The 115343-nt window shown below is 65.1% G+C and carries 88 protein-coding genes and 1 tRNA gene (2 of these 89 cut by a window edge); 48 read left to right on the plus strand and 41 right to left on the minus strand.

Translation table 11 applies throughout. The features are described from left to right. Window positions 1-871, minus strand: the 5' portion of a protein-coding gene (locus tag IPJ87_13610; GenBank protein MBK7942887.1) for a hypothetical protein. 1310 nt of this gene lie to the left of the window's left edge; 871 of the gene's 2181 nt are visible here — the first part of the coding sequence; its start codon is at window positions 869-871; its stop codon lies beyond the left edge, outside the window. Between the two features lie 188 nt (window positions 872-1059). Continuing rightward, on the minus strand, window positions 1060-2904 hold the full coding sequence (locus IPJ87_13615) for a hypothetical protein (protein MBK7942888.1): 1845 nt from the start codon (window positions 2902-2904) through the stop codon (window positions 1060-1062). 304 nt (window positions 2905-3208) lie between these two features. On the opposite strand from IPJ87_13615, the gene IPJ87_13620 reads away from it, so the two are divergent. Beyond that, entirely contained in the window at window positions 3209-3673 is a 465-nt protein-coding gene (locus IPJ87_13620; GenBank protein ID MBK7942889.1) for a DUF1569 domain-containing protein, read from the plus strand. Between the two features lie 69 nt (window positions 3674-3742). Here IPJ87_13620 and IPJ87_13625 read toward each other — a convergent pair whose 3' ends face one another. The 5 genes from IPJ87_13625 to IPJ87_13645 all read right to left on the minus strand — a co-directional run bounded on the left by IPJ87_13625 (window position 3743) and on the right by IPJ87_13645 (window position 10245). Continuing rightward, window positions 3743-4504, minus strand: a complete 762-nt coding sequence (locus IPJ87_13625) for a LytTR family transcriptional regulator DNA-binding domain-containing protein (protein ID MBK7942890.1) — start codon at window positions 4502-4504, stop codon at window positions 3743-3745. Next, window positions 4504-6309 carry a tetratricopeptide repeat protein gene (locus tag IPJ87_13630; protein MBK7942891.1) on the minus strand — a complete coding sequence of 602 codons (1806 nt, stop codon included), beginning with the start codon at window positions 6307-6309 and terminating at the stop codon, window positions 4504-4506. Before IPJ87_13630 ends, IPJ87_13625 begins: the two co-directional genes overlap by 1 nt. 45 nt (window positions 6310-6354) lie before the next feature. After that, the gene (locus IPJ87_13635) at window positions 6355-8526 is read right to left on the minus strand and encodes an SBBP repeat-containing protein (GenBank protein ID MBK7942892.1); all 2172 of its coding nucleotides are present in this window, start codon (window positions 8524-8526) and stop codon (window positions 6355-6357) included. A 169-nt stretch (window positions 8527-8695) separates the two neighbouring features. Continuing rightward, window positions 8696-9271, minus strand: coding sequence for a hypothetical protein (locus IPJ87_13640; protein MBK7942893.1), 576 nt, complete (start codon window positions 9269-9271; stop codon window positions 8696-8698). After that, window positions 9265-10245, minus strand: coding sequence for an aldo/keto reductase (locus tag IPJ87_13645; GenBank protein ID MBK7942894.1), 981 nt, complete (start codon window positions 10243-10245; stop codon window positions 9265-9267). The genes IPJ87_13640 and IPJ87_13645 overlap by 7 nt, the downstream gene beginning before the upstream one ends. A 318-nt stretch (window positions 10246-10563) precedes the next feature. On the opposite strand from IPJ87_13645, the gene IPJ87_13650 reads away from it, so the two are divergent. From IPJ87_13650 to IPJ87_13665, 4 genes are all read left to right on the plus strand, one after another. Beyond that, window positions 10564-10974 carry a RidA family protein gene (locus tag IPJ87_13650; GenBank protein MBK7942895.1) on the plus strand — a complete coding sequence of 137 codons (411 nt, stop codon included), beginning with the start codon at window positions 10564-10566 and terminating at the stop codon, window positions 10972-10974. Between the two features lie 17 nt (window positions 10975-10991). Beyond that, window positions 10992-11321: a nucleotidyltransferase domain-containing protein gene (locus IPJ87_13655; protein MBK7942896.1), complete on the plus strand. Its 330-nt coding sequence runs from the start codon at window positions 10992-10994 to the stop codon at window positions 11319-11321. After that, complete coding sequence (locus IPJ87_13660; protein ID MBK7942897.1) at window positions 11293-11637, plus strand: DUF86 domain-containing protein; 345 nt, start codon at window positions 11293-11295, stop codon at window positions 11635-11637. The genes IPJ87_13655 and IPJ87_13660 overlap by 29 nt, the downstream gene beginning before the upstream one ends. Window positions 11638-11713: 76 nt before the next feature. Continuing rightward, window positions 11714-12235: a DinB family protein gene (locus tag IPJ87_13665; GenBank protein MBK7942898.1), complete on the plus strand. Its 522-nt coding sequence runs from the start codon at window positions 11714-11716 to the stop codon at window positions 12233-12235. A gap of 47 nt (window positions 12236-12282) precedes the next feature. Here IPJ87_13665 and IPJ87_13670 read toward each other — a convergent pair whose 3' ends face one another. The 10 genes from IPJ87_13670 to IPJ87_13715 all read right to left on the minus strand — a co-directional run bounded on the left by IPJ87_13670 (window position 12283) and on the right by IPJ87_13715 (window position 25240). Then, on the minus strand, window positions 12283-13758 hold the full coding sequence (locus IPJ87_13670; GenBank protein ID MBK7942899.1) for an SLC13/DASS family transporter: 1476 nt from the start codon (window positions 13756-13758) through the stop codon (window positions 12283-12285). A gap of 172 nt (window positions 13759-13930) precedes the next feature. After that, window positions 13931-17440 (minus strand): efflux RND transporter permease subunit, encoded by a 3510-nt coding sequence (locus IPJ87_13675; GenBank protein MBK7942900.1) that lies wholly within the window; start codon window positions 17438-17440, stop codon window positions 13931-13933. 12 nt (window positions 17441-17452) lie between these two features. Further along, a complete protein-coding gene (locus tag IPJ87_13680; protein ID MBK7942901.1) occupies window positions 17453-18607 on the minus strand; it encodes an efflux RND transporter periplasmic adaptor subunit in 1155 nt (384 codons plus the stop codon). 38 nt (window positions 18608-18645) lie between these two features. After that, complete coding sequence (locus IPJ87_13685) at window positions 18646-19977, minus strand: TolC family protein (protein MBK7942902.1); 1332 nt, start codon at window positions 19975-19977, stop codon at window positions 18646-18648. Next, window positions 19977-20591: a TetR/AcrR family transcriptional regulator gene (locus IPJ87_13690; GenBank protein MBK7942903.1), complete on the minus strand. Its 615-nt coding sequence runs from the start codon at window positions 20589-20591 to the stop codon at window positions 19977-19979. The genes IPJ87_13685 and IPJ87_13690 overlap by 1 nt, the downstream gene beginning before the upstream one ends. 282 nt (window positions 20592-20873) lie before the next feature. Further along, window positions 20874-21044, minus strand: a complete 171-nt coding sequence (locus IPJ87_13695) for a hypothetical protein (GenBank protein ID MBK7942904.1) — start codon at window positions 21042-21044, stop codon at window positions 20874-20876. A gap of 114 nt (window positions 21045-21158) precedes the next feature. Beyond that, window positions 21159-21416, minus strand: a complete 258-nt coding sequence (locus tag IPJ87_13700; GenBank protein ID MBK7942905.1) for a hypothetical protein — start codon at window positions 21414-21416, stop codon at window positions 21159-21161. 72 nt (window positions 21417-21488) lie between these two features. After that, window positions 21489-21734: a hypothetical protein gene (locus tag IPJ87_13705; protein ID MBK7942906.1), complete on the minus strand. Its 246-nt coding sequence runs from the start codon at window positions 21732-21734 to the stop codon at window positions 21489-21491. A gap of 684 nt (window positions 21735-22418) precedes the next feature. Next, entirely contained in the window at window positions 22419-24740 is a 2322-nt protein-coding gene (locus IPJ87_13710) for a hypothetical protein (GenBank protein ID MBK7942907.1), read from the minus strand. Then, window positions 24713-25240, minus strand: coding sequence for a delta-60 repeat domain-containing protein (locus IPJ87_13715; protein ID MBK7942908.1), 528 nt, complete (start codon window positions 25238-25240; stop codon window positions 24713-24715). Before IPJ87_13715 ends, IPJ87_13710 begins: the two co-directional genes overlap by 28 nt. Window positions 25241-25369: 129 nt before the next feature. Here IPJ87_13715 and IPJ87_13720 point away from each other — a divergent pair, with 129 nt between their 5' ends. The 11 genes from IPJ87_13720 to IPJ87_13770 all read left to right on the plus strand — a co-directional run bounded on the left by IPJ87_13720 (window position 25370) and on the right by IPJ87_13770 (window position 42507). Continuing rightward, the gene (locus IPJ87_13720; protein ID MBK7942909.1) at window positions 25370-27382 is read left to right on the plus strand and encodes an ATP-binding protein; all 2013 of its coding nucleotides are present in this window, start codon (window positions 25370-25372) and stop codon (window positions 27380-27382) included. Window positions 27383-27428: 46 nt separating this feature from the next. After that, entirely contained in the window at window positions 27429-29447 is a 2019-nt protein-coding gene (locus IPJ87_13725; GenBank protein MBK7942910.1) for a sensor histidine kinase, read from the plus strand. A gap of 345 nt (window positions 29448-29792) precedes the next feature. Further along, entirely contained in the window at window positions 29793-31682 is a 1890-nt protein-coding gene (locus tag IPJ87_13730) for a hypothetical protein (GenBank protein ID MBK7942911.1), read from the plus strand. Window positions 31683-31709: 27 nt separating this feature from the next. Then, window positions 31710-32345: a response regulator transcription factor gene (locus IPJ87_13735; protein MBK7942912.1), complete on the plus strand. Its 636-nt coding sequence runs from the start codon at window positions 31710-31712 to the stop codon at window positions 32343-32345. 90 nt (window positions 32346-32435) lie between these two features. Beyond that, entirely contained in the window at window positions 32436-33986 is a 1551-nt protein-coding gene (locus IPJ87_13740; GenBank protein MBK7942913.1) for a T9SS type A sorting domain-containing protein, read from the plus strand. Window positions 33987-34018: 32 nt separating this feature from the next. Next, the gene (locus IPJ87_13745; GenBank protein MBK7942914.1) at window positions 34019-34453 is read left to right on the plus strand and encodes a T9SS type A sorting domain-containing protein; all 435 of its coding nucleotides are present in this window, start codon (window positions 34019-34021) and stop codon (window positions 34451-34453) included. Further along, the gene (locus IPJ87_13750) at window positions 34450-36381 is read left to right on the plus strand and encodes a tail fiber domain-containing protein (protein ID MBK7942915.1); all 1932 of its coding nucleotides are present in this window, start codon (window positions 34450-34452) and stop codon (window positions 36379-36381) included. Before IPJ87_13745 ends, IPJ87_13750 begins: the two co-directional genes overlap by 4 nt. A gap of 124 nt (window positions 36382-36505) precedes the next feature. Further along, window positions 36506-38194 (plus strand): tail fiber domain-containing protein, encoded by a 1689-nt coding sequence (locus IPJ87_13755; protein ID MBK7942916.1) that lies wholly within the window; start codon window positions 36506-36508, stop codon window positions 38192-38194. Between the two features lie 50 nt (window positions 38195-38244). Further along, window positions 38245-40266, plus strand: coding sequence for a tetratricopeptide repeat protein (locus IPJ87_13760; protein MBK7942917.1), 2022 nt, complete (start codon window positions 38245-38247; stop codon window positions 40264-40266). A gap of 88 nt (window positions 40267-40354) precedes the next feature. Beyond that, window positions 40355-41806 carry an asparagine--tRNA ligase gene (gene asnS, locus IPJ87_13765; protein MBK7942918.1) on the plus strand — a complete coding sequence of 484 codons (1452 nt, stop codon included), beginning with the start codon at window positions 40355-40357 and terminating at the stop codon, window positions 41804-41806. Window positions 41807-42207: 401 nt separating this feature from the next. After that, on the plus strand, window positions 42208-42507 hold the full coding sequence (locus IPJ87_13770; GenBank protein MBK7942919.1) for a GIY-YIG nuclease family protein: 300 nt from the start codon (window positions 42208-42210) through the stop codon (window positions 42505-42507). A 512-nt stretch (window positions 42508-43019) separates the two neighbouring features. Here IPJ87_13770 and IPJ87_13775 read toward each other — a convergent pair. Further along, on the minus strand, window positions 43020-43637 hold the full coding sequence (locus tag IPJ87_13775; protein ID MBK7942920.1) for a fibronectin type III domain-containing protein: 618 nt from the start codon (window positions 43635-43637) through the stop codon (window positions 43020-43022). A gap of 324 nt (window positions 43638-43961) precedes the next feature. Here IPJ87_13775 and IPJ87_13780 point away from each other — a divergent pair, with 324 nt between their 5' ends. After that, the gene (locus IPJ87_13780) at window positions 43962-44237 is read left to right on the plus strand and encodes a hypothetical protein (GenBank protein ID MBK7942921.1); all 276 of its coding nucleotides are present in this window, start codon (window positions 43962-43964) and stop codon (window positions 44235-44237) included. Here IPJ87_13780 and IPJ87_13785 read toward each other — a convergent pair. After that, a complete protein-coding gene (locus tag IPJ87_13785; GenBank protein ID MBK7942922.1) occupies window positions 44222-44629 on the minus strand; it encodes a hypothetical protein in 408 nt (135 codons plus the stop codon). The two genes, IPJ87_13780 and IPJ87_13785, sit on opposite strands and share 16 nt — an antisense overlap. Between IPJ87_13785 and IPJ87_13790 the strand changes: the two genes are divergently transcribed. Continuing rightward, complete coding sequence (locus IPJ87_13790) at window positions 44613-44981, plus strand: hypothetical protein (GenBank protein ID MBK7942923.1); 369 nt, start codon at window positions 44613-44615, stop codon at window positions 44979-44981. The two genes, IPJ87_13785 and IPJ87_13790, sit on opposite strands and share 17 nt — an antisense overlap. A 225-nt stretch (window positions 44982-45206) precedes the next feature. On the opposite strand, the gene IPJ87_13795 is transcribed toward IPJ87_13790, so the two are convergent. Continuing rightward, window positions 45207-45431 carry a hypothetical protein gene (locus tag IPJ87_13795; protein ID MBK7942924.1) on the minus strand — a complete coding sequence of 75 codons (225 nt, stop codon included), beginning with the start codon at window positions 45429-45431 and terminating at the stop codon, window positions 45207-45209. Between the two features lie 348 nt (window positions 45432-45779). Here IPJ87_13795 and IPJ87_13800 point away from each other — a divergent pair, with 348 nt between their 5' ends. The 5 genes from IPJ87_13800 to IPJ87_13820 all read left to right on the plus strand — a co-directional run bounded on the left by IPJ87_13800 (window position 45780) and on the right by IPJ87_13820 (window position 53998). Beyond that, window positions 45780-47741, plus strand: a complete 1962-nt coding sequence (locus IPJ87_13800) for a tetratricopeptide repeat protein (protein ID MBK7942925.1) — start codon at window positions 45780-45782, stop codon at window positions 47739-47741. 10 nt (window positions 47742-47751) lie between these two features. Then, on the plus strand, window positions 47752-48570 hold the full coding sequence (locus IPJ87_13805; protein ID MBK7942926.1) for a response regulator transcription factor: 819 nt from the start codon (window positions 47752-47754) through the stop codon (window positions 48568-48570). A 325-nt stretch (window positions 48571-48895) separates the two neighbouring features. Continuing rightward, on the plus strand, window positions 48896-51088 hold the full coding sequence (locus IPJ87_13810) for a gliding motility-associated C-terminal domain-containing protein (protein MBK7942927.1): 2193 nt from the start codon (window positions 48896-48898) through the stop codon (window positions 51086-51088). Window positions 51089-51851: 763 nt separating this feature from the next. Beyond that, complete coding sequence (locus IPJ87_13815) at window positions 51852-53774, plus strand: T9SS type A sorting domain-containing protein (GenBank protein ID MBK7942928.1); 1923 nt, start codon at window positions 51852-51854, stop codon at window positions 53772-53774. Window positions 53775-53815: 41 nt separating this feature from the next. Further along, on the plus strand, window positions 53816-53998 hold the full coding sequence (locus tag IPJ87_13820) for a hypothetical protein (GenBank protein ID MBK7942929.1): 183 nt from the start codon (window positions 53816-53818) through the stop codon (window positions 53996-53998). A 222-nt stretch (window positions 53999-54220) separates the two neighbouring features. Here the strand turns inward: IPJ87_13820 and IPJ87_13825 are convergent, their stop codons facing one another. After that, complete coding sequence (locus IPJ87_13825; protein MBK7942930.1) at window positions 54221-56731, minus strand: delta-60 repeat domain-containing protein; 2511 nt, start codon at window positions 56729-56731, stop codon at window positions 54221-54223. A gap of 331 nt (window positions 56732-57062) precedes the next feature. Between IPJ87_13825 and IPJ87_13830 the strand changes: the two genes are divergently transcribed. From IPJ87_13830 to IPJ87_13840, 3 genes are all read left to right on the plus strand, one after another. Further along, window positions 57063-57419 carry a hypothetical protein gene (locus IPJ87_13830; protein MBK7942931.1) on the plus strand — a complete coding sequence of 119 codons (357 nt, stop codon included), beginning with the start codon at window positions 57063-57065 and terminating at the stop codon, window positions 57417-57419. A 76-nt stretch (window positions 57420-57495) separates the two neighbouring features. Further along, window positions 57496-58971 (plus strand): RNA polymerase factor sigma-54, encoded by a 1476-nt coding sequence (gene rpoN, locus IPJ87_13835; protein ID MBK7942932.1) that lies wholly within the window; start codon window positions 57496-57498, stop codon window positions 58969-58971. Window positions 58972-59076: 105 nt separating this feature from the next. Further along, window positions 59077-59694 (plus strand): hypothetical protein, encoded by a 618-nt coding sequence (locus IPJ87_13840; protein MBK7942933.1) that lies wholly within the window; start codon window positions 59077-59079, stop codon window positions 59692-59694. A 9-nt stretch (window positions 59695-59703) separates the two neighbouring features. Here IPJ87_13840 and IPJ87_13845 read toward each other — a convergent pair whose 3' ends face one another. Further along, window positions 59704-60972, minus strand: a complete 1269-nt coding sequence (locus IPJ87_13845) for a sugar MFS transporter (GenBank protein MBK7942934.1) — start codon at window positions 60970-60972, stop codon at window positions 59704-59706. A gap of 92 nt (window positions 60973-61064) precedes the next feature. Beyond that, window positions 61065-62093, minus strand: a complete 1029-nt coding sequence (gene galE, locus IPJ87_13850) for a UDP-glucose 4-epimerase GalE (GenBank protein ID MBK7942935.1) — start codon at window positions 62091-62093, stop codon at window positions 61065-61067. 44 nt (window positions 62094-62137) lie between these two features. On the opposite strand from galE, the gene IPJ87_13855 reads away from it, so the two are divergent. Beyond that, entirely contained in the window at window positions 62138-63937 is a 1800-nt protein-coding gene (locus IPJ87_13855; GenBank protein MBK7942936.1) for a hypothetical protein, read from the plus strand. 55 nt (window positions 63938-63992) lie between these two features. Here IPJ87_13855 and IPJ87_13860 read toward each other — a convergent pair. Beyond that, window positions 63993-64065: transfer RNA gene (locus tag IPJ87_13860), tRNA-Ile, on the minus strand. Between the two features lie 94 nt (window positions 64066-64159). Here IPJ87_13860 and IPJ87_13865 point away from each other — a divergent pair. Together IPJ87_13865 and IPJ87_13870 are read left to right on the plus strand one after the other, a co-directional pair. Continuing rightward, window positions 64160-65914 (plus strand): hypothetical protein, encoded by a 1755-nt coding sequence (locus IPJ87_13865; protein ID MBK7942937.1) that lies wholly within the window; start codon window positions 64160-64162, stop codon window positions 65912-65914. Between the two features lie 73 nt (window positions 65915-65987). Further along, on the plus strand, window positions 65988-66626 hold the full coding sequence (locus IPJ87_13870; protein ID MBK7942938.1) for an HAD family phosphatase: 639 nt from the start codon (window positions 65988-65990) through the stop codon (window positions 66624-66626). Window positions 66627-66633: 7 nt separating this feature from the next. On the opposite strand, the gene IPJ87_13875 is transcribed toward IPJ87_13870, so the two are convergent. The 11 genes from IPJ87_13875 to IPJ87_13925 form a co-directional block, all read right to left on the minus strand. Further along, window positions 66634-66969, minus strand: coding sequence for a TfoX/Sxy family protein (locus IPJ87_13875; GenBank protein MBK7942939.1), 336 nt, complete (start codon window positions 66967-66969; stop codon window positions 66634-66636). Between the two features lie 2 nt (window positions 66970-66971). Next, window positions 66972-67373 carry a methylmalonyl-CoA epimerase gene (mce, locus tag IPJ87_13880; GenBank protein MBK7942940.1) on the minus strand — a complete coding sequence of 134 codons (402 nt, stop codon included), beginning with the start codon at window positions 67371-67373 and terminating at the stop codon, window positions 66972-66974. A 95-nt stretch (window positions 67374-67468) separates the two neighbouring features. Continuing rightward, window positions 67469-68257 (minus strand): hypothetical protein, encoded by a 789-nt coding sequence (locus IPJ87_13885; protein ID MBK7942941.1) that lies wholly within the window; start codon window positions 68255-68257, stop codon window positions 67469-67471. 98 nt (window positions 68258-68355) lie between these two features. Then, a complete protein-coding gene (locus IPJ87_13890; GenBank protein ID MBK7942942.1) occupies window positions 68356-68886 on the minus strand; it encodes a hypothetical protein in 531 nt (176 codons plus the stop codon). Window positions 68887-68964: 78 nt separating this feature from the next. Then, window positions 68965-72051 carry a proprotein convertase P-domain-containing protein gene (locus tag IPJ87_13895; protein MBK7942943.1) on the minus strand — a complete coding sequence of 1029 codons (3087 nt, stop codon included), beginning with the start codon at window positions 72049-72051 and terminating at the stop codon, window positions 68965-68967. A 151-nt stretch (window positions 72052-72202) separates the two neighbouring features. Continuing rightward, complete coding sequence (locus IPJ87_13900) at window positions 72203-78355, minus strand: hypothetical protein (GenBank protein ID MBK7942944.1); 6153 nt, start codon at window positions 78353-78355, stop codon at window positions 72203-72205. Between the two features lie 85 nt (window positions 78356-78440). Next, window positions 78441-79337: a hypothetical protein gene (locus IPJ87_13905; protein MBK7942945.1), complete on the minus strand. Its 897-nt coding sequence runs from the start codon at window positions 79335-79337 to the stop codon at window positions 78441-78443. 567 nt (window positions 79338-79904) lie between these two features. After that, window positions 79905-80966 carry an FAD-binding oxidoreductase gene (locus tag IPJ87_13910; protein MBK7942946.1) on the minus strand — a complete coding sequence of 354 codons (1062 nt, stop codon included), beginning with the start codon at window positions 80964-80966 and terminating at the stop codon, window positions 79905-79907. A gap of 18 nt (window positions 80967-80984) precedes the next feature. Further along, a complete protein-coding gene (locus tag IPJ87_13915) occupies window positions 80985-81344 on the minus strand; it encodes a response regulator (protein ID MBK7942947.1) in 360 nt (119 codons plus the stop codon). A gap of 47 nt (window positions 81345-81391) precedes the next feature. After that, window positions 81392-82717, minus strand: coding sequence for an RIP metalloprotease RseP (rseP, locus tag IPJ87_13920; protein ID MBK7942948.1), 1326 nt, complete (start codon window positions 82715-82717; stop codon window positions 81392-81394). After that, a complete protein-coding gene (locus tag IPJ87_13925) occupies window positions 82705-83895 on the minus strand; it encodes a 1-deoxy-D-xylulose-5-phosphate reductoisomerase (GenBank protein MBK7942949.1) in 1191 nt (396 codons plus the stop codon). The genes rseP and IPJ87_13925 overlap by 13 nt, the downstream gene beginning before the upstream one ends. Window positions 83896-83992: 97 nt before the next feature. Here IPJ87_13925 and IPJ87_13930 point away from each other — a divergent pair, with 97 nt between their 5' ends. Next, window positions 83993-84415 (plus strand): DUF2059 domain-containing protein, encoded by a 423-nt coding sequence (locus IPJ87_13930; GenBank protein ID MBK7942950.1) that lies wholly within the window; start codon window positions 83993-83995, stop codon window positions 84413-84415. Between the two features lie 3 nt (window positions 84416-84418). On the opposite strand, the gene IPJ87_13935 is transcribed toward IPJ87_13930, so the two are convergent. Further along, window positions 84419-85369 carry a threonylcarbamoyl-AMP synthase gene (locus IPJ87_13935; GenBank protein MBK7942951.1) on the minus strand — a complete coding sequence of 317 codons (951 nt, stop codon included), beginning with the start codon at window positions 85367-85369 and terminating at the stop codon, window positions 84419-84421. A 77-nt stretch (window positions 85370-85446) separates the two neighbouring features. Between IPJ87_13935 and IPJ87_13940 the strand changes: the two genes are divergently transcribed. Continuing rightward, window positions 85447-86058: a hypothetical protein gene (locus IPJ87_13940; protein MBK7942952.1), complete on the plus strand. Its 612-nt coding sequence runs from the start codon at window positions 85447-85449 to the stop codon at window positions 86056-86058. 84 nt (window positions 86059-86142) lie between these two features. Further along, a complete protein-coding gene (locus tag IPJ87_13945) occupies window positions 86143-89403 on the plus strand; it encodes a glycosyl hydrolase (protein MBK7942953.1) in 3261 nt (1086 codons plus the stop codon). Window positions 89404-89445: 42 nt separating this feature from the next. Here IPJ87_13945 and IPJ87_13950 read toward each other — a convergent pair whose 3' ends face one another. From IPJ87_13950 to IPJ87_13960, 3 genes are all read right to left on the minus strand, one after another. Beyond that, window positions 89446-90909 carry a glycosyltransferase family 39 protein gene (locus IPJ87_13950; protein ID MBK7942954.1) on the minus strand — a complete coding sequence of 488 codons (1464 nt, stop codon included), beginning with the start codon at window positions 90907-90909 and terminating at the stop codon, window positions 89446-89448. 80 nt (window positions 90910-90989) lie between these two features. Continuing rightward, window positions 90990-92465 carry a GH3 auxin-responsive promoter family protein gene (locus IPJ87_13955; GenBank protein MBK7942955.1) on the minus strand — a complete coding sequence of 492 codons (1476 nt, stop codon included), beginning with the start codon at window positions 92463-92465 and terminating at the stop codon, window positions 90990-90992. A 58-nt stretch (window positions 92466-92523) separates the two neighbouring features. Then, entirely contained in the window at window positions 92524-93408 is an 885-nt protein-coding gene (locus tag IPJ87_13960) for a peptidoglycan DD-metalloendopeptidase family protein (GenBank protein ID MBK7942956.1), read from the minus strand. A 51-nt stretch (window positions 93409-93459) separates the two neighbouring features. On the opposite strand from IPJ87_13960, the gene IPJ87_13965 reads away from it, so the two are divergent. The 16 genes from IPJ87_13965 to IPJ87_14040 all read left to right on the plus strand — a co-directional run bounded on the left by IPJ87_13965 (window position 93460) and on the right by IPJ87_14040 (window position 114842). Beyond that, entirely contained in the window at window positions 93460-94887 is a 1428-nt protein-coding gene (locus IPJ87_13965) for a glycosyltransferase family 39 protein (GenBank protein MBK7942957.1), read from the plus strand. Window positions 94888-94914: 27 nt separating this feature from the next. Continuing rightward, the gene (locus IPJ87_13970) at window positions 94915-97563 is read left to right on the plus strand and encodes a tetratricopeptide repeat protein (GenBank protein MBK7942958.1); all 2649 of its coding nucleotides are present in this window, start codon (window positions 94915-94917) and stop codon (window positions 97561-97563) included. Window positions 97564-97635: 72 nt separating this feature from the next. After that, window positions 97636-98097 carry a polymer-forming cytoskeletal protein gene (locus IPJ87_13975; protein MBK7942959.1) on the plus strand — a complete coding sequence of 154 codons (462 nt, stop codon included), beginning with the start codon at window positions 97636-97638 and terminating at the stop codon, window positions 98095-98097. A 13-nt stretch (window positions 98098-98110) separates the two neighbouring features. Continuing rightward, window positions 98111-98506: a hypothetical protein gene (locus IPJ87_13980; protein MBK7942960.1), complete on the plus strand. Its 396-nt coding sequence runs from the start codon at window positions 98111-98113 to the stop codon at window positions 98504-98506. Next, window positions 98506-98739: an AtpZ/AtpI family protein gene (locus IPJ87_13985; GenBank protein MBK7942961.1), complete on the plus strand. Its 234-nt coding sequence runs from the start codon at window positions 98506-98508 to the stop codon at window positions 98737-98739. Before IPJ87_13980 ends, IPJ87_13985 begins: the two co-directional genes overlap by 1 nt. Window positions 98740-98811: 72 nt before the next feature. Continuing rightward, complete coding sequence (atpB, locus tag IPJ87_13990; protein ID MBK7942962.1) at window positions 98812-99954, plus strand: F0F1 ATP synthase subunit A; 1143 nt, start codon at window positions 98812-98814, stop codon at window positions 99952-99954. A gap of 30 nt (window positions 99955-99984) precedes the next feature. Continuing rightward, window positions 99985-100245, plus strand: a complete 261-nt coding sequence (gene atpE, locus IPJ87_13995; protein MBK7942963.1) for an ATP synthase F0 subunit C — start codon at window positions 99985-99987, stop codon at window positions 100243-100245. A gap of 46 nt (window positions 100246-100291) precedes the next feature. Further along, a complete protein-coding gene (gene atpF / locus IPJ87_14000) occupies window positions 100292-100804 on the plus strand; it encodes a F0F1 ATP synthase subunit B (protein ID MBK7942964.1) in 513 nt (170 codons plus the stop codon). After that, entirely contained in the window at window positions 100801-101361 is a 561-nt protein-coding gene (atpH, locus tag IPJ87_14005) for an ATP synthase F1 subunit delta (GenBank protein MBK7942965.1), read from the plus strand. The genes atpF and atpH overlap by 4 nt, the downstream gene beginning before the upstream one ends. 42 nt (window positions 101362-101403) lie before the next feature. Further along, window positions 101404-102984, plus strand: coding sequence for a F0F1 ATP synthase subunit alpha (locus IPJ87_14010; protein ID MBK7942966.1), 1581 nt, complete (start codon window positions 101404-101406; stop codon window positions 102982-102984). 93 nt (window positions 102985-103077) lie between these two features. Continuing rightward, window positions 103078-103950 (plus strand): ATP synthase F1 subunit gamma, encoded by an 873-nt coding sequence (atpG, locus tag IPJ87_14015; protein ID MBK7942967.1) that lies wholly within the window; start codon window positions 103078-103080, stop codon window positions 103948-103950. A gap of 485 nt (window positions 103951-104435) precedes the next feature. Continuing rightward, entirely contained in the window at window positions 104436-106784 is a 2349-nt protein-coding gene (locus tag IPJ87_14020; protein MBK7942968.1) for a hypothetical protein, read from the plus strand. A gap of 224 nt (window positions 106785-107008) precedes the next feature. Further along, on the plus strand, window positions 107009-108844 hold the full coding sequence (locus IPJ87_14025) for a T9SS type A sorting domain-containing protein (GenBank protein MBK7942969.1): 1836 nt from the start codon (window positions 107009-107011) through the stop codon (window positions 108842-108844). 43 nt (window positions 108845-108887) lie between these two features. Then, window positions 108888-112493 (plus strand): GHKL domain-containing protein, encoded by a 3606-nt coding sequence (locus tag IPJ87_14030; GenBank protein MBK7942970.1) that lies wholly within the window; start codon window positions 108888-108890, stop codon window positions 112491-112493. Window positions 112494-112548: 55 nt separating this feature from the next. Continuing rightward, window positions 112549-113331, plus strand: a complete 783-nt coding sequence (locus IPJ87_14035) for an enoyl-CoA hydratase/isomerase family protein (protein ID MBK7942971.1) — start codon at window positions 112549-112551, stop codon at window positions 113329-113331. Between the two features lie 86 nt (window positions 113332-113417). Further along, complete coding sequence (locus IPJ87_14040) at window positions 113418-114842, plus strand: oligosaccharide flippase family protein (protein ID MBK7942972.1); 1425 nt, start codon at window positions 113418-113420, stop codon at window positions 114840-114842. On the opposite strand, the gene IPJ87_14045 is transcribed toward IPJ87_14040, so the two are convergent. After that, entirely contained in the window at window positions 114839-115219 is a 381-nt protein-coding gene (locus tag IPJ87_14045) for a carboxypeptidase regulatory-like domain-containing protein (GenBank protein ID MBK7942973.1), read from the minus strand. The genes IPJ87_14040 and IPJ87_14045 overlap by 4 nt on opposite strands. Window positions 115220-115221: 2 nt before the next feature. Then, a protein-coding gene (locus IPJ87_14050) for a type II toxin-antitoxin system HicA family toxin (protein ID MBK7942974.1) crosses the window boundary here: on the minus strand, window positions 115222-115343 show its 3' portion. 76 nt of this gene lie beyond the right edge of the window; 122 of the gene's 198 nt are visible here — the last part of the coding sequence; its start codon lies off the right edge, out of view; the stop codon is at window positions 115222-115224.

Raw genomic sequence — 115343 nt, forward strand, 5'->3', positions numbered from 1 at the left:
TGTAGCTGCCGGCCCAGAGCACGGTGCCGCCGGAGGAGACCTTCATCACGAAGGCATCCTCGATGCCGGCGCTGGTGCGCGACAGGGTGCCCGGGCCGGGATCGAAGTCGACCGTGTTGCGGAACTCGCCGCACACGAACACATCATCCACGGCATCGGCGGCCACCCCGAAGGCCTGGTCGTTGCCGGTGCCGCCCACGGCGAAGCCCCAGACGAACTGGCCGGCCGGATCGAGCTTCAGCACGAAGGCGTCCTGCTGGCCGCTGCCACCGGCAGTGGCCACACCGGGCCCGGGGTCCAGGTCCCCGGTCGAGCCCAGCACGCCGCAGACCAGCACCCGGTCGCTGGCATCCACGCTGATGTCGTGGCCCACATCGTTGCCATTGCCCCCGATGAGGTGGCCCCAGAGGTAGGCGCCCTGCGGGTCCAGCTTCACGACGAACACGTCGAACGAGGTGTTGGCGCTGGTGCGCAGGTCCACGCCGGGTCCGGGGTCCAGGTCCACCGTTCCGCTGGCGCGGCCGGTGACGTACACCTCGCCCTGTGCGGTGGTCGCCACCCCGAAGGCCCAGTCGGCGCCGCCCGCCCCGATGGAGCCTCCCCAGAGGAAACCACCGGCACTGTCGAGGGCCTGCACGAACACGTCGTTGCTTCCGTTGCTGGCGACGTTGAAGGTGCCTGGACCGGGGTCGAGGTCCACCGTCAGGGTGAAGTAGCCCACGGTGATCACCATGCCGTTGAGGCCGGTGGCCACATCGTAGGCGAAGTCGGCCTGGGTGGAACCGAGGGCGTGGGCCCACATGGGGGCCTGACCATGGGCCTGGGCGGCGAACACGAGGCCCGTCGCCAGAAGGAGGTTGCGCAGGTGCATGGAAGCTGGTGGCTGAACGGCTCCGAACGTAGGCACAGCCCAGGCCGGCTCCAAGCCGATCGGGGCGAACGACCGATCCGTGAGGGCCACTGGCGAGCGAAGCATGCGGAGGAGCGGGCCGTGCGCGGGCCTGGACGTACTGTGTGCCATGGCCGATGGGACGCTCGACCCGTTGCAGCGGCCGATCCTCACTGGAGCAGGATACGCAGGGTGCTCCGTTCACCGTCCGCGTGCTCCACGAAGAGGGTGTAGCAACCCCGGTCCAGGCCGCCCAGCTGGTCGATCCCCGGCGACGATGAGCGATCCCGCACCATGCGGCCGGCGGCATCGAAAAGGGCGATGCGCGAACCCGTGGTGAGTCCGCTCACCTGCAGCTGGTCAGTGGCCGGATTCGGGTAAACGGAAAGTCCCTCAGCGGCCGGACCGCTCACCCCGGTGGTGAGGTCGACCACCACGGTCACGGTCAGGGTGAGCAGGCAACCGTTCGCGTCGGTGACGCCCACGGTGTAGGTGCCGCCGCTGGTGATGAGGATGGTCGGTGTGGTTTCGCCGGTGCTCCAATCGTAGGTGGCGAAGGACGCGTCCAGGCCAAGGGTGTAGGGCAGATCGGTGTCCAGGATGGTGATGGTCGGAAGCACCGCGTCGCCGGTATACGTGAACTCATCGGCGCCCATGTCGCAGACCGGATTACCCCGGGCGTCGCCATCGATGTCGCTGGCCACGACGAAGAAGTACGCGCCGGCAAGGTCGTTGGTGCAGCCATTGAGGTGGAGATCGGGTTGAAGCGGGAAGACAGGGTCGATGTCGGTATCTCCCGCTCCCAGGCCCGTCCCGTTCTGATGCGCGACGATGTCCGGATACTGGCTGCCGCCCACGCTGCTCAGGGTGGGGCCTGTGGTGAACAGGCAGTTGTGGTCCTCGGCGGCCATGTTGCCGGCCAGCGGAACGAAATAGGCGTAGCCCCCGGCGTTGTTCGCGAAGATGTTGTTGCGCACCTGGGCGTCCTGACCATCGGCAAAGGGGCTCACATGGTAGAAGGCATGGCTCTGGAAGGGGCTGCCGGCAGCCACCAGCACGCTGTTGTGCACGATCTTCATATCCCAGAGATTGTAGACCGCCATGCCCCACACATCGCCCGGCGCGCTGCAGTACACCATGTTGTTGCTGATCATGTTGCCGGTGGTGTTCTGCGTATTGCCCGCCTCGATGCCCGTGCAACCGCCGGTGGTGGCGATGGCCCGCACATCGTTTCGGCGGATCTGGCTGCCACCGTCGAAGAAGGTGGTGCGGATGCCCGTGAAGAAGTTGCCGTGCGAGGTGGTGATCCGGTTGTCCCCGATCTGACCGACCGCATTGTGGACGGTGATCCCCGTGGCATACTGGTCCTCGAACAGGTTATCGGTGATGATGAGGCCTTGCGAGCGGGCGCCGCCGGAACCTTCGAAGTCGAGCTCGATGGCCGCATAACCATTGCGGAAGATGTTGCCGCTGATCACAACGTCCTGCGGGTTGTCGATCGCGCCGAGCACGTTCTGGCCACAGTAGATGATGTTGCGCTCGAAGCCGCTGTTCTGGTCGGGCTCCGTGCTTCCCTCGAAGACGCACTGGGTGATGTTGATGATCTGGCATGCGCCGGAGAACAGGATCACGCGGGCGAACCAGGTGTTCAACGGCCTGAAGGTGAGCGCTTGGAGCACCACCCCGTCCGTATCCTCCAGCCTGAAGATGAAGTTGTCCGTGGATCCGAGCGCGTCGTGCTCCAGGATCACATCATCGGCGTCGTTGGTCTCGCTCCTGAAGGTGATGAAGCCCGGCGTGCCGCTGATGGCACCCAGGTCATACTGGCCGGTGTAGGTGCCGGGGCGGATGCTGAACGTGACATTGCCGGTGGCGCCCAGCGCGTTCAGGTCGTTCACGGCATCGGTCAGTGTCGCGTAGTCGGGATTGAGGCCGCCCACGGTGAGCGTGCCGGTGAGCTGGGCGCTCAGGTTCAGGGCCCATGCGGAGAGGAGCAGGGTGGAAAGGTGTTTCATGGCATCGAGGGTGTTCTGACGAGGCGATCATCCGCACCAGCAAGGTACCGAAGCCCACCGGATCGACCGATATGGCCGTGTTCCCATGCGGAGCCCGGCCGCACATGCTCCCCCACCACGCGGATGACCCGGTCCGAGAGGGTGTGAACGGGGTTCACGCAACGGACGTTCTCTGCGCGAACATCATCATTCTCCGTTGTTGGTGGGCCGCTGATGGGGTGAACGACCAAGGAGATCGTGTGAACGCCAGTGCCGTACGCCGGCCGGCACGTGCGCCTGGGGCGGATGGCCGATCTTCACCGCCATGGACAACATCTTCGACCGCGCCGTGTGCGAGGCGTACATCGCCCGGATCAACACCCTCGAAAAGGATACACGTCCGCAATGGGGCAGGATGAACGCCGCGCAGATGCTGGCGCACGTGAGCAGACCGTATGAGATGGTGTGCGACCCGAACCACTCCGCCACGCATAAGCGGCCCAATGGGTTCGTGCGCTTTCTGCTGAAGCGCTTTCTGAAACCGATCGTGGTGGGCCCGAAGCCCTATGCGAAGAACTCACGCACGGCCCCTTCGTTCGTGGTGGCGGACGAGCGCGTGTTGGAGACCGAGCGCAAGCGCCTCATCGGCTACATCGGCCAGGTGCAGGCGTGGGGAACAACGCACTTCGACGGCAAGGACAACCACAGCTTCGGGGTGATGACCGCGCAGGAGTGGAACAACCTCTTCGCGAAGCACCTGGAGCACCACCTGCGGCAGTTCGGGGTGTGATGACCAGGTTCGACCCGGAGGCCCACGCACAGGTCGGTGCGCAGCTTGCGGATCCGCTCGGCCAGGCGGTCACCACCGGGACGCATCGGGCCGATGCCGATGCCAGCGCACACGGAGCTCCTCCTTGTGGGTCTTTCCGACAGGCAGGACGAGCTCGCCCAGATGGGCCTCCCGTTCGCTCAATCCGGTGATCCGCCGCACATCCACCAGGTAGCGGCGGTGGATGCGGACGAAGGACGACGAGGGCAGGCGCTCCGCCATGCTGGTGAGGGAGCAGGCCATCACGTAGCGGCGCTCGGCGGTGTGAACGACCACGTAGTTGTTGTCGGCCTCCACATAGCGGATCTCCTGCACGGGCACCTTCACCCGGCGGCCCCTGTCGCGCACGAAGAGCACATCGGAGGCCTGGGATCCCTGTTGTTGGACTTCGCCGGGCGGAGTTCCCGCATCGCCCTGTGCGGCGTGGCGTGCGAGGGCGATCTCGATCTGGGTGCGCAGGTCGTCCTCGTCGAACGGCTTGATGATGAAGCCGGCAGGCCGGGTGGCCTTCACACGGTCGAGGGTGCGCTGGTCGGTGTGGCCGGTGATGAAGACGAAGGGCACCCGCTCCACCGTGTTGATGCGTTCGGCGATGTGGACGCCATCGCGCCCCTTGCCCAGGTTGATGTCCAGCAGCACCAGCTGGGGCCGATGGACGGCGACGGCGCGAAGCGCACCCACGGCATCGGGGCAGGTGGCCACCACGATGTGGCCCAGATCGGTCAACAACGCACCGAGGTCCGCGGCGATCACCGCATCATCCTCCACGATCACCAGGCGAACGGCGTCCATCAGGCACGAGCGAAGTTGCGTACGGCGAAGCGCACGGTGGTTCCCCCATCGCTGCGCACGGACCAATCAGCGCCCAGCGTCCCGGCGAAGGTGGCCAGGATGCCGGTGCCCGATAGGCACTGCGTATCGCCCGCACCGGTGCGGCCGCCGGCCTCGTACCCCACCCCGTTGTCGCGCACCTCCAGAACGAGCATGTCGCCCTGGTCGTGCAGCACGATGGCAAGCGTGCCGCCATGCGCGTGCCGCCCGGCGGTGGACGGGAAGGCGTGCTTGAGGGCGTTGGTGATGAGCTCGTTGAGGATGAGGCCCAGCGGCACGGCGCTGTCCACCTGCAAGCGCACGGGTCGCACATCCAGCGCCAGCGTGATGCGCTGGTCCATGGCATGGCTGCGGAGCAGTCCCCGGGCCAGCTTCCCGATGTAGGCGTCCATGTTCACACCGGTCAGGGCCGTATCACGATACAGATCCTGATGGACAAGGGCCAGGCTCTTGACGCGCATCATGGCCTCATGCAAGGCGGCGCGGGTGCCCTGATCGGACTCTTCGCGGGCCTGCAGCCGCAACAGGCTGCCCACGGTCTGCATGTTGTTCTTCACGCGGTGGTGCAGTTCGTGGAGCAGCAGCTCCTTCTCCTTGAGGGCGGCACCGATCACCGCGTTCCTGTCGGCCAGCTGATCGCTCGTGCGCTTCTTCAAGCGGTAGGCGCGCCAGGATAGAAGAGCGGCCAGGAGCAACAGCACCGCTGCGGCGGCGATGACGCGGATGAGCGTGGTGCGCCGGGCGAGCAGGGCCTGCTGATGGGCGAGGGCCACATCCTTGCGTTCGCTGTCGAAGCGCTCCTGCACCTCCACGATGGCCCGTGCACGTTCGGCGGAGAACAGGCTGTCCTTCCACTGGATATGCAGCCGCAGATAGGACAAGGCGCTGTCCGGTCCGCCGGCGCGTTCGTAGAGCCTGGAGAGGGCCAGCGACAGATCGGCGAGCTCCTGGCGGAACGCACTGCGGTCGGCGATCCGGAGCGCCTCCAGGAAGAGGGGACGCGCCTCCTCATCGCGCCCCATGCGGACCAGGGCACGGGCGCGACCGGACAGGATGCTGCACCGGGCGAAGTCATTCTCCGATGCGCCCAGCAGGGCGAGGGCATCGCGGTAGAACGCCTCCGCGAGCGAGTCGTGATGAAGGCCCTGGACGAGGCGGGCCTGTTCGAGGCGGGCCATGGCGGCATGCTCGCGGGCATCGATACCGGCGAGCACATCCGCAGCACGACCATAGAGGGCCTGCGCGCTGTCGGTCACCCCCATCCGTTCATACACCTCGGCCAACCCGAAGGCGGCACCCATCTCCCAGGTCACATCGCCCACCTCGCGATAGGCCGCCATCGAAGCGCGATAGGCCTCGATCGCCTTCTCCAGGCGGCCCTCGTCGGTGTACAGGCTGCCGATGTTCGATCGCGTGGCCGCCACCGAACGCCGGTTGCCCGACCGCTCGAACCGCTTCAGGGCTTCCTGGAAACAGGCCAGCGCCGGGGCATACGCGCCTTTCAGGTGATGGGCACGACCCATGAGGTTCAGCGCCCTGGCGCTTCGCCAGCCCGCACCGAGCTCCTCCGCGAGGTCGAACAACCGCTGTCCGTAGTGCAGCGCCGAGTCCGGCTCCTTGAAGAGGTAGGCGCTCGTCAGCCGGTCGAGGAGGACGAGCCGGATCGTGTCCACCGTCTGCCCGTTCAGCGCCGCACGCAGGCTGTCCACCTGGGCCCGGACCGGCCCACCGATCAGGAGAAGAAGGAGGATGAGCGATGCGCGCACGTGGCCAAGTTCGACAGGAGCGCCTTTCCGGAGCGGTCGGGCCGGTCACGGAAGCTGCTGTGCCCGGGTGGCCGTGGGTACAGCGCCGCCGATGGTGAGCAGGACGCGATCGCGGTCGTTGCCGGCCCCGGCGTACTTCACGGTGCCGTCCATGTTCACATCCTCAGGCCAGTAGCCGTTGAGGATCGCGGTGGGCACAAGCCCGCCGATGCGCACGAGGATGGGGTCGCGGTCGTTGTTGGTACCGGTGTACTTCACCACCCCGTCGTAGCGCACATTGCCCTGCCAGAGCAGCTCCGCACCGCCCACCGCATGCCGGGCGTCGGTCCCGAAGACCGCCGTGGTCCCCAGGCCGAGGTCGATGCTCAGGGGGGTGCCCGAGAGGACATGGTCCGCCGCGGTCATCACGCCCAGGTGGTTGCGGTGGCGCACGGCCACCTTGTAGGGCACATCATCCTGATCGCAGAACAACACCGGGGAGGTGCCGTCCACGTCGACCACATCACCGTCGCGTTGCAGCAGGGCCGACCGAGCGTCGACCACCGTGGCGGGCTGCACCGGATCGCGCAGCTCCACCAGCACCCAGTCCACGATCGCATCGGGGCCGGTGACGGCGAGCATGCCCGGAGCCGTGGTGAGCGCGCCGGAGGGAGCGTGGCCCATCGCCGTGTAGGGTTCCTGGAGCGGCAGGTGACCCAGGGCCCGCAGTGGGTCGGCCATCAGTCCGGTGCCGATGTCGTACGGGCCTTCGAGCAGCACCTTCAGGGCGAGCAGCCCCTGCCGGCATCCGGGCTGGGCGTACTTCGCAACGAACCCATGCTGGCCCGGTCCTGTGATGGTGGTGGTGCCGGTGCCGGGGTCCATGTCGACACTGGTGTTGAACTCACCCCCCACCACCACCTCGGCCGATGGCCCGACCGCGATGGCGCGTCCGTGATCGATGGAGCTTCCGCCGACGGCGAAGCCCCAGCGCAAGCTGCCCGTGGCGGTATAGCTGGCGGCGAAGACGTCGGTGCTGGCCACGGAGGTCAGCACCGTGCTGCCCGGACCGGGATCGATGTCCATCGGCGAACCCACGCGCCCGGTGACGTGCACATGGCCCGCTGGATCGACCGCCACATCGTCGCAGGTCTCCAGCGTGCTGCCGGTACCGGCCAGGTGCACGGCCCATTGGAACACGCCGCTGCCATCCAGCTTCACCAGCACACCGTCCATGGAACCCACCGGGGTGATCGTGACGGTGGCGGGCCCGGGGTCCACATCGATGTCCCCTTCGAGATCGCCGGTGATGTAGCAGGCGCCGCTGAGGTCCGTGGCGATCCGGTTGGCGCGGTCGACGAGGGCACCACCGATCCGGCCCGCCCAGTCCAGTGCCCCGCCGGAGGTGAGCTTCAGCACGAACATGTCCAGATCACCGGCGGAGGAGAGCGCAGCCGTGCCCGGGCCGGGGTCGAAGTCCACCGTCCCTTGGAACTGTCCGGTGACGAACACCGCTCCGGACGGATCGGTGGCGATGCCGTTCCCGGTGTCGGTGCCCGCTCCACCAAGGCCATGGGCCCACAGCAGGTTCCCCGAGGGATCGAGCTTCAGCACGAACACATCCTGGAAGCCGGTGGTCGCGGTGGTCTGCACGCCGGGACCCGGGTCCAGGTCCACCGTTCCGGAGAAGAAGCCGGTGACCAGCACGTTGCCGGCATCATCCACGGCCACGGCCCGGCCTTCGTCGGCGATGGTGCCCCCCAGCTGCCGGGCCCAGAGGAGGGTGCCGGTCGGTGCGTACTTCACCACGAACGCATCGGTGGACACACCGGCGGTGAGGGAGCTGACACCAGCACCCAGATCCACGTCCACGCTGCCGCGGAACAGACCGGTGACGATCACGTTATTGCTCGCATCGGTGGTCACGGACCGGGCCTCATCCACCGAGACGCTTCCGAAGGAACCACCCCAGAGGAAATCGCCCGCGGCGTCGACCTTGCGGATGAAGACATCCAGGTCGCTCACCGAGGAGACCGTGAAGACACCGGGACCGGGATCGAGGTCCATCGACAGGCTGAAGGTGCCCACGGTGAGCACGTGGCCGGCGTCATCCACGGCCACGCTGAAGGTGCGGTCCGCGGAATTGCCCCCGATGGCATGGGCCCACTCAAGGGTCTGGGCAGTGATCCTGACAGGACCGACGACTGCGACGGTGACGAGGAGGAGGCATGCTCTCATGGGCACAGGGTTGATCGGACCGGCAACCTAGCTCAACGGGGCCTACGGCCGATCGTCCTCCGGGCGAACGTCGGTGGGATCCGTGTGAACGGTCCGGCTCAGGACCAGGTGCCCAGCTGCTCCCCCGCCCGTGCCCGCTCCATGCGCTTCGGCGCTTTGCGGTGAGGGCTCAATCGCCAGTCCACACCGGTATGAAGCGGCCACCCATCCACACGTAGGTCACCGCCGACTTCTCGAAGTGGATCACGGACAACACGGGCTGCGCGGAATGGAACGGTGAAGGGATCTCCTCCGCATCGCTGCCCAGGTGGTCGATCTCCCCCGCCGGCCCGATCAGGAGACCGAAGTCGATGGTGTCCAACGCCGCTTCGCTGCCTTCGATCACCAGCACCGTATCCGCACCGCTGACCCGATCGACCCAGATGGCCTGCCTTCTTCCCGGACCGCTGCCCGGCTCCTCGACCACCACCGCCCTATCCACCGCACCATCACCGTCCAGGTCGGCCTCGCGCATGGCGAGCGTTCCCATGCTATCACGGTAGTTCGTCCACCAGTAAGCGGACCAGCGCGTGGTATCCGGCACCACCCACGGCGTGGGCGGCACGATGGTGGGAACCGTGATGGTCACGGTATCACGCGTTGCGCCAGCCAGCGTATCAGCGTCGGTCACAGTGTTCGTTGAACGGTCCGGTGCACCGCAGGCGGCCAGCACCACCGAGGTGGCGCACATCAGCTGCTTCACCATGTGCTGAGCTTTTCGCCGGCGAGCAAGTGCTCCACGCGCTTCATCACCTCCGGCGTGAGCAGGTCCTGCGCCTCCACCGCTTTCAGGTTCTCCTCCAGCTGCGCCACCTTGCTCGCCCCGAGCATCACCGTGCTGACGCGCGGGTTCTTCAGGCACCAGGCGATGGCGAACACCGGCAGCGAGAGCCCGAGCTCCTGCGCGATGCCCTTGAGCTCCTCCACCTTCTTCAGGCGGGCCTGGTTCAGTTCACGTTCCTTCAACCACTCGAGCCCGGCCATCCGCAACCGTGAGGAGGCGTCGCCTTCCAGCGTGTGCTTGCCACTGAGGATGCCGCTGGCCAGCGGACTCCAGATGGTAGTGCCCAGACCCACGGTGTCGTACAGGTCGGCGAACTCCTCCTCCACCTTGGCGCGGTGGAACAGGTTGTACTGCGGCTGCTCCATGGTGGGGCCGATCAGGTGGTGCGCCTGCGCGAAGGCGTGGGCCTCCTGGATCTCCGCGGCGCTCCACTCGCTGGTGCCCCAGTACATCACCTTGCCCTGCAGGATCAGCTGGTGCATCGTCCACACCGTTTCGCCGATGGGCGTGGCCGGATCGGGCCGGTGGCAGAAATAGAGGTCCAGATGATCGACCTGCAACCGCTTCAAGGCCGCATGGCAGGCCTCCACCACGTGCTTGCGGTGCAGGCCCACCTGCGTGGGCAGCTTGCCGCCGGCCCCGAAGAAGACCTTGCTGCTCACCGTCCACGTGTCGCGCGGCCATTCCATCTTCCGCAGGATGCGGCCCATCACGCGCTCGCTCTCGCCACGCGCATAGATCTCGGCGTTGTCGAAGAAGTTGATGCCCTTGTCGTAGGCGAGCTTCATCAGCGCCTCGGCGGTGTCGTCGGTGATCTGTTTACCGAAGGTGAGCCAGGAGCCCAGCGAGAGCTCGGAGAGTTGCAGGCCGGCGTGGCCGAGGCGGCGGTGGCGCATGGTGATCCCGTGGGGTTGGTGCAAAGATCGTCCACCGTGCCGTGGACCGGCAGTGGAAAACCCATGCCCCCGGAGCAAAGACCTAAGGCGGACCGAACACAGGCTTCACACACGCACTGCATCTTCGTCCGAACCAATGCGCGCTCCGACCTGTTCGTTCATCGGATCGCTCGAGCAGAGAGGTCGGTGTGTGCCGGGCCCGGGAGGGCAAAAGCGGTGACGGCACCGCAGGCGCATGCAGCGGAAGTGAACGACGAGGCCCCGGGGACGGGGCCTCGCCGCTTTGGCGGCTGCGGGGCGGCGTCCCATCTTCGCACCATGTCCAGCATCTCCAGCAACAAAGCCCCCGAGCCCGTCGGCCATTACCCCCATGCCCGCCGCGTGGGCGACCTGCTCTTCCTGAGCGGCGTGGGCCCGCGCGAACGCGGCACCAGGAAGATCCCCGGGGTTGAACTGAACGCCGATGGCACGATCACTTCGTACGACATCGAGACGCAGGTGCGCAGCGTGTTCCAGAACGTGCGCTGGATCCTCGAGGACAGCGGCAGCAGCTGGGAGAAGATCGTGGACGTGACGGTCTACCTCACCAACATGAAGGACGACTTCCCCACGTACAACCGGCTGTGGAAGGAGTACTTCGAGAAGGACCCTCCGTGCAGGACGACGTTGGAGATCAATTGCCTGCCCACGCCGATCGCCATTGAGCTGAAGGTGATCGCGACGGTGTGAAGACCTGGCTTTGAAGCATGATCACCGACCTGATCAACAAGGACCGACAGGGCTTCCTGGATCTGTGCAAACGCTGCCAGGTGGGCTCGCTCTATGCCTTCGGGTCGAGCACTCGGGACGATTTTCGGGACGACAGCGACGTGGACGTGCTGGTGGATGTGAAACCCTTGGATGACCTGGAGGCCGGCGGCGCTCTGCTCGACTTGTGGGACGGCCTTGAGGCCTTCTTTCAACGTCCGGTGGATCTGCTGACGCGGGGATCCCTCCGCAACCCCTACCTCATCGCGGAGATCGAACGGACCAAGATCCTCATCTACGATGGACGTAGCGAAGAAGTATTGGTCTGACGTGCTGTCCGCGATCGAGGAGATCGATGCGTTCACCGGAGACATCGATGGTATGAACGGCTATCACGCCGATCGGCGAACCAAATGGGCTGAGGAACGCGGCCTGGCCATCACCGGGGAGGCCATTCACCACTTGCGCAGACTTGGAGCGGAAGGTCTTCCCCCCGATGCGGACCGGATCGTGGCCATGCGGAACCGGCTGATCCACTCGTATGACAATGTGGATGACAAGATCGTGTGGCACGTGATCAAGGTGCATCTGCCGGCACTGAAAGCCGCAGCGGTAGGCAAATTGCAAGATCCGACCGTCGAATGAAGCGCAGGACGATCAACTGCCCGCCCACGCCGATCGCCATTGATCTGAAGGTGATCGCGACCATCTAGTACAAAGCATGGACCGCTCCGAGATCAACAACGAACTACAGCAACACCATCAGGCGTTCATTGCGCGCGTGTCCGGCCTACCCATGCACACGCGCGCGGCGTCGCGCAATGGCAAGTGGACCCCCGCTCAGCACCTTGAGCATATCCTCCGCGGGGTGCGTCCGGTCGCCCTCGCAGTACGCTTGCCGAGGTGGTTGCTGCGCTGGTGGTTCGGGAAGCCGAACCGGCCGCCCCGGGACTACGATGCGATCGTGGCGCGCTACACGGAGAAACTGGCTGCCGGGGGAAGAGCGTTCGGCGTCTTTGTTCCGCCTGCCGTCCCCGCGACCAAGGTGGAACGCATCGCCGGATCGCTACGGAAGACCGTGCATTCGCTGACCCGGTGCGTGGATGGCTGGTCCGAGCATGATCTGGATACCGTGCTGCTGCCCCATCCGCTGCTCGGCAAAGTGACGGTGCGTGAGATGCTCTACTTCACCATCTACCATGTGCGGCACCACCAGGCCTTGGTGGAGCGGGATACGGCCTGAGGCCATACGCGCCACTGAACGCGCGAGCGCACCGACGACCGGGCCCCTCAACGCCATCCGAAGAAGAGCATCAGCAGCAATACCCCGATCAGGTCCATCCACACGCCGGTCTTCACCATCTGGCGCATGGGGATGCGACCGGTCCCGAAGACGATGGTCTGCATGGGCGAGGCCACGGGCAGCATGAAGCCCAGGCTCGCGCCCAATGCGGCGGGCCACAGGATGCTCTGCGCATCCATACCCCAGCGCTCGGCCATGGCAGCGAGGATCGGCAATGTGAGGCTCGCCGTGGCCGTGTTGCTGCCCAGCTCGCTGAGCAGGCACACGATCAATGTGGTGGCACCGATCAACAGCATCATGGGCAGGGAGCCGAGGCCCGCCATGGCTTCGCCGATGATGTTGCTGAGGCCCGTGCTTTCAACGCCAGCTGCGAGCGCGAAGCCGCCGCCGATGAGCAGCAGCACGCCCCAGGGCACGCGCTGCTCGGCGAAGGTCCACGACATGAGCGATCGGCCTTCTTCATGTGTGGCATAGGCATCGTGCGGTCGCCGCATGCGCTTGCTCGCGGGCAGGAGGAAGAGCAGCACCGCTCCCATCACCGCAACAGCGGCATCGCTCACCTCCTTCAGCGCGGCAGCGCGATCGCGCCAACCGGTGAAGAGCACGTTGTCTCCTTGCCTCAGCGAATCGCCTGTCATCCAGAGCAAGGCCACCAAGGCGAACACGCTTCCAGCGAGCCACTCATCGCGCGAAGCCCGGCCCAGTGCCTTCAAGCGTTCGCGCACCGCATCGGCGCCGCCGAGCGAATCGCCCTTCAGCTTGAAGACGATGCGCGTGAGCAAAAGCCACGCGACCGCGAGGAAGATGATCGCAAGCGGAAGGCCCGTGGCCATCCATTGGCCAAAACCGACGCTGGCCTGGTCGGGATACAGCTGCTTCCACAGCGCGATGAAGACGAGGTTCGGCGGCGTTCCCACCGGTGTGGCCATACCACCCACCGTTGCGCCATAGGCCACACCGAGCAACAACGGCACCGTGAGGCGCTTGCGCGCATCGGAGGGTGCGTCCTCATCGTCGACCAGGCTCAATGCGATGGGCAGCATCACCAGTGTGGCCGCGGTGCTGTTGATCCACATGCTCAGCAGCGCGCAGGTCACCATCACGCCCAGCACGAGGCGCTCCGAGCTGCTGCCCACGCGGGCCATGATGCCCAGGGCGATACGCCGGTGCAGACCGCAGCGTTCGATGCCCAAGGCGATGATGAAGCCACCGAGGAAGAGGAAGATGATCTCCTTGCCGTAGTGCGCTGCGGTGCCGGGAACGGGATCGATGCCAAGCAGCGGGAAGAGGATGAGCGGCAGAATGGACGTGACCGGGATGGGCACCGCCTCGCTGATCCACCACAGGGCCATCCAGGCCACGAGGCCCGCCATGGCCGCGGGCTGACCGCCGAAAGACCGCATCAGGACAAAGACCAGCAGGGCCAGAGCGGGACCGGCAAGCAGGAGCAGGAAGCGGCGCATATGGGAGCGGCCGTCCCGGCGGGACGGCCGCTCCAAGGTATCATCCGCCCGCGATCGGGCGGTGTCTCCGCCGATGAGGATCGGCGGATCGTGCCGGGTGCGGTGTGGGTCGCTCCCGAAAGGCGAAGGCCCCGCTCCCGGGACCTTCGTGTTGTGGATCGCGTTCAGTTCCTCATGCCAGCGCCGCGCCAGCACTGCCGATCTCAGCCTTTTCCTCCAGTGCGCGCAGGCGCTCGCGCTTCTCCGCGCGCTTGTACTTCCACCGCGTGAGCAGCAGGTACATGCTGGGCACGATGGCCAGGGTGAGGAAGGTGGCGAAGGTGAGCCCGAAGATCACCGCCCAGCTCATGGGGCCCCAGAACACGGTGTTGTCGCCGCCAAGGCTGAACTGCGGATCGAGAGCGGTGAAGAGCGTGAAGAAGTTGATGTTGAAGCCGATGGCCAATGGGATGAGGCCCAGCACGGTGGTCACGGCAGTGAGGATCACCGGACGCAGACGGCGCGCACCGGCCTCCACCACCGCGCGGCGCAGCTCCTCGCGCGGCAGGCGGCCCTCTTCGGCGACGCCCAGCTCGGCCTTGCGGCGGCTGATGAGCAGGTTCATGAAGTCGATGAGCACGATGGCGTTGTTCACCACCACGCCCGCCAGGCTGATCAGGCCGATCATGGTCATCATGATGATGAAGTCCATGCGGAAGATGATGAGGCCCAGGAGCACGCCGATCAGCGAGAAGAGCACGCTGGTCATGATGATCGCCGGGTTGCTGGCGCTGTTGAACTGCAGCACGATGATGAGGAAGACCAGGAAGACGGCCATGAGCAGCGCGGTGCTGAGGAAGTTCATCTCCTTGGCCTGCTCCTCCATCTGACCGGCGAAGACGTAGGTGTAGCGCGGGTCCTTATCGTAGCCCGCCAGCCCGGCCTTGATCTGGTCCACCACCTCGGTGGGGTTGAAGCCCACGAGCAAGTTGCTCTGCACGCTCACCACGCGGTCCAGTTCCTGGCGCTTCACCGAGCTGAAGGTGCTGGTGCGGCCGGCGGTGGCCACGGCGCTGATAGGCACCTGGCGGATCTGGCCGTTGGTCTGGTCGCGGAAGGTGACGCGCATGTTCATGAGCGCATCGGCATCGTAGCGGTACTCGTCCTTCAGACGCAGCACCACGTCGTAATCGTCCTCGCCTTCCTTGTAGGTGCTCACCTCCTTGCCGTAGAGCGCGGTGCGGATGGCATCGCCGATGGCGTAGGTGCTCACGTTGAAGCGGCGCGCTTTGCTACGGTCCACTTCCAAGGGCATCTCGGGCTTGCCCTGCTCGATGTCGATCTTCAGCTCCTCCACGCCACGCACGCCAAGCTCATCGATGTGCTTCTTCAGGCGCGTGGCCTCAGCGATCATCTCCTCGATGCCGCCGCCGCGGATCTCGATGTTCACGGGCTTGCCCTGCGGCGGGCCGTCGGCGTTCTTCTCCACGGTCAGCACCGCGCCGGGCACCGGGTCGATGCCCTTGCGCAGCTCGTCCATCACGGCGGTGCTGCTGATGCCTTTGCGGTCGGCGAACTTCACGAAGCTCACCTGGATGCGCGCCTTGTGCGGCGTGGGCAACAGGCTGGGCCCTTGCGCGGGATCGCTGGTGCCCTCGCCCACCTGCGCGATCACGCTGCTGATGAGGAAGTTCTCCGCGCCGTCCTTGTACGCGGGCTTGTCGAGGATGGACAGCACCTGCTGCTCCACGATGCGCGCCACGCTGTCGGTCTTGGCGATATCGGTGCCGATGGGCTCCTCGATGTAGATGTTCACGTACTGCGGATCGCCGATGGGGAAGAACTCCACCTTGGGTGGGAACACGCCCATGAGCAGGAACGAGAAGATGAGCAGGCCGAAGGTGCCCAGCAGGTACCACAGCGGCTTGCGGCCGGTGAGGATGCGGTCGAGGCGGCGCTTGTACCACTCCTCGAACTTCGGCCAGGTGCGCTCCTGGAAGCGCTTGGTCTGCGGGAAGAGCCAGTAGAGGTTGAGCAGCACCATCAGGCCCGCCGCGAAGAGCAGATTGCCGATGGTGAACACGGCGGTGCTACCGCCGAAGTGGCCGGCCAGCGAGAGCACCAGGCCGGGCACCAGGAAGCGCAGGGCCAGGCGCCACGACCTGCGCGCAGTGGGCTCATGCTCCTTCACCTTCATGTACAATGCGGCCAGCACCGGATTGATGATGATGCCTACGAAGAGCGAGCTGCTCAGCACGATCATGAGCGTGATGGGCAGGAACTTCATGAACTCGCCCATGATGCCCGGCCAGAAGAGCAGCGGCAGGAACACGGCCACGGTGGTGGCGGTGCTGCCGATGATGGGCCAGGCCACCTCGCCGATGCCGGCCTTCGCGGCACGCGATGCCGAGTATCCCTCGCTCATGAGCCGGTAGGTGTTCTCGATCACCACGATGCCGTTGTCCACCAGCATGCCCAGCGCGAGCACCAGGCTGAAGAGCACCATCATGTTGAGGGTGACGCCATAGATGTTGAGCAGGAAGATGCTCAGCAGCATGCTCATCGGGATGGCGATGCCCACGAAGAGGGCGTTGCGCAGGCCGAGGAAGAAGAGCAGTACGCCCACCACCAGCACCACGCCGAAGATGATGGAGTTCTCCAGCTCGTCCACCTGCGTGCGGGTCTGGTCGCTCTGGTCGCCGGTGATGGTGATGGTGAGGTCGCTGGGGAAGCGCGTGGCCTTCATGTGCGCGAGCAAATGGTTCACGCTGTCGCTCACCACCAGCAGGTTCTCGCCGGCGCGCTTCAGCACGTCGAGCATCACCACGGGTTTGCCGAACTCGCGGGCGTAGCTCTTGGGCTCCTCGTAGGTGAAGTCCACATCGGCGATCTCGCCGATGCGCACGATGTCGAGCTTCTCCTGCTTCACGATGATGGAGCGCACCTGGTCCATGTCGGTGAACTGGCCATCGACGGTGACGGTGCGGCGCATGCCGTCGATCAGCACCTCGCCGCCGCTCACGCTCACGTTCTCGCTGCGGATGGCGTTGGCCACATCATCGAAGCTCACCTCGCGGCTCTCCATGGCGTGCAGGTCCAGGGCCACGCGCACCTCCTTCTTCGGCACGCCGCGGATATCCACCTTGCTCACACCGGGCTGGTCCTCGATGGCGTCCTCCAATTCCTCCGCCCATTCATTGAGCTGCTCCAGGCTGTAGTCGCCGCTGAGGTTGATGTACATCACCGGCACCAGCTCGCTGAAGTTCATCTCGAAGATGTTCGGCTCGGCGGGCAGGTCATTGGGGAAGTCGGGGTCGCCCATGGCCTTGTCCACGGCGTCCTTCACCTTGCGCAGCGCCTCGGTGGGCGTCACGTTGAAGTTGAACTTCACCTGGATGTTGCTGAAGCCCTGCACGCTGGTGCTGTTGATCTCATCGACGCCGCTGATGGACTTGATCTCCTTCTCCAGCGGGCGCGTGATGAGCTTCTCCATGTCATTGGGCGCGTTGCCGGGGTAGGCGGTGCCCACGTAGATCTCCGGCGTGATCACCTCCGGGAAGGCCTCGCGCGGCATGGCCAGGTAGGCCATGAGGCCGGTGAGGGCGATGAGCACGGTGACCACCAGCACGGTGACCTTGTTGTCCACCGCCCAGCTGCTCCAGCTGAACTCCTTGTCCTTGTGTGCCATGTTCTGCGTTTCCATGCGGAGGTGGGATCAGGCGCCTTTGCGCACGCTCACGCGCTGCTGGTCCACGATCAGGCGCGCGCCCTCGTCGATGAGGCGCTCGTTGCCCTGCAGGCCGCCGGTGCTGTCGCGGGCCACCATCACGTTGCCCTGATAGGTCATCAGCGGTTTCACGAAGCGCTTGTGCGCCACGCCGGTGCCGTTGTCCTCGTCGAGCACGAACACGTAGCTCTCGCCCTTGCTGTTCTCCATCACCATGCGGCTGGGCAGCACGATGGCGCCTTCCTGCGCCATGTCGCGGATGCTCACGCTGGCCAGCTGGTTCGGGCGCAGCCTCACGCCATCGGGCGCTTTCAGCGAGACCTTGAAGGTGCGGTTGTTCGGGTTCACGTACTGGCCCACATGCTCCACCGTGGCGGTGAAGGCATCGGCGGTGCCGCTCAGGCGAACGTTCACGGGATCACCGCTCTTCACGCTGTTCAGGTAGGCCTCGGCCACGTCGCACTCGATGCTCGCACGGCCCAGGGCCACCACGCGCGCCACGGGCATCATCGGGTTGGCCATGTCGCCCACGTTGGGGAAGATCTCATCCACCACGCCATCGAAGGGCGCCATGATCTGCGCGCTGTTCCACTGCTCGCGCAGCCCGGCGATGCTCGCGTCCAGCGCTTCCTTGTTGCTCCTGGCCTGCAGGTACTGGATCTCACTGCCGATCTTCTGTCCCCACAGCTTGCTCTGGCGCTCGTACACTTCGTTGGCGAGCTTCAGGTTCGCTTCGAGCTGGTCGATCTGCTTGCTCAGCGCGTCGGTGTCGATGTCCACGATGCGCTGGCCCTTGCGCACGTTCATGCCGGGCCTCACCAAGATGGCGCGCACCGTTCCGCCCAGGGTGGTGTGGAGCAGCGCGTTCTGATCGGCCTTCACGGTGCCGTGCACCTGCACTTCATGCGCGAATGCGCCGAGCGCGAGGTCGTGCACGGTGACGCTGGTAAGGGCGCGCTGCAGGCTGCTGTCATTCGCCACGAGCCAGGCCTGTGCCTCCTTGATCAGTTCGCCGGTGGCGGCATGGTTGGCCTTCAGGCTGTCGAGCTCCTGGTGTTTGCGGCCCACATCACCGGTGGCCGGGGCGGCGCCGCAGGCGGCGATCAGGGCCGCCAGGGTCATCAACACGATCGTCTGTTTCATGGGGGTCGGTGCCCGGTGGGGCGATGCGGGGTTGCGGATCAGTAGAGGTCGAGGCTGCGGCGCAGGTCCACACGGGCCATCAGCAGTTCGGCCAGGCGTTGCACGTAGAGCTGCTGGGCCTGCAGGTATTGGCTTTGGTCCTGGTTGAGCTCGAAGCTGCTGGCCAGGCCGTTGGTGAACTTGATGCTGGTGCGGTCGAAGATGCGCCTGGCCAGGTCCAGGCTGGCGAGCTCGCTGCGGTAGCTCTCCTCGGCGGCGAGGGCCTTCTCGGAGCGCTCCTCGGCCTCGGCCAGCAGACGCTGTTCGGTGGCCTTCAGGTTCACGCGCGTCTGCTCCAGGGTGATGTTGGCCTGCTTCACCTTGTTGCCGCGCATGCCGCTGCTCCAGATGGGCACCGTGAGGTTCACGCCCCAGAGCGTGGCCGGGAACCAGTCGGTCTCGATGGGCCCGTTGGTGCCGAAGCTCTGCCGCTGGTGGCTCAGGAAGCCGTACAGCTTGGGCATGTAGGCCGCCTTCTGGTTGCGCACGTCCATGGTCTGCAGCCGCACCAGGGTGTTGGCCAGCTGGTGGTCGATGTGGGTGTTGAGGTCGATGGCGCGCGTCACCAGGTTCTTCTCGTCGGTGTCGTCCACGATGGTGCGCAGGTCGTCGGTGAGCTCCAGGGGCGTGTCGGCGGCCAGGCCGAGCACGAGGCGCAGGTAGGCCAGGGCCACGCTTTCCTGCTGGGCGAAGCTGCGGGCGCGGTCGCGGGCGCTGGCCAGGGCGATGGCGAGGCGGTCGGTGTCGGTGTTCTCCATGAAACCCACCTGCACCATGCCTTCGGCCTCGCGCAGGCTCTTCTCCAGCACGGGCACGCTTTCGGCGGCCAAGCGGGCGCCTTCGCGGGCGGCCAGCGCGCCCAGATAGGCCTTGGCGGCCTGGGCCATGGCGTCGGCGCGGGCCTTCTCCAGCTCCTGCTCGCTCTGGATCTTCAGCTCGCGAGTGGCCTCCAGGCCCACGAGGTAGCTGCCGTCGAACAGTAGCTGGCTCAACTGGGCGGCGCCCGTCACCGTCCAGGGCACGCCGAACTGCACCTCGAGGAACTCCGGTTCGCCGCCGAAGAAGTTGGGCACCACGCTGGTGGGCACGTCGATGTAGTTGTTCAGTCCGCCGGTGACCTCCACCTGGGGCAGGCCGATGGCGAGCACTTCCTTCACGCGGGCCCGGGCCTTGGCGGCGGCCAGTTCGCTGTTCTGCACGGCGTAGCTCTGGCGGGCGGCCAGGTCCAGGGCCTGCTTCAGGCTGATGCCCATGGGGCCCTGGGCCGCCGCGGGCGGGTGCAAGGCGGCGAGGGTGCAGGCGAGGACCAGAAGGGTGGGCAGGGTTCTCATCAGGCGCGTTCTTTCTTGGCTTTCTTCTCCAGGTAGGCGATGCCTTTCTTGCTGGCGATGCCGCGGATGTGGTACTCCAGGTGCTTCCACAGCACATCGGGCAGGCTGAAGCGCTCCGGGGGGAACACCCGGCCGTCCCAGGTGGAATCGATGCGGGCGATATACAGGCGGGTGATCACCTCCACGTCCAGGTCCTCCCGGTAGAAGCCCTCGATCACCCCCTTTCGCAGGTTGGTGGACACACAGGTGGTGATGTCCTCCTGCTCGCGATGCTCCATGATGTCCCAGGCCCGCGGATGGTACTTCTGCAGGTCGAACTGCACACTGGGGTGCATGTGGCCGATCTGGCCCACGATGAAGCGGGTGATCTCCTCGTTCTCGTCGATCGCGTTCAGCCCGCGCCGGCAGATGGCGTTGATGCTGTCGCGGTGGAAGTCGCAGGTCATGGCCACCGCCTGCTCCACCAGGTCGTTCTTGTCGGTGAAGTGCTCGTACAGCGTCTTCTTGCTGACGCGCAACTGGGTGGCTACCTCGTCCATGGTCATGCTCTTGATGCCCAGGCGCATGAACAGCTTGAGGGCCTGTTCGAGGAGTTCGCGCTTCTTGGCGTCCATGACGAGGTGTTCGGAAGGGGCGCAAACGTACAGCACACCGGAAACGTTTTGCAACACGTTTTGTTTCCAACGTGATGGGCGGTTGATCCGCGGGGATGAACGGCCGGAGGCGGATGGCCTGAGGCTGGCAGATGGAGGCAGCGGCAGGGCGACCGGACGGCCACGGTGGGCCCGACCTCACGCAGAGGGGCACAGGGCGCCGAGCAGTGGGCCGCTGCAGGCGCTAAGCGGGTGGCCGGTGGCCGGAGGCGGGTGGCGGAAAGCGGGAGGGTCCAGGACACCTCAGGGCAACTGGTCGTGCCGGACGCTGGTCGGCACACTTCCGCCTGTATTCACCAGCAACGGGTCACGGTCGTTCAGCGAGCCGGTGTATTTCACCACACCGTTCATCGTGTTGTCCGCATTGAAGTAGCCGATCGCCGTGTTCGTCGGTACACTGCCACCGATGGCCAACAGGATGGGGTCGCGGTCATTGTTGGAGCACGTGTACTTGATCGTACCATCGAAATTGGTGTCTCCGGACCAAAGCAGACCATAGAACAGTCCCGACCAGACCGCATCGGTGCCCTAGGTGTCCGCTCCGCCGGCCGCGAAGTCCGCCAGGGTGTTCTGCCCGAAGGCTCCGGGGTTGGCGGTCATGGCGCCCAAGTGATTGCGATGGCGGATGGCGATGTGGCAGGTACCGTCCGGGTCCGGGCCGAAGGGCCGGAGCGGAGCCTGTGTGTGGTCCACGACCAGGCCATCGCAACGCAACAACGCCGAGCGCGAGGCCACGATGAGCGACGGATCCGTGGGGTCCCGCGGTTCCACCACCACCCAATCCATGACACCGGTCGCACCAAGGCCTCCATGGATCGCTGTGCTGACCGTTTCCCCACCTCCTCCACGGCTGTGCACCTAGCCCATCGCCGTGCAGGGCTCCTGCAGCGGTATCGCCTGGATCTGCGAGAGATTGTTGCCCATCAGCCTGCTCCCCGCATCGAACGGGCCTTGCAGGAACGCACGGATGCGCAGGGAGGGCGTGACCTTCACGCGGGCGAAGTGCCGCACCGCGCGCCCTCCGACCTCCGTGAACCGCCCACCCATCAGCAGGTCCCCATCCGCCAAAGCGATCAGTTCGTTGGCCGCATTGTTCACCACCAAGGCCGCGGACGCGATGCCCTGCCGACCGGGTCGAAGGCCCTGAGCTCCGTCTGAGAACCTGTTTGCAATACCCGCATTTGGCTGCGCGTTGGTCTTTTACGACCATACTTCGCCGCGAGAACAGCCACGTAGCTCCGGCTATGCTCCTATTCTCGCGTCTCGTCTGGTCGCCAAATCCTCAGCGCTCGCTTCAAAAGGGGGTATTGCAAACAGGTTCTGAGTGTCCGCCGCGTTGCGGTCCACCAGGCTGATGGTGCGACCTGTGAAGGCCAGCACTGCTCCATCGGCCCGGTCAAGGCTGGTCAGGTTGCTCCGGGCGAGCCCATCCACCGCCGAGAAGTCACCACCGACCACAACACCATAGAGGGCGAACGCCAAGGCATGTACGGCCCATTGGGACCGGTATCCCACGCGGTGGACAGCTGACGCGTGCTGGTGCTGTACACCGCGAGGCGACCACGTGGCTGGCCGGAAGCCTGCGTGAAGTCCCCGCCGACGAAGAGGTCATCGGTGATCCATCAGGTGGTGTCCAGCTCGAAGGACTGGGCACGTGTGAACGTTGCGAATGCAAGGACAACGACCGTGCAGAGGACCTTGGTGCACCTGCGCTCTTGTTTGATCCCGCGAAGCTCAGGGCTGCATGGGCAGGTGGGAATAACCCGTTCGGGTCGACCGGCACCCGGCCTACGGAAGCTGGTCGGAGCGAGTGCTGCTGGGTGTGGTGCCACCGATGCTCAGCAGGACCCTATCGCGATCGTTCTTGTTCCCCGTGTACTTCACCAGTCCGTCCATGTTCACGTCGCTTGCACTGTACACGCCGCTCAGGATGCTGTTCGGCGAAAGGCCTCCAACGCTCACCAAGATGGGATCGCGGTCATTGGCGGCCCCCGTATACTTGATAGTGCCATCGAAATTCACATCACCGCTCCACAATGTGGCGACACTGCCATTGGTCATGCGGGCATTGTTCCCAAAGACGGGCGTGGCGGGCAAGGAGAAGTCGATGAACGGACTGGTGGAGAAGTCGACCGGTTGTGCGGTCATCACCCCCAGGTGATTGCGGTGGCGTACGGCCACGTAGTACGAGCCGTTGGGGTCCGGGGTGAACGTGGGCAGTTGGGCCCAGTTGCTCGATCGTATGATCCCGTTCGTCAGCAGCAGTCCACTGAGCGAGGCGACAACGTTCGCGGCATCCAATGGGTCGCGGTATTCCACCAGTACCCAATCCACCACTTCGGCGCCCGCGCTCCCTGACAGCGATGCGGTGTAGATACTGGCGGGAGCCACCTCTCCTCCACCATCACCACTGTGCACATAACCCAGCGACGTGTACGGTTCAACGAGCGGAAGGATCGCTCCATCCCGCAGGGGATTCTCCATGCCGCCATTCTGGAAGGGTCCATCCAACATGACGCGGATCGTGTTGCACGGCTCGGCGCGCAGATGAACAACGCTGTTGATCGGCTCAAAGGGGTTCCCCACCATGAACAGGTCCCCGTTCCGCGCTCTGATGATATCCAACGCCCACATGCTGGGGACTGCCTGTGCCGCGAGCTGAATCCCGGTGCGGGCATCATGGATAGCTGCAAAATTGGCCGCCGTGTAAAAGCGGCCATCGTACGCCGTTGCGCATGGATAACCCGATATGGTGTATGGTGCGGCTGCACCGGTGCCGGCATCCAATATCATATTGGTGTTCAGGGGAAAGCCCAGATCATCATTCAACCCACTGATGAAAAGCTTGCCATCCGTCTTGGCCAATTGCCAGGCACTGCCCGGTTGGGCAAAATCCACCGCAAGGGGCAGCACGGAGGCGGTGGACACTTTGATGGAACCCACCCGCTCGCGCGGTTGTCCACCAATGGAAGCAATATGCCCACACACGAAAAGCGTGTCGTTGTCCAGGAGAATGTCCTCGGGCTCGTCCTCCGTGCCGAGAGGTACGGCCCATGGAAGCGTGGCCGCGCCGCTGATGGAGATCGCGGCCAAGTGCTCTCGCGGCTGGCCGGCAATGAACCGGAATGAACCACAAACGAACAGCGTGTCGCCCTGCAAGGCCATGTCGGTCACATGGACCGTATCCGGCGATACCATCCATGGGAGCGCACTTGCTGTGACCGGGTCGATCGCCGCAAGGCCCACGCGACCGGCGCCACCGATCAGGGTGAAATCACCACCGGCGTACACGGCACCTGTTCCTGCTCGCTCCAGTGCATGCACTGCCCCATTGGCTTGTGGTGCCCAAGACGTTGGCAGACCGGTTTGCCGATCGAAAGCGGCGAGGTTGCGACGCGAAAGCCCGCCGCCGCGCTTGAATACGCCACCGATGAAGAGCTTGCTTCCTTGGGTTGCCATGGCCATCACCGTGTTCTCTGTCGCCGAAGACCAATCCGTGATGATAGGCAACCCTGAGCTCGGCACAGCGAAGGCCGCGAGCCGTTGCCGACCCGAACCATCCACCAACGTGAAATCACCGCCCGCATAGAGCGTGTTGTTGGCAACAGCGAGACAGTGCACGTCGCCGTTCAACTCTCTGCTCCAGCTATGCAGAACGCCGCTCGCATTCACCAAAGCGATGTGGTTGCGGGCCGTCGCGGACACCGTGGTGAAATCGCCGCCGAAGAAGACGTTGGTGCCGGAGAGGGCCATCGCGCGCACGATGCCGTTCGCATTGGGGTTCCAGGCTTGCGGTGTGTTGGAGGTGGGCGGGAAGGCCGCGATGCGGTTGCGGGCAGTGAGCAGATTGACCAAGGTGAACGCACCACCGACATAGACCACCGTGGGCGTGGCCACGATGCAATGCACCGTACCATTGGCGTTCGGTGTCCAGCTCGTGAGCGCATGGTTGCTCACGGTGAAGGATGCCCCACGAGGCCGGGCAGCACCGTTCACTGTATTGAAGTCACCGCCAACGTAGAGCCTGCCGCTGTTCAATGACATGCAGTACACCGTGCCATTGCTCGTGCCTGCTGCCCATGTCACGTTCGCTCCGGTGGAAAGGCGCACGGCCGCGAGGTTGTTGCCAGCGCCGCAGCGTTCACGGTACTGAATTGACCGCCCAGGTAGAGGGTGTCCCCCTTCAGGGCCAAGGCGAGCACATCTCCGTTCACCACTGGGCTCCACGGCGAAAGGCTCCCATCGGCAAGTATGCGCGCGAGGTGCTGCCGGGGTTGTCCTCCGATGTTGGTGAAAGCGCCACCGATGATCCAGCCACCCGAACCATCGGGCACCACGCACAGCACCGTACTGTCCGGAATGGGAAAGCCATCGGTCGCAAAGCCGCTTGTCGCATTCAGCTCCACGCCGTAGGGTACAGGGGTTGGTGGCGATACCCTGTCGAACGCGCCTCCTACCAGGATACGGCCCGCCACCGTGTCCTCATTCACGCAAAGCCCCAGCCCATAATCCAAATGCCAGAACGCGGGGTCGATGCTGAGGTTCTGCGCGTTCAGCAGGAGGCCGAACAAACTGAACACTACGCCGAGAGCGATGCGCTTCTGTATCATGGGTGATGGATGGATCCGTCAAAGCTCCAGTGCCTGATGTTCATGTGGAATAACCCGTTCGGGTTGATCGCATGGCGTCACCCTCGCGGGTTATTGTTCAGTCTGCGGCCTCTTTCGCTCCTTTGCTGCATGACCATCTGCCACCGCGTGTTCGTGTGCACCCTTGCCGTGTGGGCAGGCCTGGTCGGAACAAACGCGCAGGAGAACCCCGCCCGCCTCGACTCCATTGTGCCTTTGCTGGATCCCGCGAAAAAGGACACCATGCAACTCACCATGCTCATCTGGGCATGTGAATCGTGGACAACCTCGCCGAAAGCCTACCCATACCTCGAACGCCTCGACGCGCTGAGCACCGAACTGCTTGCGCAGGATCATCCGCGCGTAAAAGCGCGCGCCCGACACGCACGCGGCGCCTACCACTTCTTCACGGGCTACCACGCCAAGTTCGAGCGCAATGTCCCCTTGGCGCTCTCGTCCTTCCAACAGGCCATTCGCGACTTCGAAGAAGGCGATCACCAGCATGCGGTGGGCGAGTGCTTGGACGCGCTGGGACTGGTCTATGGCCTTGCCGGCGCGAAAGACAAAGCGGAACAAGGGTTCCGCGATGAGTTGCGCATAGTCCGGGCGATCGGGCACCACTTCCTTCAGAACCAAGCGTTGGTGCACCTCGCGGGCATCCACGCTGATCGCGGCGAATACGACATCGCTTGGACCTGTCTCGACTCATGTGTGCGTGGCACGCCCGGCGATTCGTGCCTCGTCCTGAACGAACGTGCGCGCATCCGTAGCATTCAAGAGAGACGTGCCGATGCGATGGCCTTGCTGGAGCGCAGCCTGCAAGTGGCAGGTCGGTCGAGCAACGCATGGGATTCGTTACCGGCGATCACTCCGCTCATCCGGCTACATTACAAGGAGGGCCAGTATGGCAAGGGGCTCTCGATGGCCTTGATGTGCGCGAGGCTTGCCGAGCGCATGGGCGACGCCACGGCCCAATGCGGCTGCATCAACCTGGTCGGGGACGGTTACCGCTTTTCCGGCGATCCATTGAACGCGGCGAGGTGGTACGAGCTGGGGCTTGCATTGGCGGAGCGAATCGGCAACGTTGGGGTGGCGCGCGAGCTGGGCGATGAAGGCTCCATGCTCTACGCTTCGAGCGGACTGAAGGAGGTCTACAAACTGCAAGGCCGCACCGCCGATGCACTGCGCATGACCGAACGGTGGTCGGTCCTCAAGGACAGTGTGCAACGCATGAACGGGCGCGAAGAAGTGCTCAGCGCCCGATTCCTCGAAGAAGCGCTGCGCGATAGCCTGGAGCAAGTTGCCAAGGAGCGCGCCCAAGCACTTGAAGTGGCGCAGCAGCAGCAACGCGACCGATCGAAGCTCTACGTGATCATCGGCGTATGCATCACTGCCCTGGTGGTGGCCTTGGCCTTTTGGAGCCGCGCACGTTATATGCGTCGTGCCAATGCGGCCATCCTCAACGCACAGCAGAAACTCGTAGAGAGCGAACGGGCGCGTGAGGCCAGTGAGGTGCGCACCCGGATCGCCCGCGACGTGCATGATCAACTGGGCAGCGACCTTACCAAGCTTGTGCTACTTAGCACCGAGGCCAAGGAAGTTGCGAATTCCGATACGACCGACCTGCAAGACATCACCGGCGATATCGAGCGCATCGCCGGAGAGGCCAACCGCTCCCTCGGCGACATCGTCTGGTCCATCGACCCGCACCACGATTCGCTCGCGGGTCTTACGGAACGTGTTCGTTCGCATTGCGAACGCATGCTCAAGTGGAGCAAGGTGGAGCACACCATCGATTGCGCGCATGAAGGCCCCGACCGGTCGCTCGACCCCGCCACCAAGCGCGACATCTACCTCATGCTGCGCGAGGCCCTGAACAATGCGGTCAAGTACGCCAAGGCGAAGCACATCCATGTGCGCTTCCATTCATCGGCAACGCAGGTCGAGTTCGAAGTGAAGGACGATGGCGTGGGCATGGAGGCAAGTGCACGAAATGGCCATGGTCTGAACAACCTGCACCATCGGGCCGAACGGCTGGGAGGACAACTGACCGCAGGCAGTGCTCCTCGTTCAGGAACAGTGATCACCTTCGAAGCGGCTTTGGAACCTGTTGCGCATGTGTAGGCGATCCCGAACATTTTCTGCCACCATCGCTTCGTGCCTTGCTCTATTGGCCACAGGACACACGGGGCTGGATTCGTTGAGAGCCCTTGCGTTCGACCGCACCACGCCGGACAGCCTCCGCTTCACCGCCTTTTACGACCTCGTGTGGGACGGCTACCTGTTCTCCGACCCTGACAGCGCTTACATACTTGCGACATCGTTACGCCGCGAGGCGCGCGCGAAGAACAACAAGGTCTTCGAGGCACGGGCAAGCGAGCTGTTCGCTGCGGTGTGGTACGTGCGAGGCGACATGCGCACAGCCCTGCTGCACTACGACACGGCCCTTGCCCTGCACAAGCGCAATATGGATCATGACGGTCAGGCTGATGTTCTCACGAACATGGCAAGCATGCTCTCGTACTTGGGCGACCTCGACTCAGCACTCGCGCTCTACAACGAAGGGCTCGCGCTCCATGAACGTTTACGGGACAGCGCGGGCATCGCCACCGACCTCAACGCCCTCGGCCGTGTGCAAATGCTCCGCGGCGATCACGCGCGAGCGGTGGAATTGTACATGCGCAGCTTGAGCATCCAAGAGCAACTGGGCAACAAGCGCGGGATCTGCACCTCGCTTGCGAACCTCGGTGGTCTGTACCTCAATCAAAGCGATTGGAAGGAAGCGCTCGACCACTACAGGCGTGCTGCCACCATCGCCGAAGAACTCGACGATAAACACCAGCTCGGCAAACAGCTGGAGGAGATCGGTTCTTGCTTGGAGGAACTCGGTGACACGGCACAGGCCATGCGCGTGCTGAGGCGCAGCGAAGCTGTGCGGATGCGTATCGACGACCGCCATGGGCTCGTGAACGTCCGCAACCGGATCGCCGGGCTTCTGGTGGAACAGGGGCGCTATTCTGATGCACTCGAATTCTACAACAGTGCCGAGGCCATGGCCCGCACTGAGGACCTACCATGGGGTTTGGGCAACGCACTGGTGGGCATAAGTCACGTTCTGTTATTGACCGCCCATCCGGAGAAAGCACTGCGTGCCGCATTGGCCGCCGACAGCGCCGCGCTGATCGCCGAGGAATTGAACCTGCGGCGCGACGCGGCGGAAGTGAAGTACGCTGCGCTCAAGGACTTGGGGCGATGGCAGGAAGCCTTGTCCGTGCACGAGCGGATCGTGCAGCTCAGCGACAGCATCATGCGCGAGGAGAACCAGCGTGAAGTGCTGCGCAACGGATACCGTTACGCTTACGAGAAACAAGCCGAACGAGACAGCCTGGACCATGCCTTGGCCATGTTCCGTGCCGAGTCCTCACATCGCCAACAGCGCAGCACACTAGGGTGGCTGCTCGCCTTGCTAAGCCTGGTCGCCATCTCGATCGCCTTGCGCGTGCGATACGTGAGCCGGGCCAAGCGTGCGTTGGAGGACGCGCAGGTCAGGCTCGTCGAGAGCGAGCGCGCCCGCGAGGCCAGCGAGGTGCGCACCCGCATCGCCCGCGATGTGCATGATCAGCTCGGCAGCGACCTCACCAAGCTGGTGCTCCTGAGCACCGAGGCGAAAGAAGTGGCGCAGACCAATACGACCGGCATGCAGGACATCGCCAACGACATCGAGCGCATCGCCGGTGAAGCCAACCGCTCCTTGGGCGACATCGTCTGGTCCATCGATCCGCACCACGATTCGCTCGCGGGTCTTACCGAACGTGTTCGTGCGCATTGCGAACGCATGCTCAAGTGGAGCAAGGTGGAGCACACCATCGATTGCGTGCACGAAGGCCCTGACCGGTCGCTCGACCCCGCCACCAAGCGGGACATCTACCTCATGCTGCGCGAGGCGCTGAACAACGCCATCAAATACGCACAAGCCAAGCACATCAGCGTGCGCTTCCGCACTTCGTCCGTACGGGTGGAGTTCGAGGTGAAGGATGATGGTGTGGGTATGGATCCCGCGAACTCGAACGGCCATGGCCTGGAGAACCTGCGGCAGCGCGCGGAACGGATCGGTGGCACAATATCGGTGAACAGTTTGCCCGGCATGGGGGCATGTGTGGAGTTCAATTGGGCAATGGCAACGCAGTAACCGCATTAACCAATGAGGGTTATTTAATATTGACTGACGAGCTGCCATCTTCGCTACACGGCGAGTGAGTTGGATTATTGTGAACCCATGCGCCAATCCCATTTGACTAATTTCTGGATGAGGCCGGTAACTGTCGTTCCACCCATTCTGAACCGCGCACATGCATGCGGCCCGCCATCGGCTGGGGAGGGCTCCCGCCCTAGGCATCCTTTGAGAACTCCTAAGCACAATTGGCAGCAACAGCGTTGGCGCAAACTCTTGAGACCGGCGCTGTTCGCATGGCTCCTCGGCGTGCTCTGCCCTGGTCTTGCCGCTCAAGATGTGGATCAGGTCTGGGTAGATTCCATGAAGGCTCTGCTCGACACAAACCGCATGGACACCGTGCAGCTCGCACTGAACGCGGAATTGGGGAACTACCTCTCCAACTCTAGACTGCACGAACCCTATTTGCAACGAGCGTCCGCACTCGCAGCGAAATTACATGATCACCCTTCCGAGAAGGTGCGTCGAAAGGCCATGCGCACCGAGGCCAGGATATGGAACATACGTGGAGTGATACATTGGGAGGATCAGCGGTACGGCGAGGCGGTCCACTGCTATGAGCGATTCCGGGAACTGGCTGTGCTGATGAAGGACACAGCCTATCGGATCCTGGCCGCAAATAATATTGGACTGTTGCTGAACTCGATGGATCTACCCGATAAGGCAATGCCGGTGTACAAGGGCGCATTGCTATTGTCACAGCGATCCAACCATCCGTACATGACCCCCATTTTGCTCGGAAGGGTCGGACTGTGCTACATGCAGATTGGGGATACGGTCCGCGCGGAGAGCCATCTGGTGGCGGCGATCGGGACCGCGACCGAAGGTTTTGCCAGTGTGCCTGCGAGAGTCGCACTCGCCTCATTGCGCATTCGGCAAAGAAGGCCGACCGATGCGGTTCCGCTGGTGGACAGTATCCGCTCCTTCGCAAGGAACAATGAGTTGGACGGACCCAACTGGCTAGGCGATGCATACTACCTCCGCGCTCGGATCGACACCACTTTGGAGGACTTCGAACGGGCGCTTCTACAGCTCGATACCTGCATCAAGCGAACCACGGAGATGAACATCGCACACGGCTGCGTTGCGTGCCTGTTGATGCGCGCTCAACTTCTCGATCGCCTTGGGGATCTCAAGCGGGAGGAAGCCGACCTGTTACAGATCCTTGAACTCGCTCAAGGGAGGACCCTGCTGCTCGAGCGTTCCATGGCTGCCCAACGCCTGAAGTCACTGTACGCCCGACAGGGGCGAATACGTGACGAGCTGCGCATGACCGAACAACTGAAAGACCTCGGGGACACCCTCCATGCGATTGATGCTGAGAAGGCCCTCATGGCTATGGACTTCAACGCAGCCATTCGGGAGGATAGCTTGTCCTTCCTCGCACAGCAGGGTGCAGCTGCGAAGAAGCATGCCAACGAACTGGGCAAGGAACAGAACCGACGCACTTGGTTGATGGCCGCGCTCCTGTTCGCAGCCGGTGCCGCAACCGCCATCTGGAACAGGACCAAAATCCTGCGTCGTGCGAACCAAGCGATCCTCGAGGCACAGTCCAGACTTTTAGCTAGCGAGCGTGCCCGCGAGGCCAGCGAGGTGCGCACACGTATCGCCCGCGATGTGCACGACCAGCTCGGCAGTGATCTTACCAAGCTCGTTATGCTCAGTACCGAAGCGAAGGTGGTTGCACAAGGCGAACCAAGTGGTTTGTCTTCCATAGCAAATGACATCGAGCGCATCGCCGGGGAAGCCAATCGCTCGTTGGGCGACATCGTTTGGTCCATCGACCCACACCATGACTCACTTGCTGGTTTAACGGAACGTGTCCGCGCGCATTGCGAACGCATGCTCAAGTGGAGCAAGGTGGATCACACCATCGATTGCGTACATGAAGGCCCTGACCGGTCGCTCGACCCCGCCACCAAGCGGGACATCTACCTCATGTTGCGCGAAGCGTTGAACAACGCGATCAAGTACGCAAAGGCCGGGCACATCCATGTACGCTTCCACACATCGGCAGCACAGGTCGAGTTCGAAGTGAAGGACGATGGCGTGGGTATGCTGACCGCCGGAACGAAAGGCCATGGACTGCCCAATATGCGGAGCCGGGCGCAGCGTGTGAACGGAGAGATCCAGGTGGAAAGCAGCCCTGGAGCGGGCACCCGGGTCCGCTTCCAAACACCGCTTCCGGGCTGATCGGACGGCCTGGCTATCTTGCGGCACATGGCCGCCACCATCCGCACCGCTATCGTCGAGGACGATGATGAGCTCCGGGAGCTGATCCGTCGCCGCATCGAGCGCAGTGGTGATATGCAGGTGGTTCGCGTTTTCGAAAGTGGTGATGATTACCTGGCCAAACTCGATGAGCTGGATGTGCAGGTGGTGCTCATGGACATCAACATGGAGGGCCGCAACGGGATCGACACCGTGCGTGAGGCGAAGCGCATGAAGCCCGAGGTGCAATACCTCATGCTCACTATCTTCGAGAACCCGACGTACATCTTCGAAGCGCTATGCGCCGGTGCCACGGGCTACTTACTGAAGAGCACTCCGGCCGAAGAACTCCTGGATGCCGTGCGTGATATCCGCAAGGGAGGCTCGCCTATGAACAGCGCGATCGCGCGCTTGGTGGTGAACAGCTTCCAGAAGGAGAGCACGCAACGCATCAACGACGAGAAGCTGAGCGAGCGCGAAAAGCAGGTGCTGGATGGCCTTGCCGCCGGACTGCAGTACAAGGAGATCGGCGCCAAACTGGAACTGAGCACCGAGACCATCCGTGTTCACGTGCGGCGCATCTACAGCAAGTTGCAGGTGGGCGGAAAGATGGAGGCGATCCGGAAAGTTTTTCCGGGGCCATGAGCTGCTGCCACGCGGCTTAACCCGACCGGGTTATTGATGGGCTCTTCGTGCAACGCGTGTTTTGCCGTGGTCAAAACAATCGACAGCACCATGCGACACACTACCCTTTCGCTTCTTTCCCTTCTCGCCCTCGGCACCTTCGCACAATCCGGCTCCCTGGATCCCACCTTTGGGAACAACGGCAAAGTACTGGTGCCAAGCCTCGGCTTCGGGTTCAATGACCAGTCCAGAACGGCGGTCGTACTTCCGGACGATAGGATCCTTGTAGCTGGTTGGAGCAACAATGGCACACATTTCAACAGTGTTCTCCTGCGGTTCAACGCCGATGGTTCACCTGATGAGACCTTCGGGACCAATGGGCTGGTGGAGCACGACCTGGCCGCTGGCGGCGAGTTCATCCGCTCCGCAGTGCTCGACGCACAAGGCCGCCTGGTGGTCGGGGGCAAATTATTCTACGATGCGGCCGAGACCAACGGCGACATGTTCGTGGCGCGCTTCCTCGCGGATGGGACGTTGGATGCCAGTTTCAATGGAACCGGCCTGCTGGTTCGCGACATTCATAACACGCCGGATGCCGAGACGGCTTACGAGGTTATGGTTCAGCCGGATGGAAAGCTGATCCTTTGTGGGCACACGGGTCCTGATCCTGAGTCCACCGAGATCGTTGTGGAGCGCTACCTGGACAATGGCGGGATGGATCCCACGTTCGGCGGCGATGGCTCCATTCTGGTGTTTCTCGCGGACGCTACGAAGGAGCAAGTGCGAGGTGCCGTACTGGGTCCTGGCGGTGACATTTATTTCTGCGGGTATGCTACGCTCACTGGCGAGACCCATCAGTCGCTTTTGCTGGGCCACCTTGATGCGAACGGGAACGCACCGTCCAATTTCGGGAATGCCAATGGGCACTCATGGATATCGGAGATCGGCTCAGACCTGATCGCGCGCGCAGTGGCGTTGACACCCGACGGGGGCTTGGTGGTGGCTGGCGTAAAGCAGACGACCGGAACAACTCAAGCACGTATCATCCACACGTTCGATGGTAATGGTAATGCGATCACGAACATATACGAGGACAACACGGTTGGCACAGATGCTTGGAACTGCCTGCTTGTGCAGAACAACGGCGCGATCATCAGCGGAGGAGATGTGGCCGATGGAGCGACCTCTCGCGATTGGAATGTGGAACGGCACAACGCGGACTTGAGCTTTGACCCACTGTTCGCCACCACGAACTACGATGAGGACGGTGAGGAGGAAACCTGCTACGATCTGGAGTTCACCAACGACAGTTCCATCATCGGGATCGGAAACGCCGAAGTGGCCGGCCTTACGCGCATCGTACTCCTAAAATACCTCAACGACAATTCATCCAGCATCACCGATGGCGATCCCGGTAGTCAGGCCACGGTGTTCCCGAATCCGGTGGCCGATCGGACGGTGCTCACGTTCGCTCATGGAGCACCAAAGGTCGCAACCCTATCACTGATGGACGCGCAAGGACATCTGGTGCGGAACTGGTCTGGACGCGTGATCGGCAAAGACCAAGTGGAACTGGACCTCTCCGGTCTGATACCGGGTGTGTACGGAATGCGAACGAACGAACCCGGGTCGTGGACCACACTGCGCATTGTGAAACAATGAGAAGCCCTGCTCTGATCGCTCTTGGCCTGATCATGGCCAGCGGGGCATCGGCCCAGCATGTGCTGATCTCCGCAGGAGGTGCAGGCACTGGCGCAAACATTGAGGTGGCCTGGACCCTTGGCGAGTCACTCATCGCTACAGGGACCAGTGCAAGCACGATCGCCACACAAGGCTTCCATCAACCTCCTGGCGAATTCAGCACTGCGGTCGTGCCTGTAAGCGCCAATGCCGACTGGCAGCTCTTTCCCAACCCTACGCGCAGGCTGTTGCATTTCACCACCACATCATCTGAAGTGCATCACGCGGTGGTGCTGGACGCGGTTGGCCAACACGTTGGCACCTGGTCCATCACCGGGCCGACCAATACATGGTCCGTTGATCACCTTGCTAGCGGAACCTACCGACTTCGGGTGGTGGACCGGAACAACAATGAACTGCACACGCTTTCCTTCATCGTGACCCCATGATCAAGCGACTTTCCTCCTTGATGTGTGCGCTGTTGACCTGCACGGTCCTGGTCGCGCAATCACCGCAGAGCTTCAGCTACCAGGCCATCGTGCGCGATGGTAGCGGTGTGGTGCAAGCCAACACCCCAACAGCCATCGAACTGTCGCTCATCCAAGGGGCCATCAACGGACCGGTGATCTACAGCGAGGAACACACGGCCACTACAAACAGTTTCGGCTTGGTGAACCTAGCCTTCGGGCAAGGCACACCGGTGAACGGCTCTTGGGCTGCCGTGGACTGGAGCAACGGACCTTGGTTCGCGCGTACGCGTGTGAACGGTGTCACCATCAGCACGACCGAACTGCTTAGCGTGCCTTACGCACTCTTCGCCGAGACCAGCAATACGCCCGGCCCGGTCGGTCCTGCTGGACCACAGGGACCACAAGGCGCGCAGGGCGCAACAGGACCAGTTGGGCCAACAGGTGCCCAAGGACCGCAAGGCATCGCTGGCCCCACCGGAGCTGCAGGCGCAACAGGTCCTCAAGGGCCGGCAGGGCCTATTGGACCACAAGGAGCTGCCGGTGCGGATGGTGCGTTGAACGCGTGGGGACTTTACGGGAATGCAGGCACGGACCCCGACACGAATTTCATCGGGACCACCGACAATAGCGCGGTCGTCTTCAAATTCTACAATACGCGCGCTGGATATTTGGGAAGCTCCACAGTATCCTTCGGCTATCAATCCTCTATCGCGAATTATGGCGGTTCACGTGGTAGCGCGTTCGGTGTCGAAACATTGCGCAACACTGTATTCGGCCAAGACAACTCCGCATTAGGTTACCGGGCTCTCAGGCAGAACACATCGGGGGACAGGAACACCGCCATCGGCTCCTTCGCACTTGAGTCCAACACCCTTGGCTCCTCGAATACCGCTGTGGGGAACGTTGCACTCACCAACAATACCACTGGATCACATAACACGGTCCTAGGGGACTCGACAATGGTCTACAACACAACTGGCAACCAGAACGTAGCCGTCGGAAGCAACAGCTTGGAAGCGAACACCACCGGGTTCCGCAACATAGCCATCGGAGAGAATGCACTGAACGACAATACCACCGGAGAGTACAATGTCACGATCGGATACGCCGCTGCCAGTGCTTCTTCTTCATCCGACCAGAACGTTTCCATCGGAGCTTTCGCCTTCGCTGATGGCGGCTCTAGCCAAAACGTGGCCATTGGGCAGAATGCACTTTATACATCGGCTTCGGTCGGATTCAATACTGCGGTAGGTTACAAAGCACTGTCGGAGTACAATTTCGGATACTGTACAGCCGTCGGCGCGAACGCTGGTGATTTCACCTATAGCGGAAGTTATTCCACGTACCTGGGTTACAGGGCCTACGCTTTGGCGGACGCATATGAGAATGCTATGGGCCTGGGTTACAATGCTCGACCCACTGCGAGCAACACCGTGCACGTCGGCAACACGAGTATTCAAAGCATCAAGGGCCAGGTCGGTTTCAGCACCTATTCCGACTCACGCTATAAGAAGAACATCGCCGAGGATGTACGTGGTCTTGACTTCATCCTGAAGCTGCGACCGGTCACCTACAACTTGGCCGCGCATCAACTGTCCGCCCACTTGAAAGAGGACATGCGCCGCGACAGCAGCGGTGCCATCGTGTACTCCACCAGCCCGGAAGACCAACAGGGCCGCGACGAGCAGGAGCGCATCCGCTACACGGGTTTCCTGGCCCAAGAGGTGGAGGCGGCAGCAAAGTCGGCGGGCTTCGACTTCAGCGGGGTGGACAAGCCGAAGAACGCCAATGACCTCTACAGCCTGCGCTATGCGGAATTCGTGGTGCCCTTGGTAAAGGCCGTGCAGGAACAGCAAGCCATCATCGAACGGCTGGAAAAACGCATCGCAGTGCTGGAAGGGCGCTAACCCGAACGGGTTATTGAAGCCCAGCATACCACACGGTTGCTTTGGGGGTATCATGTTGTCATGCTCTTCCTGTCCGTTCTGCCGGTATTTGCGAGGGACGTTCCTGCTCGGGTTCTTGTTAGCCTTGCTCCATGCCGACGCCCAGAACATCGGCATCAATGTGAACGGGGCTTCGCCTCATCCATCGGCTTTGCTTGACATCGATGCCGGAGCGATCGTTGGCACCAAGAGAGGGCTTTTGATACCGCGCGTGACCACGGCTGAACGGATCGCCATTGCTGCTCCCGCTACGGGTCTCGTCGTGTACGATACTTCCACGAACTCCTTTTGGTACTACAACAGCGCGGCATGGACACCATTGCTCGGCACCGCTACGGGCTGGGGCACCACGGGCAATGCAGGCATGGTGCTCGGCACCAACTTCCTCGGCACCACGGACAATGTGCCCTTCGAGGTGCGGGTGAACGATGAGCGCGCAGGCTTCCTTTCTCCGGGTGGCACCGCCACCTCATGGGGCCATCGGGCCTTGATGGTGAATACCGGCACCGGCAATACGGCCCTTGGGAAGAACGCCCTGGCAGGAAATACCACGGCCAACAACAACACCGCCGTGGGCAACCAGGCGCTCGCCACCAACGCCACCGGGGGCCAGAACACGGCTCTGGGCAGCCAGGCCTTGAACACCAATCTCAGCACGAGCAACAACACGGCCGTTGGTTTTCGTGCGCTGAACGTGACGGTGTCCAGTGACAACACCGCCGTCGGCTCGGAAGCGTTGCTTTTCAATGGGATCGGCACCGACAACACCGCTGTAGGCAGCGACGCGCTACGGGTGAATGTGCTTGGATCACAGAACACCGCAGTAGGAAGCAGTGCGCTCTATACGAACACCGCAGCGGGCAACACGGCCATGGGCGCCACCGCACTCTACGCGAACACCACAGGCATCTATAACGTGGCGGTGGGCGCCGAAGCGCTCGAGGACAACACCTCCGGAGGCGATAACACAGCCATCGGGGCCTTCGCCCTTTGGAACAACACGGTGGGCGTGAACAACACAGCGATCGGGTTCCAAGCCATGGGGATCAACTCCACGGTAACGGCCGACTACAACACCGCGGTGGGTTACCAGGCCGCGATCGGGCTCACGAACCAGAACTACAACACGTGCGTCGGCTACCAGGCGGGCCTCTTGGGCCTGGGCACGGGCACGCTGATCGGTGCTGGCATCGTACAGAACGCCGCAGGCTACACCAACGCGACCGCGCTGGGGTACAGCACCACCCTGGATGGCAGCAATCGCGTGCGCCTGGGAAATACCGCGATCACCAGCATCGGTGGATATGCGGGCTGGACCACCCTGCCCAGCGATGCGCGTTACAAGCGCAACGTACGCGAGGACGTCAGTGGGCTTGATTTCATCCTCCGGCTGCGACCGGTCACCTACAGCGTGGATGTGGAGAAGATCGTCGCTGACCTCGGTGAGGACTTCACGGCGGACCCACTGGGCAACCGCCTGCTGCGCGAACAGGTACCGGAGATCCTCGCGGCGCGGAAAGAGAAAGCGCTGATACGATACACGGGATTCATCGCCCAGGAAGTGGATTCGGCCGCTAAGGCCGTGGGCTATGATTTCAGTGGGGTGGACAAGGTGACCAATAGCGATCGCATGCTCGGTCTGCGTTATGCGGAGTTCGTGGTGCCTTTGGTGAAGGCCGTGCAGGAACAGAACCGGGTCATTGAAGAGCAACGTGTGCTCATTCAGCAACTGATGAAGCGCTTGAACGCCATCGAACGCAGGATCACGAAGTGATGCCTCCTATCAACGCACGCTGGAGCACGACCGCAGTGCTCATCTTATCCATGCTGATCGCAGTGGGCCAACCAGTGGACATCCCTCCCCCGCCTGATCGCGCGAGCGGCACTGACAGTGCTTACTTCAACGACCAGTACAACTGGATCTGGGACAACTTCCTCTACACACGTCCGGATACCGCGTTCCAGTTGGCCGAGGCAATGTATCGGGAAGCCGTTGCGCCAGGCCTGGAGGTCTGGGCGGCCAAGGCTTTGGACCTGCAAGGCATCACCTGGTACGTGCGTGGCCAACCCTTGAAAGCCGCGGAGTACAGCAGTAGGACCATACCGATCTACGAGGCCTTGAACGATCGGCAGGCGCTCGCATCCACCTTGGGCAACACGGGGGCTTTCCTCATGCGCGGAAGCCTGTATGATTCCGCGTTGGTCGTGCTGCGGCATGCGCTGAGCGTGCAGGAGGAACTGCACGACACCGTGGGCATGGCCAACACGCACAATAGCATGGGTAGTGTCCATCAGGAGCGCGGAGACCTGCATCGTGCGCTGGATGCGTATCGCCTGGCGTTGAAGCATGCGGAAGCCTTTGGCGACAGTGCCGCTACCGCTAATGTGGAAGGCAACCTCGGTACCGTATATGCCAAACAGAAGGAGTTCGACAAGGCACTTCTCCACTTCGAAATGTCGCGCAACATCCTCAGTCGGTTGAACGAGATGAACAACCTGGTGATCGCGTTGCTGAACATCGGCGGGGTGCACAGTGAACTGAACGATACCACGCGCGCGTTGGCCAGCCTCCGCGAAGCATTTGAGCTGGCCGAACGAAGCGGTGACGAGCGCAACATGGCTTCAGCCCAGATCAACATCGGTGAGTTGTACGGCAAGGCGGGCCAGCACGAACGGGCATTGGCCGCATTCCAGGAGGGCCTGCGACGTACGGAAGTAAGCCAGGATCCTTGGGTGCGAAGCCAATTGCTCATGAACGCGGGTGCTGCCCTGTTCGAGCTGGGGCGCGTGCAGGAAGCTGCGGAACGAGGTGAAGAAGCCCTGGCCTTGGCCCGGCGCGAAGGCATCATCATTCCCATGCGGGATGCCGCCGAACTGCTTGCAAAGGTGTACCGGAAACAAGGGCGTTTCGAGCAAGCCCTCGAAACCCAACTGTTGTTCACCCAACTGCGCGACAGCTTGGTGAACGAGGAGAACGAGCGCGCTGTGATCGGCTTCGACCTTCGCCGGAACTACGAACGCCAAGCGCTCACCGATAGCCTGCAACATGCTTCGGAAACGGCGCTCCAGGTCAAGGAGATCCAGAAACAGAAGGTGATCCGGAACGGCTTCGTGGGCGGTTTCGCCTTGGTCGCCCTGTTCGCTGCGGTCTTCTTCCTGCAGCGCAACCGGATCAGCAAGGAGAAAGCGCGCAGCGAGGAGCTCCTCTTGAACATCCTGCCGGAGGAGGTCGCCGAAGAGCTGAAGGCCAAAGGCGAAGCGCAAGCCGTGCAGATCGATCAGGTCACCGTGCTCTTCACTGATTTCAAAGGCTTCACTTCGCTCAGTGAGAACCTCACGCCGCGCGAACTGGTGCGCGACCTGAACGAGTGCTTCAGTGCGTTCGACAGGATCACGACGAAGTACGGCATCGAGAAGATCAAGACCATCGGTGATGCATACATGGCGGCAGGCGGACTGCCCGTGGCCAACGACACCCATGCGCTGGATGTGATCCATGCTGCATTGGAGATGCGCGATTTCATCGCCGAGGGCAAAGCGCGGAAGATAGCGGCAGGCCGGCCTTTCTTCGAGGTACGCATCGGCGTCCATACCGGGCCGGTGGTCGCGGGGATCGTGGGCGTGAAGAAGTTCCAGTACGATATCTGGGGCGACACGGTGAACACGGCGAGCAGGATGGAGTCCTCGGGCGAAGTGGGAAGAGTCAATATTAGCGCGGCCACGTATGCGCTGGTCCGCGACCAGGGGGCCTCCGCCGGGGGGCTGTTCCAGTTCCAGCCGCGCGGCAAGGTGCAGGCCAAGGGCAAGGGCGAAATGGAGATGTACTTCGTGGAAAAGCGGGGTTGAGCCCTGCTTGCCATCTTTGCCGTGGTTCGGAAGCCGATCGTCAGCAGCGCATTGTCTGATCATCTGATCTTCTGAGCATCCGATAGGCATGACCTCCATAGAAGACGTACTTGACAGCGAGTCCCTCACCGGCACCACGCTCACCGTGGCCGGCTGGGTACGCACCTTCCGCAACGACCGCTTCATCGCGCTCAACGACGGCAGCACCATCCGCAACCTGCAGTGCGTGATCGACCAGGAGCAGGTGGATGCGGCCACCCGTGCACGCTTCACCACCAGCGCCGCGGTGCGGTGCACCGGGTTGATCGTGGAGAGCAAGGGCAGCGGTCAGCGCGTGGAGATGCAGGTGACGAGCGTGGAGGTGCTCGGTGACAGCGATGCGGAGAAGTACCCGATCCAACCGAAGAAGCACAGCCTGGAGTTCCTGCGCGAACAGGCCCACCTGCGCTTCCGCACCAACACGTACAGCGCGGTGTTCCGCATCCGGCACCAGGTGAGCTTCGGCATACACGAGTACTTCGACCAGCAGGGGTACAACTACTTCCACGCGCCGATCATCACCGCGAGCGATGCGGAGGGCGCTGGCGAGATGTTCCGCGTGAGCACGCTGGACGCCAACAGTCCCCCGCGTCACGAGAACGGCAGCGTGGACTTCCGCGAGGACTTCTTCGGCCGCGAAGCGCGCCTTACCGTGAGCGGTCAGTTGCAGGCGGAGCTCGCCGCGCTGGCCCTGGGCAAGGTCTACACCTTCGGGCCCACGTTCCGCGCGGAGAACAGCAATACGGCGCGCCACCTGGCCGAGTTCTGGATGATCGAGCCCGAGGCGGCCTTCATGGACCTGAAGGGCGACATGGACCTGGCTGAAGGCCTGTGCAAGCACCTCATCGCCCGTGTGCTGAAGAACAGCATGGACGACCTGCAGTTCCTGGATGCGCGCCTGAAGGAAGAGGAGGCCACGAAGCCGAAGGAACAGCGCGCTGAGATGGGCCTGATCGACCGCCTGAAGTTCGTGCTCGACAACCCCTTCGAGCGGATCACCTACACCGACGCGATCGAGATCCTGCTGCGCAGCAAGCCGCACCAGAAAGGGCAGTTCCAGTTCCCCGTGGAATGGGGCATCGACCTCCAGAGCGAGCACGAGCGCTACCTGGTGGAGAAGCACTTCAAGAAGCCGGTGATCGTCACAGGCTATCCCGGCAAGATCAAGGCTTTCTATATGCGCACCAACAGCCCCGGCGATTTCGGCTACTGCGACAAAGGCACCACCGTGGCCGCCATGGACGTGCTCTTCCCCGGCATCGGCGAGATCATCGGTGGCAGCCAGCGCGAGGAACGACTGGATGTGCTGGAGGCGCGCATGAAGGAGATGAACGTACCGGCCGAAGAACTCTGGTGGTACCTGGACACGCGCCGCTTCGGCACGGTGCCGCACGCGGGCTTCGGGCTGGGCCTGGAGCGCTTCGTGCTCTTCGTGACGGGCATGGGGAATATCCGGGATGTGATCCCGTTCCCACGGACGCCGAAGTCAGCTGAATTCTAGCGGTCATTTCCAACCCGTCATCGCGGGCCGGGCCCTGCCGGCGAAGCGATCTCCCATCGCATCGGTGGATCTCGTCCGGCTAGGGGAGATCGCCACGGCGCCCTTGCGGGCCGCCTCGCGATGACGGTACAGAGGGGGGTGGTTCACGTACCGATCATCTCCAACCCGACCTCGCGAGCCGGGCCCTGCCGGCGAAGCGATCTCCCATCGCCGTGGTGGATCTCGTCCGGCTAGGGGAGATCGCCACGGCGGCCTTGCGGGCCGCCTCGCGATGACGGTGCGGAGGGGTGAGGTGCAAGTACGTGTCATTTCCAAACCGTCATCGCGAGGTCCGCGCAGCGGCTGAAGCGATCTCCCCTCGCTGTGGTGGATCTCCAGCACCGATGTCCTAGCTTGGTGGAATGGAACGCGGCGGCTGGGTCTACATCCTCACCAACCGGCCTTACGGTGTGCTTTACGTGGGCGTGACCGCCCACCTTTCGGCCCGGATCATTGAGCACAGGGAAAAGGTCGACCCCAGGAGCTTCACCGCGCGGTACGGGCTGTTCCGGTTGGTATACACGGAAGGTTTCGATGACATCACTGCGGCGATCGATCGGGAGAAGCAATTGAAGGCGGGGTCACGGGCGCGGAAAATCGCGTTGATCGAACGGGTGAATCCGGAGTGGGTGGATCTGGTCGGGACGATCGGGGAGGACTGAACACGACCCCCACCCGTCCTCGCGAGCCGGGCCCTGCCGGCGAAGCGATCTCCCATCGCCGTGGTGAATCTCGTCCGGCTAGGGGAGCACGCCATGGCGGCCTTGCGGGCCGCCTCGCGATGACGGTGCGGAGGGGTGAGGGTCAAGTACCGGTCATTTCCGAACCGTCATCGCGAGCCGGGCCCTGCCGGCGAAGCGATCTCCCATCGCAGCGGTGGATCGCGTCCGGCTAGGGGAGATCGCCACGGCGGCCTGGCGGGCCGCCTCGCGATGACGGTGCGGAGGGGTGAGGGTCACGTACCGATCATTTCCAACCCGTCGTCCCGAGCCGGGCTCTGCCGGATGAACGCCCCTCCTGCGCGTGGAACGCTCCACGCGCCGGGCAAGGAGGGGCCGGGAACGCCAGGCTCGCCTGCACCGCGAGCGCAGGTCCATGCACCGCGCTTCCACCAAGCAAACAACCCCGGGACAGGCCCGGGGCTGCATGCAGAAGAGGAAGGATGGGTGCGGGATCAGGCCGCCTTGGCCGTCACCACCTCGCTGGCGGGGCCTTCGCCCACACGGCCCAGCGCCGTCACCCGAAAGTTGAAGAACGTGTTGGCGGCCAGGTCGGACACGGTGTGCCGCGTCTTGCTGCTCACGCCCACCACCTGCCAATTGGCCAGCACGGCGGGGTCGCCGCTGCACATGTACACCTGGTACATGCGCGCGCCACGCACCCGCTGCCAGCGCAGGTCCAGTCGGCCTTCGTAGGAGCTCATGCGGGCGTTCAGCTCCTGGGGAGCTTCCAGCTTGTCGATCGGCTCCGGGCGCTTGGCCAGCTCGAACCCACTGCTCACGGCCTTGTCCACGTCGCCGCCCGCTGCGCTGTTCACGTATCGGGCCAGCTTGGTGAGCAGGTCGCGCAGGGTGCGCACCGCTTCGTTCTTCTTGGCGATGTCCGCATGCGCACCGCTCTCGGCAGCCGCCAGTGCGGATACCAGTTGCGTGCGCGCAGCGGTCACTTCCACCAGCGTGGGCGTCGGTGTCGGGAAATTCGCGTTCCCCGTCATCTCCGTTTCCACGTATTCGCTCTTGGCCACCACCTGGGCGGGCTTCAAGCGCGTCAATCCGGCTTTGATGAGTTTCATCGTTGCTTGCGTTCTGGTTGTCCTGGGGTTCCGGGTCCTTTGGTTGACGCTGGTCTCGGCGGCGGCCCGCAGGCCGGGTGTCACTGACCGGGCCCTTGTACCCCGGGGGCCGGCCCAAGGTGTTGCGGTCCGCTGTTGATAACCCCATCTGCCCCGTTGCAGCCCTCGCCCCGCCTGCCTTTCCCGCAAGCACCGGCCCCGCTCGATTTAACACTTGGCGGCCATGGCCGACCGGAAACGCTGCGCATCCCCGCCGGAAAAGTGCACGCGTTCGTCGCGCGGATGAGCACTTCCGCCGCGCGGATGGGCATCCATGCCCCCCGCATGCGCACCTCCGCCGCTTGCCTGCGCATCCACGCCGCAGGGTTGCGCATCCTGTTCAGGGAAGTGCGCACCTCAGCGGCGCGGATGCGCGACCGAACGATCCGGATGGGCATCCGCGCCGCTGAAGCGGGCATCCCGGCCGCATCGGTGCGCGTCCGATCCGCGGGCATGCGCCACTCCGCCGCGCGGATGGGCATCGGCGCCACGCGGATGTTCACTTCCGCCGCGCGCATGCGCGCCTGGCGGGACCGACCGGTAGTTCACCGGCGGCGGTGAAGAACTGCCGGGGCCGCACCCCTCACCTGCCCCACGCCGCTCCGTTCACCGCGAAAAGCACCGCCATGCCCCTGCCCGCCGCCCTTGGCCTGGAGCTGCCCTGCCCCGCCGTGCTGCGCGAGGGCGCCCAGGTGCTGCTGTTCCAACGCGGCCAGCTGCTGGCCCTGGGGCAGCCCTGCCCCGCCCGCCTGCTGGCACCCCGCCATCTGCGCCGCGAGGTGGAGGCCCTGCTGCGCCAGCATGTGCAGCGCGCCCAGGCCGAGGCCGCCCGCCTTCGCGCCCGCCAGCCCTTCCACGCCCACCAGCTGCTGGCCGCCGCCCAGGGCTGGGCCCGCCGCATGCGCCGCGCCCACTGCACCCCGCACCGCCTGTGCCGTGCGCGCCCTCTTCATTTTCCTCGCCTTCACCCTGGGTCCCTCCCTCTTCGCCCAGCCCGAACCGTGCACGGCCACACTGGACAACATCCGGGACCTGATCGGCGAGGTGGTCGTGTTCTGCGGCACCCCCGACCAGGTGACCGCGCCGAAGGGGGTGAAGGGCGCGCCGGTCTATTTCAACTTCGGCGGCCGCTACCCGGAGCACCGCTTCTCGGTGGTGATCTGGGAGGATGTACACATGGGCACCGAAGGGAAGATCCTGGGGCGCTACCAGGGCAAGCCCCTGCGCATCCGGGGTTGGGTGAAGGAACACGAAGGGCGGCCGGTGATCGAGTTGAAGGAGTTGAAGGATCTGCGGGTGCAGTGAGGCGGGCCAGGGGCAGGACCAAGAGCCAAGGACCAAGGACCTGAACCCAAACCCCCCAGCACCCACCCCCCCGCCCGCCGCCTCCGGCCGGCCTGACCACCGGCTGGCCTGCAGACCCACAGGCCTTTCCGCTCCGCGGCCTTTTTCGCTCCAGCCGGGGTGCGCACCCGGTGCGCGAGCTCGTGGTGGTGGACGCCGGTGGGGCTCGTGGTGGCCAAAGCGGACTCATCGGATCCCCGATGCTTTAGCGAATGCGGGCCGGGGCAGGGTGGAACGCAGCACGAACTCGCGTTCCCGGTCGGCGAGGCGGTGGGTGCCGGAGGGCGTGGTGTTCGCGAAAGCGTTCTGGACCGGTAGGACGATGAGCAGGAAGAGGAACGCGGCGGTTTTCTGGTTGTGATGCGCCAAACCAATTCGCCGGCCTCCGGCACAAAGTTGAGCGCGATGCATCCAATGATCGATCGCCGCATGCAACTGACGATGACATATTGTACACAGGAACAGAGAGTTACCAAGCCGGATCGGTTCTGAAATGCCGCCAATGCTGCCGTCCGCCTAATTTCACTCACCAACCTCCATTGTATGGTTTCCCGACAAGGCCATTCTGTGAAACATGTTCACGAGGGCATCGTCGCTTCAACCCGGGTGCAAGTCCATTCACACGGTCCGGCATTGATCGGTGTGGTTGTAGCCCTTCTCCTATCGTGCATGGGTTTGAGGTGCACGGCACAATCAGCGACGAGAAAGGATAGCCTCCAGTCTGCATGGGAGAACAAGGCCCTTGCAGATACCCTTCGGATGAAGGCCTTGGATGACCTAATCTGGGAGAACCATATGGATGGGCAACCAGACAGTGCTATCGCCCTTGCCCAAGACCTGCTGACCTTCTCCAAGACCTGCACGAACCTGAGCTGGAGAGCAACGGTGATGAACACGATGGGGTCGGCCTTCACACAGGGATCAAGGGGTGTTCTGGCCTTAGGCTACTTTGCCGAGGCGGCGCGGCTGCGCAACGAGCTGCGTGACTTCAAGGGGGTAGCGAGTTCGCTCAACAATATGTGCTCGGTAAGCAAGGACCTTGGCAACTATGCTACCGCCATTGAGCTCGGCGAGCACAGCCTGCGCCTATATCGCTCACTCACCGACAGCACAGGAATATCCGCCGTCCTTTCAAATCTCGGCGTCGCTCTGCAGTTGAACGGAGAATATGAGAGCGCCATCGAGCGGTACTTCGAAGCCTTGAGGATCGCGGAGTTGCTGCACATTGACGCGCTCATCGCGAACGCGCTTCTGAACATCAGTATGGTACAAAGCGATCAGGGGAATGCCCAAGCGGTGATCGCCGCCTCGGAACGGGTATTGCCAATGTTCCAGAGGGCAGGGGACCTTAGGTCCGTGGCGGGCGTACTTGGCAATCTAGGCAAAGCTCATATGCAGCTTGGATACGGGAGCCTTGCCGAACCTCTTTTCCGGCGGTCATACGCAATTTTCGATTCTTTGAGTTGGACGACCGGCATCGCACTTTCACTCAACAATTTGGCGGAGCTCGCGCGTAAGGCTGGCCGGCTGGAACAAGCGGCTTCGGACCTTAGACGATCTGAGGCATTGCTCGGCGAGATCGGCGACATACAGCTGAGATCGAGCGCACTGACGAACCTTTCTTGGACCTATCTGGAGATGGGTGACATACACAGGGCGTTGGAGAGCGCCAAGTTGGCTTTAGAACTCGCTGATGGGGCCGGTTCTGTTACCGACCAGCGCAACGCCCATCAAGTGATGCAAGAAGCTCACGAACGAAATGGAAGCTGGAAAGAAGCCCTCACCGAGCATCGAGCCTATGTTGCTTTGAGGGACAGCATACTGGACCAAAAGAACCAGAATGCCCTGGTGCGAAGTGAGACAGAGCATCAGTACCGCTTGCGACTGCTCACAGACAGTCTCGCACACATGCGAACCGTCGCGGTGAAGGAGGAGGCGATAAAACGTCAGCGGCAGAACATGACCTGGGTCATTAGCGGAGGGAGCTTCATTCTAGTGGGCACCTTCCTGGTCTATTACTTGGATCGGCGGCACCGCCGGGCACGGTTCGATCGCGACGCCGCCATCATGAAGAACAATCTGTTGCGTACCCAACTGGACCCGCACTTCATCACCAATGCGTTACAGTCCATCAACGCCTTCGTGGTGGGCAACGACCGGGTGGCCGCATCGAAGTACCTGGTGAAATTCGCCGAGCTGATGCGCACGGTCCTGAACAACTCGCGCAACGAATGGGTGGGCTTACAGAACGATATGGACACCTTGAAGAAGTACGCAGAGTTGGAGGAGATGGGGGCGGGTGGCCGGTTCACCTGCGAGTTCCGCGTGGCGGCGGAGCTGGAGGGTGCGCGGCTGAACGTGCCGCCATTTCTGGCGCAGCCCTTCGTGGAGAACGCCATTCGCCATGCCTTTCCACCGGATGGGCCGACCGGCCACCTGGAGGTTGCGATCACCGAGCGGGACAAGCATCTGGTCTGGACGATCACGGACGATGGCGCCGGCATGCCGACGGAGCTCACGGACGTGGACGGCGGCGAGAGCGGCGGCGCGCATGGCACGTCCATCACGGCCGACCGGCTGAAGCTGCTGGTCGTGAAGGAGGGGGAGCGGGCTGATTTCCGCTATCTCCCTGTGCAGCGTGGAACGTGCGTGGAACTGGTGCTCCCCATGCGCCTGCTGGCGCTCGCTGCGCAAGGACAGGGGTTCGCGACCATGAACTGAACAGAACACCATGAACAGGAGACGCAGTGCGGTCATCGTGGATGACAATGCGGCAGCGCGAGTTCTGTTGAAGCACTACCTAACGGAGGGTCATCCGGACATCACCATCGTTGGTGAAGCCGGTTCCCTGGCGCAGGGGATCCGCCAGGTGCGTGAAACACGGCCTGACGTGCTCTTCCTTGATGTGGAGTTGAAGAAGGTGAAAGGCAAAGTGGTGGAAAGCGGATTCGACCTTCTGAAGGAGATCGAGCCGCTGCGACCAACAGTGATCTTCACGACAGGTTTTGAAGGGTATGCCGTGCGGGCGATCCGGTTCAGCGCGTTCGACTATCTCGTGAAGCCCTTCGATGCCGACCAGCTGGCTGAGGTGCTGGCACGCCTGGACAAGGAAGTGGATGATGCAGCACGGCCCGACCACCCCTCATTGCATGCCAATCTTCAGCCCCACGATGGGATCTCGCTGCCCGTGGTACTGAAGGGAGGCGGGGTTTCCCTGGAGCTGGTGAAGAAGGCACGGATCATCCATGCGCAGCCCGTTGCGCGCGGGCAGAACACCTTGGTGGAACTGGAGGGCAGGGAAGAGGTGGTGGTGACGCGGACACTGGGCCAGCTGGAGAGCCTGCTCACGCCGGAGGACCACTTCCTGCGCATCCACGATTCGCACCTGGTGAACTTCAACTACGTGCAGCGCTATGTGCGCGGTGAGCCGGGCTATGTGGTGGTGACGGTGCGGAAGGAAGGGAAACCCATCCCGGTGAGCCGGACGATGAAGCCGGATGTGGTGGCGATGCTGGATCGCTGGTTCCCGCTGCCGCCCTCGTCCAGGTAGGATCCGGGCAGTGGGCCACCTCTGGACCCAAGTGCGGCTGCGAGTTGCGCGGCCGAACCTGCGAGTTGCTGTTTCCGGGCCTGGAAAGCCCTGCTCATGGTGTCGTTTCGTCCCGGGCCACAAGGTCCGAGGAACCGAAACAAGCAACGCCATGAAAGACCAGCAGCTCCAACTCGTACGCAAGATCCCCAGCCTGCCGCAGGAGGTTCTCTGCAACTTGTTCCCCTGGTTGAACATTGTCCGGGACAGGGTGATCAAACCCAGGCTGAAGGCTACTCCGGGTATACAGGTGGTGCGGTTCGCAAAGACCGCGTCGTGTGCACCGATGGCCCGTGCCCTGTTCGTGGTCTCCTTGATCTGTGCCACCAGTGCCTTACGTGCCACCCATTTCCTCGGCGGCGATATCGGGCACCAGTGCCTGGGTGGCGGCCTGTATGCGATCACTCTGCACCTCTATCGGGACTGCGCCGGGGCGACGGTGGGCGCACTGCAAACCGTGAACGCGCAGAGCGCGTGCGGTACGATGAGTGTTCCCTTGAACCAGACCTCCTTTCAACAGGTGACCCCGCCCTGCGCGCTAGGGAACAATGCGTGCAATGGGGGGCAGTTTCCCGGAACAGAGGAGTATGTCTTCACCGGAACGGTCCAATTGCCTGGAACATGCAGCATGTGGACGCTCAGTTGGGAAGCTTGCTGCCGGAACAATGCGATCACGAACCTGCAGAACCCCGGCACGCTCAGCTTGCACGTGGAGTCGGAGATCCATCAAGCGAACACGGTGTGCAATACGAGTGTGGGGTTCTCTGCCGATCCCGCACCCTATGTATGCGCCGGGCAGCCGGTGCATTACAACATGGGCGCGTTCGATGCGGACGGAGACTCGCTCGCGTTCGCTTTCGTCGCGGCAGAGCAAGGTGCATCCACCCCGGTTCCCTACCTGCCACCTGCGACCTCAGGCGTGCCGATCACAGGCATGACCCTGGATGCCGTCACCGGCCAGATCAGCTTCACGCCGGCGAGCACCGGGAGCTTTGTTGTGGCCATTCAGGTGAGCGAATACAATGCGATCGGGCAGGTGGTCGGGGTCACGGTGCGGGACTTCGAGTTCATCGTGGTGGCATGCAGCAACCAAGTGCCCTCGCTGCCGGTCGCCGCGGACATGGACCTCGGGCCGGCCATCGCCCAAGGGGGTGCCTCCCTTGCGGTGTGCCATGGGGACCTGCTGGACCTGAGCATACCGTTCAGCGATCCGGACGCGAGCGATGCGCTCACTCTGACCTCGAACGTGGCCCAGGTCTTGCCGGGATCGACCTTCACGCAGGCGGGAACCAATCCGGCCGTGGCGGCCATCCATTGGTCCCCGCTCCCCGGGATGACCGGTACGTACACCTTCATCATCGCCTCAACGGATGATGGGTGCCCTGTCCCCAGTGCATCGACCATCACGTTGACGATCATCGTGAACGATGCGATCGCGGTGAGCTTGTCGCCCGATACCGCCATCTGCGAAGAGGGCACGGCTGTGCTCTCGGCCCTGGGCAATGGCGGCACGGGGAGCATCACGTATGCCTGGAACCATGGCCCGACCATCGCAGGTCCGATCAATGTTCAACCCACAGTGAGCACATACTTTGCGCTTACGGTCTCGGATATGCTCGGCTGTTGGATCACCGACTCTGTGCATGTCGTCGTGCATCCGCTGCCCGACGTGCTGGTCACGGTCCAGGATACGATGCGCTGTGGACCTGGTGAGCTGGTGTTCACGAACGCGACACCACCGGACATGGTAGGCAGCACCGCGCTGTGGGATCTCGGGGATGGCACGCTGGCGGTGAACGAGTTGCACATGCTGTCCCATTTCTACGATCTGGTCAGCTGTTTCGATGTGAACCTGATGGTGATCTCTCCACAGAACTGCGCCGCTGATTCCACCTTCGAGGATCTGGTATGTGTCAGGCCGCTCCCCGAACCGGCGTTCGCGTTCGGGCCACAGCCCACCGATGTGCTCTGGCCGCGGATCCTGTTCGAGGATCGAACCGTGGCCACCACGCCATGGCTTGCCTGGTATTGGTCCTTCGGGAATGGGGATAGCTTGGGGTGGAGCCAAGAGCAGCATCCGGAGTTCACCTTCCCGGATGCCGCGCCGGGGATCTATCCGGTCACCCTTACCGTTACCAATGCCTACGGTTGCTCGGCGAGCGTGATGCATCCGGTGGTGATCGATGGCGTGACGCAGGTCTTTGTCCCGAACTCCTTCACGCCGGATGGCGACGGGCTAAACGATGTGTTCATGGCCGTCGCGGAAGGCCTGGATCCGGAGAGGTTCCAGCTCGACATTTTCGATCGATGGGGAAGCGTGCTCTTCTCGACCAACGATGCCTTGGTGGGTTGGAACGGCAGGCACATGAACGCGGGTGGCGAGTTGCCGACAGGGCCTTATGCATGGCGCATGGTGTACCACAGCGACCACACGGCCGGAGCCACCGAGATGAACGGGCTGGTCACGTTGCTGCGGTGATGGGCAATGGACTCGCCTTCCATAGAACGGATCCGCTGCGGTCGCATGCTCAGGAGATCCCGTCCCTCGAAGGGAGATCGCCATAGCGGCCTTGCGGGCCGCCTCGCGAAGGCGATCCGGAGGGGTGAGGGCCACGGTCCGGTCAGTTCCAACCCGTCGTCGCGGGCCGGGCACTGCCGGAATGAAATCCCCTCCTGCGCGTGGAACGCACCACGCGCCGGGCAAGGAGGGGCTGGGGGAGGTGGCCCCTCAGGCACGCCAGTTCCCGAAGGGTCGAAACCTCCCCGGTCCCCTCCTTGTGCCGAGCGAGCGATCGCTGCTCAGGAGGGGGCTTGATCGCATGAGATCTATCCGTCCCTGGTAAAAACCGAGCGCGGGGTGAGGTCGCTGAACCGGATAGGCACTCGCTCGTTCGTGGTCCAGCACCCGAGCCGCCGCCACTTGCTCGCTGTCCGCGCCAGTTGCTCGGCCGACCGCGCCAGTTGCTCAAGCGTCAACTCTAAGCTGAAGGATGGTGGATAGCCTTGAGATACGGATCCCGGCCATCGTGCCCAACACTGAAGGACGTCGTGAGGTCATCGCAGGGGGGCGCGACCCAAGCGCATCGACCAGTTCCATCCGGAGCTGCTGCACATCGGATACCTCCGACCATTCTGCGGCTGGCTCACGCGAACCGCCGCCGCTGTTCCCCAAAGGGAATGTCACTGGATGATAACCCGACGACGAGCCGTGGAATACACCCTTCGATCAACACCACTGAACCATGCGCTACAACTCCTCCCGCACCTTGATCCCGCTTCTTGCCATCGCTTACACCCCACAGCTGGTGAGCGCGCAATACGAGGACGACGCACGATACGAGATCCACGCACCGAGCCCCCAGGCCACGATCGAGGTAGCGAACGCGGCGGTCGTATCGCCCGTCCACCAAACCCCTCCGGCGTGTGTCGTCCTTCCGGCCGCTCCGGCCCCTGCGAACGGTGGCAACTACTCCCTTCAGTTCCTGGGTGGCATCAATCCCAAGGACCCCGTGCTGGATTCCATCAAGCAGGTGAAGAACGCCCTGACCGCGGATGCAGGGGCGACGGACCACCGGAGCGGAGGCTTCGGCGGGGTGAAGGCCGATACACCCGACCTCGGCTACAGCTTCGATTCCAATACGCAATCCTACTCATGGCCCATGGACAACAGCCTGGCCATTTCGGACCAGGATGTCATCGTGGCCGCGAGCAATGGCGGAGTGATGATCCATCGATATGATGGCACACTGCTGGCCTCCTACGACTGGACGCAGTTCGCAGGAGAGCCCTGTTTCGACCCGAGAGTGTTCTATGATGCCGTGGACAATAGGTTCGTAATGGTCGCCCTGCATGGGAACACGCCCGCAACGTCGAAGCTCAAGGTCATGTTCTCCCCTTCGATCGACCCCGTGCAACCCTGGTACATCTACGACATCACCGCGGCCAGCGTGGCCAACTACATCGGTACAGGGAAGTGGTTCGACTACCCCACCCTGGGAATATCCGAAGATGAAGTGTTCGTTTCGGTGGATGTGCGCAACAGCGGCTTCGTGGAGAACGTGGTCTTCCAGATGGACCACTCGGACGGGTATGCAGGCAGCCCCATGAACTGGGTGATCTGGACGGGGATCTCGAACAGTCCCTTTTCGACCTACCACCTCACCGCCGCCCCTAACGGCTGGTCAGGCCGCATGAGCAAAGGGCAGTACTTCGTGCTCTCCGCATCAGGCGGAGGCAGCAGCGTCCGCATCTTCAGGATAACCGAGAAGATCGGCAACGATCCGGTGATGAACAGCTGGACCGTGGGCACCTCCGCGTACTCGGTGCCGGCGGATGCGCACATGCCCGGAACGGCCAAACGCCTGGACATCGGATCATGCGCCGTACGGGGAGCATACTACCTGAGCGGCTATCTGCACATGGTGCTCAGCACGGAGAATTCCGCTTCGGTGGCCAAGATCCGCTATGTACGCGTGGCCACCTCCGGCTGGACCGCGCAGAGCAGCACGTTCAACTCCTCTGCGGACAATTACCTGGCGTATCCCACGGTGATCCCGTACAACAACGCGGACCATGGTGGCGCGAACACCAACGCCATCATCGGCTTCCTGATCAGCAACAATACCAACAAGTACCCCTCGATCTCGGTGGTCAACTGCGACGAGAACATGACCTGGTCGGGTTCGATCGGCGTTCGTTCAGGGACCACCTACATCGACTACACCACGGACAACACACAGCGCTGGGGGGACTACATCGGCATGTGCCGGGAGCACATCGTGGGGGACGAACCCAGGGTCTGGATCGCAGGCGCCTATGCCGTGAGCGGCCATGTGTATCGCGCGCGTATCGCACAGGTAGGCCTGGGCACGGTGACAGGAGTGGATGAACCTGTGGCCAGCACACCCTTTGCGGAAGGAGCGCTGTTCCCGAACCCCGCCCACGGCCTGGTGAACCTCGATCTCGTCTACGACTCGAACGAGCAGTTGGTGGTGGACCTGATGGCTCCGGACGGCACCATCGTGAAGTCCATCTACCAAGGCATACCCCGCACCGGCCGGAACCGGATCACCTTCGACAGTGCCGACCTGACACCGGGAATGTATGTACTCGTGGCCCGCACGACCAGCAGCCTGCTCGGCTCCCACCGGTTCATTGTCCAGTAGCCCCGTCTCCCGTGTGCTCGGAGCGGGATCGTGACCGCGCGATGAGCGGTTCCTACGACCACATCGGCGCGAAACACGGCCCCGAGTATGAGCTGGAGGCCCTGCTCGCGGGCGAAGGCACGGTGGTGGTGGGCCTGCGCAACCAGGTGATCGCCAGCACGCCGCGCTTCACCCCGCGGGCCCTGATGCTGCGCATCACCGGCCACCTGAGCAGCGCGCACTGAACCGAACGGGCACTTGGGCGTTCCCTGTGGCGAACCGTCCCAGCGCCGTGCCGCTCGCGAACTTCGGTCCGGGCGTAGGGCGCTTCGTGCTCTTCGTCGCTGGTATTCGGGATCCGCCGTACGGCGGATGATCCCCTTCCTCCGGACATCGAAGAGCGCGGAGTTCTGAGGGGGTTCACCGCAAAGACGCTAAGAGCGCCAAGGCGCAGGCCTTCACTCTGATCACTCCCTGATCACCGTTGTGCGGAAAAGAATGCCGCCATGCATATCCATTACCTGCACATTGTACACCCCTGCCGCAAGCGGGGTCAGATCAAGCTCCATGGCGGCAGGCATGGTCAGTACGACGGCCCCGCGCAGATCGATCACCCGCATGGTACGTGCAGCGGGTGGCACACCGGTGAAGCGGATCGGCCCCTCAGTGGGGTTCGGGAATATGGTTTGTGGACTGGTGCCGGTGTGCGGCAGGCTTGCGATCAGCGTATCACCATTCACGCGGGCGATGCGGTTGCGTCCAAAACCGTTGTATTGAGTGAACCCTCCCCCGATGATGACCTTACTATCTGGCTGCAGAGTGATGGTGTGCACAGGACCGCTAGCCCCTGAGCCCGGGTCATACGTGGTATCCAAACTTCCGTCCGGCTCCAGTCGGGCGATGCGGTTCCGCGATGTGCCATCGTAAGTGGTGAAGTCACCTCCAATAAGGATCCTTCCATCGGGCTGCAGGACGACTGTCCGGACAACAAGGTCCGCACCCGTTCCTGGATCAAAGGTGGTATCCAAACTGCCATCGGCATTGAGCCGGGCGATGTGGTTGCGCGGCATGCCATCGTATTGATCGAACCAACCCCCTATGATGATCTTACCGTCCTGCTGCAAGGCGGCAATGAGGACAGTGCCATGCGCGCCTGTTCCCGGATCGAATGAAGCATCCAAAGCCCCGTTGGGGCTGAGCCGTGCGATGTGACTGCGCCACGTACCGTTATACATGAAGAACGACCCTCCAATAATGACCTTCCCGTCCGTTTGCAAGGCGGTAGTGTGGATCTCGTAGTTCGAACCCGACCCAGGGTTGAAAGCATGGTCCAAACTGCCATCGGCGTTCAGGCGGGCGATATGGCCGCGAGCGGACCCGTTGAACGAAGTGAAACTTCCACCGATGATGATCCCGCCGTCGGGCTGCAGCGCCGAGGTGTAGACGCTGCTGGGCGCACCACCACCCGGATCGAAGAGCGTATCCAAACTGCCATCGGCGTTCAGGCGGGCGATATGACCGCAAGCGGACCCGTTGAACAAAGTGAATTCACCCCCGATGAAGATCTTTCCATCCGGCTGCAGTGTGGTTGTGTGGATCCCGTAGTTCGCACCAGTGCCAGGGTGGAAGGTGCTATCCAAAGCACCATTGGTGCCTAGGCGCGCGATGGAATTGTGCCAAGTGCCGTTGTAGGAGGTGAACGCCCCTCCGATCACGATCCTGCCGTCGGGTTGTAAAGCGGTGGTGTAGAGGTCGTTGTTCGCTCCTGTTCCAGGATTGAATGTGCCATCCAAGGCACCATCCGCCTGGAGTCGTGCGATACGATTACGCCCTGTGCCATTGTACAATGTAAAGTCTCCCCCAGTGATGATCCTGCCATCAGACCGCAAGGCGGAGGACCGGACCGCAGTGCTCAAGGTGGCCCCTGTTCCGGGGTCGAAGGAGATATCCAAACTGCCATCGGCTTGTAGCCGGGCAATGCCTTTGCGAGGCGCACCGCCATACGAAAAGAAGTATCCACCGATGATGATCCTGCCATCGGGTTGCAGTACAGTGGTCAGAACACTGGCGTCCGCCCCTGTACCGGGGTTGAAGCTGGTATCCAAACTGCCATCGGTATGGAGCCGTGCAACGTGACCTCGCGACGCACCGTTGTAGGAAGTGAACCATCCCACAATGATGATCCTACCGTCGGGCTGCACAGCGGCATCTTCCACGGGATGGTCCGTCCCTGCACCGGGGTTGAAAAGCGTATCCAAGGTGCCGTCGGCATTGAGCCGGGCTATACGGTTACGCCCAGTTCCGTTGTACGAAGTGAAGTAACCCCCAATAATGATCTTCCCATCGGGTTGCAGGGTGGTGGCGTCAACACTGTTGCCCGCACCCGATCCCGGGTCAAAGGACGCGTCCAAACTGCCATCCGCTTGGAGCCGCGCGATGCGGTTGCGTCCAACACCCTCGTACGTGGTGAACCACCCCCCGATGATGATCTTCCCATCGGGTCGCAGGGCGGCAGTTAGAATAGGACCGTCCGCTCCCGCTCCTGGATCGAACGAGGTATCCAGGCTGCCATCCGGATGGAGACGGGCGATATAGTTGCGCGCTACTCCGTTGAACGATGTGAAGTCCCCAGCGATGATGACCTTGCCGTCGGGCTGTATGAGCGTGGTGTTCACGAAGTCGTCCGCCCCGGAACCAGGGTTGAACGTGGTGTCCAAGCTGCCATCGGGATGAAGCCGGGCAATATGGCCCAGCAACGTTCCATTGTAGGAAGTGAACTCGCCTCCGACAATGATCCTTCCATCAGGTTGCAGGTTGATGGTCTTCACTCGACCGTCGGCACCATCCCCATTACCAAAGCCGATATCCGCAGGGTTGAACGTCGTGTCGTTGGTGCCGGACTGGGCTACACTTGTCCCTGGTGCCAGCATACGAATGAGCACGGTGCCGAGAATGGCTATCGTGCGGATCAGTGACATGCTGGTAAGGTATGGATCGACATGCCGAATTACCGAAAGCGCGACCAACGGTGCCATGCCGAACATGAATTCTCCTTGGCCGGTGGCCGGTCCTGGTTCAGCTCGGACACGCTAGATCGTCAAAACCCGGCCGAGGTGCCAGGGTTTCACCTGGTGAGCGAAGGCTGAGCGGCCTATCACCCTGAACCTGTCGAAGGGTTAGGCCGAGTTACCCATTCCAGGGCCCTGCAGTAGGCCGTTGAACCGCAAGCCATGCCCCGCACCGCCCGATTACTCCAATCCTCCGAACATTCTTCGCGTCCTTCGCGTCTCTTCCGGCGAACCGACCCCCATGAAGATCTACCACCTCGCCAACTGCGGCACCTGCCAGCGCATCCTGAAGGAGGTGCCCAAGCTCAAGCGCTTCGCCCTACAGGACATCAAGACGGAAGCGATCACACCGGCACAGCTCGACGCGCTGAAGAAGATGACCGGCAGTTACGAGGCGCTCTTCAGTCGCGTGGCCCTGAAGTACCGCGCGCTCGGCCTGAACACGATGACGCTCACCGAGAAGGACTACCGCAGATACATCCTGCAGGAGTACACCTTCCTGAAGCGGCCGGTGGTGGTGATCGGCGACCAGCTCTTCATCGGCAACGCGCCGAAGACCGTGAAGGCGATGGTGGAGGCGACGGCGAAGGCGAAGTAGGCGGGGCGCAAGGCGGCGGCGAAGTGGACGGGCGGGTGCGGCCAACGCCCGGGCCCTCCTGTACTTTTGCCCCGCGATGTTGAAGCAAGGCCTTTTCCAGAAGCTGCAGCAGAAGCTGAGCCCCCAGCAGATCCAGCTGATGAAGCTGCTGCAGGTGCCCACCGCCGAGCTGGAGCAGCGCATCAAGCAGGAGATCGAGGAGAACCCCGCGCTGGAGGAGGGCGAGGACGGTGCGGACGAGGAGATGCCCACCGAGGAGCAGGCCATCGCTGAGAACGAGGACAGTGGCAGCGAGGGCGAGGAACAGGGCGCCGACGACCGGGACGAGATCGACCTGAGCGATTACTTCCCGGACGACGACACGCCGGACTACAAGCTGCAGGTGAACAACCGCAGCGCCGACGATGAGGAGCGGGAGGTGCCGCTGGCCGGGGGCACGTCCTTCCAGGAGGCCTTGATGCAGCAGCTCGCCCTGCGCGACATCGACGAGCGCACCGAGCTGCTGGGGCAGCACCTCATCGGCAACCTGGACGAGGACGGCTACCTGCGCCGCGACCTGCCCAGCATCGTCAACGACCTGGCCTTCACGCAGAACGTGAGCACCGACCCCGCGGAGCTGGAGCGGGTGTTGCGCGAAGTGCAGGCCCTGGACCCCGCCGGCATCGGCGCGCGCGACCTGCGCGAGTGCCTGCTGCTGCAGCTGGAGCGGCTCCCGCGTGAGGTGGACAGCATCACCGCCCGCGAGGTGATCGCCAAGCACTTCGAGGCCTTCAGCAAGAAGCACTACGACCGCATCGTGGAGCGCATGGAGATCACCGAGGAGGACCTGAAGGCCGCCGTGGACGTGATCGTGCACCTGAACCCCAAGCCCGGCAACACCGCACGCGACACGGCCAAGCCCACACAGGAGATCGTGCCCGATTTCCAGGTGCTGTCCATCGATGGGCAGCTGGAGCTGACCCTCAACGGGCGCAATGCGCCGGAGCTGCGCATCAGCCGGCAGTACCGCGACATGATCGCCGAGTACCAGCGGCACAAGAAGGACAAGGAGCAGCGCGAGGCCCTGCAGTTCATCAAGCAGAAGCTCGACGCGGCCAAGTGGTTCATCGACGCCATCAAGCAGCGGCAGAACACCCTGCTGGTCACCATGGAGGCCATCATGGAGCACCAGCGCGACTACTTCCTCACCGGCGACGAGACCAAGCTGCGGCCCATGATCCTGAAGGACATCGCCGAGAAGGTGCACCTGGACATCAGCACCGTGAGCCGCGTGGCCAACAGCAAGTACGTGCAGACCAACTACGGCACGCTGCCCCTGAAGTACTTTTTCAGCGAGAGCCTCAGCACCGATAGCGGCGAGGAGGTGAGCACCCGCGAGGTGAAGAAGATCCTGCAGGACGCCATCGACGCCGAGGAGAAGCGCAAGCCGTTGACGGACGACGAGCTGACCGCACTGCTCAAGGAGAAGGGCTACAACATCGCCCGTCGCACCGTGGCCAAATACCGCGAGCAGCTCAACATCCCGGTCGCGCGGTTGAGGAAGGAGCTATGAGCGGCGAGTTCCGAGCAGCGAGTGGCGCGTGGAATGCCGCCCTGAGCAGGGTCAAAGGGCGCATTTCCACTCGCCACTCGGAACTCGCCGCTCACCCCTGACCCCATGCGTGCCCTCGCCCAGGCCCTTTCCGTCATCCTGCACCCGGTGGTGATGCCACTGCTCACCCTGGTGCTGGCCTTCCGCCTCGACCCGCACATCAGCTTCTTCCTGCCGGCGCCGGTGCAGTGGTTCACCTTCGGCATGGTGGCGGTGATGACCGTGGTGTTCCCCGTGTCCAGCGCGGTGCTCCTCTGGCGCAGCGGCGCCATCAGCGGCCTCACCATGCCGCTGCGCGAGGAGCGCATCGTGCCCCTGCTGATGACGATGCTCTACCTGGGCATGTGCCTGTACCTGCTGCACCGGGGACCGCACCATCCGGCCACTTACGCGCTGTTCACCGGTGTGCTGCTGGCGGTGGCCGTCACCCTGGCGGTCACCCTGCGTTGGCGGATCAGCGCGCACATGGTCGGCATCGGCGGCCTGCTCGGCGGCCTCAGCGGCCTGCAGATGCTGCACGGCACCTTCGCACCCCTGGAGCTGGCGGTGCTCATCGTGTTGGCGGGTGCGCTGGGCTCGGCGCGGCTGCTGGTGGGCGGCCATACCGCGGGCCAGGTGGTGGCGGGCACGGCGGTCGGCTTCCTCTGCACGTGGACCTGCGTGGTGCTCGGGATCCAGCTCTAGCCGTGGCCCTCAGCCCCAGCGGCGCAGGCGGTGCCCGCGGAGGGCGTACCACCCGATGAACAGGTAGCACGGCACCAGCAGCGCGTAGGCCAGGCGGTCGCCCAGCACGGGCGCCTCGGCGGGGCCCACCAGCAGGCCGTAGACCTTGGGGAGCAGCGCCCCGCCGGCGATGGCCATGATCAGCAGGGCCGAAGCGGTCTTGGTGTGCCGGCCCACCCCTTCGATCGCCAGCGGCCAGATCGCCGGCCACATCAGCGCGTTGGCCAGGCCCAGCAGCGCCACGCACAGCACGCTCACATACCCGGTGGTGAGCACCACCAGCAGGCTCATCGCCACCCCGGTGACGGCCGATGCGGTGAGCGCCGCGGCCTGCGACAGCAGGCGGGGGATGGTGGCGATGCCCACCAGGTAGCCCACCACCATGGCGCTCAGCGTGAACCCGGGGAAGTACTTGGCGCGGTCCAGCGGAATGCCCTGGCTCTGGCCATAGGTGGCGATCGTGTCCGCCGCGATCACCTCCACCCCCACGTACAGGAAGAGCGCCAGCACGCCCAACACCAGCTGCGGATAGGCCAGCACGCTCGCGTGGCCCGCGGCCTTATCGGCCTGTGTGGCCTCCTCCTCCGAGGCGATCTCCGGCAGCGGCGACCAGCGCACGAGCACCGCCAGCACCACCAGCACCACGGCCATCACGGTATAGGGCATCACCACGCGATCGCTCAGCGCCGCGAGCTCCCCGGCCCGCGCGGCATCGTCCAGGCCCGCCAGCCGCGCGATCAGCGCGTCGGCGTCCTTCAGCACGATGGCGGCGAGCACCACCGGCCCGAGCACGCCGGCCACCTTGTTGCAGATGCCCATGATGCTCATCCGCTTCGCTGCGCTCTCCAGAGGCCCCACGATGGTGACATAGGGGTTCACAGCGGTCTGCAGCAGGGTGAGGCCGGAGCCGATGACGAACAGGCCGGTGAGGAAGAGCCCGTAGGCGCGCGCGCCCGCCGCGGGAATGAACAGCACCGCGCCGACCGCCATCACCAGCAGGCCCGTGATCATGCCGCCCTTGAAACCGGTGCGCTTGAGCACCCACGACGAGGGCAGCGCCATCACCGTGTAGGCCAGGTAGAAGGCCATGGTGACCCAGAAGGCCTGGTCGAGCGTGAGCTCACAGGCGATCTTCAGGTAGGGGATCAGCACGCTGTTGAGCCAGGTGACCGCGCCGAAGACGGCATAGAACACGCCGAGCAGGACGACGAGCCGGGTGGCGTTGCGGGGGTGCGACATGGGATGGGGACTGAACGCGAAGGTGCTCGGCCCTCGGCGCACACCGGCATCGGTCCATGATCACTTGTCCACCACCCGGGACGGATAACCGCTCAACCGCGGTCGCGATCGGCCAGGGTCTGCTGCCAGCGCCACGCGTCGGCGAGGGCGTCGTGCAGGGTGCGCTCCGCCTTCCAGCCAAGGCCGGCGCTGGCCTTGCGTGGGTCGGCATGGACCTCGGGCACGTCGCCCGCCCGCCGCGGACCGAGCAGGTGCGGCAGCGGCCGGCCGATGACCGCTTCCAGCCCGCGCACCACCTCCAGCACACTGCTGCCCCGGCCGGTGCCCAGGTTGAACACCTCGCAGGTCGCCTCCGTCCGCGCGTCGGCCCAGGCCATGGCCGTCACATGGGCCTGTGCCAGGTCCACCACATGGATGTAGTCCCGGACGCAGGAGCCATCGGGCGTGGGATAGTCCGTGCCGTGAATGACCAGCCGATCGCGGAGCCCGGCGGCCACCTGCGTGGCGAAGGGCACCAGGTTGTTGGGCACCCCGAGCGGCAGTTCGCCAATGCAGGCACTGGGGTGCGCACCGATGGGGTTGAAGTAGCGCAGCAGCACCACGCGCCAGCCCGGATCGCTCGCCACCAGATCGCGCAGCATCCGCTCGCCCATCACCTTCGTGGCGCCGTAGGGCGATAGGGCGTTGTGGTCGGGCGCATCCTCTCCCACGGGAAGCCGGTCGGGCTGTCCGTACACCGTGCACGAACTGGAGAACACCAGCGTGCGCACCGCGTGCTCGTGCATCACCTGCAGCAGGGCCACCAGCGAGCCGACGTTGTTGGCGTAGTACTTCAGCGGGTCCTGCACGCTCTCCCCCACGGCCTTGTCGGCGGCGAAGTGAATGACCCCATGCACCGGCCCTTCCGCGCGGAACACCGCATCCAGCGCGCGGCGGTCGGTGCAATCCACCCGGTGGAGGACGGGACGGCGGCCGATGAGCTTCGCCAGGCCATCGAGCACGGCCTCCTCGGAGTTGCGCAGGTCATCCACCAGCACGGGCACATGCCCGGCCGCGGCCAGTTCCACCACGGTATGCGATCCGATGTAGCCCGCGCCACCGGTGACGATCACCTTGCCCATGGGGCGCAAGATAGCCGCGCCCGCCGCCGCACCTTTGGCGCGCCATGTCCATGCATCGTCCACGCATCAGCACGCTCACGATCGCCGCGCTCATGCTCGCGCTCTCCGTGCTGCAGGTCCGCTGGGCGTGGATCGGCGACACCGGCCATGCGTGGGATCGCCTGATACGCAGCGACGTGCGCGGCTACTATGGCTATCTGCTGGCGGTGTTCATCCGCGGTGACCTGGGGCACGAGCCGCCCGACCCCACGTATGTGCACCACACACCGGACGGCACGTTGAACAAGTACTTCGCCGGCACGGCGGTGATGATGGCGCCGTGGTTCGCGGCGGGCCATGCGGTGGCGCTGTGGAGCGCCGATGCCCCCAAGGACGGACGTAGCGGATGGGAGCACATGGCCATCGGGCTCGGCGGCCTGGTCCATGTGCTGCTGGGGCTGCTGCTGCTGCGCGCGTTGCTCGCCGGCCTCGGTGTGCGCGACCCGGTGATCGCCTGGGTGCTGGCCGCCACCGTGCTCGCCACACCACTGCTGCCGTACGCCACGATGCAGCCGGGCTGGTCGCACGTGCACTCGTTCCTGGCCTTCGCCGCCTTCCTGTTCCTGGTGCACCGGCTGGCGGACGATGGCCGCATGCGCTGGCTGATCCTGCTCGGCCCGGTGTTCGGTCTCATCGTGCTCATCCGGCCGGTGAACGGGCTGGTGCTGCTGGCCGTGCCCATCGTGGCCGGGCACAACACACGGGCGATGATCCGCCGCGTGCTGCGGCGTCCCCTGCACCTGGTCACGGCTCTCGCCGCGTTCGCTGCCGTAGTGGGCATCCAGCCGCTGCTCTGGCATGCGCAGACCGGCCACTGGGTGGAATGGGGCTACCGGGGCGAGGGCTTCCATTGGGACCGACCGGAGGTCCTTCGCGTCCTGTTCGGCTTCCGGCGCGGTCTGTTCCTCTACGCCCCGGTGTTGCTGTTCGCCATGGCGGCGTTGTTCGCGCTTCGGCGTCGCGCGCCGGTCGTGGCGTGGTCGGGCCTGATCTACTTCGCGGTGAACACCTACGTGATCGCCAGCTGGTGGATCTGGTACTACGGCAGCGGCTTCGGCAGCCGGGTGTTCATCGAACACTTGGCCGTGCTTGCCGTCCCCTGGGCCCTGGCGCTGCACCACGCCGGCCGCCGGTCGTGGATCGTGGCGCGCGCGTGGATGCTGGGCTGCATCCTGCTCCATGGGTTCCAATACTGGCAGTACCACCACCTCATCCTCCACCACGAGAACATGGACCGCCACACGTACGCCTGGGCCTTCGGCCGCACGGCGCCGGCGGACAGGGACCGGCTCGGCGGCAACTACCAGGCCCCGCCCTTCCATCCGAACGGGATGAGCATGGTGTTGAGGGCTTACACCAACCTCGAAGAGCCCTCCCCGCACTGGATCGGCGGCCGCATCGAGCCGCGGGCGGAGGCCGTGAGCGGACGGCACGTCTGCGTGTACGACGGCGATGGGTCCGGCATCACGTTCATCGCCCCGGGCGGCACCCTGCCCATCGGACGCGCGCTGCAGCTCGAGGTGACGGCCATGCGCTATGAGGAGCGCGCAGGCGATTCGTTCACCATGCAGGGCGAAGCGATCATCCTTGGGCCCGACGGCCTGGTCGTGTTCGAGGAGCCCTTCCGGATGAACCCCCTTCCCGGCGAGAGCGACAGCACATGGGCCCGCCTTTGCTACGCCATCCCGCTGCCACCGCTGCAGTACGGTGAGGAGGTGCGGTTCCGGTTCAGGGACCCGGCCCGTGAAGCCCGCGTGCTGCTGGACGACCTGCGCATCAAGGTCTTCGCGGTGGAACCGTATTGACCGGTGCGGCACGGTGGTGGGCTGTGCCCAACGAAGCACGCAACGCGTGCGAAGGTGGGCCCAGCAGGATTTGAACCTGCGACCAAGGGATTATGAGTCCCCTGCTCTGACCGCTGAGCTATGGGCCCCGATGGCGCGCGAAGGTACAGGCGCCCCCCGGCTCCGCATCCGGCCGATGAATACCTTGCTGCAATGTCCTTCCGAGCACCGTGGTCCGTCCGGATGCTGGTCCTGCTCGGGCTGTTATTGGCGGCCGCTTCCGTGCGGTGGAGGATCATCGGGGATGACGGCCACGGGTGGAAGGACATCATCATCAGCGATGGCGCCGGCTACCATGCCTACTGGAGCATGGTACTGGAACCCGGCTGGCGTCCGGCCGCCGAGGCCCGCCCGGACCATGTGGTCCCCGCAGGGAACGCGATGGTGATCAAATACATGGTGGGGACATCGCTGATGCAGGCCCCGATGGTGCTCATGGCCCATTCGATCGGCCTGGCGCTCGGCGCCACACCCGATGCCCGGGCGTTCCGATATCAGATCGCCGTGGCGATCGGAGGCATCCTGTGGACCTTCATCGGTCTGGTCGCACTGCGGGCCCTGTTGCTGCGCATGGGGTTCGAGGACCGGGCGGTGGCGCTCTCCCTGCTCATCATCCTTGCCGGGACGGGACTGGTGCAGCACGCTGTGATGTCACCCGGGATGTCCCATCCGTGTTCGTTCGCGGCCGTGGCGCTGCTCCTGCTGAGCGTGCACCGCGCCTGGCACGAGGTCAGTGTGCGTTGGACCATCGTTGCAGCGGGTCTGTTCGCGGTCGTCCTGCTGATCCGACCGGTGAACGGGATCGTGTTGTTGGCCGTCCCGGCACTTGTGTCCGAGGGCGCGGTCTCACCGTTGCGCTGGTGGCATGCGGCCGGGCGTCGGGCGCTGCTTCCCGGCGCGGTCCTGTTCGTGGCCATGCTCTCCCTGCAACCCCTGGTGTGGTACCTGCAGAGCGGGACATGCTTCGTTCGCCCATACGGCGGCGAGGGATTCCATTGGTTGCGGCCGCAGCTCTGGAAGAGCCTCTTCGGAGCGCAGAAGGGGCTGTTCTTCCACTGGCCGCTGCTGCTGCTGGGCCTGCCAGGGGCCGTGATCCTCTGGCGAAGGTCGCCCATGGCCGGTGCGGCCCTTACCATGCACGGCATGGCCATGGTCCACCTCACCAGCGCCTGGTGGAGCTGGGAATACGGGGACAGTTACGGACCTCGTCCCTACCTGGACCACCTGCCCGTTGCGGCCGTTCCCATGACGACCTTACTGGGTTCGTTCACGCGTCGGGCGGCACGCATCCTCTGGTGGTCATTGCTTCCGTTCATCGCCCTGCAGCTGTTCCACGCGTGGCAATACACCGTGGGTATCATCCATCCCTTCAACATGGACCTGGAGAAATGGCGAGCGATCCGTTTGCGCACCGATGCGAGCTGGCGCGGTGCGCTCGGCGGCGATCTGGAACCACCCCCCTACGCGCCCTGTGGGATGGAGCTGGTGATGCGCACGAGCGCGCACGGGGGAAAGGTCGCGCCTCCCTGGGAGGAGAATGCCGCCACTCGGCCCGAGGGCCCTGGAGGGAACACCTTTCTGGTCGACAGCGACCATCCGTTCGGCCCGACCCTACGCGTGGGACCTGCCGAACTGCCGACGGGTCAAGCGTTCCACATCGAAGCCTCCCTTCGACGCGGGGAGCCGCGACCCGGGAGCGGTCAGGACGCGCTGGTAGTGACCACCCTGGGGCGCCCGGGGTCTGCACGCGAGCACTATGCGTTCCGACTGAACGATGTGCCGTTCGCTGGAACATGGCGCCGATGGCGCTATGCCTACCGCATGCCGGCCGCCCGGCCGGGCGAACAACTGTCGTGGTATGTTTGGCAGCCGGGCAACGGGGAGATCCTGCTGGACAGCATCTCGATCCGGATCACGGCCGTGCGACCATGCGAGTGAACCGTTCGGGCAACAACGAGAGACGCAACGTGCCGGTGCGGGCCGCTGCGATGTACGCCGGAAGCGCTCTGGGATGAGCCGCGCGATCGATACCGTGCTTCTCGACCTCGGCGGAGTGCTCATCGACGTGGACTACCACCGCACGGCCGAGGCCTTCAATGCGCTGGGCTTCGACGGGTTCGAGGCCTTCTACAGCAAGGCGCAACAGGACCATCTCTTCGACGGCTTCGAGGTGGGGGCCTTATCCCCCGCGGAGTTCCGCGCGCGGATCCAGGGCCTGCACGGCGGGGGCATCACCGTGGAGCAGGTGGATGCGTGCTGGAACGCCATGCTGGGCCGGATCCCACAAGAGCGCATCACCCTGCTGCGGCAGCTTCGCGAACGCTACCGCCTGTTGTTGCTCAGCAACACCAACGCCATCCACGTGCCGGCCTTCCAGCGCCTCATTGCTGCGGACAACGGCATCGCCGACTTCCGCACGCTCTTCGACGGGGCCTACTACAGCTGCGAGATCGGCCTGCGCAAGCCGGATGCGGCCGCTTTCCAACATGTGCTGGAGCATCACGGCGCCGACCCGGCGCGCACGCTCTTCATCGACGACAGCATCCAGCACGTCGTCGGAGCGCGCGCCGCAGCGTTGCGCGCCGAGCACCTCGACCTGACGCGGGAGGATGTGAGCGCCCTGGTGGCACGGCTGGGGCTGCTGGCCTAAGCCGCCCTCAAGGCTGCTTCTTCGTCCGCTTCGTCTTGGGCAGGGGCAGCACCTCCGCCATGCGCAGCAGGAGCCCGGCCAGTCGGTCGTCGCCGGTGATCAGGTCCTCCGGCACCAGGAAGTACGCCTTGGAGCCGGGATAGGCGGGCGCCTGCTCACAACGGCCTTCCAACGCGGCGCTCTCCGGCATGATCTTCACGAAGAGCTGGTCGTCGCAGATGAAGGCCACCGGCTTGCCGTCGGCATAAAGTGCGAACTCCCCGAACATCGCCCGCACCGTGAAGCGCTCCGGATGGCCGAGGTGGTGCAGGATGAAGGTCGCCGTCTCCTTGCGCGTGGCCATGCTCAGCGCGCTTCCTGGGTCAGCTCCACCAGCACGCCGTTCGCGTCCCGGGGGTGCACGAAGCACACCAGCTTGTTGTCGGCGCCGGGCTTGGGCTCGTCGCTCAACAGCGTGAAGCCTTCGGCCTTCAACCGGGCCATCTCCACACGGATGTCGTCCACCTCGAAGGCCACGTGATGGATGCCCTCGCCGCGCTTCTCGATGGCCTTGGCGATGGGGCCGTCGGGGCGCGTGCTCTCCAGCAGCTCGATCTTGTTGGGGCCCACCAGGAAGAAGCTGGTGATGACGCCTTCGCGCTCCACGGCTTCGCGTTTGTACGGGGCCACGCCCAGCAACCGGGTGTAGACCGCCTCCGCGGCGTCCAGGTCCTTCACGGCGATGCCGAGGTGCTCGATGCGGATCATGCGGCAAGGTTAGCCGCAAAGACGCAAAGCCGCCAAGAGCGAGCATGAGAAAGCCCTCCGGGTCGCGGAGGGCTTTCGAAGAGGTCCGGAGGCGATCAGCGCTTGATGAAGGTCTCCCCCATCTTGCTGTCGTAGTTGAGGTAGTACAGGTCCTTCTTCAGGGCGGTGATGTCGATCTTGTTGGCGTACCCGCGCTTCACGATGTTGCCGTACTGGTCGTAGATCTCATACAGCGTGGCGGCCGAGAAGAGGATCTCCTCCTTGGGCTTGGGCGGGCTCCAGGTGACCACGGCCACCGAGGGGTCCGTGAACTTCGCCGCTTCGCTGTACCGGCTGCGCTTGGTCATGTCCACCTGCTTCACGCGGAAGGTGTTCTCCCCGCTGTGGGGCGTCACTTTGAACTCATAGCGGTGCTCACCGGGCGTGCCGATGCCCATCACCTCGCCCACCTTCACCCACTTGTTCCAGCGCTTCTGTTCCACCACGTAGGGCAGCTCGCCGGTCTCGTTGGTCGCGGTCCAGGTGTACAGGCCTTCCGGCGAGACGGCCTGCTGCACGATGTCGAAGGTGCTCTTGGGCTTCAGCACCTCGGGGTTCAGCACCACGGGGGTGCATCCGTCCTTGTGCTTGATCTTCACGGTGATGGGATCGCCGAGCTTCAGTCCGAAATTGCCGAGGTCCACCTCGAAGGCGCTGGAATTGATCTCGTCCGTGGCGATCTGGTCGTTCACGGTGACCTCGAAGACGCAGAAGCCCACCCCAGCCTCGGAGAAGGGGTTCTGCACGAAGAGGTTCTTGCCCTGATAGCGACCTTCCACAACGATGACGCCTGCCAAGGAGGGCAGACAGACCAAAGCGGCCAGGGAGAGGAGGGCGGTGCGCATGTCCGTGCGGGTCTGAAGAGCTGGCAATGATACGAAGTCCGGCGCGTTCCGGTCCTCCGCGGCCTGTTTACGGCGTCAGGGGCAGGGGGTTACCCTGGTCATCCGGCGGGTGCTGCGGCCACGGCGGTCAGCATCCGGCGCACGTCCTGTTCGGTGAACCGCCCCTGGGGGTCATCGCCCACCTCGAAGATCCGTCCCGCCACCCGCAGCACCTTCACGAAATGCACGAACACCAGGTCCTGGTCGGGATATCTGCTGCGGTACATCAGGTGGTCGGGGCCCTCCTCCACCACCTCGTGCTTCAACAACATGTCACGGTCCAGCGCGGCCTTCACCCGGGCCAGGTCCCCCTCGGCCTCCACGATGTCCAGGCCGAAGTGCTCCCCGGCCCGCACCTCCAGGATGCCGGCCTGCTCGTTCCAGCGCACCTGCGGGGCTTGTCCACCGAGCACCTGGGCGTCCGGCGGGGTCACCCACAGCGGAACATCATGCGCCGAAAGGTCGATCGCGGGCGGCGCCTGGGCGCTGTCGGCCGTGGCAGGAGGTTCATCGCCACCCGCCTTGGTGCCTCCGCCACAGGCGGCCAGCAGGAGCGGAGCGAGCAGGAGGAAGGTGCGGATGAGCTTCATGCCCCAAAACTACCGGGGCGGCACTTGGAGGTGCCGCCCCGAGGGTCTTGTTCTGTCACCGATCGGTTGTGGACCGCACTAGGGGATCTGCTCGCTCCGGGTGGCCGTGGGCACTGTGCCACCGATGTTCACCAGGATGGGGTCGCGGTCATTGGCCGCGCCGGCATACTTCACCTGGCCGTTCAGGTTCACATCCTCCGGATGGTAGCCGTTGACCACTGCGGTGGGCACCGTGCCCCCGATCCGGACCAGGATAGGGTCGCGGTCGTTGCTGCCGCCGGCATACTTCGCCTGTTTGTTGAACGTGACATCGCCGGCCCAGAGGGCACGGATGCTCCCCACGGTCTTGCGCGCATCGGTGCCGAAGGTGCCAGTGGCCGGGGCCGTCAGGTCCACGGTGGTGGCCGTGCCGCTCAGGGCCAGCGCCGGGGTGGCCATGGCGCCCAGGTGGTTCCGGTGGCGCACGGCCACGAAGTAGTCTCCGGCCGCCAGGGCGAAGCTCACGGGCGAGGTGCCATCCACGGCCACCACGTCACCATCGCGCTGCACCAAGGCCGCCTTGCTGGCCACCACGGACGCGCCGTTCAAGCTGTTGCGCAGCTCCACCACCACCCAATCCACGATGGCGTTGGCACCGGTCACTGCCAGCACGGGGGCCGTGGTGGCTCCGCTCGGTGCACCGATGAAGGGGTAGCCCAAGGCCGTGTACGGCTCGGTGAGCGGCACCAGGCCGGCCGCGCGCAGGTCATCGTTCATCAGGCCCGTGCCGGTGTTGTAGGCGCCCTCCAGGAAGACCTTCGCCGCCACCTTCACGTCGGCTGCGATCAGGGTGGGGATCAGGCACCAGCTGTTGAGCGTGCCCTCGTCCTGTGTGGCCACATCCTGCACGCGCAGGATCCAGTTGCCCTGGAACACCTGGCCGTTGAACGCCGCGAGGGACTGGGCCGGCACCACGAACAGGTTGCTCATCGGGCAGGTGACGCCTACGTTGCCGTTCGATCCTGTCTGATCGAACTCCACCACGATGTTGTCGCTGTTGGTGCAAAGTCCACTGTTGATGAGGTTCACCACGGTGCCGACCGGGCTCTCCAACGACAGCCGCAGGTCCGACGTGTAGGTGTGTGTGACGTTCACGAACACGTTGAGGTCGCTCAGGGTGGCGCCACCCTGAGCGGGCACGGTGATGGTGTTGCTCACCGTCGCATTATCCACGATGGTCGTGGTGCCCGTGCTGTTGAAGGTGGTGCAGCCGGCGCCCGGCGCGTTGCAGTTGGCCACCACGCCGGTGTAGGTCACCGTGCACTGGCTGAACTGGTCGTGCACCAGCACCACCGATACCGCGCTGCCGCTGGTGTAGGGGCCGTAGGGGCCGAAGACCCCGGGAGCGGTGGCGTTGCCCACGGTGACCGGAGGGTTGGGCCCCCCGCCGTCCGGATCGATCTGCAGGGTGACACTGGACGCGCTACCGAGGCTGGTGAGGTTGATGCTCACGTTGTACTGGCCGAGGTTGATGCACGGGGTGCTCAGGGTGGCCGCCGGCGGCGTGCACAGTGGCGGGGTGAACGAGAAGTTGAAGATGCGCGTGGACCAGGCCGAGGCCGGGTTGTACTGGGCCGTGCCCCAGAAACTGCCGTTGGCCGGGTCGACATCGAGCGAGTTGTAGTCGCCATACCGGTTGCTGCCGTTGGGGGAGGTCCCCGCGACGATGGTGGTCTCCGCGAAGGTCATCTGCCCCAGCGGGTCGCTGGCGCTGCGGCCCGTGTAGCGGATCCCCGGGAACACCGATCCGGAGCTCACGTTGTAGGCCAGGCCGATGTCGCCCGCAGCGTTGATGGAGATGCAGCCCATCCAGCGGCTGGTGGCGTCCGGCGAATAGGTGCCCTGCTGGTGGATGCCCCAAGGGTTGGCGATGCCGCCACTGCGGCGCAGTTCATACCAGCGCACACCCGCCCGGTCCGTGGTGGTGACGTCGGTGACGTGGTTGCACACGATGGTCTCGTGCGTACCGAAGTTGCGGTACTGCGCCCTGTTCATGATCACCTCGCGCAGCGGGTCCAGGTTGGTGTTCGAGCTGGGCTGATCGACGCACGAGAAGGAGGTGTAGCCGCACAGTTCGGTGTCGAACGGATCGGTGAGCATCAACTGGGGTCCGGCCAGGACACTGTTGGCCGGGGTGGTGAAGTCCAGCGTCAGGGTCCATAGCTCCAGCCGGTCCGCAGGGATGCTCGCGGTCCAGCCGTCATCGGCCATGCGCATCACCATGGCCGGGGCGTTGGCCGGAGGGGCGGTGCCGCCTTCGAACGTGATGGGCGTGGTGGCCTGAAAGCCGATCGTGGGATAGTCCGGCGTGGTGAACCGTTGCGAGGTGGCGGACAGACCGGCAAGCATCCGGTTGCGGTCCAGGGCGTAGATGGGACAGCCCGTGCCCTCGTTGCTGGTCACGATGTAGGCCGTGGGCCAGACGCCGTACTTCGGATAGTCCGGGAAGCTCGGCGCGGTGAAGCTGTACGCGTACCAGGTGCCCAGCGGGTCGGCCGTGGTGGACACGCACATCACCAGCCGGTTGCCGCTGGAGGAGAACTCGCTCATCAGCCAGCGGTCGGCCAGCGCATCGTACAGCACGATCGGATCGCCCGCGCCGCTGTAGCTGGTGATGCCCCCGATGGCGTTGATGAAGTTGTCCAGGTAGGTCTGCGCGCCGAGCGGGTTGCCGCTCTTGTCATAGATGCGGAAGTAGGCGCCGGAGCTTCCGTTGATCATCTGGATCACATGGTTGGGGCCCACCTCCAGGCAGGGATCGCTGGGGCTGACGCCCGTATTGCCGATCCCGTTGATGGTGAGGTCCAGTGCACGACCCGAGGTGCGGCCGCCCTGCTGGCGCTGCCAGGCGGGATCCTCCCCGAGGGGCAGCGCTTTGCTGTTCACACGTTGGTGCAGCCGGGCTTCCTTCGTGCCCTTCGGCTCCGGCTTCACCAGCCAGCCGTTGGCGTCGCGCACCACCTCATCCGGGAACGCACGGGTGGGGTCCCAATCGCGGAAGGCCATCGTCTCGCCCAGGAACTCCAACGGGAGCACCTCGGCGTTGTGCAGCTCCACGAACTCCTGGGCCGGGACCACCGGGCCAAGAAGGAGAAGGGTCAACGGCAGGATGGAGCGAAACTTCATGGGCAACGGATCGGGATGAGCGGTGAACGAAGGCGCAAAGGTCCGGAACCCGGCCATGCAGCGCAACCATGGGGCACAGTGTCCCGTTCGGTCGGTGGAAGGGATCGACGGACCGCGGATCACGGTCGATGGGCCTGCGGCGATCGTCGCTTCACTCCGACACGAGCACGCGCGAGCCCTCACTGTGGCCTCCGAACTCCGGGGCGTACATGCAGGTGGCTGAAGCGATGCCCTGGCTGAAGTCCCCGGCATGGGTGGCGCGCAGCGCGTAGCTGAACACATGGGTGCCTGCGGGCAGACGGTCGATGAACAGGTCCATCGCCGCGTCGCGGATGCTCTGGTAATAGCCCAGCCCGCTCTGGTACCGGTAGCCGCTCAAGGCCTCCACCGGTTCCAGGCCCGCCGCACGCAGGTCCTTCACCTGCACGAAGTCCAGCGGGCGATCGGTGCGCAGCACCAGCCGCACCACGACCTTGTCACCGGGCCGCACCGCCACGCCGGGGGCCAGCTCCACCAGCTCCGGTCCACGGGCCCCGGGCCGCTCCAGCATCACCTGCCGGGTGAGGTGGAAGGGCGGGCTGCCACCGCCCAGGTCCGGTGGCGTCACGCGGTCCATGCGCTCGAAGTACTGCCAGTACAACGCGCCCCACGAGGGCCGGTCGGCGCGCTCGGTGATGGTCACCTCGCCCAGGACGGGCTTCACCTCCTCCCCGGACCAGGTGCGCTCAAAGGTGCCCGTGCCGGCCTCGCGGTGCTGGGCGCCCACCACCTGGCCGCCCACGCGGATCTCCGGGCCTGCGCCCTCCTCGACCCAGGCATCGCCGGTGAGCAGCAGGGCGTGGCAGGCCTCCGCCGTGGCCGTGGTGGTGCCCCAGTCGGTGGTGCGCTTCATCTGCAGCAGGTGCATCCGAAGGGCGTTCACGCTGGCCGCATCCCCGGCCACCTCGTGGAAGGCCTCGATCATGCGCGCATGCGTCTCCGACGGGAAGGCCCACGGATCGACCCCGCGGCGGAAGTCCTTCCAATACATGCCCAGCTCATCGCTCATCACGGCGCGCTGGCGCAGACTCACCACGATGCGGGCCGCCGCCTCATGCCGGTCGAAGCGGTGCAGCACCAGGGCCAGCAGCGCCTGATCGTGCAGCGCGCGGTCCGTCCATCCGGCCTGGGCACGTTCGAGCAGCCATTGCACCACGCCGCCCACAGCGCCATCCAGCGACCGCTGACGGAAAAAGCTGCGGGCATAGAGGTAATGCAGGTCGCCGTGGTCGGGCCGGTACGCCGCGAAGGCCGCCTTGTCCAGCTCGCGCTGTAGCCGCCGGTGCTCGCGGACGACTTCGCCATCGAGCCAGTCCACCGCACGGTTCAGCATCTGGTGCACGGGGCCATCGGCGCGTGGATCGGCGGCACCGACGCGGTCCAGGTGGCCCATGCCGGCCAGCACATGCTGCGTCACCCAGCGGCTGGGCTCCATGCCGGCCCACCAGGGCCAGGCCCCGTTGGGCAGTTGCATCTGCCTCAGACGGCCCAGGGCCTCGTCCTCCTCACGCGCCATCCGGTCCAAGTCGAAGAGCAGGGCGATGCGCTGCCGTCGTGTGCGGTCGTCGCGGGCCTCCACCACCCAGGGGGTTTCGGCCAGCAGCACCTGCTTCAGGTCGGTGTTGCGCTCCAGGGCACTGGCGAAGGCATCCGGACCGGCCTGGCGCCACCGCTCGAAGACGCCGCGGATCGCCGGGCGCTCAGCCACCACATGCGCGGCGAGGCGGTTCGCGTAATACCGGCTGAAGAGCTGCTCGGCGCATTCGTGCGGGAACTCCATCAGATAGGGCAGCGCCTGCACGGCCAGCCACGCGGGGTTCGGCGTGTACTGCAACCGCAGCTGGTGGTTGCGGCGGGTGCTCGTGCGGTCGTTCGGTGTTGCGTTCACCAACTTGTTCAGCGTGAAGGTGCGCGTCCCGGGGCCCGACATCCACAGCGGCAGGCGCTCGGTCACCAGCACCTGGTCGGTGAGCACCGGCAGCACACGCTCCTCCCCGTCCGCCGCCACGACTGTGCTCCGCGGACCCGGACGGCTGGCGGCCGTGATGCGCACGCCCACCGCGTCGACGCCTTCCGGAACGGCGATGCTCCAGGCCACCACAGCGCTTTCGCCCTGCGCGGCGATGAAGACCTGCTCGGGCGCGTCGATCCCGAAGGCCTTGTCCAGCGGGGCGTTGGTGGCGGGGTCGAAGAGCGCCAGGCGCGCGAGGCCCTCGGCGCGGCCGGGCTCGGTGACGTTCACCTTGGCGGTGAGCACCATGCGGTCGCCGGCGCGCAGGAAGCGCGGCAGGTTGGGCACCACCATCACGGGCTTCACGGTGCGCAGGCTCCGCGCCAGCTGCGCCAGCTGCAGGTCGGCCGTGTGGGCCAGGCCCAACAGGTTCCACCGCGTCAGCGCATCGGGCACGGTGAAGCGCAGCACCACGCTGCCGTCCCGGTCCGTCAGCAGGTCGGGCAGGAAGAAGGCCGTCTCGCGCAGGTCGCTGCGTAACGGAGGTGGTGCATCGTTCGGGGCTGTTCCCGACGCACCTGCGGACGGAGGCGCGGGTTGACCATTCTGTGCGATCATGCCCCCGGTGACATCGTTATAGTTCGCCGGCACGCCACCGGTCACCACTTCCGCTTCCTCCATTTCATCTGTGGTCGTAGCAAGGGCGTCACTATCCCGATCAAATCGTCTCATCCGATACTGTACGACCTCGACTTGGGCCATATCCGCCCATCCATAATGCCCCGTGAACCCGTGGGTCTCGAGCTGCGGATAGATGCGAACCACGCCCGTTGGGGAGATGAACGGTCGCCACACTTCGCGTCCGCCATCGGTGCCGAAGGGGGTGGTGCCCTGCCAGCCCAGGCGCGCGTCGGTGCGCGGGTGCACGTCCAGCGCCCAGCCATGCGGAACGAAGTGGTCGAGCGAGGCGTCGTACAACGTGGCCAACAGCTGGGCGGCCACGGCGTCGCCCTTCGCACCGCGGATCTTCAAGCGCCACTCCTCCTGGTCGCCGGGCTGTAGCTTGTCGCGGAAGCACATCCACTCCACCTGCAGGTCCTTGTTGGTCCACGGCACCTCGATGGCGAGGGTGCGGGCGTGCACACGACCGCGCTCCACGCACAGCAGGTGCACGGCGAAGCCGCCGCGGTCGTCCTCGCGCACGGGCAGCTCCACGCGCTGCTGGCCGCGGCTCAGTGTCAGGCGGCGGCTCACCGCCTTCACGCCGTCGCGCTCCACCTCCATCAGCACGCGGGCATCCGGCAGCGCCGAGCTCAGCAGCAGCACCGCCTTCTCGCCGGGTTCGCAGCGGCCCTTCACCAGCTCCGCATGAAAGGCGTCGGCCATGAAGCCGGTGTGCTGCACCTCCGCATCGTACAGCGTCACCACCGAGCGCACACGCACCGTGTCGCCGCCCTCATCGCGCGCCTTCAGCTCGATGCGGTAGGTGCCCACGTCCCAGGTGCGCGCGGCGGGCAGGGCCAGCGCACGTCCGTTGGCGCGGTGGCCGGTGCGCTCGTACACGGCCTCCTCCGCGGGCCAGGTGAGCGGGTCGGCCTCCTGTCCGAAGGCTTCCTCCGGGAAGCGCTGCACGAAAGCCTCCCGTTCCAGCACGGAACGGTCGGGGCGCGGCAGCAGGCGTTCGCGATAGGGCACCTGCGGGGCGCGCAGGCGATGCACGCGGACGTCCACAGGCACGTCCACCTCCTGGCCGTTGAGGTTGCGCACGCGCAGGTCGAGGCTGTCGAGCGCGCTGCGGTCCACCGCCTCGCCGAGGCGCAGGTCGATGGCGATCCGTCGGTATGCCAGGTCGAAGGCCGTGGATCCCTGCTGCACCTCGCCGGAACGGTCGGTGACCACGGCCTCCGCGGCGAAGTGGAAGGTGGGATCCGCATCGCGCGGGAAGGCCGGATCGGCCGGTGCGGTGAAGCGGGCGGTGAAGCGGCCCTGGGCGTCGCAGGTGGCGGTTCCGGTGGCCACCTGGGTGGAACGGCCCCACGGCAGACCGCGCCAACCCCAGCCGCACCACCACGGCATGCGGGGCGTGCGCTGCACGGTCCAGCGTACGGTGGCGCCGTCGAGCGGAACACCCGCGTAGCTGGCCACGGTGCCGCTCAGTTCCACGTCGCCGTTCAGGCGCGGTTGTCCGGCCACGGGATCGAAGCGCACCTCGAAAGTGGGCCGCTTGTACTCCTCCACGCGCACTTGCGCCGAACCGTGCGCCTCTTCGATGCGCATCGCACCGGTGAGCACGCCCACGGGTGCGGTGAAGCGCGCCACGCACGAGCCGTAGGCGTCCGTGGTGTACGGCACCGTGTCCACCACTTCACCGTTGACATCGAGGAAGCGGAGCACACCGCGGTGACCTGCACGCACCACCACGTCATCACCGCGCTTCACGGTAACGATGCCCTTCACGTGGACCTCCTGCCCCGGTCGGTAGATGGCGCGGTCGGTGAACAGGAAGGTGCGCACGCTATCGCCCGGCGGTGGCTCGCCGTTCCACCAGCGGTATCCCGCATCGGCCATCCAGCGGTCGTCGCCCTGCTCCAGCACCAGCATCTGGCGGCCGTTGGCCGGCGCGATGTCCGGGGCGGGGCGCCCCTCGGCATCGGTCACCGCCTCGCCGAGCTTCACGAGTTGATCAGCCCCGGCGCGCTGGCCGTAGAGGCTCACCTTCACCCCGGCGAGGGGCTGGCCGCTCCAGCGGTCCATCACCAGCAGGTCCTGTGCTTCGTCACTGCTGCGCTGCGCCAACGCGAAGCGGGTGACCTGAATGTGCGTGTACGCGATGCGGTCCTTGCCGGCGGCGAAGCGGGCGCTGTCGCTCACCAGCACGGCGTAGCGCCCGGCCGGCAACGCGTCCACCGGCAGGTCCACGCGGTGTGGGTTCAGGTCGCCATCGTCCGGTAGGTCCAATGTCCAGCTGCGCACTGGGCGCTGCTGCAGCAGCCATTCCTGGTGATCGCGCGACCAACGGCGATCGCGCCCGGGTTCCTGCGGGTCCTTCACCACGCGCAGCCACACCCTCGGCGTGTTGCGGTAGCGCAGGCTCAGCAGCAGGTCACGACCCGGCATGGCGGCCTCTTCGCTGCGGAGGTCCAGCTCGCGATCGCGCAGCTGCGCCCGCAGCACGGCGGCGTTGCGCGCACCGGTGGAGCGCGGGAAACGGGCGATGGCCTCGTCGCACAGGGCGAGGGCGGTGCGGCGTTCGTCGCGGTGGGCATCGCTCACCAGCGGGTCATAGCGGTCGGCCCGTTCCGCGTTCCAGGTGGCGATGGCCAGCGTCACCTCGCTCCAGCAGCTGTCATCGGGCACGCGTGAACGCAGGGTATGCAGCGCTTCGAGGTAGAGCGAGTCGGCGTTGGGCAGGGTGCTGTGGGCGCTCACATGGGCCAGCCGGCCGAGCGTGGCGTCCACCAGGGCATCGGGGTGGTCGTCGCTCTGGTGGGCGCGCTCCAGGCGCTGGTACAGCCGCAGGGCCTGCAGGCCCCAGGCGCCGCTGTCGGCGTGGTGGAACGGCCCGAAGAAGAAGGCGTCGAACAGGGCGAAGTGGCGCGGGTCGTTCAACTGGAAGGCGTCCGCCGGCTCGGCCAGACGGGTCTCCGGGTTCCGCAGGAGGTCCAAGGCGCGGTGGCCCAGCAGGTCGAAGAGCGTGGGGCGCAGGGCCAGGGCGCCGGGTTCCGCGGTGCCGGAGGCGGTGGGCACGGTGCGCAGCAGCCCACGCAGGTCGGCGGTGGCGAAGGCCTTCAGGCTGTCCAGCGGTTCCAGCGAGCGATGCACGTGCCGCAGGATGTGGTCCATGTAGGTGGCCTGCGACCAGGTCTCCGGGTCGTCCGGGTCATCGGCGGTGCGGCCGCGTTCCAGCACCCGCCAGCGGTCGTCGCTGTAGGCGTTCCACCAGGCCTCGGCGAGGGCGCTATGCAGAAGGGGCACCAGCGGAAGCGGAGCGCCCGCTGTAGCGAGGCTGTCGGTGGTGCGGTCCAGGTCCTGGAGCACCTGCAAGCGATCCGTGCCGGTGATCTGCCGGAGATAGGCGCGGCGCATGTGCGCGGCGAACTGCAGGAGCGCATCACCCGAGCCCTGGGCCTCGGCGAGCAGCCCATCGGTGGCGGTGAGCGCATCGGCGTAGCGCCCGTCGCGCATCAGGGAGTCCACCTGCGCCCAGCGCGGATCGGGGCCGGTGGTGCTGCCGCGCAGGTTGCTGCGGCCGCTGTGGCACGCCGGCAGCAGGGCGATCAGGAGGACGGGGACGAGCTGGAGCAGCGTGCGCACGGAGGCCATCGACCACGCGGCCCCGCTGGTGCGGCGCCGCGGCGCACAAAGGTGGCGATGGAACGCGGTGGGATGATCGACCTCGCTACGGCTGCACCAGCACCCGGGCCTGTCCGCGCCGATCGCCAGTGCGGCCACGCAGGGTGATGAGGCCTCTGCCGGCACACCGCACCTCCACGGCCCCTGCTCCGTCCAGCGACCATTGCACCCCGACGGATCGACCGAGCGCATCCACCGCCTCAAGCTCACGCAGGTCGTTCAGCCCGGGACCGCGCAACGTGAACTGGCCTTGGTTGGGGTTGGGGGCGGCGGACCAGAACAAGGGTCGGTCGGGTCCTCCGCCCACGCTTTGCGGCAGGGCGAAGCAGGTGTCCCGTGGTGCGTTCAGCGGCCATTTGCCGATGAAGTTCATCAACGGCCCGCTCATGAAGCCGAAGAGATGCTCTCCAGTAGCGGCATAGAGCGTGTCGGCCGAGGCGGCGATGCGGCCCAGGATGGGGCCCGGCCCGCCCATCACGCACACCTGTTGCCCGTCGTACTCCAACAGCGCGTAGGCACTATCGAGACCGTTGGCCACGAAGGTGCCCGTGTAGTACAACTTGCCATTGGCCACCAGCAGATCGCGCCCGTACGCCACGTGGGTGATCTGCGGGAAAGGGTCGAGCCATTGGGCGCCATCCCAGGCGAGGAGCGCGTTGGCGGGGTTGCCGGCCGAGGCAGCGATATCGCCACACACCCAGAGCAGGTCGTCGTACACCAGCATATCGGTCATGAAGGGGTCGCCGGCCACACCGGGTCCCAGCTCCTCCCAGGTGCTGCCGGTGTACCGGGCCACATCGGTGGCACCGTTCACCGTCCAGAAATTGCCTGCCACGTGCACCTGGCCTTGGTACCGGCAGGCAGCTGCGGTATACCCATAGAAGGGCTCATCCGGGTCGTATTGTCGCCATTGCCCGCCGTCCCATGTGAGCCAGTTGCTCATAACAGGAGCCCCGGTAATCTCGCAAGGACCGAATAAGTGCAGCTCATTGTCGAGTGTATCCAATCGAAGGGGTAGGCACGACCCAGTGGTTCCGGATGGAATACCCATGCTATTCCATTCACCATTCTTCCATTGAGCCACCCATTGGGTGCCGGGGACTGAATCCATGAGTTGAAATCCCCCAGCAACGACCACGGAGGTATCAGTGACGAACAATGCTTTAGCCAAATGCCCTCCGCCGGGTATCGAAACTCCAGCTCCAAGGGATTCCCAAGACGAACCATTCCAAAATCCCACACCATTAAGAAGAAGTCCATCAAATTCAGCTTGTGTCATTTTTCCAGCTACGAAAACACCGCCGTAAGCCTCGGAGTATCCCATGTCAAAAACACCTCCGCTCTGGAAACCCCTTCCAACCGATTGCCATTGCGCGTCGGCGCTCAAGCGAAGTACGAACGCAGTAAATAGGAAACAGGACCTATTCATGGCCGGACGATCACGGTTCGCTTGGCATCGAACCGAGGTTCTCATGCACAAGGTAGAAAGCGGATCGGCACCACGTCCCCCCTACGCGAACCGTGCGAGGTCCACCTCCGGATCCAGCGCCGAGCCGTCGAGCAGGTGGTCCAAGAGATGCTGCGCGCACCAGGGGGCCAGCAGCACGCCTTTGGAGCCCAATCCGTTCAGCACGGCCTGGTGGGGGGCGATACGGCCCAGCAGGGGGCGGCGGTCGCTGGCCGTGGGCCGCACGCCGGACCAGTGGTCCACCACTTGGAAGGCCTCGGCCTCTTCGGGCTCCAGCGGTGTGCGCAACAGCAGCTTGTGCAGGCGGCGTAGCAGGTCGGCGCGGCCGGTAGCGGTAGGCCCGCTCCATACATCGTCCCAGTCGTAGGTGCTGCCCACGCGGTAGTCGTCGCCGCCCAAGGGGAGGATGAAGCCGCCGCGATGCACCAGCACGCCAAGGTCCAGGCCGGGCAGGCGCACGGTGAGGCGTTCGCCGCGCACGGGCACCAAGCCTTGGAGCTGCGCGAAGGGGCCCGCGCACCACACGATCATCGGAGCGGTATGGCCGAAGAGGTCCACCCCGCCTGGAATAGCGCGCACATCAATGGCTTCCACGCGGCGCTCCTCCAGCACGCCTTGTTCGCGCCACAGCGCGCGCCAGGCGGTGAGCAGCCCGGCCACGTCGACCCAGGCGGCACGCTTCACCTGTCCGTGGCCGTAGGGCTGGTCCACGCGTTGCAGGCCGGGGTCGGTGCAGGTCTCAATGCTGAGGTAGTGGCCCACCTCGGGGTCGTTCATGCGCACACGCCATTCGCCGGCCTCCTTGGCGCTGGGGAAGACCTTCACCAGCGGCACGGGGTGCCAGCACTCACGGCCGAGGTGCAGACCAGCTTCGCGGTAGAAGGCTCCCGCGATGGGCAGCAGTTCGGGGGCGCGCCAGCTGAGCAGGGTACGGCGCAGGGCCACGGGGTTCACCAGCCCGGCGGCCACCCAGGAGGCGCGGCCCTCGCGGGGCTCGTCCAGCAAGCGCACGCGCAGGCCGCGGCGCAGGGCGGTCTCGGCAAGCACCGATCCGGCCAGACCCTGGCCGACGATGATGAGGTCGTGGGAGAAGGAGGCGGACAAGGACACAAAGATGGGGCATCACGCCGCCATCAAGCGCTGCATGCGTTCGATGAGCACCTCGTTGTCGCAGGGCTTCTGCACCAGGTCGTCGGCGCCTGCGCTGCGCACGGCAGCGATCAGGTGCGGCTGCTCGTAGGCGGTGAGCACCAGTACGGGCACGGTGATGCCGCGGGCGCGCAGGTCCTCCACCACCGCCAGACCGTCCAGGTGCGGCAGGCCGATGTCCACCACGATCAGGTCGGGCAGGCCGCCCTGCAGCAGGGCGTCGAGGCCGCGGGCGTCGGCCAGGGCGCTCACCCGCCAGCCATTGCGCAGCATGCGGTGGGTGAGCAGGGTCCTCACCAGGGGATCGTCCTCGAGCAGCACGACATGGGGCATCGCAGCGGGGTCTTGTGCCCGGTGCTACGCGACGGGGTGGGCGGGTGTTACAAGCGGCCGGTGAGCCACTTCACCACGTCGTTGCCGTTGGCGAACAGGATGAGGCCGAGCAGCAGCACCATGCCCACCATCTGGGCCACCTCCAGCACCTTCTGGTTGGGCGTTCGGCGGAACACCATCTCGTAGAGGAGGAACACCACGTGTCCCCCGTCGAGCGCGGGAATGGGCAGGATGTTCATGAAGGCCAGGATGATGCTCAGGAAGGCGGTCATGTTCCAGAACACCTGCCAGTCCCAGGCGGGGCTGAACAGGCCGCCGATGGAGCCGAAGCCGCCCATCTGCTTCACGCCGCTGGCGCTGAAGAGCAGCTTCAGGGAGCTCACGTAGCCGCCCAGCGTGTTCCAACCGTAGGCGATGCCGGCGGGGATGGACTCCAGCAGGCCGTAGCGCTCCTTGGCGAAGGTGAAGTAGGCCTCGGGCGGACGGTTGCCCACGCCGATCAGGCCCTGGTCGCTCACTAGCACGGGCAGCTGCAAAGTGTCGCTGCCCCGCAGTACGCCAATGGTGGCCTGCTGCCCTTTCAACTCACCCACCGCCTCACGGAACTGGGCGAACCAAGGGGTGGACGCGCCGTTCACGGCGATCAGGCGGTCACCCTTGCGCAGCTCGCTGTCCTTGGCGGTGCCATCGGGCAGGATGCTGTCCACGAAGAAGGGCACGCAGGGGGTGAAGAGCGTCTTCTCGTTGCGGTCCAGGATGCGGTCGGCCACATCGGTGCTCAGGGTGATGTCGGTGGTGCGGCCCTGGCGATCGATGGTGAGGGTGCGGGCCTCGTCGATGAGGATGGCCTTGCCGAGCTCCTCGATGGACCGCACCGCGTGGCCTTCCACGGCGATGATGCGGTCGCCGTCGGCCATGCCCTGTTCCTTGATCACGCTGCTGGGGTGCAGGCCGTAGGTGGCGTTCTCCAGCGGGAGGTAATCGCGGCCCCAGGTGAAGAGCACGGCGATGTAGATGAGCATGCCCAGGAGCAGGTTGACGGTGACGCCGCCCACCATGATGATCAGGCGCTGCCAGGCCGGCTTGGCGCGGAACTCCCACGGCTGGGGCGCCTGCGCCATCTGCTCGCGGTCCATGCTCTCGTCGATCATGCCGCTGATCTTCACGTAGCCGCCCAGGGGGATCCAGCCGATGCCGAAGACCGTGTCGCCCACCTGGCGCTTCCACAGGGCGAACTTCCAATCGAAGAAGAGGAAGAACTTCTCCACGCGGGTGCCGAAGAGGCGTGCGGGCACGAAGTGGCCCAGCTCGTGGAGCGTCACCAGGATGCTGAGGCTCAGGATGAGCTGGCCGGCCTTGATCAGGAATTCCATGCGGGGCTTGCCCAGGTGCGGGCGCTGCGGCGGGTCTCGTCATCGGAGGCCACCAGGTCCTCCATCGTGGGCCGCGGTACAAAGGTCGCCTTTGCGAGCCTTTCCTCGATCAGGTCGCTCATCTCCAGGAAGCCGATGCGGTCCTGGAGGAAGAGCTCCACGGCGATCTCGTTGGCGGCATTGAGCACGCAGGGCGCATTGCCGCCGCGCTGCAGGGCGTCCAGGGCCAGGGCCAGGTTGCGGAAGGTGCCCAGGTCGGGCGGCTCGAAGGTGAGCGCGGGGTACTGCGCGAAGTCGAAGCGCGGCCACGACGTGTCCAGCCGGGCGGGATAGGCCATGGCGTACTGGATGGGCAGCTTCATGTCCGGCAGGCCCAGCTGGGCCTTCAGGCTGCCGTCGCGGAACTGCACCAGGCTGTGCACGATGCTCTGGGGGTGCACCACGATCTCCACCTGGTCCGGACGCAGGTTGAACAGCCACTTTGCCTCAATGGCCTCCAGGCCCTTGTTCATCAGGCTGGCGCTGTCGATCGTGATCTTGGCGCCCATGTCCCAGTTGGGGTGCTTGAGCGCCTGCGCCTTGGTGACGGTGGCGAGCTGATCGCGCGTGCGGCCGCGGAAGGGACCGCCGCTGGCCGTGAGAACGACCTTTTCGATCGGGTTCTGCCACTCGCCCACCAGGCACTGGAAGATGGCGCTGTGCTCGCTGTCCACCGGCAGGATGTTGACGCCTTTGGCACGGGCCGCGGCGGTGACGAGCTCCCCGGCCACCACCAAGGTCTCCTTGTTGGCCAGCGCGATGGGCTTGCCGGCCTCGATCGCCGCGAGCGTGGGGCGCAGCCCGGCGTAGCCCACCATGGCGGTGAGCACCATGTCGATGTCGGCCATGGCCACGGCCTGCGCGATGGCCTCCTCACCGCCGTACACCTTGATGCCGTGTGGGAACAAGGCGTCCTTCACCCGGGCGAGCCGGGTGGTGTCGCCGATCACCACCGCGTTGGGGCGGAAGGCCAGCGCCTGCTCGATCAGCAGGTCGCTGTTGCGGCCGGCCGTGAGCAGCTCCACGGCGAAGCGGGCGGATTGCTCGCGCACCACCTCCAGGGCCTGCGTGCCGATGCTGCCCGTGCTGCCCAGGATCGCGATCCGTTTCTTCATCGGTGTGATCTCCGCAGCCGCCATGGGCACATCAGCACATGGGCACATGGTCTCCTGCGGGGCGCAAAGATCGGGCTTGGGCGCTGCCGGTGCATGCGCGACCTTTGGGAAAAACCCACGCATGCGCCCGGCCCTCCTCGCCCTGTTCATCACGCTCCTGATCGGCGGCCTGCGGGGGCAGGATGCCGCCTACCTGGCGCAGTTCGACGCGTTCCAGAAGGCCAGCGGCACCGAGGCGATGCAGCGCAGCGCCATGGAGGCCATGCTCGACCTGCAGGAGCAGGACCCGAGCTCGGACAAGGAGTTCCTCAAGCGCTTCCGCAAGGAGGTGATCGCGCGACTGGGCGAGCTCAACGCGGAGATCGCCGTGCTGTACCACGAGCGCTTCAGCCTGGAGGAGCTGCAGGAGATGACGCGTTTCCACGAAACGCCGCTGGGCCGCAAGCTGGCGCGCGAGAACCCGTCGTTGGTGGAGGGCTCCACCCGCATTGGTGCGGCCTGGGGCGAGCGTGTGGCGAACGATGTCCTTCAGGGCATGCGGTGATCCTCACCGCCCCGCCGCCGCGCGCCGCAGCCTGTCATTGATGGCGCGGCCCAGGCCTTCCTCGGGGAACCGTTCGGCGACGATGACCTGGCAATCGCTGGTGTCCAGCTCGCGCAGCACAGCGAAGAGGTGCCGGGCGGCGGCGGACAGGTCGCCCTCGGGCGAGAGCACCTCGCAGCGGTGGGCGTGGTGCTCATGGCGGAAGCTGATGACGCCCACGGCCCGCCCGGCGAACCGGCGCAGGAGCGCCGGCACATCGCCCACATGCACCGGTTTGCGGGGGGCGTAGTGGCTCTCCAGCATGCCCGGGGCTTGAAGCTTGGCGGACGGGGAGGGTGCGTGCACCTCGCCCACCACCGCCTCGATGGACTCCAGGGCGATGCCGCCCGGACGGAACAGCACCCAGCGGCCCTGGGCATCCCGGCCCAGGATGGTGCTCTCCACGCCCACGGTGCAGGCCCCGCCGTCGAGGATGTAAGGAATGCGCCCACCGAGCTGGTCCATGACGTGCTGCGCCGTGGTGGGGCTCACGTAGCCGAAGGGGTTGGCGCTGGGTGCCGCCAACGGCGTGTCCAGTTCGTTCAACAGCGCGCGCGTCATGGCGTGGGCCGGCATGCGTACGGCGACGGTGTCCAGGCCGCTGGTCACCAGGTCGGGCACGGCCGGGCGCTTGTGCAGCACCAAGGTGAGCGGCCCGGGCCAGAAGCGCGTGATGAGGGCCTCCGCCTCGGCGGGCACCTCGGCCACCCGGTCCAGCTGTTCACGGTCGCGCACGTGCACGATGAGCGGATCGAAGGCCGGCCGCTGCTTGGCGCTGAAGATGGTGAGCACGGCCTCCTCGTTGAAGGCGTCCGCGGCCAGTCCGTACACGGTCTCCGTGGGGATGGCCACCACGGCCCCCTGCTTCAACAGAAGTGCGGCATGGGCCACATCGGTACCGATCGTGGTCGTCATCGTGGCGCGAAGTTCCGCACGGTCCGGGGAACCGACCGCCGCGTTCGTTGTTCCTTCGTTCGACAAGCCCCGGACCCATGACCATCCGTCAACTCCTTGGTTCCCTTCTTGCGTGCAGCACGCTCGCGGCGCAGGCCCAGGTGCCGGACGACTACCTGCAGTTCAATGCACAACGCGAGCGTACGAGCGGCACGAGCATGCTGGTACTGGGCGGCTGGGCGGTGGGTAACATGGTGGCGGGCGGCATCGGCATGGCCACCACACCATCGGGCAGCGAAGCGTTCCACTTCCACCAGATGAACGCCGCCTGGAACGTGGTGAACCTCGGGATCGCGGTGCCCGCTTACCTGGGCGCCCGCAAGCGCCTGCGCGCTCCCTCGACGCTCGACATCCCGCGCACCTTCGACGCCCAGCGCAAGGTGGAGGCCGTGTACCTGATCAACACCGGGCTCGACCTGGTCTACATGGGTGCCGGCCTGTGGCTGTGGGAGAACGGGCGCGGCGATCCCACGGCGAAGCGCAGCGAGATGTTCCAGGGCTTCGGCACGTCGTTGTTGCTGCAGGGCGGTTTCCTGTTCGTGTACGACCTGGCCAACTACATCGTGCATGCCCGCCATTGGAAACGCTCACGCGCCGGGCTGTGGCAGCACCTGCAGTTCAACGGCACCAGCATCCGCTACGCGTTCTGAGCGCCCCCCCGGTCACAGGCCGAACCTTCGGGGCGCCTCCACCGACCACAGCCCCGGTGGCGCGTTACCTTGCCCGCACCCACCATGATCCGCGCACTTCTTCTGGCCGCTGCTGTGGCCCTGTCGCCCGCTTCGGCACATGCACAACGCAAGCCGGCGCGCCCCGCGACCGACACGCTGAAGGCCGACCAGCTCAGCGGCCTCACGTTCCGCTCCATCGGCCCCGCTTTCATGAGCGGCCGCATCGCCGATGTGGTGAGCCACCCCACCAAGCCAGGCACCTGGTACGTGGCCGTGGGCTCCGGCGGTGTGTGGAAGACCGTGAACGCGGGCACGACCTGGACACCCTTGTTCGATGGACAGGCCAGCTATTCCATCGGCTGCATCACGTTGGACCCGCAGGACCCCGAGGTGGTGTGGGTGGGCACCGGCGAGAACGTCGCTGGCCGCCACGTGGGCTTCGGCGACGGCGTGTACCGCAGCGCCGACGGCGGGAAGACCTGGAAGCACATGGGGCTGAAGACCAGCGAGCACATCAGCCGCATCGTGGTGCACCCCACCGACCCCAATACTGTTTGGGTGGCCGCGCAAGGCCCCCTGTGGACCAAAGGCGGGGAGCGCGGGGTGTACCGCACCACCGATGGCGGAAAGACCTGGAAGCGCACGCTCGGCGATGAGGCGTGGGTGGGCGCCACCGACCTGGTGATGGACCCGCGCGACCCGAAGCGGCTGTACGCGGCCACCTGGCAGCGCCACCGCACCGTGGCCGGCTACATGGGCGGCGGTCCGGGCTCCGCCATCCACCGCAGCACCGACGGCGGCGAAACGTGGACCAAGCTCGAGGGCGGGTTGCCCGGCGGCAACCTGGGCAAGATCGGCCTCGCCCTGTCGCCGCAAAGACCGGACGTGCTCTACGCCGCCATCGAGCTCGACCGCCGCACCGGCGCCGTGTACCGCAGCGCCGATCGTGGCGCCAGTTGGACGAAGATGTCCGACGCGGTGAGCGGTGGCACCGGCCCGCACTACTACCAGGAGCTCTACACCTGCCCCCACCAGTTCGACCGGCTCTACCTGGTGAGCAACACCACCCAGACCTCCGACGATGGCGGCAAGACCTTCCGCGGCCTGAACGTGGATACACGCCATGTGGACGATCACGTGGTGGTGTTCCACAAGGATGACCCGGAATACCTGCTGTTCGGCTGCGACGGCGGGCTGTACGAGACCTTCGATCGCGGCGGCACCTGGCGCCACATCGGCAACCTGCCGGTGACCCAGTTCTACAAGGTGGCCGTGGACGATGAGCTGCCCTTCTACACCGTGTACGGTGGCACGCAGGACAACAACACCCAGGGCGGGCCTTCGCGCACGGACAACGAGCACGGCATCCGCAGCAGCGATTGGAGCGTGATCATCGGCGGCGATGGTCACCAGCCCGCCACCGAGCCCGGCAACCCCGACATCGTGTACGGCCAGTGGCAGCAGGGCAACCTGATGCGCCACGACCGCCGCACCGGCGAGAACGTGTACATCCGTCCGCAGGCCGCGCCCGGTGAGCCGTGGGAGCGCAGCAACTGGGACGCGCCCATCGTGGTGAGCCCGCACGACCCCGCCACGCTCTACTTCGGCACCTACCGCGTGTGGCGCAGCACCGACCGCGGCGACAGCTGGACCGCGCTCTCCGGCGACCTCACCAGCGGCACCGAACGCATACGCACCAACTTCTACGGCACCACGCAGGGCTGGGACAATCCGTGGGACCTCTACGCGATGTCGGAGTACGCCACCATCACCTCGCTCGCCGTGTCGCCCGTGCAGAAGGGCCTCCTCTACGCGGGCACCGATGATGGTGCCATCCAAGTGACCGAAGATGAAGGGAAGAGCTGGCGGCGTGTGCCCTTCAGCGCGCTGCCCGGCCTGCCCGCCACGGCCTTCGTCAACGACATCAAGGCCGACCTCTTCGATGCCGGCACCGTGTACGCCGCGTTCGACGACCACAAGAACGGCGTGTACAAACCCTTCCTCTACCGCAGCGCAGACAAGGGCCGCACGTGGATCAGCATCACCGGCGACCTGCCGCAGCGCACGCTCGTGTGGCGCGTGGTGCAGGACGATGCAAAGCGCGATCTCCTCTTCCTCGGCACGGAGTTCGGCGTGTACGTCACCACCGATGGCGGCAAGCGCTGGTTCCAATTGAAGGGCGGGCTGCCTAACATCCCTGTGCGCGACCTGGCGATCCATCGGCGCGAGCACGACCTGGTGGTGGCCACCTTCGGGCGCGGCTTCTACATCCTCGACGACTACCGCGCCCTGCGCGAACTGAACGACGCCATGCGCACCGCCGAGGCCACGCTCTTCGAACCGCGCAGCGCGCTATGGTACAGCCAGCGCTCTCCTCTTGGCGGTGGGCGCGCGGGATCCATGGGCGATGCGTTCTTCACCGCGCCCAACCCGCCCTTCGGCGCCGAGCTCACCTACCACCTGAAGGAAGCCTACAAGAGCCGGAAGGATGTGCGCAAGGAGCTCGAGCAAGAGAGCACCAAGGCGAAACAGCCGCTCAGCGTGCCCGCGTGGGACTCGCTGGAGGCCGAGCTGCGAGCGCAGGACCCCAAGGTGTGGCTGGTGGTCACTGATGCCGCGGGCAATGTGGTGCGGCGTGTGGAGGCCAGCAACGCGAAGGGCTTCCAGCGCGTGGTGTGGGACCTGCGCGCCGACGCGCGCGCACCGGTGACGCCCGGCAATGCCGACGGCTCCCCCGCTGGAAGCCTGGTGGCCCCGGGCCTCTATGGCGCGCAGCTGTTCAAGCAAGTGAATGGTGCGCTCACGGCGATCTCGGCGCGCGTGGACGTGCGTGTGGAACCGTTGATGAAGGGCACGCTACCCGGTGCCGCTCCGGAGGCCGTGGCGGAATACGCACGCGTCATGGAGGAGCTCTATGCGCGCAACGAGCGCATGGAGCAACGCTTCCAGGCCGTGCAGGAACGCGGCCGTCTGTTGCTCGCCGCATACACGCGGGCACCGCGCACCGACGAGGCGCTGCACCGCGAGCTGCTCGCCTTGCGCGACAGCCTTCAGGCGATCGACCTCGACCTGAACGGCAGCAGGGCGCGCAGCATGGTCGGCGAGGAACGCTTCACCCCGGGGCTGCGGGACTTCCTCGGCAACGCGGGCAACGGCGGTTCGGCCCTCACCTACGGTCCCACGGCCACGCACCACGCCAGCCGCGGACATGCCGAGAGGCTCCTCGCGGACCTGGAGCGTAGGGTGAACGAAGCATCCGCCAAGGCCGATGTCTTCGAGACGCGCGTGCAGGCGCTGGGCGCGCCGGCCTTGAAGGAGCGATAGGGCCGACTGAACGGAACGCATGGCCGCTTGCGCGGGTCAGGCTCATCGGGGGATCGTCCGGCGGAAGAGCAGCAGGTCGGCATGCCCGAACCAGCCCATGAAGCGGTATCCGCTGAGGTCGGCCTGGGCCGCCAGCGTATCGTTCAGCACCAGGTAGTCCTCGGTATGGGAGGGGCCTTCCCGGTGGGCGGGTTCGAGGGGGATGCGCTTCGTCACCCGGTAGAAGTTGATCGTGGGCTCCAGCACCCAGGCATGTCCGATGCGCGCGGTCTCCTGTGCGGCCGGTCTTCCATCAAGGTCGGCTCGGATCACGTCCATGATGCGCTCCGTGTCCATGTCATACTGCCATTCGACGCTGCTGTTCACGGACGACAGCCCGATGAAGCTCGCGACCTGGACCAGAGCCGCCGCAGTGAGCATCGCTCCGGACCACAGCGCCCATCGCCCGGCGACGCGCCCACTGCACGACGCACCCAGGCAAAGCAGCAGCAACGGATAGAGGAACTTGCTGAACCGCGCCTTCGGGTATGGCGTGTCCAGCAGCGCATGCTGGACGACCATCACCAGCACGGTGGCCAGAAGCACGCCCCATGGCCAGAGGATGAGGTCGTCCGTGGTCGTTCCTGCTCCCGTTCGGCGGAAGGTCCGGACCGCAACCAGGAACATCGCGCACATGAGCAGCAGGAAGAGGATCCAGAGGCCTTGCACCGCCCACCCTACCACGGCCACGGTCGGCAGTGCGGTATGGACGAGTGAGCTGAAGGTGTCGTGCACGAACCCGTTCCCTCCGCCGAACTCGAAGGAGTTGTCGTTCATCACCTTCCGCAGCGGTTCCCGGAGCAGTATCACGGATACGAGCGTCAACGCGGCATGCACGACCAGCATGCGGCGGCGGATCCGCTTCCGTTCGAGGTCCGATGCGATGCTCCACAGCGCGGCGACGGGCAGCACGGTCACCATGGCCAGCGCCACCTGAGCGGTGACGAAGCTGCTGAGCACCATCAGCACGAGCGCCGCGTGGAGCAGGGCCACGTGCAACGGCCTGTATGTCTCCAGGGAGCGCCAGCCGTGATGGAGGGCCATGAGCAGGCACCCGTACGACAGCCCATACCCCCGGGCCAGGGCGAACAGTTCCATGAAATGGGCCCCGTAGCAGAGGAGGAGGTACGTGAGCAGGCCGACGACCGGGCCAAGGCGACGCGCGAGCAGCGCGGCATACACCAGGTACACGACCAGCGCGAGCAGGTTGGGCAGCCGAAGCGCCAGCTCGCTGTCGCCGAAGAGCCCCTCGGAACCCTTCATGAGGATGCTGTTCAGCATGTGGTTGTTGGTGTACGACTCCCGATGCTCAAGGAGGTCCTTCATCGGCAGGTGCACGTAACGGGCCCAGGTGACGCTCTCATCGTGGGTGAAGGAACTGAAGTGTGCCTTGGCGACCGTGAAGAGCAGTACACCGAGGGCGGAGGCCACCATGAGCGGAAGAGCCCAGTGCCCTACCCTGGACATGATCGCGGTGATCACCCGGGGGAGGACCCATTGCGGATTCACCGTGCCATCTTCCATCGGTCCCCGGTCATCGAACGCGTTCAGCCCAGCCCTTCCACGTACCGCCGGTCGTTGGCCAGGCGAGGCACCTTGCTCTGCGCGTCGTTCATGCCGCGCGCCTTCATCCAGGCGGCGAACGCTCCGCGCGGAAGCGAACGCACCACCAACGGGCGCAGGACCTTGCCGTTGATGAGGTCCTTGTAGTACGGGTTGCGCTTCCGCAGCGCCTCGTCCATCGCTGCGCTGAAGCGGCCCATGTCCGACGGAGGTGCGGCGAACTCGATGTGCCATTCGTGGTAGGGCAGCCCTTCGGATGGCGCAAGCTGCGGCGCCACGGTGAACTCGGCCACCTCGCAGGGCACGGCGGCGATCGCGTCCTTCAGCGCGCCCTCCACCTCCTCGGCGATCACGTGCTCGCCGAAGGCACTGGTGAAGTGCTTGGTGCGGCCGGTGACCTTGATGCGCGGCGGCGCGAGCGAGGTGAACCTCACCGTGTCACCGATCTCGTAGCCCCAGAGGCCCGCGTTCGTGTACAGCACCAGCGCGTATTGCGTGTTCAGCTCCACCTCGGCGATGGAACGCGGTCGGCGGTCGTGGCCGTGCATGGGCACGAAGCCGAAGTAGATGCCGTTGTCGAGCACCAGCAACAGGCCGTCGTCGTTGTCCTTGTCCTGGTAGGCGATGAAGCCTTCGCTCGCGGGGAAGAGCTCCACGCCGGGCACGGTGCCGCCGATCAGCGCCTCCATGCGGCTGCGGTAGGGCGAATAGTTGACACCGCCGTACACGAAGAGCGAGAAGTGGGGGAACACCTCCTTCACCGTGGCCTTGCCGGTGCGCGCCAGCAGCCGCTCGAAGTACATCTGCACCCAGGCGGGGATGCCGCTGATCAACCGCATGTCGGCCTGCATGGTCTCGCCCACGATGGCCTCCACCTTCGTCTCCCAATCGGCGATGCTGTTGGTGGCGAAGCTGGGCATGCGGTTCTTCAGCAGGTAGCGCGGCACGTGGTTGGCCACGATGCCACTGAGGCGACCGGTGGGGATGAGGCCCTTGCGGTCGAGCACGGGGCTGCCCTGCAGGAAGATCATCTTCCCGTCCACGAAGTCGGCGCGGCCGCTGTGCGCGATGTAGGCGAGCAGGGCCCGCCGCGCGCTGCCGATGTGGTTGGGCAGTGAATGCTGTGTGATGGGGATGTACTTCGCGCCGCTGGTGGTGCCGCTGGTCTTGCAGAGGTAGAGCGGCAGGCCAGGCCACAGCACGTCCTTTTCACCCGCCACGATGCGGTCGATGTACGGCCGGAAGCCTTCGTAGTCGCGCAGCGGAACGGCCTGCACAAGGCCCGCGTGGTCATGGACCTGGTGCAGCTTGTGGTCGCGCCCGAAGGCCGTGGCACCACCGAACCGCACCAGCTGCCGCAGCACCCCGAGCTGGGTGGCGGCCGGGTCCAAGGCGCGGCGCATCACCGCGTTGGTCACGGAACGGGCGTACGGCCCGGCGATGGCGGACTTGAGGCTCATGGCCAGGGCCGGCGGGTGTTCCGGTTTCGGACCTGCACGGGAACGCCCACCCGGGTCATCACTTGAACAGCATGTAGGACTGCGGGTCGATGGCCTCCCCGTTCAACCAAAGCTCGAAATGGAGGTGCGGGCCGGTGCTGAGCTCCCCGCTATCGCCCACGATGGCGATGGCCTCGCCGGCCTTCACCTTGTCACCCGCCTTCTTCAGCAGCACGCTGTTGTGCTTGTACACGCTCACCAGGTCGCCGCGGTGCTGGACGTGCAGCACATGGCCGCCATCGCTTGTCCAGCTGGCCAGGGTCACGGTGCCATCGAGGCAGGCCTTCACCGCTTCATCCGCCTTGGTGACCACGTCGATGCCGAAATGGCCCTGCGCCCGGTCGAAGGTGCTGGTGACGATGCCCCGGAGCGGCGGGAAGAAGAAGACGCCGGCCAGGGCGCGACGCTCACCCGCCTGACCCGAGGCCTCGGACAGCGCATAGGCCTCCTCCTCCTTGACCTTGAGGCGGAGCAGGCTGTCCTTCAGGCCAGGTCGCAGATCCTCCGCGGAGGGCACTTGCTGCACGGGGCGGAGGCGGAAACTGGTGTCCGCGGCCACTTCGCCGCGGAGCACGCGCTGCAGGTTGGCGATGTACAGGGCCTGTTCCTCCAGGCGCTGGTCCAGTGAATCGGCCAGCAGGGTGCTGCGGTAGGCGTTGAGCTTGGTCTCCTGGTCCGAATAGCCCGGGATGTACCGCTTGAGCGGGGTGAGCACGATGATGGCCGCCACCATCAGGCCATGCAGGGTGAAGGCCGCGATGGCCAGCAGCAACACGTTGAGCCGCGACAACCGGATGCTGAACCGCTCCTCGAAGGTGCGATCGTTGATGAGCAGCAGCCGGTACTTGCTCTTCAGCTTGCGCAGCACCTGCTTGCGCGGACGGGGAGCGGTGGGCTCGGCCATGTCGGACAAATATCGGCGTGACCACGAACGGTCGGTACCTTCCACGCCGCGATGGACCCGTCAAGGAAAGCCCTGGTCCTGATCACAGCGGGGGTGTGCGCGTTGTTGCTGCTCCCCGGTCTGGTGCGTGAGGGCATGTTCATGGACGGCATGCTGTACACCGTGGTGGCCCACAACGAGGCCCGGGGCATCGGCACCTTCTGGCAGCCGCGCTTCAGCCAGCTGGGCCTGGCGAACATGGACACCTTCCACGAGCATCCGCCGCTGGCGTTCGGCCTGCAGGCGCTCTGGTTCCGGGCATTGGGCAGCGCCTTCTGGGTGGAGCGCGCCTACGCGCTGATCGCCGCCCTGCTGATGGTGGCGCTGCTGCTCGGCCTGTGGCGCGAGCTCACGCGCGATGCTCCCCGCCTACGCGGCCTGGGGGCCTGGCCCGTGCTCCTGTGGGGCATCGTGCCGCAGGTGTTCTGGTGCGTTCACAACAACATGCTGGAGAACACCATGGGCCTGTTCACGACAGGCGCACTGTGGTGTGCGTTGCGCGGGATGCGAACGGGCACCGTGACGTTGGCGGTGGCCTCGGGCCTCCTCGTGTTCCTCGCGTCGTTCACCAAGGGCGTCCCCGGGCTCTTCCCGCTCGGCGCTCCGTTCCTCTGGTGGCCGTTCGCCCGGCAGGGCGGCGTGCGCAAGCCGGTGTTGTTCACCCTGGTGCCCGCGGCCGTGCTGGCGCTGGTGTACCTTCTCCTCTGGCAATGGCCCGAGGCTCGCGCCAACCTGGAGACCTATGTGGAGGCACGCCTCTTGCACCGGATCGCCGCCAAGCCCACCGTGGAGCACCGCTGGCAGATCCTGCTCGACCTGTTCCACTCGCAGCTCGGGCCGCTGTTGCTGGCCGGGGCCCTGGTCCTTTGGTCCGCACGCGATGCTCCCGCGTCGAACACCCGGCGTCCTGCGCTCGCCCTATTGGCCATCGGGTTGTCCGGGGTGGCCCCGATGATGCTCACCCTGGTCCAGAAGTCGTTCTACAGCGTACCGGCCTTCCCGCCCATCGCCCTGGGCCTCGCGCTGTGGAGCGCGCCGGCACTTGAACGGTGGTCGGACCGCCTGGCCCGGCACCCTGGGCTGACCCGCGGGCTCTCCATCGCGGGCGGAAGCGTCCTGGCGGCCACCCTGGTGGCCTCGGGGGTGCTCTGGGGCCGCCCAGGGCGCGATGCGGACATGCTGCACGACGTGGCCCGCATCGGCGCGACCGTGCCACGGGGCACGCTCATCAGCTGTGCCCCCGAGCTCTGGGAGCAGTGGAACCTGCAAGGCTATCTGCTTCGTTACCACGACATCTCCATGGACCCGGGCGGCCGGCCGCACACCTGGACCCTCAGCCCCGCGGGAGGCGACCTGCCAGAGGGTTATGCCCCGCTCAACGTGGAGCTCCGCACCCTGCGCCTGGCCGTTCGCACCGGCGGGTCGGGGGCGATGAAATAACTTCGCCCGTTCGCAGTTGATGCTCCCGTGAAGCGGATCCCCGTCCACCAAGCCGCCCTTGTCGTGCTTCTGGCCCTGCTGGCCGGGGGGTGTTCCAAGGAGAAGGACCGCTTCCTGAACAGGGCCTACCACCGCCTCACCTCGCGGGACAACGGCTGGTTCAACGCCAACGAGAAGCTCAAGGAGACCGTCGCCGGGATCGAAAAGTCCTACCTCGACGACTACGACAAGGTGCTGCCCCTGTTCGTCTACGGCACCGAGGAACAGTCCAAGGGCGCCGGCGGCGACCTGGAGAAGTGCATCGAGAAGTGCTCGCTGGTGATCGAGCGGCACAACATGGACATCAAGGGCAAGCAGCGCAATAGCTGGATCGACGACGCCTACTTCGTCATCGGCCGCAGCTACTTCTACAAGAGGGCCTGGTTCGATGCCCAGCGCACCTTCGACTACATCGGCCGGCGGTTCAAGGATCAGAACCGGCAATACGAGGCCAAGGTGTGGCTGGCGCGCACCCTGATGGAGACCGAGCAGTACGCCCGGGCCCAGAGCACGCTGGACGAGGTGAAGGAGGTGAAGGAGCTGCCCAAGCGCTTTCCGCACGATGAGCTGGCCGCCGTGCAGGCCGACCTGGACCTGCGGCGGGGGAAGGTGGACGACGCCATCATGAACCTGGAGCGGGCCGTGGACATCACCAAGGACCGGCAGCGGCGGGTGCGGTGGACCTTCATCCTGGCGCAACTGTACCAGGTGAAGGGCATGGACGACCGTTCGATCGCCGCCTACAAGCAGGTGACCCGGATGAACCCGCCCTACGAGCTGGCCTTCCACGCCCAGGTGTTCCAAGCGCTGGCCTTCGACCGCGGCGATAGCAAGGCCTTGCGCAAGATGCTCAACCGCATGCTGCGTGATGAGAAGCACGAGGATCATTTCGACATGATCCACTACGCACTGGCCGACATCGACCTCAAGGAGAACAAGGACAGCAGTGCCATCGCCCACCTGAAGCGCAGCGCGTACGTCAGCACGAACGACACGCGCCAGAAGGCCAAGACCTGGTTGCGTCTGGCCGATCTGTACTTCGACGACCGCGCCTACCCGGACGCGCAGCTCTACTACGACAGCACGAGCACCTTGCTGGCCGAGGAACACCCCCGCTACGAGGAGGTGTTCACGCGTGCGGAGGTGCTCGGCGAGCTGGTGGAGCAGCTCAACATCATCGCGCGGGAGGACAGCCTGCAGAAGCTGGCGGGCATGGACCCCGAGGAGCGAGAGAAGGCCATCAAGCGCCTGATCCGCGACCGAGAAAAGGCCGAGAGCGAGAAGGAAGCCGCAGAGCGCGAGGCTCGGGAGGCCGAGGCGTCGGGAACGGCCGCCCCCGCACGCCCCGCCACCCCGGCCGGTGGTGGATCCGGCGCCTGGTACTTCTACAACCCCCAGCAGCTCGGCCGCGGCCTCTCGGAGTTCAAGAAGAAATGGGGCAACCGCCCCCTGGAGGACGATTGGCGTCGCCGCGACAAGGGCGGGTCGGCCGTGGCCGAGGAAGAGCCGGAGGAGGCCACCGAGGAGACCGCCGAAGGGAAGGACGGCGAAGGCGAGGACGGCGAGCCCGAATGGAAGGACCCCGGGTTCTACCTCAAGGACCTGCCCACCAGCGACACCGCCCTGGCCGCCTCCAACGCGATGATCTGCGAGGCCATGTACCGCAGCGGCATGATCTACAAGGAGAAGCTCAAGGACACCGACAACGCCATCGAGAGCTTCGAGACGCTGATCAACCGGTCCGAGGAGTGCCGGTTCACCCCGGAAAGCCACTACCAGATGTACCGCATCTACCTGGCCCGGGAGAAGAGCGGCAGCTTCATCGACTTCGGAGGCAGCACCTCGCAGGCCTATGCCAACATCATCCTGGAGCGGTGGCCGGACAGTGAGTTCGCCCGGCTGGTGCGCGATCCGTCGCTGCTGGAGGGCGGTGAGGCCCGCCGCAAGGTGGAGGCCGCCGAATACGATCAGCTCTACCGCGAGTTCCGCCAGCGCAACTACCTGCTGGTGATCGGCACCTGCAACCAGGTGATCGCCAACGAACCCCGCAACCACCTGCTGGGCAAATACCACCTGCTCAAGGCCATGGCCATTGGTGGCACCCGCGAGCTCTCGGCCTTCCGCACGGCGCTGCACGAGGTGAAGGACAAGTTCCCCGCCACCGAGGAGGCCAAGGCCGCCGAGGACCTGCTGGCCGTGCTGGACCGGCAGGCCACCTCGGAAGGGGCGCCCGCAGGGCAGGAGAAAGCCCCCACGAACGCCAGTTCCTTCAAGGTGGACCAAGGCCCGCACTACATCGCGCTCATCCATCCGAACAGTGCGGGGGACATCACCACGGTGAAGACCAGGATCAGCGATTTCAACAGGCGCTACTTCCCGGGTCGCAACATCCTCATCGAGAGCACCATCCTGGACACCGAGCAACAGGTGGTGGTGCTGCGCCTGTTCGACGACAAGGCCGCGGCGATGGCGTACTACCAGCAGTTCCTTTCCGATGTGGGCATGCTGAGCGGCATCAACGACCAGGGCCACCCCATCTTCGCCATCAGCCCCGACAACTACGCACAGTTGTACAAGAACAAGGACGTGGACGCCTATGCGGCCTTCTTCACTCAGAACTACCTGCCCAAGCAATAGGCTTCGACCGGCGGCTTGGCCGGATCGTGCCCGCCATTAACTTTGTCCCTGACGATCAGGAACCTGTACGCGATGGCCCTTTTCCAACCCGATAAAAAGTCCGAGCCCATGAACAAGGCCGCCGAGCCGGTGAACGCCGGCAAGATCAACAGCATCATGGAGGGCACCTCCATCGAAGGCGAGATCCGCAGCGACAGCAACCTGCGCATCGATGGCCGCGTGAAGGGCACCATCAACGTGCGCGGCCGGCTCATCGTGGGCCAGACCGGCGTGATCGAGGGCGAGGTGAGCTGCCAGAGCTCCGACATCGAGGGCACGCTGGTGGGCAAGGTCAACTGCCAGGACCTGCTGAGCCTGAAGGCCACCGCCAAACTGCAGGGCGACATCAACACCAAGAAGCTGGCGATCGAGCCGGGGGCCGTGTTCACCGGGAACTGCAGCATGGCGGGCGGCGTGGTGAAGGAGATGGACCCCGTGCGCTTGCGCACCGAGACCGCCCGTCCGGAGGTGGCCTCCGCGCAGGTCGTCCGTTGATCGTTCATCGCTGATGACCCAGGGGCGCGGCGCTTCCCCCGTGCTGCCGGTGCTGCTGTTCACCGCCGCTTGCGGCGCCTGTACCGCGCTCGTCCTGTTCCTGGCCGGGCTACCCTGGCACTGGGGCTACGCAGCGGCCCTGGCCTATCTGGGCGCGGTGACCCTGTTGCTCCATCTCTGGCAGGAGCGGGCGATGGTGGCGGACCCCCAAGGCTTCGTGCGGCGCTTCATGGCGGGCCTCACCCTGAAGATGTTCGTGAGCATCGTGGCGGTGGCCGTGGTGCTGCTCACCCTTCCGCGCGCGGAGGCCGTGCCGCTGGCGCTGGCCTTCGCCCTCCTCTACCTGGCCTTCCTGGGCTTCAGCACCGGGCGCCTGGTCAACCTCTCGCGCCGCCGGCCCGCACCGTGATGGCCACAGCCCCAAGGCAACGGCGTTCCGACGAGGCGCGCAAAGGGGTCAACGCCTACCTTCGCTACAGTGCGCTCGGGCTGCAGATGGCCGGCATCATCCTGCTGGCCATCTGGGCCGGGCGTTGGCTCGATGGCCGGGTCGACGCCGGCTTCCCCGCCTTCACGCTGGTGTTCGCCCTGCTCGGGATCGCCGGGGCCATGGTCTTCCTCTTCAAGGAGACCCGGCGCTGAGGATCGCCGTCGGATGAATTGCCGCGGATCGCTACCTTCGCGGCCGCAAACGGGGACGGTCCCCCACGCCTGATGTCGCTGAAACCCTTGCTGCGCCACGCTTTCCTGATCCTGGCCGCCCTGCTCATGGGCCGCTCCGCCGCGCAGCACAGTACCTCCGACAGCACCGCCCACCACACGGCGGTCACCACCTCCGGTGCGCATGACGCCGCGTCCGCGCAGGACCACGGGGCGAAGGAGAAGTTCAACGCCGGCAAGCTCATCATGGACCACATCGGCGATGAGCATGGCTGGCATCTCTGGGGCCACACGAGCCTGCCGCTGCCGGTGATCCTGTACAACAGCGAGCGCGGTCTCAGCCTCTTCAGCAGCGGCCGCTTCGACCATGGCCACAGGACCTACGGCGGCTATGCGCTGCACGAAGGGCAGGTGGTGGCGGTGGATGCGCCGGACGGAACGGATGCGCACCACGCCCCGGTGAACGAACGGCTCACGGCCGCCACGGTGGACCTGAGCATCACCAAGAACGTGGCCACGCTGCTCCTCGTGTCGGCCCTTCTGCTCTGGGTCTTCATCAGTGTGGCCCGGGCCTACACCCGCCGCGCCGGACAGGCCCCCACGGGCTTGCAGAACCTGGTGGAACCGATCATCCTGTTCGTGCGGGACGATCTGGCGAAGAGCGCCATCGGGCACAAGTACGAGAAATACCTGCCCTACCTGCTCACCGCTTTCTTCTTCATCTTCTTCAGCAACCTTCTGGGCCTGGTGCCCTTTTTCCCAGGCGGCGCCAACCTCACGGGCAACATCGCCGTCACGGTCGTGCTGGCGGTGATGACCTTCCTGATCGTCACCTTCAGCGGCAACAAGCATTACTGGCACCACATCTTCGCCATGCCGGGGGTGCCGGGCTGGGTGCTGGCGATCCTCACGCCGGTGGAGATCCTGGGCATGTTCCTGAAGCCCTTCGTGCTGGCCATCCGACTGTTCGCCAACATCACGGCGGGCCACATCATCGCCCTGAGCTTCTTCAGCCTGATCTTCGTCTTCGGCGAAACGAGCGCGGGTGCCGGCTACGGCGTGGCCATCGGATCGTGGCTGTTCACCGTGTTCATGTTCATGCTCGAGCTCCTGGTGGCCTTCATCCAGGCGTACGTCTTCACCTTCCTGTCGGCCATGTACATCGGTGCCGCCGTCGAGGAGCCCCATCATCACTAGAAACCCGAACTCCCTTAAACCCGCATTCCCATGTTCCTCTCCGTTCTCCTCGATCTCGGCGTTGGTTACGGTATCGCCGCCCTCGGCGCCGGTCTGGCCGCCCTCGGTGCCGGTGTGGGCATCGGCCGCATCGGTGGCGACGCCGTGCAGGCCATGGCCCGCCAGCCGGAAGCCATGAACGATCTGCGTGCCAACATGATCCTCACCGCCGCGCTCGTGGAAGGCGCCGCCTTCTTCGCCATGGTGGTGGGCCTGCTGGTGGTGCTGAAGGAGATGCCGGCCGCCGTCTAAGGCACGCGCCCGCACCTTCTCTCGTCCAACCCCCGAACCCGCAGCCATGCTTTTCCTGGCCAGCCTTATGGACCCGCCCATCGGCCTCATCTTCTGGATGACGCTGACCTTCGTGACGGTCCTGTTCCTCCTCGCCAAGTTCGCCTGGAAGCCCATCCTCAACGGGCTGAAGGAGCGCGAGTCGTCCATCGCCGATGCGCTGAACGAGGCCAAGCGGGCCCGGGAGGAGATGGCCTCACTGAGCGCGAAGAACGAGGAGCTGATGCGCCAGGCCCGGGAGGAGCGCGAGCTGCTGCTGAAGGAGGCGCGCGACGTCCGCGACCGCGAGATCGCCGAGGCCAAGGGCAAGGCCAAGGCCGAGGCCGACGCCCTGCTGACGCGGGCCCGCGCCGACATCCAGAACGAGAAGAACGCCGCCCTCACCGAGATGAAGAACCAGGTGGCCGAGCTGAGCATCCTGGTGGCGGAGCGCATCCTTCGGGAGAAGCTCGCCGACACCAAGGCCCAGCAGGCCCTGGTGGACAAGGTGATGGCCGAAGCCCAGCTACGCCGCTCATGAACATCGCCCCGGTCGCCTACCGCTACGCGCGCTCCGTGATGGAGCTGGCCCGGGAGAAGGGGCAGCTGGACGGGGTGCAGGGCGACATGCGCCTGGTGGCCGCCACTTGCGCGGCCAGCCGCGACCTGCAGGTGCTGCTGAAGAGCCCCGTGGTGAAGCCCGATGCGAAGGGCCGCATCCTCGAGAAGGTCTTCGGCGACAAGGTGGGGCCTGTCACCACCAGCTTCATGGGCATCCTGGTGCGCAAGGGCCGCGAGGTGCTGCTGCCCCATGTGGCCGAAGCGTTCAACGAGCTGTACAAGCAGCACATGGGCATCGTCACCGTGGAGGTGACCAGTGCCGTGCCGCTGAATGACAAGGCCCGGGCGCAGGTGCGCGATCTGGCCGAAGCCCGGCATCCCGGCCGCACCATCGACCTGCAGGAAAAGGTGGACGCCGCGCTGATCGGCGGCCTCACCATCCGCATCGGCGACGAGCAGGTGGACGGCACGGTGAGCCGCCGCCTGGCCGACCTGCGCCGCGAATTCTCCAAGAACCCGTACATCCCCGCGATCTAACGCCCTAGACCCCTCCCCCGCCAAGGCGATGGCGGAACTGACATGGCCGAAGTGAAACCCGCCGAAGTATCGGCGATCCTCAAGCAAGAACTCGCCGGCTTCCGCTCGGAGGCCGAGCTCGAAGAGGTCGGTACCGTCCTGCAGGTCGGCGACGGCATCGCCCGCATCTACGGACTGAAGGGCGTGCAGAGCGGTGAGCTGATCGAGTTCACCAGCGGGCTGCGCGGCATCGTGCTCAACCTCGAGGAGGACAACGTGGGCGCCGTGCTGCTGGGCCCGAGCGTGGGCATCAAGGAGGGCGACACCGTGAAGCGCACCAAGCGCATCGCCAGCATCCGCGTGGGCGAGCAGATGGTGGGCCGCGTGGTGAACACCCTCGGCGAACCCATCGACGGCAAGGGCCCCATCGGCGGCGAGCTGTTCGAGATGCCCCTGGAGCGCCGCGCCCCGGGCGTCATCTTCCGCGAACCGGTGAAGGAGCCGCTGCAGACGGGCATCAAGGCCGTGGACGCCATGATCCCCATCGGCCGTGGCCAGCGCGAACTGATCATCGGCGACCGCCAGACCGGCAAGAGCACGGTGGCCATCGACACCATCATCAACCAGAAGGAGTTCTTCGAGGCGGGCAAGCCGGTGTACTGCATCTACGTGGCCATCGGCCAGAAGGGCAGCACCGTGGCGGGCACCGTGAAGACCCTGGAGGAGAACGGCGCCATGGCCTACACCACCGTGGTGGCCGCCAACGCCAGCGACCCCGCTCCGATGCAGTTCTTCGCGCCCTTCACCGGCGCGGCCATCGGCGAGTACTTCCGCGACACAGGCCGCCCCGCGCTGATCGTGTACGATGATCTCTCCAAGCAGGCCGTGGCGTATCGCGAGGTGTCGCTGCTGCTGCGCCGCCCGCCGGGTCGTGAGGCCTACCCGGGCGACGTGTTCTACCTGCACAGCCGCCTGCTGGAGCGCGCCGCCAAGATCACCGCCGACGACAAGGTGGCCGCGCAGATGAACGACCTGCCCGAGAGCCTCAAGGGCAAGGTGAAGGGCGGTGGATCGCTCACCGCGCTGCCGATCATCGAAACGCAGGCCGGCGACGTGTCCGCCTACATCCCGACCAACGTGATCTCCATCACCGACGGGCAGATCTTCCTGGAGAGCAACCTGTTCCTGAGCGGCGTGCGCCCCGCCATCAACGTGGGCATCAGCGTGAGCCGCGTGGGCGGCAACGCGCAGATCAAGAGCATGAAGAAGGTGGCCGGCACCCTGAAGCTCGACCAGGCGCAGTACCGCGAGCTGGAGGCCTTCAGCAAGTTCGGCTCGGACCTGGACGCCGCCACCAAGAGCGTGCTCGACAAAGGCGCGCGCAACGTGGAGATCCTCAAGCAGGGGCAGAACAGCCCCATGCGCGTGGAGGAGCAGATCGCCATCATCTACTGCGGCACCAAGGGCCTGCTCAGCAAGGTGCCGGTGAAGAACGTCAAGCAGTTCGAGGCCGAGTTCATCACCATGCTGCGCAACAAGCACAGCGATGTGCTGGCCGCGCTGAAAAAGGGCGATTACAACGACCAGATCACCGGCACGCTGGAGAAGGTGGCGGCCGACCTGGTGAAGAGTTTGGATAATTGATGGAATTCCGTTGAGCCGCGGAGTCTGGAGTCGTGAGTCCCCAAGGACCACGACCCCGAACGCGAGACTCTCGGACTCAAACGACTCCCCAGAATGCCCAGCCTGAAGGAGGTACGCAGCCGGATCGTCTCGGTGAACAGCACCAAGCAGATCACCGCCGCCATGAAGATGGTGAGCGCTGCGAAGCTGCGCCGTGCACAGGACGCCATCCTGCGCATGCGGCCCTACGCCGAGAAGCTGCAGGCCATCCTGGGCAACGTGAGCGCCACGCTGGACGCCAGCGAGGGCCGCTACGCCCAGCAGCGCGAGGTGAAGCGCACCCTGGTGGTGGCCATCACGAGCAACCGCGGTCTGGCCGGCGCCTTCAATACGCAGGTGACGCGTGTGGTGCGCCGCCAGGCTCAGGAGGCCGGGCATGAGGTGCACGTGCTCGCCGTGGGCAAGAAGGCCATGGACGCCTTCCGCCGCACGCCGCTGAACCGGCCCGAGCTGCCGCAGGACCTGGCCGGCCTGTTCGACGGCCTGAGCTTCGACAAGACCGCCCCCGTGGCCGAGCTGATCATGCAGCGCTTCACGGACGGCACCTACGATCGGGTGATGCTGGTGTACAACCGCTTCAAGAACGCCGCCACCCAGGTGGTCACCACCGAGCAGTTCCTGCCGGTGCTGCCCGCGGCGGCGCCCGGCGATGCGAAGGCCGCCACCGGGGAGTACATCATGGAGCCCGACCGGCGCACCATCGTGGAGGAGATCATCCCCAAGAGCCTGAAGATCCAGCTCTACAAAGCGCTGCTGGACAGCTTCGCGGCGGAGCATGGTGCGCGCATGACGGCCATGCACAAGGCCACCGATAACGCGGACTCCCTGCTGAAGGACCTGAAGCTGACCTACAACAAGGCGCGCCAGGCCTCCATCACCAACGAGATCCTGGAGATCGTGGGCGGGGCCGAAGCCCTGAAGGGATAAGGCGTCGCAGACCGGAGCTTCACGCGCGGAACAAGAGCGCCGGGGGCCGGACCATGGAGCGCATCCTTGGCGCTTCCATACCTTCAACGAATGGAACGGCGCAGGGCACATCGGATCGGTCCGATCAGCCTGCTGCTTTGCGCGCTACTGCCCGCTTGTCGGCACACCGGATTGGAAGCGCCCAAGCCGGGTCCGGGATCCGCTTCGGACATCCTCTTCCTCGACCCCGAGCCCGATCCGTTCACCTCGGCCCCATGGTGGGGCCCGGTCCGCATCGACCTCGACCAGGACTCGGTGGTCGCCGAGGGTCGGTGGAGCCCGCCTCGTCCACGGGCCCTGCTCGAGCAACGCCTTTTTTCGAGATGAACCGTTACCTTCACGTGAGCCCGCGCCGACCCTCGACCTTGGGATGCGATCAACGTGTTCCGGGGTCGACCAACGGTACACCGGATCACACCGCTCGCATCACCCCAAGCTCCGGCACCATGTTCCGCACACTGACCCTTGGCCCGGCGGTGCTCTTCTGCGCCGTCATCGCCGCCCAGCCGGGCAGCATCGACCACAGCTTCAACGCGACCGACATAGGTTTCGGCCACGGCGATGGCGCGCGTCTTGCAGTCCATGCCACCGTTCTCCAGCCGGACGGGAAGATCCTAATCGCCGGCAAATTCACCACCTACAATGGCACGGCCCGGAACCGGATCGCCCGGCTGAACGTTGACGGCAGTTTGGACACCACGTTCGATCCCGGAACGGGATCAAGCGGCACGGTGTACTGTCTCGCCATGCAACCCGACGGGAAAGTCTTGATCGGGGGCTACTTCAGCAGCTACAACGGCACTTTGCGGAATAACATCGCCCGGATCAACAATGACGGCAGCTTGGATACCACCTTCGACCCGGGATCGGGACCGAACGAGGTGGTCCGGTCCATCACTGTACAGCCCGATGGAAAGATCCTGATTGGAGGGGTTTTCACGAGCTACGACGGCACACCGACCAACTACATCACCCGCGTGAACGCGGACGGCAGCCTGGATACATCCTTCAACATTGGCACGGGAGCGGACATTCTGATCACGTCCATTGTCCTGCAACCCGATGGAAAGATCTTGGTCGGAGGATGGTTCAACAGCTTCAACGGGTCGCCGATCGACTTCTTCGCCCGCCTGAACGCCGATGGCACGTTGGATGCCGGTTTCGATACCGGCACGGGACCGAGCTCCACGATCTCGTCCATCGCCGTGCAAGCCGATGGGAGGATCATCATCGTGGGCGACTTCGCCAACTACAACGGTGTGGGGCGCAATCGCATCGCCCGCGTGAACGCTGATGGTAGCTTGGATACCTCCTTCGACCCTGGGGCCGGAGCGAACAACGATGTCGAAACCGTCGCTCTCCAGGCGGATGGCAAGGTCCTGATCGGGGGCTGGTTCACCGACTACAACGGCGTGGGGCCCGACCGCCTCGCACGTTTGGAAGCGGATGGCGACATGGATGCCTCGTTCAACCCCGGCGCAGGTCCGAACGCCACAGTGTGGTCCATCGTAGTGCAACCCGATGGAAAGAGCTTGGTGGGGGATGATTTTTCCTATGATAATCTCACAGGGCACAATCACGTCTCCCGACGGAACATCGATGGTAGCATCGATCTCTCGTTCAACCCAGGCACAGGAACGAACGGGTCGGTCTATTCCTTTGCGGTACAGCCCGATGGGAAGATCCTGATCGCGGGCGATTTCACCAGTTTCAATGGCGTCGCACGCATCCGAGTCGCACGCCTGCACGCGGATGGATCGCTGGATGCCTCTTTCGACCCGGGTAGCGGGCCGAACGACTGGGTATCGGCGGTCATCGTGCAGCCCGATGGGCAGATCCTGATCGGGGGGGACTTCACCACCTACAACGGCACCCCGATCAGCCGCATCGCCCGCCTGAACACGGACGGCAGTTTGGACCTCTCCTTCAACCCCGGCACCGGAGCGGACGATCGAATACGCGCCATCACGCTACAGCCCGACGGAAAGATCCTGATCGGGGGGGGGTTCACCACCTACAACGGCACTCCGATCAACCACATCGGTCGCCTCAACGCGGATGGCAGCCTGGATGTCACCTTCACCCCCGGAGCCGGGGCGAGCAGTTGGGTCCGCTCCACTGCGCTTCAACCCGATGGCAAGATCCTGATCGGCGGCTATTTCGACAGCTACAACGGGACTCCACGCAGCCGGTTCGCCCGGCTGAACGCCGATGGCAGCCTCGACACCTCCTTCGATCCCGGGACCGCGGTGAATGGATTCGTGTACTCCGTTTTCTTTCAACCTGATGGTCGCATCCTGATCGGGGGGTTTTTCAGTACCTACGACGGCATGTGGCGCGAGAATCTGGCCCGCGTGAATTCCGACGGTAGCTTGGACCTCTCCTTCGACCCGGGCGCAGGAGCGGATGATGCTGTCTGGGGCTTCGACCTTCAACCGGATGGAGGGATCCTGGTCGGTGACGAGTTCATCAGTTACGACGGTACCGGGCGCAACCGCGTGGCACGGTTGAACGGGGATATCGGCACAAGTTCGGACGAACATCCAGGACCCAGCCCTGTCCTCCGCGTGTTCCCGAACCCGACCACCGGCCTTGTCCACATCGACCACTCGGTCGTCGGCCCTACCGAGCTGATCGTGATGGACTGCTATGGTCGGGTGGTATGGACCCGCGACCTGCGGTCCAGCGGGTCGCCCTGTGTGCTTGATCTTCAGGGGCTCGCCGCAGGGGTCTACCACCTCGAGGTGCGGTCCGCCGACCCCCCTGCGCGGTCCACCGTGCTGCTCCACCGGTAAGGTCCAGCCCGTGTGACGAAGCAGAGGGCACCCTCCAGCATCCAGGGCTCTTCTCGTAGTGGACCCCGCCTGGCCGGGAGCGCTCAACGGACCGACCAACTGCGCCCGGACGTCGACCAGCCGTCGTTCCGTGTCGTCGGAGCTTGACAGGAAGGTCCGGATCCCGGAACCTTTGTCGAACAATTCCGACCCGCCTCCGTAGGAGCGTGCGCGACCGTGCACCCATGAGCCATCGTCCGATCACCCTGTTGCTGGTGTTGCTGGTGGGGCGTGTGAACGCCCAGACCGGACCGGGCGGGGTGGGCACGGCGGCCAACAACGTGCTGTGGCTGAGCGCCGATGCCGGGGTGAACACGACCGGTGCCGCGGTGAACAGCTGGAACGACCGCTCGGGCAACAACAACCACGCGGCCTTCCAGGTCGGCCAGCCCACGCGACGGCCCGCGCTGGTGGCGGCCTCGCAGAACGGCTACCCCAGCATCGACTTCGACGGGGTGGACGACGAGCTGCTCGTGAACGATGCGGCCTCGCTCGACCTCAACGGTTGGGACTTCTTCCTGGTGAACGCCGTGGACGCCGCCAAGGACAACAACGCGTGGTTCACCAAGAGCAGCAGCACCACCTGCAACTACGGCTGGTGGAGCACCGCCACCAATGCGATGCGGATGCCGATCTACGACATCTTCACGCTGTTCAGCGCGCCCACCACGGTGGCCAACGTCACCGGCCCGGCCTTCACGATGGAGCAGTACACCAACAACGTGATCCTGGGGCTCTTCCCTTCGCGCACGGTGTACCGCAATGGCGTGAGCATCTACACCGACGTGAACCTGTTGCAGCTGCCACAGCAGAACAACCAACCCCTGCGGATCGGCAATGCGTCGGGCGCCGCAGGGTGGAACCTGGACGGCGACATCGCGGAGCTGGTCTTCTACAACAGCCGGGTGAACAGCGCACAGCGCATCATCATCAGCAACTACCTCGCGGCCAAGTACGGCCTGACCCTGGGCGCGAACGAGGTGTACCGCATGGACGATCCCGGCTCGAACGACTTCGACCACGAGGTGGCCGGCATCGGGCGGATCGATGGCAGCAACCAGCACACGAGCGCCCGCGGCAGCAGCGTTGTGCACATCCACTCTCCGAGCAATCTGGGCAACAACGAGTTCCTCATGTGGGGTCACAACAACGACATCCTGGGCACCTGGGGGTCGGTGGACCTGCCCGTGGGGATCCAGGGGCGCTGGTTCCGGGTGTGGCGCGTGAGCGAACTGAGCCCCACGGGCGCGGCCGTGGACGTGGGCAGCGTGACGATGGACTTCGACCTGAACGCCTTCAGCCCCATCGTGACCTCGGACATCCGGCTTTTAGTGGACACGGACAACGACGGGGTGTTCGCGGACGAGACGCCCATCGGACCTCCAACGGCCATCGGCGGCGGCCTGTACCGCTTCAGCGGCATCACCCAGCTGGTCGACCAGCGCCGCTTCACGCTCGGCACGATCAACACCAGCGCCACGCCCTTGCCGGTGGAGCTCATCGCGTTCGAGGCACAGGCGCGTGCCCCGCAAGGCATCGAGCTCCGATGGAGCACGGCCACCGAACGGAACAATGCCCATTTCGACCTGTTGCGCTCCCCGGACGCCGCCACCTGGCAGACCCTGACCCGTGTGGATGGCGCCGGGAACAGCCAGGAACGGCAGGACTACGCATGGTGGGACCACGATCCGCTGAGCGGGATCAACTACTACATGCTGCGCCAAGTGGACACCGATGGCACGGTGACGGACCTGCCGAAGCGGTCCGCGTGGTGGGCCGCATCGAACGGGTTGGTGATCTTCCCCAACCCCACCGATGGCCGCGTGGACGTGCTCATCGACCAAGCCGCGCCCGCGGCGCTGGAGGTGATGGACCCGCAAGGCCGTGTGGTGTGGATGAGCGCCGGACCGGTGTCCGGGCGCGTGGACCTGGACCTCACCGGTCTGCCGCCGGCCACCTACACGCTGCGTTGCACGCAGGGTGCGCAGGTGCGTGTGGCGCGCGTGGTCCTGCAGCGGTGAGGCGAGCCGTACTTTGGCGCGGGCCTTGTGCCCCACGGAGCGCATGCGCCGGACCCTTCTCCCTCTCGCGGCCGGGCTGCTCCTGTGCGTGCTGCCCTGGTGGGTCCCCGGACCTTCGGAGGACAGCACGCTCGACCGTCGCGCCGAACGCCTGCAGCGCCGCATCACTGCGGCCGATGCCGAATTGCAAGCGCAGGTGGAGCACCTGGCCGCGGAGATCGCCCACGTACCCATCGAACAGGTGGCCACCGCGCAGGGGGCCCGGCTGGTGGACCTGGCGGAACGCCACGGCATCGAGCTCTATGTGCTGCGGAACGATCGCCTGGTCTGGTGGACCGGACGGTCACCGGTGGAGCGGAGCGCCTTGGTGCATAACCTGGCCGGCCACCTGCGCCTGCCGGACGGCATCTACCTGCATCGCGCTATCGCACAAGCCGATGTGGAGGTGCACGGACTTCGGCAGGTGTGGTACGCACCGCCCATCGAGAACCGCTACCTCGAACGCGGCTTTCATCCCGGACTGGAGGCGCCGGCCGGCGTGTGGGCGGAGGCCGGGCCTGGCGTGGGTCCGGTGATCCGCGACGGACGCGAGGCCGTCATGTTCCGCGCGGTCACCGGCGGTGGCGATGCACAGGGCGCGGGCTGGCCCCTGGCCCGGTCCCTCGCCGTGGTCCTGGGCATGGTGCTCGTGGTGGTGGCGGGCTGGCGTCTGGCCGAACAGCTCCGACGTTCGGCTGGCGCATGGGCCGGCGCCCTGATCTTCCTGGCGCTGTTGGGGGCGCTGCGGTGGATGGGCATCGCCGTGGGCACGCTGCCCGACCAGGGAGGCTTCACCCTCTTCGACCCCGGCCTGTACGCCAGCTCGGCCTGGCTGCGCTCGTTGGGCGACCTGCTCGTGCAGTCCATCCTGTTGCTCCTGGCCGCGGTGCACGTGCACGCTGCGTTCGGACGAGAGCGCCTGCCGACGGGTCTGGTCGGACGCGTGAGCGCCGTGGCCCTGCCGCTGGGTCTGTTGCTGCTAGGCGATGAGCTCACGGCCGTCGTGTACGGGCTGGTGAGCGACAGCCGGATCGAACTGGACCTGCGCCACATTGAGTCCTTCGATCGGTACAGCCTGCTGGCCCTCGCTGCGGTGGCCCTGCTGTTCGCGGCCTGGTGCCTGGTGGCCGACCTGTGGTCCCGCCTCGTCCGGGAAGAGCCCTTCGCACGAAGCGCCGTAGCGCTGGCGCTCGCCTTCGGCCTGCTCACGACCGTCCGGTTGCTGCACCCGCCACAAAGCCTGTTGGAGGCCGCGTGGCCACTGCCCCTGCTGCTGCTCGCCCTGGCGGTGCGCGATCGCAGGCCCGGCTTCACCGAGGCCGTGCTGGCCCTCGCGGTCATCGCCGCGCTGACCGCACAGGTGATCGCCACGGCGGTGGAGGCCCGGGAGGAGCGCACCCGCCAGGCCGTGGCCGAGCGCCTGCTCACCCAAGAGGATCCCGTGGTGGAGCTGCTGTTCCGCGAAGTGGCCCCCAGCCTGCGCACTGACCCGGCACTGTACCGTCTGCTCACCGACACGGCGGCCTGCACGGCGGCCGACCTGGACCGCACCGTTCGGCAGGAGCGCTTCACCGGCTACTGGGAGCGCTACGATGTGCGGCTCTTCGCCTACGGCACGGACGGGCGGCTGCGCTGTGCCACCGACGCCGCCCTGCCCACCGCCGGTGCAGGTCCGCTCACCGAAGGGCTGCGGGTGCTTGCCGCGGCGGACATGCCCGACCTGCATCAGTCCCCCGATGAGTCCGGACGCACCTACCGGCATGCCCGCTTGGCCGTGATGCCCGCGGACACCCTGGAGCCCGCCCAACTGGTCCTGGAGCTCCATCCCCGCCTAGTGCCCGAAGGCCTCGGCTTCCCGGAGTTGCTGCTGGCCGGCCGCGACCCGTTGGACCAGCGCGTGGAGCGCTATGAGCGGGGCAGGTACGAGGGCGGCCAGTTGGTGGAGCAGGTGGGCGCGGGGCGCCTTCCGGTGCTGTGGGACAGCCTGCGCACCGTGCCGGACGCGCACGCCTACGGCGACCCGGCGCGCTCCCTGGTGGTGCTGCGCGTGCCGCCCACCAGCTGGTTGGACAGCGCCACGGGCTTCAGCTACCTATTCGCCTTCCTGAGCCTGATGCTGGCCGCGGCCATCGTGGTTCGCGCGTTGGTGCGCAACCACGGCCTGCCCGTGCTCACCATCTCCGGCAAGGTCCGCCTGGCCCTGGTGGGCTTCACGCTTCTGGGGTTGGTGTTCTTCGGGCTCGGGGCGCGTCGCCTGCTGGAGCGCTCCTACGAGGAACGCAGCACGGCGGCGCTGCTGGAGAAGACCCGCAGCGTACATGCCGACCTGCAGCGTCGGCTGGATGGCGTGGGCCCCTTGAAGGGCAGCACCGACGCCTACCTGGACCATCTGCTCGGGCGTTTGAGCAACGTGTTCTTCACCGACATCCATGTGTACCGGCGCGATGGAAGGCTTCTGTCCTCATCGCGCCCGCAGCTCTTCAACGCCGGCCTGCTGGGCCGCCGCATGGACCCCGCGGCCTACCTGGAACTGGTGCTGGGCGGCGCCAACGCTTACGTGCACGACGAGTCCCTGGGCAAGGCCCTGCACCGCACCGCGTACATGCCGCTGCGCGACGACGAGGGCGTGCTGCTCGGTTACCTGGGCCTGCCCTCCTTCGCCGATCAGGCGCAGCAGGACCGCGAACGCGCCTCGGTGCTCGTGGCCGTGGTGAACCTGTTCGTGCTGCTCTTCGCCCTGAGCGTGGGCGTGGCCGTGTTCATCAGCAACTGGACCACACGCCCGCTGGACCGCCTGAAGGAGAGCCTGGCCCGCGTGGCCCTCACCGGCGCCAACGTGCCCCTGCGGTACCGGGGCGAGGATGAGGTGGGCCGCCTGGTGGAGGTGTACAACCGCAAGGTGGAGGAGCTGCGCGCCAGTGCCGAGAAACTGGCGCGCAGCGAACGCGAGAGCGCCTGGAGGGAGATGGCGCGACAGGTGGCGCACGAGATCAAGAACCCGCTCACGCCCATGAAGCTCAGCATCCAGCAGTTCCAGCGCAGCTGGGACCCCGCGGCACCCGATGCCCGGGTGAAGCTCGAGAAGCTGAGCACCGGCCTGGTGCAGCAGATCGATGCGCTGAGCGGGGTGGCCAGCGCCTTCAGCCAGTTCGCGCAGATGCCCGCCGCACGTCCCGAACGCCTCGACCTGCGCGAGGTGGTGCGCGCGGCGGTGGAGGTGTTCCACGCCACCCCCGGCACGTCGATCGTGGTGCACGATGCGCCCGAGCTCATCGTGGAGGCCGACCGCGAGCACATGCTTCGCGTGCTGAACAACCTGCTGAAGAACGCCGTGCAGGCCATCCCCGAAGGACGCGAGGGCCGCATCGAGGTGAGCGCGCGGAAGGTGGACGACCGCGCGGTGCTGGAGGTCCGCGACAACGGGGCCGGGATCCCCGCCGAGGTGCGCGAGCGCATCTTCACCCCCAGCTTCACCACCAAGAGCAGCGGCATGGGCCTGGGCCTGGCCCTGGTGAAGCGCATGGTGGAGCAGGCGGGCGGCCGGGTGTGGTTCGAGAGCGCGGAGGGGGAAGGTGCGCGGTTCGTCGTGGAGCTGCCGGTGCACCGCTAGGCCGGTACATTTGGCCTCGTCATCCCGGCCCGACCCGGGATCGCGCCTGATGAGCATGAGCTACAGCAACCTCCTGGTGGCCGATGCCGACGGCATCCGCACCATCACCATCCACCGCCCCGACCAGCTCAACGCGCTGAACCGCGCCACCATCGACGAGCTGGACCGCGCGCTGAACGAGGCCGAGGCCGACCGGAGTGTGCGCGTGCTCATCCTCACCGGCAGCGGGCCCAAGGCCTTCGTGGCCGGCGCGGACATCAAGGAATTCGCCCACTTCAGTATCGAGGAGGGACGCGCGCTGAGCGCCGATGGCCAGCGCAAGCTCTTCGACCATGTGGAGCGCCTGAACAAGCCCGTGATCGCTGCGGTGAACGGCTTCGCCCTTGGCGGTGGATTGGAACTGGCGATGGGCTGCCACCTTCGCGTGGCGAGCGACAACGCCAAGCTCGGTCTGCCCGAAACGAGCCTCGGCGTGATCCCCGGCTACGGCGGCACGCAGCGCCTCGCCCGCCTGGTGGGCAAGGGCAAGGCCATGGAAATGATCTTCACAGCTGGCATGATCAAAGCCGATGAGGCGCTGCTATGGGGACTGGTGAACCACGTTGTAGCACAAGACCAGCTGCTGGCGAAATGCAACGAGCTGGCCACCGCGATCATGAAGAACAGCCCCAGCGCCCTGGCCTCCGCCATCCGCGCAGTGAACGCTGGCTATGAGCCGGGAGCGAACGGCATGCAACGCGAGATCGAGGAGTTCGGCAAGTGCTTCGGCACGGCGGACTTCAAAGAGGGCACAACCGCGTTCATGGAAAAGCGGAAGGCGAATTTTACGGGGGCGTGATCCACAGATGACGCAGATGGCACCGATGAATGCAGGCATTCATCCCACTGTTGGCATCCGTGTCCATCCGTGGTTGAACTGACCCCATGAGCGTCCTCCGCAAACTCGCCGGGCAAACGGCCATCTACGGGCTCAGCAGCATCGTCGCGCGCTTCCTCAACTTCCTGCTCACGCCGCTGTACACCAGCAAGGGCGTCTTCGCCCCGGAGGAATTCGGCATCATCACCTCGCTCTACGCCTGGGCCGCCTTCGTGAACGTGGTGCTCACCTTCGGGATGGAGACGACCTTCTTCCGCTTCGCGCACCGCAAGGAGCTGGACCCGAAGCGCGCCTACGCCACCGCCTTCTTCTCCGTGGCGGGCCTCGCGCTCTTCTTCACGCTGGTGTGCGCGCTCTTCCCCGATGCCATCGCCAGCGGCATCCGCTACCCGGAGCAAGGCCAGCTGGTGCTGATGCTCGCCCTCGCGCTGGGCCTCGACGCCATGACCGCACTGCCCATGGCGCGTCTGCGCAACGAGGGCCGTCCGTGGCGCTTCGTGTCCGTGAACCTGCTGAACGTGGTCGTCACCATCGCGCTCAGCCTGTACTTCTTCGCCTACGCCAAGCCGCACGATCCGAGCATCGGAGTTGGGCATGTGTTCCTCATCAACCTGATCGCCAGCGCGGTGAAGTTCCTGGTGCTGGTGCCGCAGTGGCCACGGTTAGGTGCATTCGACAAGACCTTGTTGCGCCCCATGCTCGTCTTCGCGGCACCACTCGCCATCGCGGGCCTCGCCGGCATGGTGAACGAGACCGCCGACCGTGCCGTGCTGAAGTACCTGCTGCCCGCCGACATCGCCGATGAGCAGATCGGCATCTACGGCGCGTGCTACAAGCTGGCCGTGCTCATCACGCTCTTCATCCAGGCCTTCCGTATGGGCGCCGAGCCCTTCTTCTTCAGCCACGCCAAGGAGAAGAACAGCGCGGCCACCTTCGCCCGCATCATGAACGTGTTCGTGGCGGTGTGCATGAGCGCCTTCCTGCTGGTGATGCTCTTCCTCGACCTCTTCAAGTGGTTCATCCCGAACGAGGCCTACCACGCGGGCCTGCGCGTGGTGCCCATCCTGATGCTCGCCAACGTGTTCCTCGGCATCTACTACAATCAGAGCGTGTGGTACAAGCTCACCGACCGCACGCGCGCGGGCAGTACCATCAGCATCGTGGGCGCCGCGATCACACTTGTGTGCCTCTTCGCGCTGATCCCAAGCATGGGCTACATGGGCGCGGCCTGGGCCACCCTGATCTGCTACGCGAGCATGGCAGCGATCAGCTACGCGTGGGGGCAGAAGCACTATCCGGTGCCGTACAACGTGACGCGCGTGCTGGGGTACATGGCGGGGGCGGCGGTGCTGTGGTATATTTCACTGCTCATGAGCATACACCGAGGCGATATCATCCTCGTGAGGGTTCTGTTCTTGACCGGATTCCTTGCGCTCGTCTGGCGGCTAGAGCGTACTTCGATCCAATCCTAGCGCTTGCGACGCTTGGTCTTGGGTGGCTTCCACCCGATCGGCTTTAGTACTGGGTCAACAAATGTGATTGTCTTCTCCTTCACCAAAATGCCGATCTGCTGACACTCCTGATATCCGGCCTGCTCAACACGGATGGCGTAGGATGCTGGTTCAACCGGTTCGAAATGATACCTCCCGTCACTTGCGGACGCGGTCTCCTTCACGATTCTGCCAAGGCTGTCCAAAAGAGTCACGCTAGCCCCGACGATGGGCTCCTTCGTCACCTCTTTCACCGTTCCACGCAGAGCGGATAGCTGGCCAAGCGATGGGGCCGCCAGTAACGATGCCAGTACGAAACAAATCGCGTTTCCGGTCTTGGGGATTCGCTTTATGGTCATTGCTAATCGTTCCCAATAGCCTCAAGCACCTCCTTCACGATCTTCGGATGCAATGACTTCCCTGCATGGAAGGGCAGAACCACGCGGACATTCCCCTTCATGTAGATCCGATGCCCACCGCTGC

The organism is Flavobacteriales bacterium (assembly GCA_016713875.1).
Lineage (GTDB): Bacteria > Bacteroidota > Bacteroidia > Flavobacteriales_F > PHOS-HE28 > PHOS-HE28.

Excerpts from the sequence above, each read along its gene's own strand:
- IPJ87_13655 (MBK7942896.1), top strand. The coding sequence starts at position 10,992 with ATGATCACCGACCTGATCAACAAGGACCGACAGGGCTTCCTGGATCTG.
- IPJ87_13670 (MBK7942899.1), bottom strand. The coding sequence starts at position 13,758 with ATGCGCCGCTTCCTGCTCCTGCTTGCCGGTCCCGCTCTGGCCCTGCTG.
- IPJ87_13690 (MBK7942903.1), bottom strand. The coding sequence starts at position 20,591 with ATGGACGCCAAGAAGCGCGAACTCCTCGAACAGGCCCTCAAGCTGTTC.
- IPJ87_13870 (MBK7942938.1), top strand. The coding sequence starts at position 65,988 with ATGAGCCGCGCGATCGATACCGTGCTTCTCGACCTCGGCGGAGTGCTC.
- IPJ87_13890 (MBK7942942.1), bottom strand. The coding sequence starts at position 68,886 with ATGAAGCTCATCCGCACCTTCCTCCTGCTCGCTCCGCTCCTGCTGGCC.
- IPJ87_13945 (MBK7942953.1), top strand. The coding sequence starts at position 86,143 with ATGATCCGCGCACTTCTTCTGGCCGCTGCTGTGGCCCTGTCGCCCGCT.
- asnS (MBK7942918.1), top strand. The coding sequence starts at position 40,355 with ATGACCTCCATAGAAGACGTACTTGACAGCGAGTCCCTCACCGGCACC.
- IPJ87_13825 (MBK7942930.1), bottom strand. The coding sequence starts at position 56,731 with ATGTCACTGATCCGCACGATAGCCATTCTCGGCACCGTGCTCATTCGT.
- atpE (MBK7942963.1), top strand. The coding sequence starts at position 99,985 with ATGTTCCTCTCCGTTCTCCTCGATCTCGGCGTTGGTTACGGTATCGCC.
- galE (MBK7942935.1), bottom strand. The coding sequence starts at position 62,093 with ATGGGCAAGGTGATCGTCACCGGTGGCGCGGGCTACATCGGATCGCAT.
- IPJ87_13750 (MBK7942915.1), top strand. The coding sequence starts at position 34,450 with ATGATCAAGCGACTTTCCTCCTTGATGTGTGCGCTGTTGACCTGCACG.
- rpoN (MBK7942932.1), top strand. The coding sequence starts at position 57,496 with ATGTTGAAGCAAGGCCTTTTCCAGAAGCTGCAGCAGAAGCTGAGCCCC.
- IPJ87_13845 (MBK7942934.1), bottom strand. The coding sequence starts at position 60,972 with ATGTCGCACCCCCGCAACGCCACCCGGCTCGTCGTCCTGCTCGGCGTG.
- atpF (MBK7942964.1), top strand. The coding sequence starts at position 100,292 with ATGCTTTTCCTGGCCAGCCTTATGGACCCGCCCATCGGCCTCATCTTC.
- IPJ87_13940 (MBK7942952.1), top strand. The coding sequence starts at position 85,447 with ATGACCATCCGTCAACTCCTTGGTTCCCTTCTTGCGTGCAGCACGCTC.
- IPJ87_13950 (MBK7942954.1), bottom strand. The coding sequence starts at position 90,909 with ATGTCCAGGGTAGGGCACTGGGCTCTTCCGCTCATGGTGGCCTCCGCC.
- IPJ87_13780 (MBK7942921.1), top strand. The coding sequence starts at position 43,962 with ATGCGCACCTCCGCCGCTTGCCTGCGCATCCACGCCGCAGGGTTGCGC.
- IPJ87_13855 (MBK7942936.1), top strand. The coding sequence starts at position 62,138 with ATGTCCATGCATCGTCCACGCATCAGCACGCTCACGATCGCCGCGCTC.
- IPJ87_13815 (MBK7942928.1), top strand. The coding sequence starts at position 51,852 with ATGCGCTACAACTCCTCCCGCACCTTGATCCCGCTTCTTGCCATCGCT.
- IPJ87_13865 (MBK7942937.1), top strand. The coding sequence starts at position 64,160 with ATGCTGGTCCTGCTCGGGCTGTTATTGGCGGCCGCTTCCGTGCGGTGG.
- IPJ87_14035 (MBK7942971.1), top strand. The coding sequence starts at position 112,549 with ATGAGCTACAGCAACCTCCTGGTGGCCGATGCCGACGGCATCCGCACC.
- IPJ87_13665 (MBK7942898.1), top strand. The coding sequence starts at position 11,714 with ATGGACCGCTCCGAGATCAACAACGAACTACAGCAACACCATCAGGCG.
- IPJ87_13905 (MBK7942945.1), bottom strand. The coding sequence starts at position 79,337 with ATGAGCAACTGGCTCACATGGGACGGCGGGCAATGGCGACAATACGAC.
- IPJ87_13800 (MBK7942925.1), top strand. The coding sequence starts at position 45,780 with ATGAAGGCCTTGGATGACCTAATCTGGGAGAACCATATGGATGGGCAA.
- IPJ87_13915 (MBK7942947.1), bottom strand. The coding sequence starts at position 81,344 with ATGCCCCATGTCGTGCTGCTCGAGGACGATCCCCTGGTGAGGACCCTG.
- IPJ87_13785 (MBK7942922.1), bottom strand. The coding sequence starts at position 44,629 with ATGAAGAGGGCGCGCACGGCACAGGCGGTGCGGGGTGCAGTGGGCGCG.
- IPJ87_13730 (MBK7942911.1), top strand. The coding sequence starts at position 29,793 with ATGAAGGCTCTGCTCGACACAAACCGCATGGACACCGTGCAGCTCGCA.
- IPJ87_13885 (MBK7942941.1), bottom strand. The coding sequence starts at position 68,257 with ATGCGCACCGCCCTCCTCTCCCTGGCCGCTTTGGTCTGTCTGCCCTCC.
- IPJ87_13955 (MBK7942955.1), bottom strand. The coding sequence starts at position 92,465 with ATGAGCCTCAAGTCCGCCATCGCCGGGCCGTACGCCCGTTCCGTGACC.
- atpB (MBK7942962.1), top strand. The coding sequence starts at position 98,812 with ATGTCGCTGAAACCCTTGCTGCGCCACGCTTTCCTGATCCTGGCCGCC.
- IPJ87_13720 (MBK7942909.1), top strand. The coding sequence starts at position 25,370 with ATGACCATCTGCCACCGCGTGTTCGTGTGCACCCTTGCCGTGTGGGCA.
- IPJ87_13965 (MBK7942957.1), top strand. The coding sequence starts at position 93,460 with ATGGACCCGTCAAGGAAAGCCCTGGTCCTGATCACAGCGGGGGTGTGC.
- IPJ87_14045 (MBK7942973.1), bottom strand. The coding sequence starts at position 115,219 with ATGACCATAAAGCGAATCCCCAAGACCGGAAACGCGATTTGTTTCGTA.
- IPJ87_13660 (MBK7942897.1), top strand. The coding sequence starts at position 11,293 with ATGGACGTAGCGAAGAAGTATTGGTCTGACGTGCTGTCCGCGATCGAG.
- IPJ87_13740 (MBK7942913.1), top strand. The coding sequence starts at position 32,436 with ATGCGACACACTACCCTTTCGCTTCTTTCCCTTCTCGCCCTCGGCACC.
- IPJ87_13975 (MBK7942959.1), top strand. The coding sequence starts at position 97,636 with ATGGCCCTTTTCCAACCCGATAAAAAGTCCGAGCCCATGAACAAGGCC.
- mce (MBK7942940.1), bottom strand. The coding sequence starts at position 67,373 with ATGATCCGCATCGAGCACCTCGGCATCGCCGTGAAGGACCTGGACGCC.
- IPJ87_13875 (MBK7942939.1), bottom strand. The coding sequence starts at position 66,969 with ATGGCCACGCGCAAGGAGACGGCGACCTTCATCCTGCACCACCTCGGC.
- IPJ87_13700 (MBK7942905.1), bottom strand. The coding sequence starts at position 21,416 with ATGGATTGGGTGGTGGTGGAACCGCGGGACCCCACGGATCCGTCGCTC.
- IPJ87_13805 (MBK7942926.1), top strand. The coding sequence starts at position 47,752 with ATGAACAGGAGACGCAGTGCGGTCATCGTGGATGACAATGCGGCAGCG.
- IPJ87_13770 (MBK7942919.1), top strand. The coding sequence starts at position 42,208 with ATGGAACGCGGCGGCTGGGTCTACATCCTCACCAACCGGCCTTACGGT.
- IPJ87_14020 (MBK7942968.1), top strand. The coding sequence starts at position 104,436 with ATGTTCCGCACACTGACCCTTGGCCCGGCGGTGCTCTTCTGCGCCGTC.
- IPJ87_13980 (MBK7942960.1), top strand. The coding sequence starts at position 98,111 with ATGACCCAGGGGCGCGGCGCTTCCCCCGTGCTGCCGGTGCTGCTGTTC.
- IPJ87_13685 (MBK7942902.1), bottom strand. The coding sequence starts at position 19,977 with ATGAGAACCCTGCCCACCCTTCTGGTCCTCGCCTGCACCCTCGCCGCC.
- IPJ87_13840 (MBK7942933.1), top strand. The coding sequence starts at position 59,077 with ATGCGTGCCCTCGCCCAGGCCCTTTCCGTCATCCTGCACCCGGTGGTG.
- IPJ87_13935 (MBK7942951.1), bottom strand. The coding sequence starts at position 85,369 with ATGACGACCACGATCGGTACCGATGTGGCCCATGCCGCACTTCTGTTG.
- IPJ87_13745 (MBK7942914.1), top strand. The coding sequence starts at position 34,019 with ATGGCCAGCGGGGCATCGGCCCAGCATGTGCTGATCTCCGCAGGAGGT.
- IPJ87_13775 (MBK7942920.1), bottom strand. The coding sequence starts at position 43,637 with ATGAAACTCATCAAAGCCGGATTGACGCGCTTGAAGCCCGCCCAGGTG.
- IPJ87_13985 (MBK7942961.1), top strand. The coding sequence starts at position 98,506 with ATGGCCACAGCCCCAAGGCAACGGCGTTCCGACGAGGCGCGCAAAGGG.
- IPJ87_13625 (MBK7942890.1), bottom strand. The coding sequence starts at position 4,504 with ATGGACGCCGTTCGCCTGGTGATCGTGGAGGATGATGCGGTGATCGCC.
- IPJ87_13795 (MBK7942924.1), bottom strand. The coding sequence starts at position 45,431 with ATGCATCGCGCTCAACTTTGTGCCGGAGGCCGGCGAATTGGTTTGGCG.
- IPJ87_13820 (MBK7942929.1), top strand. The coding sequence starts at position 53,816 with ATGAGCGGTTCCTACGACCACATCGGCGCGAAACACGGCCCCGAGTAT.
- IPJ87_14010 (MBK7942966.1), top strand. The coding sequence starts at position 101,404 with ATGGCCGAAGTGAAACCCGCCGAAGTATCGGCGATCCTCAAGCAAGAA.
- IPJ87_13925 (MBK7942949.1), bottom strand. The coding sequence starts at position 83,895 with ATGGCGGCTGCGGAGATCACACCGATGAAGAAACGGATCGCGATCCTG.
- IPJ87_13930 (MBK7942950.1), top strand. The coding sequence starts at position 83,993 with ATGCGCCCGGCCCTCCTCGCCCTGTTCATCACGCTCCTGATCGGCGGC.
- IPJ87_14025 (MBK7942969.1), top strand. The coding sequence starts at position 107,009 with ATGAGCCATCGTCCGATCACCCTGTTGCTGGTGTTGCTGGTGGGGCGT.
- IPJ87_13620 (MBK7942889.1), top strand. The coding sequence starts at position 3,209 with ATGGACAACATCTTCGACCGCGCCGTGTGCGAGGCGTACATCGCCCGG.
- IPJ87_14040 (MBK7942972.1), top strand. The coding sequence starts at position 113,418 with ATGAGCGTCCTCCGCAAACTCGCCGGGCAAACGGCCATCTACGGGCTC.
- IPJ87_13760 (MBK7942917.1), top strand. The coding sequence starts at position 38,245 with ATGCTGATCGCAGTGGGCCAACCAGTGGACATCCCTCCCCCGCCTGAT.
- IPJ87_14030 (MBK7942970.1), top strand. The coding sequence starts at position 108,888 with ATGCGCCGGACCCTTCTCCCTCTCGCGGCCGGGCTGCTCCTGTGCGTG.
- atpG (MBK7942967.1), top strand. The coding sequence starts at position 103,078 with ATGCCCAGCCTGAAGGAGGTACGCAGCCGGATCGTCTCGGTGAACAGC.
- IPJ87_13735 (MBK7942912.1), top strand. The coding sequence starts at position 31,710 with ATGGCCGCCACCATCCGCACCGCTATCGTCGAGGACGATGATGAGCTC.
- IPJ87_13680 (MBK7942901.1), bottom strand. The coding sequence starts at position 18,607 with ATGAAACAGACGATCGTGTTGATGACCCTGGCGGCCCTGATCGCCGCC.
- IPJ87_13640 (MBK7942893.1), bottom strand. The coding sequence starts at position 9,271 with ATGGTGAAGCAGCTGATGTGCGCCACCTCGGTGGTGCTGGCCGCCTGC.
- IPJ87_13810 (MBK7942927.1), top strand. The coding sequence starts at position 48,896 with ATGGCCCGTGCCCTGTTCGTGGTCTCCTTGATCTGTGCCACCAGTGCC.
- IPJ87_13715 (MBK7942908.1), bottom strand. The coding sequence starts at position 25,240 with ATGATACAGAAGCGCATCGCTCTCGGCGTAGTGTTCAGTTTGTTCGGC.
- IPJ87_13615 (MBK7942888.1), bottom strand. The coding sequence starts at position 2,904 with ATGAAACACCTTTCCACCCTGCTCCTCTCCGCATGGGCCCTGAACCTG.
- IPJ87_13675 (MBK7942900.1), bottom strand. The coding sequence starts at position 17,440 with ATGGAAACGCAGAACATGGCACACAAGGACAAGGAGTTCAGCTGGAGC.
- IPJ87_13645 (MBK7942894.1), bottom strand. The coding sequence starts at position 10,245 with ATGCGCCACCGCCGCCTCGGCCACGCCGGCCTGCAACTCTCCGAGCTC.
- rseP (MBK7942948.1), bottom strand. The coding sequence starts at position 82,717 with ATGGAATTCCTGATCAAGGCCGGCCAGCTCATCCTGAGCCTCAGCATC.
- IPJ87_13650 (MBK7942895.1), top strand. The coding sequence starts at position 10,564 with ATGTCCAGCATCTCCAGCAACAAAGCCCCCGAGCCCGTCGGCCATTAC.
- atpH (MBK7942965.1), top strand. The coding sequence starts at position 100,801 with ATGAACATCGCCCCGGTCGCCTACCGCTACGCGCGCTCCGTGATGGAG.
- IPJ87_13895 (MBK7942943.1), bottom strand. The coding sequence starts at position 72,051 with ATGAAGTTTCGCTCCATCCTGCCGTTGACCCTTCTCCTTCTTGGCCCG.
- IPJ87_13830 (MBK7942931.1), top strand. The coding sequence starts at position 57,063 with ATGAAGATCTACCACCTCGCCAACTGCGGCACCTGCCAGCGCATCCTG.
- IPJ87_13960 (MBK7942956.1), bottom strand. The coding sequence starts at position 93,408 with ATGGCCGAGCCCACCGCTCCCCGTCCGCGCAAGCAGGTGCTGCGCAAG.
- IPJ87_13635 (MBK7942892.1), bottom strand. The coding sequence starts at position 8,526 with ATGAGAGCATGCCTCCTCCTCGTCACCGTCGCAGTCGTCGGTCCTGTC.